The organism is Roseomonas sp. OT10 (assembly GCF_020991085.1).
GTDB lineage: Bacteria > Pseudomonadota > Alphaproteobacteria > Acetobacterales > Acetobacteraceae > Roseomonas > Roseomonas cutis.
Genome location: NZ_CP087719.1, coordinates 3956252 through 4068129, shown reverse-complemented (window position 1 = coordinate 4068129; position 111878 = coordinate 3956252). Strand labels below are relative to the sequence as shown.

At 72.7% G+C, this 111878-nt stretch carries 100 protein-coding genes, 2 tRNA genes, 2 pseudogenes, 1 CRISPR repeat array and 1 other annotated feature (2 of these 106 running past the window's edge); of the genes and pseudogenes, 30 read left to right on the top strand and 74 right to left on the bottom strand.

The features are described 5' to 3' along the window. A protein-coding gene (locus LPC08_RS18520; RefSeq protein WP_230449710.1) for an ABC1 kinase family protein crosses the window boundary here: on the bottom strand, nt 1-49 show its 5' end (the start). The gene continues 1319 nt to the left of window position 1, outside the view; the window shows 49 of its 1368 coding nt (coding positions 1-49); its start codon is at nt 47-49; its stop codon lies off the left edge, out of view. Beyond that, a complete protein-coding gene (locus tag LPC08_RS18515) occupies nt 46-1920 on the bottom strand; it encodes a M3 family oligoendopeptidase (RefSeq protein WP_230449709.1) in 1875 nt (624 codons plus the stop codon). Before LPC08_RS18515 ends, LPC08_RS18520 begins: the two co-directional genes overlap by 4 nt. A 100-nt stretch (nt 1921-2020) precedes the next feature. Here LPC08_RS18515 and LPC08_RS18510 point away from each other — a divergent pair, with 100 nt between their 5' ends. The 3 genes from LPC08_RS18510 to LPC08_RS18500 all read left to right on the top strand — a co-directional run bounded on the left by LPC08_RS18510 (nt 2021) and on the right by LPC08_RS18500 (nt 5503). Beyond that, nucleotides 2021-3748 carry an AMP-dependent synthetase/ligase gene (locus LPC08_RS18510; RefSeq protein WP_230449708.1) on the top strand — a complete coding sequence of 576 codons (1728 nt, stop codon included), beginning with the start codon at nt 2021-2023 and terminating at the stop codon, nt 3746-3748. 5 nt (nt 3749-3753) lie between these two features. After that, on the top strand, nt 3754-4320 hold the full coding sequence (locus LPC08_RS18505) for a P-loop NTPase family protein (protein ID WP_230449707.1): 567 nt from the start codon (nt 3754-3756) through the stop codon (nt 4318-4320). A gap of 454 nt (nt 4321-4774) precedes the next feature. Further along, a complete protein-coding gene (locus tag LPC08_RS18500) occupies nt 4775-5503 on the top strand; it encodes a class I SAM-dependent methyltransferase (protein ID WP_230449706.1) in 729 nt (242 codons plus the stop codon). Between the two features lie 41 nt (nt 5504-5544). Here LPC08_RS18500 and LPC08_RS18495 read toward each other — a convergent pair whose 3' ends face one another. The 13 genes from LPC08_RS18495 to LPC08_RS18435 all read right to left on the bottom strand — a co-directional run bounded on the left by LPC08_RS18495 (nt 5545) and on the right by LPC08_RS18435 (nt 19482). Continuing rightward, a complete protein-coding gene (locus LPC08_RS18495; protein WP_230449705.1) occupies nt 5545-7908 on the bottom strand; it encodes a glycoside hydrolase family 65 protein in 2364 nt (787 codons plus the stop codon). Between the two features lie 9 nt (nt 7909-7917). Further along, entirely contained in the window at nt 7918-9000 is a 1083-nt protein-coding gene (locus LPC08_RS18490) for a P1 family peptidase (RefSeq protein ID WP_230449704.1), read from the bottom strand. Nucleotides 9001-9011: 11 nt separating this feature from the next. After that, on the bottom strand, nt 9012-9860 hold the full coding sequence (locus LPC08_RS18485) for an HAD family hydrolase (RefSeq protein ID WP_230449703.1): 849 nt from the start codon (nt 9858-9860) through the stop codon (nt 9012-9014). A 105-nt stretch (nt 9861-9965) separates the two neighbouring features. After that, on the bottom strand, nt 9966-10937 hold the full coding sequence (locus LPC08_RS18480) for an ABC transporter substrate-binding protein (protein ID WP_230449702.1): 972 nt from the start codon (nt 10935-10937) through the stop codon (nt 9966-9968). A gap of 4 nt (nt 10938-10941) precedes the next feature. Further along, complete coding sequence (locus tag LPC08_RS18475; protein WP_230449701.1) at nt 10942-11703, bottom strand: ABC transporter ATP-binding protein; 762 nt, start codon at nt 11701-11703, stop codon at nt 10942-10944. Then, a complete protein-coding gene (locus LPC08_RS18470; protein WP_441295845.1) occupies nt 11697-12713 on the bottom strand; it encodes an ABC transporter permease in 1017 nt (338 codons plus the stop codon). Before LPC08_RS18470 ends, LPC08_RS18475 begins: the two co-directional genes overlap by 7 nt. A 5-nt stretch (nt 12714-12718) precedes the next feature. Continuing rightward, nucleotides 12719-13801, bottom strand: coding sequence for an ABC transporter substrate-binding protein (locus LPC08_RS18465; RefSeq protein WP_230449699.1), 1083 nt, complete (start codon nt 13799-13801; stop codon nt 12719-12721). Between the two features lie 67 nt (nt 13802-13868). Beyond that, nucleotides 13869-14981, bottom strand: coding sequence for an LLM class flavin-dependent oxidoreductase (locus tag LPC08_RS18460; RefSeq protein WP_230449698.1), 1113 nt, complete (start codon nt 14979-14981; stop codon nt 13869-13871). Nucleotides 14982-15015: 34 nt separating this feature from the next. Then, nucleotides 15016-16161, bottom strand: a complete 1146-nt coding sequence (locus LPC08_RS18455) for an acyl-CoA dehydrogenase family protein (protein ID WP_230449697.1) — start codon at nt 16159-16161, stop codon at nt 15016-15018. Further along, on the bottom strand, nt 16158-17123 hold the full coding sequence (locus tag LPC08_RS18450; protein WP_230449696.1) for an ABC transporter substrate-binding protein: 966 nt from the start codon (nt 17121-17123) through the stop codon (nt 16158-16160). Before LPC08_RS18450 ends, LPC08_RS18455 begins: the two co-directional genes overlap by 4 nt. Continuing rightward, nucleotides 17123-17854: an ABC transporter ATP-binding protein gene (locus LPC08_RS18445; RefSeq protein WP_230449695.1), complete on the bottom strand. Its 732-nt coding sequence runs from the start codon at nt 17852-17854 to the stop codon at nt 17123-17125. Before LPC08_RS18445 ends, LPC08_RS18450 begins: the two co-directional genes overlap by 1 nt. Before the next feature lie 5 nt (nt 17855-17859). Next, complete coding sequence (locus LPC08_RS18440) at nt 17860-18693, bottom strand: ABC transporter permease (protein WP_230449694.1); 834 nt, start codon at nt 18691-18693, stop codon at nt 17860-17862. Nucleotides 18694-18990: 297 nt separating this feature from the next. After that, on the bottom strand, nt 18991-19482 hold the full coding sequence (locus tag LPC08_RS18435) for an Lrp/AsnC family transcriptional regulator (RefSeq protein ID WP_230449693.1): 492 nt from the start codon (nt 19480-19482) through the stop codon (nt 18991-18993). Nucleotides 19483-19679: 197 nt separating this feature from the next. Here LPC08_RS18435 and LPC08_RS18430 point away from each other — a divergent pair, with 197 nt between their 5' ends. Next, nucleotides 19680-21143: an aldehyde dehydrogenase family protein gene (locus LPC08_RS18430; protein WP_230449692.1), complete on the top strand. Its 1464-nt coding sequence runs from the start codon at nt 19680-19682 to the stop codon at nt 21141-21143. Between the two features lie 90 nt (nt 21144-21233). Here the strand turns inward: LPC08_RS18430 and LPC08_RS18425 are convergent, their stop codons facing one another. Further along, entirely contained in the window at nt 21234-22502 is a 1269-nt protein-coding gene (locus LPC08_RS18425; protein ID WP_230449691.1) for a Zn-dependent hydrolase, read from the bottom strand. A 183-nt stretch (nt 22503-22685) separates the two neighbouring features. On the opposite strand from LPC08_RS18425, the gene LPC08_RS18420 reads away from it, so the two are divergent. Beyond that, a complete protein-coding gene (locus LPC08_RS18420) occupies nt 22686-23330 on the top strand; it encodes a DNA-3-methyladenine glycosylase family protein (protein ID WP_230449690.1) in 645 nt (214 codons plus the stop codon). A gap of 555 nt (nt 23331-23885) precedes the next feature. Here the strand turns inward: LPC08_RS18420 and LPC08_RS18415 are convergent. From LPC08_RS18415 to LPC08_RS18405, 3 genes are all read right to left on the bottom strand, one after another. After that, nucleotides 23886-25223: a GDSL-type esterase/lipase family protein gene (locus tag LPC08_RS18415; RefSeq protein ID WP_230449689.1), complete on the bottom strand. Its 1338-nt coding sequence runs from the start codon at nt 25221-25223 to the stop codon at nt 23886-23888. 144 nt (nt 25224-25367) lie between these two features. Then, nucleotides 25368-25844, bottom strand: a complete 477-nt coding sequence (locus tag LPC08_RS18410; RefSeq protein ID WP_230449688.1) for a cell wall hydrolase — start codon at nt 25842-25844, stop codon at nt 25368-25370. Then, entirely contained in the window at nt 25844-26176 is a 333-nt protein-coding gene (locus tag LPC08_RS18405) for a hypothetical protein (RefSeq protein ID WP_230449687.1), read from the bottom strand. Before LPC08_RS18405 ends, LPC08_RS18410 begins: the two co-directional genes overlap by 1 nt. A gap of 75 nt (nt 26177-26251) precedes the next feature. On the opposite strand from LPC08_RS18405, the gene LPC08_RS18400 reads away from it, so the two are divergent. Next, entirely contained in the window at nt 26252-26476 is a 225-nt protein-coding gene (locus tag LPC08_RS18400; RefSeq protein WP_230449686.1) for a hypothetical protein, read from the top strand. A gap of 357 nt (nt 26477-26833) precedes the next feature. Here LPC08_RS18400 and terL read toward each other — a convergent pair whose 3' ends face one another. From terL to LPC08_RS18340, 12 genes are all read right to left on the bottom strand, one after another. Beyond that, a complete protein-coding gene (gene terL / locus LPC08_RS18395; RefSeq protein ID WP_230449685.1) occupies nt 26834-28282 on the bottom strand; it encodes a phage terminase large subunit in 1449 nt (482 codons plus the stop codon). Further along, complete coding sequence (locus LPC08_RS18390) at nt 28269-28607, bottom strand: hypothetical protein (protein WP_230449684.1); 339 nt, start codon at nt 28605-28607, stop codon at nt 28269-28271. Before LPC08_RS18390 ends, terL begins: the two co-directional genes overlap by 14 nt. 2 nt (nt 28608-28609) lie before the next feature. Beyond that, a complete protein-coding gene (locus LPC08_RS18385; protein WP_230449683.1) occupies nt 28610-30973 on the bottom strand; it encodes a glycosyl hydrolase family 28-related protein in 2364 nt (787 codons plus the stop codon). 36 nt (nt 30974-31009) lie between these two features. Next, nucleotides 31010-31450: a hypothetical protein gene (locus tag LPC08_RS18380; RefSeq protein WP_230449682.1), complete on the bottom strand. Its 441-nt coding sequence runs from the start codon at nt 31448-31450 to the stop codon at nt 31010-31012. Further along, entirely contained in the window at nt 31450-33330 is a 1881-nt protein-coding gene (locus tag LPC08_RS18375; protein ID WP_230449681.1) for a phage tail protein, read from the bottom strand. Before LPC08_RS18375 ends, LPC08_RS18380 begins: the two co-directional genes overlap by 1 nt. Before the next feature lie 6 nt (nt 33331-33336). Next, nucleotides 33337-33903, bottom strand: coding sequence for a phage connector family protein (locus tag LPC08_RS18370; RefSeq protein WP_230449680.1), 567 nt, complete (start codon nt 33901-33903; stop codon nt 33337-33339). A gap of 367 nt (nt 33904-34270) precedes the next feature. Then, nucleotides 34271-35104 (bottom strand): phage capsid protein, encoded by an 834-nt coding sequence (locus tag LPC08_RS18365; protein WP_230449679.1) that lies wholly within the window; start codon nt 35102-35104, stop codon nt 34271-34273. A gap of 357 nt (nt 35105-35461) precedes the next feature. After that, the gene (locus tag LPC08_RS18360; protein WP_230449678.1) at nt 35462-36211 is read right to left on the bottom strand and encodes a capsid assembly protein; all 750 of its coding nucleotides are present in this window, start codon (nt 36209-36211) and stop codon (nt 35462-35464) included. Nucleotides 36212-36219: 8 nt separating this feature from the next. Next, nucleotides 36220-37629 (bottom strand): portal protein, encoded by a 1410-nt coding sequence (locus LPC08_RS18355; protein ID WP_230449677.1) that lies wholly within the window; start codon nt 37627-37629, stop codon nt 36220-36222. Between the two features lie 5 nt (nt 37630-37634). After that, nucleotides 37635-37862 (bottom strand): hypothetical protein, encoded by a 228-nt coding sequence (locus LPC08_RS18350; protein WP_230449676.1) that lies wholly within the window; start codon nt 37860-37862, stop codon nt 37635-37637. A gap of 141 nt (nt 37863-38003) precedes the next feature. Further along, nucleotides 38004-38471, bottom strand: coding sequence for a hypothetical protein (locus LPC08_RS18345; RefSeq protein WP_230449675.1), 468 nt, complete (start codon nt 38469-38471; stop codon nt 38004-38006). Nucleotides 38472-38512: 41 nt separating this feature from the next. After that, on the bottom strand, nt 38513-38911 hold the full coding sequence (locus LPC08_RS18340) for a hypothetical protein (protein ID WP_370643257.1): 399 nt from the start codon (nt 38909-38911) through the stop codon (nt 38513-38515). A gap of 175 nt (nt 38912-39086) precedes the next feature. On the opposite strand from LPC08_RS18340, the gene LPC08_RS18335 reads away from it, so the two are divergent. Further along, a complete protein-coding gene (locus LPC08_RS18335) occupies nt 39087-39731 on the top strand; it encodes a S24 family peptidase (protein ID WP_230449673.1) in 645 nt (214 codons plus the stop codon). A gap of 553 nt (nt 39732-40284) precedes the next feature. Here LPC08_RS18335 and LPC08_RS18330 read toward each other — a convergent pair. From LPC08_RS18330 to LPC08_RS18315, 4 genes are all read right to left on the bottom strand, one after another. After that, nucleotides 40285-41811 carry a hypothetical protein gene (locus LPC08_RS18330; RefSeq protein ID WP_230449672.1) on the bottom strand — a complete coding sequence of 509 codons (1527 nt, stop codon included), beginning with the start codon at nt 41809-41811 and terminating at the stop codon, nt 40285-40287. Beyond that, on the bottom strand, nt 41808-43265 hold the full coding sequence (locus LPC08_RS18325) for a hypothetical protein (protein ID WP_230449671.1): 1458 nt from the start codon (nt 43263-43265) through the stop codon (nt 41808-41810). The genes LPC08_RS18330 and LPC08_RS18325 overlap by 4 nt, the downstream gene beginning before the upstream one ends. Before the next feature lie 107 nt (nt 43266-43372). Further along, nucleotides 43373-44827, bottom strand: coding sequence for an MBOAT family O-acyltransferase (locus LPC08_RS18320; RefSeq protein WP_230449670.1), 1455 nt, complete (start codon nt 44825-44827; stop codon nt 43373-43375). 231 nt (nt 44828-45058) lie between these two features. Then, nucleotides 45059-45775 (bottom strand): response regulator transcription factor, encoded by a 717-nt coding sequence (locus tag LPC08_RS18315; protein WP_230449669.1) that lies wholly within the window; start codon nt 45773-45775, stop codon nt 45059-45061. Nucleotides 45776-45985: 210 nt separating this feature from the next. Here LPC08_RS18315 and ribA point away from each other — a divergent pair, with 210 nt between their 5' ends. Beyond that, nucleotides 45986-47179: a GTP cyclohydrolase II gene (gene ribA / locus LPC08_RS18310; RefSeq protein WP_230449668.1), complete on the top strand. Its 1194-nt coding sequence runs from the start codon at nt 45986-45988 to the stop codon at nt 47177-47179. Continuing rightward, nucleotides 47176-47679, top strand: coding sequence for a L,D-transpeptidase family protein (locus LPC08_RS18305; protein WP_230449667.1), 504 nt, complete (start codon nt 47176-47178; stop codon nt 47677-47679). The genes ribA and LPC08_RS18305 overlap by 4 nt, the downstream gene beginning before the upstream one ends. 53 nt (nt 47680-47732) lie before the next feature. Here the strand turns inward: LPC08_RS18305 and hpxZ are convergent, their stop codons facing one another. The 4 genes from hpxZ to LPC08_RS18285 form a co-directional block, all read right to left on the bottom strand. Next, nucleotides 47733-48113, bottom strand: coding sequence for an oxalurate catabolism protein HpxZ (hpxZ, locus tag LPC08_RS18300; RefSeq protein ID WP_230449666.1), 381 nt, complete (start codon nt 48111-48113; stop codon nt 47733-47735). 365 nt (nt 48114-48478) lie between these two features. After that, nucleotides 48479-49870 carry an AtzE family amidohydrolase gene (locus LPC08_RS18295; RefSeq protein WP_230449665.1) on the bottom strand — a complete coding sequence of 464 codons (1392 nt, stop codon included), beginning with the start codon at nt 49868-49870 and terminating at the stop codon, nt 48479-48481. After that, nucleotides 49867-50064 carry a DUF4089 domain-containing protein gene (locus LPC08_RS18290; protein ID WP_230449664.1) on the bottom strand — a complete coding sequence of 66 codons (198 nt, stop codon included), beginning with the start codon at nt 50062-50064 and terminating at the stop codon, nt 49867-49869. Before LPC08_RS18290 ends, LPC08_RS18295 begins: the two co-directional genes overlap by 4 nt. A gap of 52 nt (nt 50065-50116) precedes the next feature. Further along, complete coding sequence (locus tag LPC08_RS18285; protein ID WP_230449663.1) at nt 50117-51817, bottom strand: dipeptide ABC transporter ATP-binding protein; 1701 nt, start codon at nt 51815-51817, stop codon at nt 50117-50119. A 212-nt stretch (nt 51818-52029) separates the two neighbouring features. On the opposite strand from LPC08_RS18285, the gene LPC08_RS18280 reads away from it, so the two are divergent. Then, a complete protein-coding gene (locus LPC08_RS18280) occupies nt 52030-53121 on the top strand; it encodes a TRAP transporter substrate-binding protein (RefSeq protein ID WP_230449662.1) in 1092 nt (363 codons plus the stop codon). Nucleotides 53122-53207: 86 nt separating this feature from the next. Here LPC08_RS18280 and LPC08_RS18275 read toward each other — a convergent pair whose 3' ends face one another. From LPC08_RS18275 to LPC08_RS18255, 5 genes are all read right to left on the bottom strand, one after another. Further along, nucleotides 53208-54122 carry an ABC transporter permease gene (locus tag LPC08_RS18275; RefSeq protein WP_230449661.1) on the bottom strand — a complete coding sequence of 305 codons (915 nt, stop codon included), beginning with the start codon at nt 54120-54122 and terminating at the stop codon, nt 53208-53210. Then, nucleotides 54119-55129 carry an ABC transporter permease gene (locus tag LPC08_RS18270; protein WP_230449660.1) on the bottom strand — a complete coding sequence of 337 codons (1011 nt, stop codon included), beginning with the start codon at nt 55127-55129 and terminating at the stop codon, nt 54119-54121. Before LPC08_RS18270 ends, LPC08_RS18275 begins: the two co-directional genes overlap by 4 nt. A gap of 181 nt (nt 55130-55310) precedes the next feature. Next, the gene (locus tag LPC08_RS18265) at nt 55311-56258 is read right to left on the bottom strand and encodes a lactate/malate family dehydrogenase (protein WP_230449659.1); all 948 of its coding nucleotides are present in this window, start codon (nt 56256-56258) and stop codon (nt 55311-55313) included. A 1-nt stretch (nt 56259) separates the two neighbouring features. Next, complete coding sequence (locus LPC08_RS18260; RefSeq protein ID WP_230449658.1) at nt 56260-57747, bottom strand: SLC13 family permease; 1488 nt, start codon at nt 57745-57747, stop codon at nt 56260-56262. Between the two features lie 274 nt (nt 57748-58021). Next, nucleotides 58022-58552 (bottom strand): VOC family protein, encoded by a 531-nt coding sequence (locus LPC08_RS18255; protein ID WP_230449657.1) that lies wholly within the window; start codon nt 58550-58552, stop codon nt 58022-58024. Between the two features lie 132 nt (nt 58553-58684). On the opposite strand from LPC08_RS18255, the gene LPC08_RS18250 reads away from it, so the two are divergent. Both LPC08_RS18250 and LPC08_RS18245 read left to right on the top strand, forming a co-directional pair. Continuing rightward, nucleotides 58685-59974, top strand: a complete 1290-nt coding sequence (locus tag LPC08_RS18250; RefSeq protein WP_230449656.1) for a Gfo/Idh/MocA family protein — start codon at nt 58685-58687, stop codon at nt 59972-59974. Nucleotides 59975-60175: 201 nt separating this feature from the next. Then, a complete protein-coding gene (locus LPC08_RS18245; RefSeq protein ID WP_230449655.1) occupies nt 60176-61369 on the top strand; it encodes an MFS transporter in 1194 nt (397 codons plus the stop codon). Nucleotides 61370-61442: 73 nt separating this feature from the next. Here LPC08_RS18245 and rpoH read toward each other — a convergent pair whose 3' ends face one another. Beyond that, nucleotides 61443-62327, bottom strand: coding sequence for an RNA polymerase sigma factor RpoH (rpoH, locus tag LPC08_RS18240; protein ID WP_230449654.1), 885 nt, complete (start codon nt 62325-62327; stop codon nt 61443-61445). Nucleotides 62328-62557: 230 nt separating this feature from the next. After that, complete coding sequence (locus LPC08_RS18235) at nt 62558-63559, bottom strand: RluA family pseudouridine synthase (RefSeq protein ID WP_230449653.1); 1002 nt, start codon at nt 63557-63559, stop codon at nt 62558-62560. Between LPC08_RS18235 and LPC08_RS18230 the strand changes: the two genes are divergently transcribed. Together LPC08_RS18230 and LPC08_RS18225 are read left to right on the top strand one after the other, a co-directional pair. Further along, the gene (locus LPC08_RS18230) at nt 63546-63848 is read left to right on the top strand and encodes a DUF6476 family protein (protein WP_230449652.1); all 303 of its coding nucleotides are present in this window, start codon (nt 63546-63548) and stop codon (nt 63846-63848) included. The two genes, LPC08_RS18235 and LPC08_RS18230, sit on opposite strands and share 14 nt — an antisense overlap. A gap of 105 nt (nt 63849-63953) precedes the next feature. Continuing rightward, nucleotides 63954-64029 (top strand) — tRNA-Glu (locus LPC08_RS18225). A gap of 205 nt (nt 64030-64234) precedes the next feature. On the opposite strand, the pseudogene LPC08_RS18220 reads toward LPC08_RS18225, so the two are convergent. Continuing rightward, nucleotides 64235-64995: pseudogene (locus LPC08_RS18220) on the bottom strand (IS5 family transposase); the annotation flags it as partial. A gap of 67 nt (nt 64996-65062) precedes the next feature. Here LPC08_RS18220 and LPC08_RS18215 point away from each other — a divergent pair. From LPC08_RS18215 to LPC08_RS18190, 6 genes are all read left to right on the top strand, one after another. Beyond that, nucleotides 65063-66297, top strand: a protein-coding gene (locus tag LPC08_RS18215; RefSeq protein ID WP_230449651.1) for an IS3 family transposase whose coding sequence is annotated in 2 segments (ribosomal slippage) — nt 65063-65357 and nt 65357-66297 — 1236 coding nt in all. Because the reading frame shifts where the segments join, the coding sequence is not laid out codon by codon here. After that, nucleotides 65350-65466: a sequence feature (AL1L pseudoknot), on the top strand. (Overlaps the previous gene by 117 nt.) Nucleotides 66298-66338: 41 nt before the next feature. After that, nucleotides 66339-68243, top strand: coding sequence for a coiled-coil domain-containing protein (locus LPC08_RS18210; protein ID WP_230449650.1), 1905 nt, complete (start codon nt 66339-66341; stop codon nt 68241-68243). A gap of 78 nt (nt 68244-68321) precedes the next feature. Beyond that, on the top strand, nt 68322-68522 hold the full coding sequence (locus LPC08_RS18205; RefSeq protein WP_230449649.1) for a hypothetical protein: 201 nt from the start codon (nt 68322-68324) through the stop codon (nt 68520-68522). A 3-nt stretch (nt 68523-68525) separates the two neighbouring features. Then, a complete protein-coding gene (locus LPC08_RS18200) occupies nt 68526-69017 on the top strand; it encodes a DUF5681 domain-containing protein (protein ID WP_230449648.1) in 492 nt (163 codons plus the stop codon). Then, on the top strand, nt 69017-69349 hold the full coding sequence (locus LPC08_RS18195; protein ID WP_230449647.1) for a hypothetical protein: 333 nt from the start codon (nt 69017-69019) through the stop codon (nt 69347-69349). Before LPC08_RS18200 ends, LPC08_RS18195 begins: the two co-directional genes overlap by 1 nt. Nucleotides 69350-69438: 89 nt before the next feature. Then, nucleotides 69439-69594 (top strand): hypothetical protein, encoded by a 156-nt coding sequence (locus LPC08_RS18190; protein WP_230449646.1) that lies wholly within the window; start codon nt 69439-69441, stop codon nt 69592-69594. Nucleotides 69595-69694: 100 nt separating this feature from the next. Here LPC08_RS18190 and LPC08_RS18185 read toward each other — a convergent pair. Both LPC08_RS18185 and LPC08_RS18180 read right to left on the bottom strand, forming a co-directional pair. Next, nucleotides 69695-69771 (bottom strand) — tRNA-Arg (locus LPC08_RS18185). A 60-nt stretch (nt 69772-69831) separates the two neighbouring features. Next, complete coding sequence (locus LPC08_RS18180; protein WP_230449645.1) at nt 69832-71031, bottom strand: glycosyl hydrolase 108 family protein; 1200 nt, start codon at nt 71029-71031, stop codon at nt 69832-69834. A gap of 309 nt (nt 71032-71340) precedes the next feature. On the opposite strand from LPC08_RS18180, the gene mbhE reads away from it, so the two are divergent. The 7 genes from mbhE to secA all read left to right on the top strand — a co-directional run bounded on the left by mbhE (nt 71341) and on the right by secA (nt 80350). Beyond that, complete coding sequence (gene mbhE, locus LPC08_RS18175; RefSeq protein WP_230449644.1) at nt 71341-74088, top strand: hydrogen gas-evolving membrane-bound hydrogenase subunit E; 2748 nt, start codon at nt 71341-71343, stop codon at nt 74086-74088. Further along, nucleotides 74085-74474 carry a sodium:proton antiporter gene (locus LPC08_RS18170; RefSeq protein ID WP_230449643.1) on the top strand — a complete coding sequence of 130 codons (390 nt, stop codon included), beginning with the start codon at nt 74085-74087 and terminating at the stop codon, nt 74472-74474. Before mbhE ends, LPC08_RS18170 begins: the two co-directional genes overlap by 4 nt. After that, nucleotides 74467-76002, top strand: a complete 1536-nt coding sequence (locus LPC08_RS18165; protein WP_230449642.1) for a proton-conducting transporter transmembrane domain-containing protein — start codon at nt 74467-74469, stop codon at nt 76000-76002. Before LPC08_RS18170 ends, LPC08_RS18165 begins: the two co-directional genes overlap by 8 nt. Then, on the top strand, nt 75999-76373 hold the full coding sequence (locus tag LPC08_RS18160) for a Na+/H+ antiporter subunit E (protein WP_230449641.1): 375 nt from the start codon (nt 75999-76001) through the stop codon (nt 76371-76373). Before LPC08_RS18165 ends, LPC08_RS18160 begins: the two co-directional genes overlap by 4 nt. Further along, complete coding sequence (locus LPC08_RS18155) at nt 76370-76663, top strand: MrpF/PhaF family protein (protein WP_230449640.1); 294 nt, start codon at nt 76370-76372, stop codon at nt 76661-76663. Before LPC08_RS18160 ends, LPC08_RS18155 begins: the two co-directional genes overlap by 4 nt. Beyond that, nucleotides 76660-77031 carry a monovalent cation/H(+) antiporter subunit G gene (gene mnhG, locus LPC08_RS18150; RefSeq protein ID WP_230449639.1) on the top strand — a complete coding sequence of 124 codons (372 nt, stop codon included), beginning with the start codon at nt 76660-76662 and terminating at the stop codon, nt 77029-77031. Before LPC08_RS18155 ends, mnhG begins: the two co-directional genes overlap by 4 nt. 586 nt (nt 77032-77617) lie before the next feature. Then, nucleotides 77618-80350 carry a preprotein translocase subunit SecA gene (gene secA / locus LPC08_RS18145; protein WP_230449638.1) on the top strand — a complete coding sequence of 911 codons (2733 nt, stop codon included), beginning with the start codon at nt 77618-77620 and terminating at the stop codon, nt 80348-80350. An 18-nt stretch (nt 80351-80368) separates the two neighbouring features. On the opposite strand, the gene LPC08_RS18140 is transcribed toward secA, so the two are convergent. The 8 genes and pseudogenes from LPC08_RS18140 to LPC08_RS18110 all read right to left on the bottom strand — a co-directional run bounded on the left by LPC08_RS18140 (nt 80369) and on the right by LPC08_RS18110 (nt 87427). Then, on the bottom strand, nt 80369-80710 hold the full coding sequence (locus LPC08_RS18140) for an IS3 family transposase (protein WP_230449637.1): 342 nt from the start codon (nt 80708-80710) through the stop codon (nt 80369-80371). 130 nt (nt 80711-80840) lie between these two features. Then, nucleotides 80841-80996, bottom strand: a pseudogene (locus LPC08_RS26305) (transposase); the annotation flags it as partial. A 205-nt stretch (nt 80997-81201) separates the two neighbouring features. Further along, on the bottom strand, nt 81202-82839 hold the full coding sequence (locus LPC08_RS18135) for an AMP-binding protein (protein ID WP_230449636.1): 1638 nt from the start codon (nt 82837-82839) through the stop codon (nt 81202-81204). Continuing rightward, nucleotides 82836-83585, bottom strand: a complete 750-nt coding sequence (locus LPC08_RS18130) for an enoyl-CoA hydratase/isomerase family protein (RefSeq protein WP_230449635.1) — start codon at nt 83583-83585, stop codon at nt 82836-82838. The genes LPC08_RS18135 and LPC08_RS18130 overlap by 4 nt, the downstream gene beginning before the upstream one ends. Next, a complete protein-coding gene (locus tag LPC08_RS18125; RefSeq protein ID WP_230449634.1) occupies nt 83582-84781 on the bottom strand; it encodes a CaiB/BaiF CoA transferase family protein in 1200 nt (399 codons plus the stop codon). Before LPC08_RS18125 ends, LPC08_RS18130 begins: the two co-directional genes overlap by 4 nt. After that, nucleotides 84778-85476 (bottom strand): enoyl-CoA hydratase/isomerase family protein, encoded by a 699-nt coding sequence (locus tag LPC08_RS18120; protein ID WP_230449633.1) that lies wholly within the window; start codon nt 85474-85476, stop codon nt 84778-84780. The genes LPC08_RS18125 and LPC08_RS18120 overlap by 4 nt, the downstream gene beginning before the upstream one ends. Then, on the bottom strand, nt 85473-86453 hold the full coding sequence (locus LPC08_RS18115) for an NAD(P)H-dependent flavin oxidoreductase (protein ID WP_230449632.1): 981 nt from the start codon (nt 86451-86453) through the stop codon (nt 85473-85475). The genes LPC08_RS18120 and LPC08_RS18115 overlap by 4 nt, the downstream gene beginning before the upstream one ends. A 2-nt stretch (nt 86454-86455) precedes the next feature. Further along, entirely contained in the window at nt 86456-87427 is a 972-nt protein-coding gene (locus LPC08_RS18110; protein WP_230449631.1) for a Bug family tripartite tricarboxylate transporter substrate binding protein, read from the bottom strand. A gap of 118 nt (nt 87428-87545) precedes the next feature. Here LPC08_RS18110 and LPC08_RS18105 point away from each other — a divergent pair, with 118 nt between their 5' ends. Further along, on the top strand, nt 87546-88529 hold the full coding sequence (locus tag LPC08_RS18105; RefSeq protein ID WP_230449630.1) for a Bug family tripartite tricarboxylate transporter substrate binding protein: 984 nt from the start codon (nt 87546-87548) through the stop codon (nt 88527-88529). A gap of 372 nt (nt 88530-88901) precedes the next feature. Here the strand turns inward: LPC08_RS18105 and LPC08_RS18100 are convergent, their stop codons facing one another. The 5 genes from LPC08_RS18100 to LPC08_RS18080 are packed head-to-tail and all read right to left on the bottom strand — an operon-like array spanning nt 88902 to nt 93520. After that, a complete protein-coding gene (locus LPC08_RS18100; RefSeq protein WP_230449629.1) occupies nt 88902-89714 on the bottom strand; it encodes an enoyl-CoA hydratase-related protein in 813 nt (270 codons plus the stop codon). Beyond that, nucleotides 89711-90637: a hydroxymethylglutaryl-CoA lyase gene (locus LPC08_RS18095; RefSeq protein WP_230449628.1), complete on the bottom strand. Its 927-nt coding sequence runs from the start codon at nt 90635-90637 to the stop codon at nt 89711-89713. Before LPC08_RS18095 ends, LPC08_RS18100 begins: the two co-directional genes overlap by 4 nt. Beyond that, nucleotides 90634-91500, bottom strand: a complete 867-nt coding sequence (locus LPC08_RS18090) for a CoA-binding protein (protein WP_230453109.1) — start codon at nt 91498-91500, stop codon at nt 90634-90636. Before LPC08_RS18090 ends, LPC08_RS18095 begins: the two co-directional genes overlap by 4 nt. Beyond that, on the bottom strand, nt 91500-92648 hold the full coding sequence (locus LPC08_RS18085) for an ATP-grasp domain-containing protein (protein ID WP_230449627.1): 1149 nt from the start codon (nt 92646-92648) through the stop codon (nt 91500-91502). Before LPC08_RS18085 ends, LPC08_RS18090 begins: the two co-directional genes overlap by 1 nt. A gap of 56 nt (nt 92649-92704) precedes the next feature. Next, nucleotides 92705-93520, bottom strand: coding sequence for an alpha/beta fold hydrolase (locus LPC08_RS18080; RefSeq protein ID WP_230449626.1), 816 nt, complete (start codon nt 93518-93520; stop codon nt 92705-92707). Nucleotides 93521-93633: 113 nt separating this feature from the next. Here LPC08_RS18080 and LPC08_RS18075 point away from each other — a divergent pair, with 113 nt between their 5' ends. Next, entirely contained in the window at nt 93634-94170 is a 537-nt protein-coding gene (locus LPC08_RS18075) for a MarR family winged helix-turn-helix transcriptional regulator (RefSeq protein WP_230449625.1), read from the top strand. 463 nt (nt 94171-94633) lie between these two features. Then, nucleotides 94634-94852 (top strand): type 2 periplasmic-binding domain-containing protein, encoded by a 219-nt coding sequence (locus LPC08_RS18070; protein ID WP_230449624.1) that lies wholly within the window; start codon nt 94634-94636, stop codon nt 94850-94852. Between the two features lie 264 nt (nt 94853-95116). On the opposite strand, the gene LPC08_RS18065 is transcribed toward LPC08_RS18070, so the two are convergent. From LPC08_RS18065 to cas8c, 12 genes are all read right to left on the bottom strand, one after another. After that, complete coding sequence (locus LPC08_RS18065; protein WP_230449623.1) at nt 95117-97348, bottom strand: GMC family oxidoreductase; 2232 nt, start codon at nt 97346-97348, stop codon at nt 95117-95119. 11 nt (nt 97349-97359) lie between these two features. After that, nucleotides 97360-98772 carry an FAD-dependent oxidoreductase gene (locus tag LPC08_RS18060; RefSeq protein WP_230449622.1) on the bottom strand — a complete coding sequence of 471 codons (1413 nt, stop codon included), beginning with the start codon at nt 98770-98772 and terminating at the stop codon, nt 97360-97362. Then, nucleotides 98769-99893: an ABC transporter ATP-binding protein gene (locus LPC08_RS18055; RefSeq protein WP_230449621.1), complete on the bottom strand. Its 1125-nt coding sequence runs from the start codon at nt 99891-99893 to the stop codon at nt 98769-98771. The genes LPC08_RS18060 and LPC08_RS18055 overlap by 4 nt, the downstream gene beginning before the upstream one ends. Nucleotides 99894-99896: 3 nt before the next feature. After that, complete coding sequence (locus LPC08_RS18050; RefSeq protein WP_230449620.1) at nt 99897-100739, bottom strand: carbohydrate ABC transporter permease; 843 nt, start codon at nt 100737-100739, stop codon at nt 99897-99899. A 1-nt stretch (nt 100740) separates the two neighbouring features. Then, nucleotides 100741-101667, bottom strand: coding sequence for a carbohydrate ABC transporter permease (locus LPC08_RS18045; protein ID WP_230449619.1), 927 nt, complete (start codon nt 101665-101667; stop codon nt 100741-100743). After that, entirely contained in the window at nt 101664-102980 is a 1317-nt protein-coding gene (locus tag LPC08_RS18040; RefSeq protein WP_230449618.1) for an ABC transporter substrate-binding protein, read from the bottom strand. The genes LPC08_RS18045 and LPC08_RS18040 overlap by 4 nt, the downstream gene beginning before the upstream one ends. Before the next feature lie 32 nt (nt 102981-103012). Then, complete coding sequence (locus LPC08_RS18035) at nt 103013-103765, bottom strand: FadR/GntR family transcriptional regulator (RefSeq protein WP_230449617.1); 753 nt, start codon at nt 103763-103765, stop codon at nt 103013-103015. 479 nt (nt 103766-104244) lie between these two features. After that, nucleotides 104245-107988: a CRISPR direct-repeat array (repeat unit 32 nt; unit sequence GTTTCGATCCACGCCCCCGCGCGGGGAGCGAC). 192 nt (nt 107989-108180) lie between these two features. Continuing rightward, complete coding sequence (gene cas2 / locus LPC08_RS18030; protein WP_230449616.1) at nt 108181-108471, bottom strand: CRISPR-associated endonuclease Cas2; 291 nt, start codon at nt 108469-108471, stop codon at nt 108181-108183. A gap of 9 nt (nt 108472-108480) precedes the next feature. Next, nucleotides 108481-109521, bottom strand: a complete 1041-nt coding sequence (cas1c, locus tag LPC08_RS18025; protein WP_230449615.1) for a type I-C CRISPR-associated endonuclease Cas1c — start codon at nt 109519-109521, stop codon at nt 108481-108483. Between the two features lie 4 nt (nt 109522-109525). Then, complete coding sequence (gene cas4, locus LPC08_RS18020) at nt 109526-110167, bottom strand: CRISPR-associated protein Cas4 (RefSeq protein ID WP_230449614.1); 642 nt, start codon at nt 110165-110167, stop codon at nt 109526-109528. Between the two features lie 10 nt (nt 110168-110177). Next, nucleotides 110178-111116, bottom strand: a complete 939-nt coding sequence (gene cas7c / locus LPC08_RS18015) for a type I-C CRISPR-associated protein Cas7/Csd2 (protein ID WP_230449613.1) — start codon at nt 111114-111116, stop codon at nt 110178-110180. Continuing rightward, nucleotides 111109-111878 carry the end of a type I-C CRISPR-associated protein Cas8c/Csd1 gene (cas8c, locus tag LPC08_RS18010; RefSeq protein WP_230449612.1) on the bottom strand. Its footprint extends 1021 nt past the window's final position, so only the last 770 of its 1791 coding nucleotides appear in the window; its start codon lies off the right edge, out of view; it ends in the stop codon at nt 111109-111111. The genes cas7c and cas8c overlap by 8 nt, the downstream gene beginning before the upstream one ends.

Genomic DNA, 111878 nt, shown 5'->3' with positions numbered 1-111878 from the left:
TCTCGCCGAACAGGCTGCCTTCGCGCCGCTGGTCGCCGTTGCCGCTCATGCGGTCCTTTCCTGCGCCGGGCGCTCCAGCTCGGCGATGAAGCCCGCGATCACGTCCAGGCCCTTGGCCCAGAAGGCGGGGTCGGAGGCGTCGAGGCCGAAGGGGGCCAGCAGTTCCTTGTGCCGCAGCGTGCCGCCGGCGCGCAGCAGGTCGAGGTACTTGCGCTCGAACTCCGGCACGACCTTCGCCTGGTAGACGCCGTAGAGCGCGTTCACCAGGCAGTCGCCGAAGGCATAGGCGTAGACGTAGAAGGGCGAGTGCACGAAGTGCGGCACATAGGCCCAGTAGACGTGGTAGTCCGGCGTGAACTCGAAGGCCGGGCCCAGGCTCTCCGTCTGCACCTGCATCCACAGCTCGCCGATCCGCTCGGCGGACAGCTCGCCCTTGCGGCGCTCGTCGTGCAGCAGCGTCTCGAAGCGGTAGAAGGCGATCTGCCGCACCACCGTGTTGAGCATGTCCTCGACCTTGCCGGCGAGGAGGGTGCGGCGGCGGACGGGATCGGTCTCCGCGTCCAGCACGGCGCGGAAGGTCAGCATCTCGCCGAAGACGCTCGCCGTCTCGGCCAGGGTCAGCGGCGTGCCGGAGCGGAGATAGCCCTGGTCGGCCGCCAGGATCTGGTGGACGCCGTGCCCCAGCTCATGCGCCAGCGTCATCACGTCGCGCGACTTGCCGTGGTAGTTCAGCAGCAGATACGGGTGGACAGCGGGCACGGTCGGGTGCGCGAAGGCGCCGCCCGCCTTGCCCGGGCGCGGCGGCACGTCGATCCAGGGGTTGTCGAAGAAGCGCCGGCCGATCCGCGCGAGCTCCGGCGAGAAGGCGGCATAGGCGTCCAGCACGCGGGTCCTCGCCTCGGGCCAGGGGATGGTGCGGTCCTGGTCGTCCGGCAGCGGCGCGTTGCGGTCCCAGTGCTGGAGCTTCGGGAGGCCCAGCCACTTCGCCTTCAGCGCGTAGTAGCGGTGGGAGAGGCGCGGATAGGCGTCGCGCACGGCGGTGACCAGCGCGTCCACCACCTCGTCCTCGACCATGTTGGCGCGGTTGCGCGCCGAGCCGGGGCGGGGGTAGCGGCGCCAGTTGTCGATGATCTCCTTGTCCTTGGCGAGGGTGTTGGTGATCAGCGAGAACAGCCGGATGCGCTCGCCGAAAGCGGCGGAGATGCCCTTCGCCGCCGCCTCGCGCCTCGCGCGGTCCTTGTCGGAGAGGCGGTTCAGGGCATCGGAGACGGTCAGCTCCTCCTCGCCGACCTTCACCTTCATCGCCGCCATCGTCTCGTCGAACAGGCGGTTCCAGGCGGCGCGGCCGGTCACCTCCTTCTCGTGCAGCAGCTTCTCCACCTCGTCGGAGAGCTGGTGCTCGCGGAAGACGCGCAGGTCGCGCAGCCAGGGCTCCCAGGCGGCCAGCGCGGGCGAGGCGGCGAGCTTGCTCGCCAGCACCTCGTCCTCCAGCCGGTTCAGCTCCAGGGTCAGAAAGATCAGGTGGCTGCCGATCGCCGTCGCCCGCTCCTGCATGGTCTGGTAGAAGCGGCCGTTCTCCGCATCGGTGGCGTCGCCCGAGAAGCGGAGCTGGGCGAAGGACATGGCCCGGCCCAGCACCTCCTCGATCCGCTCGAAGCGGGCGATGGCCCCGGCCAGCGCGTCGCCGGACAGCGCGGCCAGCTTGCCGGCATGGGCCGCCTCGAAGGCCACGGCCTCCGCCTCCGCCCAGTCCAGGTCGGCCGCCAGCTTCGGGTCGTCCGCGCCGGCATAGAGGTCCGACAGGTCCCATTCCGGCAGGCTGCCGGCCGCCTCGCTGCTGCCGCCCCGTCCGACCGTGTCCAGCACCGGGGAAAGGGGGGCGGCGGAACGATCGCCGCTCGGAACGGTCGGGAGGCTCATGGAGACGGGGTCACCTTACAGGACAGACGGACGCCCCACCGATATATGAGCAGGGCGGTCGGGACCAAGGCCGGGGCGGACACGTGACAGGGATGACGGAATGCCGGGACACTGGACCAGCCTGCCGGGGATGATGCTGGAACTCGCCGTGCAGCGCGGCGAGGCGCCGATGCTGCGGCACTGGTCGGGCGGGGCGTGGCGCCAGGTCAGCTGGATCGGCTTCGCCCGGGACGTCGCCGCCCTGGCCGCCGGGCTGCGGGCGCGGGGGGTCATGCCGGGGGACCGGGTGCTGCTGGTCAGCGAGAGCCGGCCGGAATTCCCCGTCGCCGACACGGCCATCATGGCCATCGGCGGGGTGACGGTGCCGACCTACACCACCAACACCACCGCCGACCACGCCCATATCCTGCGCGACTGCGGGGCGCGGGCGGCGCTCGTCTCCTCGCCCCGGCTGGCGAAGCAGGTGGCGCAGGGCGCCGCGGACGCCGGCGGGCTGGACCTGCTGGCGGTGATGGACGCGGAGAAGGGGGAGCTGCCGGAAGGCGCCGTGCCCTGGTCCGACCTGGCCGCCGGGCCCGGCGACCTGGACATGCTGCGGGCCGAGGCGGAGCAGATCCCGGCCGGGCGGCTGGCCTGCCTGGTCTACACCTCCGGCACCGGCGGCACGCCCAAGGGGGTGATGCTGCCGCACCGGGCGATGCTGGCCAACCAGCGCGGCCTGGCGGAGGTGGTGTCGCGGCTGCACCTCAACGGCACGCCCTACCTCTCCTTCCTGCCGCTCTCCCATGCCTACGAGCACACGGTGGGCAACTTCCTGCTCCCCTCCCTGGGCATGGAGGTGGTCTACAGCCGCGGCGCCGACCGGCTGGCCGCCGAGCTGCAGGACGTCTCCCCCACCATCGTCACCGCCGTGCCACGGCTCTTCGAGGTGCTGCGCGGCCGCATCCTGGCCGGGCTGGAGAAGGAGAAGCCCTGGCGGCGGCGGCTGTTCGAACGGGCCGTGGCGCTGGGCCTGCGCAAGCTGGACGGGCCTCCCCTGAACCTGCTGGAGCGGGTGGAGGATACCGTGCTGGACCGGCTGGTGCGGGCCAAGGTGCGCGACCGCTTCGGCAGCCGGCTGGTGGCGCTGGTCTCCGGCGGGGCGCGGCTGGACCCGGACCTGTCGGGCTTCTTCCTGGCGCTGGGCGTGCCGGTGCTCCAGGGCTACGGCCAGACCGAGGCGGGGCCGGTGGTCAGCGTCAACCTGCCCTGGGACAACCACCGCCGCACCGTCGGCCACCCGCTGCCGGGGGTGGAAGCCCATATCGCCGGGGACGGGGAACTGCTGATCCGCGGCGACCTGGTGATGGACGGCTACTGGAACGACCCGGTGGCCACGGCCGCCGCCCTGGCCCATCTGCCGGGCGACCCGCCGGATTCGCCGCCCTGGCTGCACACGGGCGACGTGGCGACGATCGAGGAGGGCCGCATCGTCATCCGCGACCGCAAGAAGGACTTCCTCAAGACGCTGGGCGGCGACATGGTCAGCCCGGCCAAGATCGAGGGCCTGCTGATGGCCGAGCCGGAGATCGCCCAGGCGGTGGTGGCCGGGGAGGGGGCGCCCGCCATCGTCGCCCTGCTGGTCCCGGCCGAGGGCGCCGACCCGGCGCAGGGGGTGGCGAAGGCGCTGGAGCGGGTGAACGCGAAGCTGTCCAACGTGGAGCGGGTCCGGCGCTGGAAGGCAGTCCCGGCCTTCACCCTGGAGGAGGGGCTGCTGACCCCCACCATGAAGGTCCGCCGCCGCGCCGTGATCGAGCGCTACGCCGCCACGCTGAGCGAGCTGACCTGACCGCCGTGGCGGCCCGCCCGCCCCTGCGGATGCACGTCATCGGCGCCTCCGGCAGCGGCACCTCCACGCTGGGGGAGGCGCTGGCGGCGCGGCTGGGCCTGCCCTGGCACGACACGGATGATTTCTACTGGGTGCCGACCGACCCGCCCTACACCACGCGGCGGCCGGTGCCGGAGCGGCTGGCGCGGATGAACGCGGCGCTGGACGATTCGCGGGGCTGGGTGATGAGCGGCTCGCTGATCTCCTGGGGCGACTCGCTCACCGAGCGGCTGACCTTCGTGGTCTTCCTCGCCCTCGACCAGGGGGAGCGGATGCGGCGGCTGCGCGCGCGCGAGGCGTCGCGCTACGGTCGCCGCATCGGGCCCGGCGGCGACATGCACCAGGGCAGCGTGTCCTTCCTCGATTGGGCAGCGTCCTACGATACGGCCGGGCTGGAGACGCGCTCGCGCCGGTCGCAGGAGGCCTGGCTGGCGCGGCTGCATTGCCCCCTGCTGCGGCTGGACAGCCTGATGCCGGTCGGCACTCTGGTGGAGGCGGTGCTGGCGCGACTGGAACAGGGTGGCCGGGACTGATACGGACGGTGCGGTGCCGTTGATCCGTGCCGGCGTGGCGCCCGTTCCCCGGGGGCAAGGCGCTGCCTCGCCCCCGTACCCCCCACTCCGCCAGGACCCTGCGGGCCCTGGACCCGATCAGCGCTGCCGCGCGGTGGTGGTGACGGGGTCACGGCGCCGAGGAGCTTGGCTCCTCGGCGGGTACGGCCGCAGCCCTCGCTGACGCCCTCTGAAAGCTTTCTTCAGAGTCCCGCCTGTCCGCGTTCCGTCAGGGATCAGCCCGCAGGCTGACGGCAGCCATGAAGCACCAAACTCCCAGCGGGGACCGGGGCCCGCTTGTGGCCCCGGCAGGGGAGGGTCTGGGAGGGGACGGCGTCCCCTCCCGGTGCCGGCGCTGGAACACCACAGCACGACCGGTCAGGTCATCCCGCCGTCGGTATGATACCGGCCCACCTCGGCCGAGAAAGGAGTGGGCATGGCCCAGAACATCTACGACACGCCGGATTTCTTTGCGGGCTACAGTCGCTTGCCGCGCTCGGTGCAGGGGCTGGACGGGGCGCCCGAATGGCCTTCCCTGCGGGCCCTGCTGCCGCCGCTCGCCGGTCGCCGCGTGGTGGACCTGGGCTGTGGCTTCGGCTGGTTCGCCCGCTGGGCCGCGGAGCAGGGCGCGGCCGCCGTACTCGGCCTTGACCTGTCGGAGCAGATGCTGGCCCGCGCCCGGGTGGAGACGGCCAGCCCCGCCGTGGCCTACCGGCGCGCCGACCTGGAGTCGCTGGACCTGCCCGGGGGCGGCTTCGACCTGGCCTACAGCTCCCTCGCCTTCCACTACGTCGAGGACTTCGCCCGGCTGGCCCGGACCATCCACCACGCGCTGCTGCCCGGCGCCGCCTTCGTCTTCTCCATCGAGCACCCGATCTACATGGCGCCCTCCCGCCCGGGCTGGATGGCGGCGGAGGACGGGCGGCGGGTCTGGCCGCTGGATTGCTACAGCCTCGAGGGGCCGCGCGTGACGGACTGGCTCGCCCCGGGCGTCCGGAAGTACCACCGCAGCCTGGGCATGACGCTGAACACCCTGATCGTCGCCGGCTTCACCCTGCGCCATGTCGAGGAGTGGCATCCCGATCAGGCCCAGCTCGCCGCCCATCCGGAATGGGCGGAGGAGATGGATCGGCCCATGTTCCTGCTGATCGCCGCCGGGCGCTGACCCGCGGCCGCGGGGCCTTTCCCCCGGCGGGCGCGGTCGCCCTATTCCGCCGCCGGCGGCGGGTTGGGGCGGGTCACGGGCCCGGCCTCCGGCTCCAGCCGCAGCGCCTCCCCGGCATGCTCGATCTCGAGCGGCCCGCCGTCCAGCAGCTCGTAGCAGGTTTCCGCCGCCGTCATGGCGGCGCGCAGCCGCGTCCCACGGATGCAGAGGTGGAAGGTCATGCCCTTCCAGCGGGCCGGGAGGCGGGGAGAGAAGGCGATACGCCCGCCATGGTCCGTCAGCCCGCCGAAGCCATAGACCAGCGCCAGCCAGGTGCCGCCGATCGCGGCGAGGTGCGCGCCGTGCTTCACGTTGCCGCCGATGTCGGACAGATCCATGGTCGCGGCGTTGTCGAAATAGTCCATCGCCCGCTCGGCATAGCCGATCTCGCTGGCCACGATGCTCTGGATGCAGACGGAGAGCGAGGAATCGTGCGTGGTCCGGGGGTCGTAGAAGTCGAAGTTGCGCCGCTTGTGGTCGCGCGTGAACTGCTGGCCCAGCAGGAACATCGCCAGCAGCACGTCCGCCTGCTTGATCACCTGGTGCCGGTACAGGTTCAGCGGGTGGAAGTGCAGCAGCAGCGGGTACTTCTCGCGCGGGGTATGGGCGAAGTCCCAGGGCTGCTTGTCCAGGAAGCTGTCGTCCTGCGGGTGGATGCGCAGCGTCTCGTCATAGGGCAGGCACATGGCCGAGGCGGCCCGCTCCCATTCCTCGATCTCGGCGACGTGCAGCTCCGTGCGGCGGACCACGGTGCGCCAGGCCTCCGGCTCCTGGGCCTGGAAGCGGCGCAGCACGGAGGCGGCGTAGGCGAGGTTCTCCCGCGCCATCAGGTTGGTGAAGTAGTTGTTGTCCACCAGCGCGGCGTACTCGTCCGGTCCGGTGACGCCGTTGATGACGAAGGCGCCGCCGCGGCGCGGGTTGTACCAGCCCAACGTCACCCAGAGCCGCGCCGTCTCGACCAGCATCTCCGCGCCGTAGCGGCGCAGGAAGTCCTCGTCGCCGCTGACCTCCACATACTTCCGCATGGCGTAGATGATGTCGGCGTTGATGTGGTACTGCGCCGTGCTGGCGGCGAAGTAGGCGGAGGCCTCGTTCCCGTCGATGGTGCGCCAGGGGTAGAGCGCGCCGCGGTGCCCCAGCTCCTTCGCGCGTGCCCGCGCCTGCGGCAGCTGCTGGTGGCGCCGCCGCAGCAGGCTGCGGGCGATGCGCGGCGCGGTATAGGTCAGGAAGGGCAGGATGTAGATTTCCGTGTCCCAGAAGTAGTGCCCCTCATAGGCGCGCCCCGTCAGCCCGCGCGCGGCGATCCCCGCCCCGTCGACGCGGCGGGAGGCCTGGAGGAGCTGGAACAGGTTCCAGCGGATCACCTGCTGCTTGCGCGCATCGCCGCGGATCTCCACGTCGCTCGTCGCCCAGAAGGCGGCTGCCGCCTCGGCCTGGCCGGCGGCGATCGCCTCGAACCCCGCCTCCTTCGCGTCGCGCAGCGTCCAGCTCACCTGGTCGCGCAGCTCCTCCGGCGCGCGGCGGTCGTCGAAATGGTAGCCCATGTACTTGGTCAGCCGGATCGGCAGGCCGGGACAGGCATGGATGCGGTACTCCACCCGCACCATCTCCTCGTCGGCGCTCACCTCGACGCTGTTGTGGCACTCCGTGTCCAGAACGTGGTCGATGCCGCAGGCGACGGTCTGGCGCGACCAGGCGGTGCTGAAGCTCAGGATGCCGCCCGTCTCCAGCGGGCGCTGCCCGGCCGGGCGCAGCACATGCGCCTCGAAGGCATGGCCGGCGCGCGGGTCCTCGACGCCGTCGTCGCGTTCCACCGGCGGGCCGGCGTTGCGCAGTTCGGAGACGATCATCAGGTCCGCATCCGCGTCCTCGGACACCACCTCCATGTGGATGCAGGCCAGGTGGCGGTGCGTCAGCGAGACCAGGCGCCTGGTGGTCAGCCGCACGTGCTTGCCGTTGGGCGTGGCCCAGACGATGTCGCGCTCCAGCACCGCGCGCCGCATGTCCAGGCAGCGGCGGTAGCGCAGCGTCTCCTGCCGGCCCAGCACCAGCGGGTCGCCATCGACGAAGAGCTGCAGGATCTTCCCGTCCGGGCAGTCCAGCATGGTCTGCCCGCGATCGGGGAAGCCGTAGGCCGTCTCGCCGTAGACGATCTTGCGGTACTCGAAGAAGCCGTTGAGGTAGGTCCCCGGCTCGCGGACCGGATGCCCTTCCTCGTGGCTGCCGCGCAGGCCCAGATAGCCGTTGCTCAGCGCGAAGATGGTCTCCGCCTCCTCCGTGAACTCCTGCGCGAAGGCGCGGGAGTCCAGGCGCCAGGGGTCGACGGGGAAGATGTCGGCGGGCGGGCGGAAACGGGCACGGAGCATCGGGCGGCGCTATCCCAGTTCGGAGGCGGCGGGCACGGCGGGCAGGCCGGGGCCGGAGAGGCCGCGCGCGGCGCGGATGGCGCGCAGCACCGCGGCCTCCATCACCCGCGGCACGATCGCGCCCAGCGCCATCATGTTCCCGGGCAGGCCGCTCTTCCCCGTGGCCAGGGCGAAGATCGTGTCGCCATCGGCCATGGTGTGGATCGGGTCGATGCAGCGGGCGAGCCCGTCATGCCCCGCCCCAGCCAGGCGGTGGCACTGCGCCTTGGTCAGCGCCGCGTCGGTCGCCACCACGCCGATGGTGGTCGCCATCCCCGCCTGCATCGAGGCGGGCAGCTCGCCGCGCAGGATGCCGGCGGTGACGCCCGTGGGCCGCTCCCCCTGCGGCCCGCGCGCCCCGGCCAGCACGATCCCCGTCGCCGGGTCGATCACGTCGCCCAGGGCGTTCACCGCGACGATGGCCCCCACGGTGATGCCGCCGACCTTCACCGAGGCGGTGCCGATGCCGCCCTTCATCGCCCGCGCCATGCCGAACAGCTTGCCGACCGTGGCGCCCGCCCCGGCGCCGACCGAGCCTTCCTCCGGCGCCCTGTCCGTGGCGGCCGCGCAGGCCGCATGGCCGGCGGCGGCGTCGGGGCGGATGCGGTGGTCGCCCACCCCCAGGTCGAAGAGGATCGCCGCCGGCACGATCGGCACCCGGGCCGGGCCGGCGGGGTAGCCGATGCCCTTTTCCTCCAGCCAGCGCACCACCCCGGTCGCCGCCTCCAGCCCGAAGGCGGAGCCGCCGGAGAGCAGGACGGCGTGCACCTTCTCCACCAGGTTGGAAGGGTCGAGCAGGTCGGTCTCCCGCGTGCCGGGGGCGGCGCCGCGCACGTCCACCCCGGCGGTGGCGCCCTCCTCCGTGAGGATCACGGTGCAGCCGGTCGGCCGGCGGGAATCGGTGAAGTGGCCGACCCGGATGCCCGGCACCTCGGTGATGGCGCCGCCCAGGAGGCGTGATCCCGGGGCGCGTGCGACCGGCGCCGGCTGCGCCTGGCTCATGCCACCCACCAGGAGGGCCGTGCCCAGGCCCAGCGTGGCTCCCGTTGCCATGTCACGACGATTCATCCCCGCTGCTCTCGCCCCGTGTGTCCGGCTGCAGCGGACTGCCGGAGGGACGGCTTGGCAAGTCCGGCCGTCACGGCGTCGGCTCCGGCAGCAGCGCCCCCCAGGTCGTCCACCACCAGATCCGCCCCCGCCTCGCGCAGCGCGGCATGGCCGGCGCCGCGATCGACGCCGATCACCAGGCCGAAGCCGCCCGCCCGCCCGGCCTCGACCCCGGCCAGGGCATCCTCGATCACCACGCAGCGTTCCGGCGGCGTCCCGAGCGCCCGGGCAGCGGCGAGGAAGCTGTCGGGCGCGGGCTTGCCGGCCAGCCCCTGCTGCGCCAGCTCCTCCCCGCCGAGGATCACGTCGAACATCCCGGTCAGCCCCGCGCGCTCCAGCACCGGGCGTGCGTTGCGCGAGGCGGAGACGCAGGCCAGCCGCGCCCCGGCGCCGCGCAGCGCGTGCATCAGCCGCAGGCTGCCCGGGAAGACGACCACCCCCTGCTCCGACAGCGCCTCGTGGAACAGCGCGTCCTTGCGGCGGGCGAGGCCCTGGACGGTCGGCGCCCCCGCCGGGTCCTCCGGCCCGCCCTCGGGCAGGTCGAGGCCACGGGCGGCCAGGAAGGTGCGGATGCCCTCCAGCCGCGGCCGGCCGTCGACATGGGCGGTGTAGTCCTCCGGCAGGCGGAAGGGGGAATGGTCGCCCGGCCCCTGCATCCGCTCCAGGACGGGGTCGAACAGGCGCTTCCACGCTTCGGCATGCAGCGCGCCGGTCTGCGTCACCACCCCGTCAAGGTCGAAGAGCCAGGCGCGCAACTCACCCGGCGCCAGGGGCAGGGCACGGCGCGGCGTCGCATCCATCGGCATCCCGGCCTGTCCCTCCCTCGGCGCTCCGGGCGGTCAACGCCGGGTGGGGCCGGGGGTTGGGTGCGTCGTGGCGCCGCGGGGCCGCCGCCCCGGGGCGCCGGGACGTCAGGCCGGCCGGTTGCCGGCCGCGATCGCCTCGTTGAAGGAGGCGTCGAGCAGGTCCGCCGCCACGACCTTCCGCCGCACTAGCCCGGCGCGGGTGTAGAGGTCGATGTTGCGCTGCTCGTCCCGCTCCACGCTGGCGTCGATCGGCACGACGCGGGTGTTGGCGCGGGCGAACCAGTGCTCGGCGACCGGGGCGGGGACGTTCATCAGCTCCGACCAGGTGCGGGCATAGCCGGAGACGTTGCCGTTCGCCCAGGCCCGCGCGATGGCGAGGCGCTTCACGAACTCCGTCAGCTCCGGGCGGCGGTTGGCGATGGCGTCCTCGCGCGCCGCCTGGAAGCCGAGGCCGGGGGTGATGCCCTCGCCGTTCGCGATGCGGCGGGCGCCGTTCAGCACCTCCTCCTGGCTGACATAGGGCTCCCAGGTGGACCAGGCCTCGACCGAGCCGCGCGTCCAGGCGGCCTTGGCATCGGCCGGCAGCAGGAAGACGAAGGTCACGGCGTCCAGCGGCAGCCCGGCCTCCTCCAGCGCGGCCAGCACGATCTGGTGGCCGATGGAGCCGCGCCCGGTGGCGACGCGCTTGCCGACCAGCCCGCGGATGTCCTGGATGGGGCTGTCCTTCTGCACCAGGATGGCGAGGCCGCCGCGGTTCTCCCGCGTCGCGGCGATGGCCTTGGCGGGCACGCCGGCGGCGGCGCCGAAGGTGAAGGGCGCGTCGCCCACCAGCCCGGTGTCGATGGCGTTGGCGTTCAGCGCCTCCACCAGCGGGGCGGCGGCGGGGAACTCGCTCCAGGCGAGGCGGCCCTCGAAGCCCTTCAGCACGCCGGCGGCCTCCATCACCGCGCGGGCATTGCCGCGCTGGTCGCCCACGCGCAGCGGCGCCCCCTGGGCCCGGAGGATACGGGGCGCGGCCAGCAGCGGCACGGAGAGCGCGGCGCCCAGCAGGGCGCGGCGCGGCAGGATGGTCTTCATGGTGTCAGGCGGCCTCCTTCAGGCCGAGGATCTCCAGCACCTCGCGGCGCTGCGCGACCAGCGCGGGATCGTCCCGGTGGCGCGGATAGGGCAGGTCCACCGCCAGATCGGCGATGACGCGCGCCGGCCGGGGCGAGAAGACGAGGACGCGGTCCGCCATCAGCAGCGCCTCCTCGATGTCGTGGGTGACGAGCAGCATGGAGAAGCCCTCCCGCCGCCACAGCGCGACCAGCTCCGTCTGCATCTGCAGCCGGGTGAGGCTGTCCAGCTTGCCCAGCGGCTCGTCCAGCAGCAGCAGGCCGGGGCGGTTGACCAGCGCCCGGGCCAGGGCCGTGCGCTGCGCCATGCCGCCGGAGAGCTGGTGCGGGTAGGCATCGCCGAACTCGTCCAGCCCGACGAGGCGCAGCGCCTGCTCCACCCGCGCCCCCTCCTGCCGCAGCAGGCCGCGCGCCTCCAGCCCCAGCCCCGCATTCCCGCGCACGGTGCGCCAGGGGTAGAGGGTCGGGTCCTGGAACATCAGCACGCGCGACGGGTCGGGGCCGGCGATCGGCCGCCCGTCCGCCTCCACGATCCCCTCGCGCGGGGTGTCCAGCCCGGCGACGAGGCGCAGCAGCGTGGACTTGCCGCAACCGAAGGGGCCGAGCAGGGCGACGGAGCCGCCCGGCGGCAGGTCCAGGTCCACCTCGTCCAGCACCGGCAGGTCGCGGCCCTTGAGGTCGAAGGCGTGGCTGACGCCGCGCAGGCGCAGCCCGATCGGGTTCACCACCGCACCACCCCCTTCTGCCAGGCCAGCCGCCAGTCGCGGAGGCGGAAGAGCAGGGTGACGAGGCCGGTGCACATCAGCGCCATCACGATCAGCGCGGCGTAGAGGTTGGCATAGGCCGCCCAGCCCTGGGACCACTGCATGTAGAAGCCGAGTCCCGCCTTCACCCCCATCATCTCCGCCACCACGAGCACGGAGAAGGAGGCGCCGAGCCCCATGAACAGGCCGACGAAGACGGAGGGCATGGCCGCCGGCACCGCCACCCTGCGGATCAGGAACCAGGGCCTCGCCCCCATGGTGCGGGCGACGTCGTAGTAGTTGCTCGCCACCGCCGCGACGCCCGACCAGGTGAGCACGGCGACGGGGAAGAAGGCGGCCAGCGCGATCAGGAAGGTCCCCGCCTGCCGCGTGGTGGCGAAGGCGAAGAAGGCGATGGGCAGCCAGGCGGTGGCCGGCAGCGGCCCGATCAGCCGCAGCGCCGGATGCACCCAGTAGGAGACGGCGCGCGACCAGCCCATCGCCACGCCGGTGACGAAGCCGATGGCCGCCCCCAGCAGGTAGCCCGGCGCCAGCAGGCCCAGCGAATGCAGCACGCTGATGCCCAGCTTCTCCCAGTCGTCGGTGAAGACCTCCAGGATCGACTGCGGCGCGGCGAAGAAGGGCCGCGGCAGCCAGGCGAGCTTCGCCGTCGCCAGCTCCCAGGCGGCAAGGCCCAGGGCGAGGGCGACCAGCCAGGGCCCGGCCGCGCGCAGCCGCCCGGCGGGGCTGTCCGCCCGCGCCGGGCGGCGGCCCAGCGCCGCCACCCCCAGCAGCGCCAGGATACCGATGCCGGCGGCGATCCAGCCCAGCAGGTCGGTGCGGCCCAGGTCGTCCGCGTCCGGCAACGCCAGGATGACGGCCGCCGTGCCGAGCCAGGCGGCGGCGGCCAGCAGCCCGCTGCGCCAGGGCGGCGTGGCGGGGACGGGGCGGGAGAGGCCAGGCGCCTCCGGCGCGAGCGCGGCCGTGTCGGTCAGGCTGTTCATGCGGGCACCGGGCTCAGCACGTCGGTGAAGATGCGGTCGGCCAGGCGCTGGGTGTTGGTGTTGGCGCGGATCACCCGAACCAGCTTCAGCTCCTCCAGATAGGCCACCAGCTCGTCGCGCAGCGTCTGGTTCGCGGGGTGGTGGCCGTGGGTGTGGCTGTGCAGCATGGCCGCCAGCGCCGCCTTCGGCAGGGGCGAGTTGGCCGCGAAGATCGCCGCGGCCTCGTCCGGGTTCGCCACGATCCAGTCTTGCGCCTCGATCAGCGCGGCCGTCAGGGCGCGGGCGGCCGGGCGGTCGTCGCGGATCAGGCTGCCGCGGATGCCGATGACGCAGCAGGAGCGGCTGGCATACTCGCCGACGAGGTTGTTGGAGACCTCCAGCAGCCCGTCGCGGTCGCGCAGGATGGAGGCGAGCGGATCGCCCAGTGCGAAGGCCTGCACCTCGCCGCGCTTCAGCGCCTCGGCCAGCAGGTCGCCGGGGAAGACGCGGTAGGCGATGTCCTTCTCCGGATCGACGCCCGCCTTGGCGGCGAGGATGCCGAAGAAGTTCTTGTCCGGCGCGGCCATGTCCGTGACGCCGAGCGTCTTGCCCTTCAGGTCCGCCACCGTCCGGACGCTGCCGTCCTTCAGCGCGAAGAGCCGCATGCAGCCGCCATGGGTGGCGCCGGTGATGCGCACGTCGAAGCCCTGCTCCAGCGGCTTCAGCCAGCGCAGCGCCATGCCCACGCCCGCATCCGCCTTGCCGGTGGCGATGGCTTCCAGGAGCTGGTCGGTGGAGCCGCCGAAGTTAGTCACGTCCACGTCGAGGTTGTGGCGCTCGAAGATCCCCTTCTCCTTCGCCACCGGCACGCCCACGGTGCAGATGGCGTTGGCGTTGAAGGACAGCTTCAGCTTGCGGCGCGGTCCCGGCGCGGCGAGCGAGGCGGCGTTGCTGCCCAGGCTCGTCCGGCAGATGGCGGATTCGTCGAACAGAACCTCTTCCGGCAGGCCGGCTCGCCTTGGCAGGGGCGCCATGGCCCCCACCGGCAGCGCCATCCCCGCCAGACCCGCCACGCGCAGAATTCCCCGGCGTCCCAGCATCGTCGCTCTCCTCGTCTCCGGCAGGGCGTCCCGGCCCGGCCTGTCCGTCCTGATCCCGGCGGGCGGCCTATTCGGCCGCCACGCGCAGCGCCGCGCGCTCCGCCACCAGGCGCTTCGTGATGGGCAGCAGCGCGCGCCCGTAGTCGATCGCATCCTCCAGCGGGTCGAAGCCGCGGATCAGGAAGGTGGTGACGCCGAGGGCGTGGTACTCCAGGAACGCCTCCGCCACCTGCTGCGGCGTGCCGACCAGGGCGGTGGTGTTGCCGCGCGCCCCCGTCTCGCGCGCGATGGCGGTGTAGAGCCGCCCCTCCGGCCGGTCGCCCAGTGCCGCGGCGGCGAGCAGGCGCTGCGAGCCCGCGTTCTGCGGCGCGTGGGTGTTGCCGCCCAGGATGGCGCTGCCGCGGATCTCGCGGATGCGGCCCAGGATGCGCTCCGCCTTGGCCCAGGCGGCCTCCTCCGTCTCCGCCAGGATGGGGCGGAAGGAGAGGGAGAAGCGCACCTCGTTCTGGCGGCCGTGCTTCGCCGCCTCGGCGCGGACGCGGGTGACGATCTCGCGCACCTGCGCCTGGGTCTCGCCCCACAGCGCGTAGACGTCGGCGTGCTTCCCGGCGACGCGCAGCGCGGCCTCCGAGGCGCCGCCGAAGTAGATCGGCAGGCGCGGCCGCTGCACCGTCCGCACCTCGGGCGAGGCGCCCTTGATGCGGTAGTACGCGCCCTCGAAATCCACCGGCTGCTGCGCCGTCCAGATGGACTTCAGGATCTGCACGTACTCGTCCGTGCGGGCGTAGCGCGCGTCCTTGTCCAGCCAGTCGCCGTCGCGCGCCTGGTCCACGTCGTCGCCGCCGGAGATGACGTGGATCGCGGCGCGGCCGCCGGTGAGCTGGTCCAGCGTCGCGTAGTCGCGCGCCGCCACGCTGGGCGAGCGGAAGCCGGGGCGGTGGGCGACCAGGAAGCCGACCTTCTTCGTGTGCGCGCCGGCATGGGCGGCGAGCTGGAAGCCGTCCGGCCCGTTGCTGTGCCAGCCGATCAGGATGCGGTCGAAGCCTGCCTCGTCATGCGCCTGGGCGGAGGCGACAAGGTAGCCGGGATCGACCGAGGGGCCGCGCGCCGGATGGATCTCCGACTGCTCGCGCGGCTGGATCATGCCGATGAACTCGACGGGGTTCAGGTGCGAGGACATGGGTTCGTTCTCCTCCGGGATCACTGGCCTGGGATCACTGGCCGAGCGCCGCGCGGCCGGCGGCGGTCAGGGCGGCATCGGGTTGGGGGGTGTGGATTCGGGCGCAGAGCACGTCGCGCAGGTGCCGCTCCAGCGGGTTGGAGCGCGACAGGGCGTGGTTGCCGCAGAGCGCCACGGCCTGCTGCACGGCTTCGATGGCGTTCTCGGCGGCGGTGGTCTTGAGCAGCGCCAGCTCGTTCGCATCGCCGCCGCCGTCGAGCGCGGCGGAGCGCACCAGGCGCTCGTTGCAACGGATCAGCCCCTCGATCCGCCCCACCGCCTCCTGCATGCGCGGCAGGGTGGCGAGCGGCTTGCCGAGATTGGCCGGCACGCGGTCGCGCAGGAAGCCGAGCAGCCAGCCCCGCGCCGCCCGTGCCACGCCCGTGTAGAGGGCAGCGATCAGCAGCGTGTTCCAGGCCGCCTGCTCGACATCCGGGCGGCCCCACTCGGCGGGGACGCGCAACTCGCCGGCCTGGTCGGCGGGGATGGCGACCTCCTGGAACAGCACGTCGTGGCTGCCCGAGGCGCGCAGCCCCGCCTGGTCCCAGGTCTCGACGATGCTCACCCCGGGGGCGCGCAGCGGGACGAGGAACATCCCCGTGCGCGGCGCCTCCTCCTCGGTCCGGGCGAAGACCAGCCCCCAGGACAGGCCGGGCGCGCCGGTCGAATAGATCTTGCGCCCGGTGAGGGACCAGCCTTCGGCCGTGCGGCGCGCCACCGTGGCCGGCAGCCCGCCACGCGCGGGGGTGCCCAGCTCCGGCTCGACGCGCAGCGCGTTGACCAGCTCGCCGCGATCGACGGCGCCGCTGGCGACCAGCTCGCGCACCCGGGCGGACCAGCCGGGGCCCTGGGTGACGTGGCGGGTGTGGATCGCCTGCATCGCCAGCACCAGGGCGGTGGCGGGGCAGCCCTCGGCCAGGATGCCCACCGTCTCCGCCACCTCGGCGAGCGGGGCGCCCTCGCAGCCCAGCCCGCGCGGCACGGTCAGGCCGAGGAGGCCCGCATCGTGCAGGGCGGCGAAGTTCTCGTGCGGGAAGCTGCCCGCGCGGTCGTGCTCCGCCGCCCCCAGGGCGAAGCGGTAGGCCAGCGTCGCCAGCGTGTCGCGGACCGGATCGGCGCGCAGGACCAGCCCGTCCATCATGCGCCCAGCTCCAGCGTGCCGCCGAAGGAGCGGTCCCAGAGCGGCGCGACCTGCACCCCGGCCGGCAGCAGGCCGAGGCGCACGAACTCGTCGGCCACCGCCTGGTGCGAGGCGACGGCCGCGTCGTCGGGCGGCGTCAGGCGGCGCGGCTGGCTGACATTCTCCAGCACCGAGCGGATCACCGGCTCCGGCACGCCGAGGAGCGCGGACTGCGCCGCCGCCAGCTCCGGGACATGCGTGTCCTGCCAGCGGAAGGCGCGGTTCACCCGGCGCAGGTGCTCCGCGATGGCGGCGCGCTTGCCCGGATTCTCCAGCGCGGCGGGGGCGGCGAAGAACAGGTAGTTGCCGGAGAGGATGCCGGCGGCGTTGCGCAGCACCCGCGCCCCCTCCTGCCGCGCGACGGGCACGGAGTAGCCGTAGATCGCCCAGGTATCGAGCGCGCCGTTGCGGAAGGCGGCCAGCCCGTCGCTGGGGGTCAGGTTCACCGGGCGGATATCGGCGAAGGAGAGCCCGACCTCGCCCAGCATGCGGTTCAGGTAGTAGTGCGTCGTCGTGGCGCGGACATAGCCGACGCGCTTGCCCTTGAGGTCGGTGATGGTGCGGATGGGCGAGTCCTTCGGGACCAGCACCACCTGCTCGTTCACGTCGCCGCGGATGACGGCCACCACCTTGATCTTCGCGCCGGAGGCGGCGGCGAAGGCGGGCGGGATCTCGCTGCCATAGGCGAGGTCGAGCGAGCCGGCGTTCACCGCCTCGACCATCAGGTTGCCGGAGCCGAACTCGGCCCATTCGGCGCGGTAGGGCGCGCCCTCCGCCTGCCCCGCGAGGCGCAGCAGGAGGTTGTCGCCCGCCTTGTAGTTGGCGAGGCGCAGCGTGACCGGGGACTGCGCGGCGGCGGCCCGCGCCAGGAAGGGCATGGCCAGCGCGCCGAGCAGCGCGGTCCGGCGGGGCAGGGCGTGCATCACGCGGCCTCCCGGATCACGTCCGCCTCGACGCCCAGCTCGGAGAGCAGGCGGCGGCGCAGGGCGACGAAGCCCGCATCGGCATGGCTGCGCGGGCGCGGCAGCGCCACCGCGATGTCGGCGGCGATCCGCCCGGCATCGAGCACCAGCACCCGGTCGGCCAGCAGCACCGCCTCGTCCACGTCATGGGTGACGATCAGCGTCGTCGGGCCGTGGTGGCGCCACAGCTCCAGCACCAGCGCGTGCATGCGGATGCGGGTCAGCGCGTCCAGCGCGGCGAAGGGCTCGTCGAGCAGCAGCAGCCGCGGCTCGCGCACCAGGGCGCGGGCGAGCGCCACGCGCTGGGCCTCGCCGCCCGAAAGGGTCGCAGGCCAGGCGTCGCGGTGCTTCGCCAGCCCGACCTCGGCCAGCGCGGCCTCGGCGCGGGTCTTCACGCCGGCGCCATCCAGCCCGAGGGCGACGTTCTGCCAGACCTTCTTCCAGGGCAGCAGGCGCGGCTCCTGGAAGACGGCGGCGACCGATTCCGGCAGGTCCAGCCGCGCCTCGGCCGGGGCCGGGTCCAGCCCCGCGAGCGTCCGCAGCAGCGTCGTCTTGCCCGAGCCGCTGCGGCCGAGCAGGGCGGTGAAGGAGCCGGGCGCCAGCTCCAGGTCCAGCCCGTGCAGCACGGTGTTCTGGCCGAAGCGCCGGGTCAGGCCGGCGACGCGCACGGAGCGGTTGTCGGGAGCGGTCATCGGGGTCAGCCCTTCACCAGCTGCGGCCGCCAGGCCAGGGCGTGGCGCTCCACCGCGCGGACCAGCGCATCGGCGCCGAGGCCGAGCAGCGCGTAGACCACGAGGCCGACCACGATGATGTCCGTGCGCAGGAAGTCGCGCGCGTCGTTGATGAGGAAGCCGATGCCGGAGGTCGCGTTGATCTGCTCGGCGATCACCAGGGACAGCCAGGCGCTGCCCAGCGCGTAGCGCAGCCCGACCAGCCCGGAGGGCAGGGCGCCGGGCAGGATGACGTGGCGCACCAGCCCGGCGCGGTCGAGGCCGAAGACCTTCCCCGCCTCGACCAGCTTCGGGTCCACGCCGCGGATGCCCGCGAACAGCGTCAGGTAGACGGGGAAGGCGGCGCCGAGGGTGACGAGGGCGATCTTGGGCGTCTCGCCGATGCCGAACCACAGGATGAACAGCGGTACCAGCGCCAGGAAGGGCAGGGTGCGCAGCATCTGCATCGGCGCGTCCACGATCTCCTCGCCCAGCTTCGACAGGCCGGCCACCACCGCCAGCGCCGCGCCGGCGGTGACGCCGATGGCGAGGCCGGAGGCGACGCGGCCCAGCGAGACCAGCAGGTGGCGCGGCAGCTCGCCCGAGAGCAGCAGCTCCCAGGCGGAGGCGATGACGGTGGAGGGCGCGGCGAGCGTCCGGGGCGAGATCAGCCCGGCCATCGACGCCGCCTGCCACAGCAGCAGGATCGCCAGCGGCGAGGCGAAGCGGCGCAGCCGGCCGAGGGACGGCAGGGCGGGAAGGCGCGCCCCCGGCAGGGAGATCGGGCGCGCGCGGCCGCCCAGGGCTTGCGTATCGGACATGCGGGTTCCTTCGCGGCGTCGGGCCGCGGGGCGGGTGGCGCGGAGGGGAAAAGCGGTGGGACCGGGCGGGCCGGTCAGCCGGAGGCCGTCAACAGGGGCCCGTCAACAGGGGCGGGACATCCGGCGACAGGCCGATCCGGTGGGGCGGAGCGCGAGGCGCAGCGTCCGGCGGAGGCGGGGCTGTGTCATGCGGACTAGATTAGTCCTGTCCCATTTCACGTCAATGAATAGTGATTATCGAATTAACCCACGAACGGAGAGGTTTTTCCTCCCGTCCGGGCCTCCGGGAGATCAAGGCTACTCCTCCCCCCCGCCCGCCCGGTCGCGGAAGGCGCCGCGGTGCAGCGGGAAGGCGGTGGTGCTCTTCATCCGCTCCATGGCGAAGCGGGAGGTGACGTTGCGCATCGGCACCGCCGCGATCAGCCGCTTGTAGAAGCGGTCGTACTCCGCCATGTCCGCCACCGCGACCAGCAGCATGTAGTCGACCTCGCCCGCCATGCGATAGGCGCCCATCACCTCGGGCATAGACCGCACCGCGCCCGCGAAGCGGTCCAGCCAGTCCGGCGTGTGGTCCCCCGCCTCGATGGCGACGAAGACCGTCATGCCGACGCCGACCTTCTCCGGCGCCAGCAGCGCGACGCGGCGGGTGACGACGCCCGCCGCCTCCAGCTTCTGGATGCGCTTCCAGCAGGGGGTGGGGGAGAGCCCGACCCTGTCCGCCATCTGCGCGATCGACAGGGTCGCATCCTCCTGCAGGAGGGCGAGGATCTTGCGGTCGATCTCGTCCATCGGGCCACGTCCTGCGGCCGCCGCCTTATTCGACGGCGCCATGTGGTGGAATACGGCATTGCCCGCCGCGGGAATGCCCAAGCGAATCCCTAGGGGATTCGCCGGCCGCCGGCCAGGGGCGCCGTGCCCGCCGGGTTTCCGGAGGGCCGCGATCTGCTCTATCCCCTCCCCGCCACGCGCGGAGGAGATGCCGGCCCATGGATATGCCCGTTCCCAATCCGGTCGGACGCCTGCCGACCGGCCACCGCATCGGCGGCAAGGTGGTGGAGTCGCGCGACACGCTCCCCATCCTGAACCCCTCCGATGGCGGCGAGGTCGGGCGCATCGCCCGTGGCGGCGCCGACGAGATCGACGCGGCGGTGCGTGCCGCCCAGGCCGCGCTGGACGGTGCCTGGGGCCGCATGGCCGCCGCCGACCGGGGTCGCTGCCTCACCCGCCTGTCGGAGCTGATCCGCCGCGACGCGGAGCGGCTGGCGCAGCTCGAATCCCTCGATGTCGGCAAGCCGATCCGCCAGGCCCGTGCCGACGCCCTGGCCTGCGCCCGCTACTTCGAGTTCTACGGCGGCGCGGCCGACAAGATTCACGGCGACACCATCCCCTATGCCGAGGGCTACACGGTCCTGACGCTGTGGGAGCCGCACGGCGTCACCGGCCACATCGTGCCGTGGAACTACCCGTTGCAGATGGTCGGCCGCTCGGTGGGCGGGGCGCTGGCCATGGGCAACGCCGCCGTGCTGAAGCCGGCTGAGGACGCCTCGCTCTCCTCCCTCGCCCTGGCCGACCTGGCGCAGGAGGCGGGCTTCCCCGACGGTGCCTGGAACGTGGTGACCGGGCTGGGCGAGGAGGCGGGCGCGGCGCTGACGGCGCATCGCGGCGTCTCCCACATCTCCTTCACCGGCAGCCCGGAGGTGGGCACGCTGGTCCAGGCGGCCGCGGCGAAGAACACCATCCCCGTCACGCTGGAACTGGGCGGCAAGAGCCCGCAGCTCGTCTTCGCCGATGCGGAGATGGACGCGCTGCTGCCCACCGCCCTGGCCGCCATCGTGCAGAATGCCGGCCAGACCTGCTCCGCCGGCTCGCGCCTGCTGGTCGAGGCGCCCGTCTTCGACCGGGTGGTGGAGGACCTCGCCGGCCGCTTCGCGAAGCTGGAGGCCGGGCCGGCCGAGCGCGACCTCGACCTCGGCCCGCTGGTCAACGCCAGCCAGCAGGCCCGGGTGCAGGGCTACATCGACCTCGCCCAACAGGACGGTCTGCGCATCGCCGGCCAGGGGCGCATCGCCTCCAACGCGCCGGAAGGCGGCTACTACGTGAAGCCGACCCTGGTCGCGGATGTCGACCCGACGCACCGGCTGGCGCAGGAGGAGGTGTTCGGCCCCGTCCTGACCGCCATCCGCTTCCGTGACGAGGTGGAGGCGCTGCGCATCGCCAACGGCACCGACTACGGGCTGGTCGCCGGCGTCTGGACCGCCGATCTCGGCCGCGCCATGCGCCTGTCGCGCGGCATCCGGGTCGGGCAGGTCTTCGTCAACAACTACGGCGCCGGCGGCGGGGTGGAGCTGCCCTTCGGCGGGGTCAAGCGCTCCGGCCACGGCCGCGAGAAGGGGTTCGAGGCGCTGCGCGGCTTCGGCGTGCTGAAGACCGTCGCCATCCGCCACGGCTGATCCAGAGGGGTGCGGCGCCGGAGGTCATCGGCCTCCCCCGGGCCACGGCTCCGCGCCCAACCCGCCCCGCGACGGCGCGGGCGGCCCGCGTCAGGCCAGCAGTTCCTGCAGCGCCCCGACCAGCACGGCCAGGCCGGCGGCGAAGTCCTCGATGGCCATGGCCTCCGCCGGGTTGTGGCTGCCGTGGTCGTTGCGCAGGAACAGCATGGCAGAGGGGATGCCGAGGCCGGCGAAGGTGGCGCAGTCATGCCCGGCACCGGAGGCCATCTCGCGGAACGGCACGCCGGCCGCCCCGGCCGCCCGGCGCAGCGTCGCGCGCAGGCCGGGGTCCATGGCGGCTGGCGCGGCGTGGGTCGCGGGGCCGAACTCGAAGCGGACGCCCCGCGCCGCCTCCAGCCGGGCGGCCTCCTCGTGCAGCCAGCGGTCCAGCGCCGCCAGCAGCGGCGCGTCCTCGCTGCGGATGTCCAGGCTGAAGCGCAGCAGCCCGGGGATCTTGGTCGGCGCGTGGTGCGCGGGGTCGGTGGCCAGGATGCCGGCGGTGCAGACCAGGTCGGCGCCTTCCGCCTCCAGCTGCGCCCAGCGCGCGTCCAGCGCGGCGATCAGCGCCACCGCGGCCAGGGCCGCGTCGCGCCGGTGCGCGCGCGGCACGGCCCCGGCATGGGCGTGCTCGCCCAGGACGGTGGCGCGGGGGTAGCGCAGGCTGCCGCGGATGCCGGTGACGACGGCGACCGGCAGCCCCTCCGCCACCAGGGCGGGGCCCTGCTCGATATGCGGCTCCAGGAAGCAGTGGATCCGGGATGGCGCCAGGGTGGCCTCGCCCGCGCGGATCAGCCCGGGATCGAGCCCCTCCTCCAGCATGTGCTCGGCCAGGGTCCGGCCGCTGTCGGCGCGGCGCAGGGCGTCGGGCGCGTCCCGCGGCAGCAGGCCGAAGGCCGCCCGGCTGCCGAGGTAGTGCGCCGGGAACCAGCACATCTCCTCCGCCCGGAGACCCAGCACGGTCAGGTCGCGGGCACCGTGCCAGCCGTTGCGCGCGAGGTGGGCAGCGGCGGCCAGTCCCATCACCACCCCGGCGGCGCCGTCGAAGTTCCCGCCATGCGGCACACTGTCGAGATGCGAGCCCACCGTCACCGCCGGCAGGGTGCGGTCCCGGCCCGGCCAGGTGAGGCGCAGCGTGCCGAGCGGATCGGCCGCGACCTCCAGCCCCGCCTCCCGGCCGGCCCCGGCCACCAGCGCATGCGCCGCCCGCTCGCCGGCCCCGAAGGAGGCGCGGGTGACGCCCGGCTCGTCGAGGGTGGCGGCGCGCAGCCGGTCGAACAGCGTGGCGGCGAGGGCGATCTCGGGGGCAAGGTCCAGGGGCATGCGCCGGTCCGCCAGCAGGCGGCGTGCCACCGGCCGCGCGTGTTCAGGCGACCTCCGATGCGCTATCGGTGCGTCTTCCCCCGACGACGCTGCCCCCATGCCCGCCAAGCTCCGCACGATCCGCCCCCCGCCATCGCGGCAGGGCCGCCCGCCCTTTGCCCCGCCCTTCGCACGGGGCCGCCGATGAGCAACCGTGCCGCGCGGGCCCACCTGGCCGCCGATCCCGTGCTGGGGCGGGTGGTGCAGCAGGTCGGGGCCTGCCGCCTGAAGCCCGTCACCGCCCGCGAGCCCTACGAGGCGCTGGTGCGGGCCATCGCGCACCAGCAGGTGCACGGCCGCGCGGCGGAGGCGATGCTGAACCGCCTGCTCGCCCTCACCCCCACGCACCCCTTCCCGCCGCCCGAGGCGGTGCTGGCCCTGCCCGAGGGCGCGCTGCGCGCCTGCGGCTTCTCCGGCGCCAAGCAGGCCGCCATCCTGGACATCGCGCACAAATCCGCCGGCGGCTGGGTGCCGACCCGCCGCGCCGCCGCGCGCATGACCGACACGGCGCTGATCGAGCGCCTGGTCGCGCTGCGCGGCGTGGGACGCTGGACGGTGGAGATGCTGCTGATCTTCACCCTGGGCCGGCGCGACGTGCTGCCGGTGGATGATTTCGGCGTGCGCGAGGGCTACCGGATCGCCGCCGGGCTCGACGCCCAGCCGAAGCCGCGCGACCTGGCGGCCATCGGCGAGGCCTGGGCCCCGCACCGCTCCGCCGCCGCCTGGTACCTGTGGCGCGCCGCCGACCTGTCGAAGGACGGCCGCTTCCAGGCCCCGCAGGCGATCTGACACGGGCCCCGGCGGTGGCGCCAGGCCCTCCGGCCGGGCGGCGTCCCCCCCGTTCCGGCAGCCGCCGCTTGATCCCGACGGCGGGATGACCTGGACCCGTGGTGCTGTGGTGTTCGGGCGGCAGACCGGGAGGGGACGCCGGCCTGCGGCATCGACGCCGTGGGTCGATCCCCGTCCCGGACCCTTCGCTGCCGGGGCCACAAGCGGGCCCCGGACCCCACTGGGAGTCTGGTGCTTCGCGTGAGCGTCAGCCTGCGGGCTCAACCCTGACGGTACGCGGACAGGCGGGACTCTGGAGAAGCTTCATAGGCTTCAGCGAATGCTGCGGCCGTACCCGCCGAGGAGCCAAGCTCCTCGGCGCATTGACCCCGTCACAGTCATCCGCGCGGCAGCGCCCTTCGGGTCCAGGGGCTCTGCTCCTGGCGGAGTGGGGGTACGGGGGCGAGGCAGCGCCTTGCCCCCGGGCCACGGGCACCACGCCGGCAGACGTCAGCGCATCACGCCGCGCGTATGAGGCCGCCGGCCGGGCGCCGGAGACGATCCCGGGCCTACCGTTCAGCGCCGGGGCAGGACCGCCGCCGGGTCGATGGTGCCGCCCATGGCCAGGTAGCCGGCGCGGTTCGGGTGGAGCTTGTCGCCCGGCCCGCCGGTCGTGCTTTCGGGGACCATCTCCGGCCGCAGACCGCCTGTGGCTGCATCCATGGTGGCGCTGTCGAAGTCCACCACCGCGTCGAAGAGGCCGGAATCGCGCAGGAAGGCGTTGAGGCCGCGGCGCTTCTGGTCCTGCTCCGCATGGCCGTGCGCGGCGCTGCTGCTGCCCAGGGCAGGGACCAGCGTGGCGGCAACCACGCGCACGCCCGGGATGCCGGCGCGCAGGCGCCGCACGCCCTCCCGCATCCCGTCCTGCACCGCCTCCCGCGGCGCGTTGCCGTTGCGGCTGAAGTCGTTGATGCCTTCCAGCCAGATCACCGTGGTGACGCCGGAGAGGGAGATCACGTCCCGCTCCAGCCGTGCCAGCGCCGAGGGGCCGCCGGGGAAGGGCTTGTCGGGCCCGTACTCCTTCGGGCCGACCACCTGGTTGCCGCCGATGCCGGCGTTCACCACAGCCACGCCGTTGCCCAGCGCGGCGTGCAGGCGGCGCGAGAGCACGTCCGGCCAGCGGTCGTCGCCGTTCATGGTGGAGGCCGTGCCGTCCGTGATGGAATCCCCGAAGCAGACGACCACCGGCGTGCCGGATGGCGCCGCCATGTCCACGGCATCGAGGAAGAACCAGGAGGCGGTCGAGAAGGGGAAGGCCGCCTCGCCTTCCTCCGCCCCCTTCGCGCCGGCGCGCGGCGGGGTGACGTAGGAGGTCTGCAGCGCCTTGGCGTGCCAGGTCATCGGTCCGCTGCGGCCGGCGACATGGAAGGAGACGGCAAGCTTGCGCCCGGCCAGGAGCGGGGAAGCCGGATCGGCGGCGAAGGGCAGCTCGACCGGATCGGACCAGGCCTGGCCGCCGGGCGGGATGGTCACGGAATCCCGCCCCTCGAAGCGCACCGGCCGGTTGGTGCCCGGCACCACCGCGGCACCGCCCAGATGCAGCCCGGCATGCACGCCGTCCAGCGTCAGCGGCCGGGTGCCGAAGGCGTTGCTGAAGCGCAGCCGGGCCTGCTGCCCCCAGCGGTCGGGGCGCAGCACCAGGCGGAAGCTCTGGTCCTCCGCCCCTTCCGGGGCGCTGGGGAAGGCGAAGCGCTGGTCCGGCTGGGCGGAGGGGTTGCCGACGGGGTAGGGGCCCTGCGCCGACCCCGCCCAGGCGGTGGCCCAGCCCACGGCGCCGCCCGCCCCCGGCGGGGTGCCGCCCGGCGGGGCCACGGCCTGGGCACGGACGGCCGGCGGGGCCAGGGTTGCGGCCATCAGGAGCCCTCCGGCCAGGGTGCGACGTTGCATGGTTTCCTCCGCGTGCGGCCGTTGCGGCCGCTGGGGGACGGAAGGTTCCATGCCGGCCGGTGCCGGGCAACGTGGCGCGCGGCCCCCGGCCCGTCCGGCCTCCCCCAAGGGTCAGGCCAGTGCCAGCGCCGGCCAGGAGGCCGGCACAGGCGGCGCACCCGGCACCGGGCGGTAGAAGACCAGCCCGCCCAGGGCGGCGAGCGGCGCTTCCGCCCTGGCCCAACCGGGCAGGACCGTCTCCTCGTGGTAGTGGGTGGCGCCTCCGGTCGGGTCGGGCAGCACGCCGGCGATGGCGCGGGCGGCGATGCGGCGGCAGATCGCCATGGCCGGGTCCGCCGGCGGTACGGCCCGCAGCACCGTATGGCGCGGATGGCGCGGGTTCCAGCAGGGGAAGTGGAAGGGCGCGCGGCAGACCGCCTCCACGCCCACCCCCCATTCCGGCCGCCCGGCGGCGAGGCGGTTCATCACCAGCGCGGCCAGCGCCTCGATCGCGCGCACCGGGCGTCCCCCGGCCTCGGCATAGAGGGTGAGGGACAGCACCGCGGCCTCGCGGGACCGGATGGCGACGGAATGCGGGGTGGCGCGCATCAGCGGTCCTCCTGCATCGCCTCGATCCGGGCGGCGGCGATGGTGGCGGAGCGGGTGGCCTCGTCCAGCTTGTGCTCGATGCGCAGCAGGTGCTGCGTCAGCCGCTGGTCCACGTCGCGGATCAGCGACAGCGGCACGTAGGTCCGCGCCACCTCCAGCTTGAAGGCGGACAGGTCGTCGCGCGTCCGCTCCAGCATGCCCGAATCGGCGCAGGAGGCCTCCGGCAGGGAGGACAGGCCGCGGCGCAGGCCGTGCAGCATCCAGGCGAGCGCGGCCATGAGCGGCGCCTCCACCGCGGTGGAGATCCACTGCGGCTCGAACGGCGTGGGCATCGGTCGACCCTCCTCGGGGCCAGGGGTTGATGATGACGGGTTGAAGGAGTGCCGGGCCCGCGCCACACAGGAGCGATGTGGAACGAGCCCTACCTGGAGACCTGCTGCCGCTCCGCCCTGCACCGGCTGCGGCAGATGGGCGCGGCCGGACGACCCGCCGGGCTGGTGGACCAGCCTTGCCTGGAACGCCTGTCCGGCATGGGCTTCGCCCGGCTGAACGGCACCGGCCGCTTCGAGATCACCCCCGACGGGGTGGCCCGGCACGACAGTGAGATCCTAAAGCGGAAGGCGGCGGCGTAGCGTGGTGCCCGTGGCCCGGGGGCAAGGCTCCGCCTCGCCCCCGATGCCCCCACTCCGCCAGGACCCTGCGGGCCCTGGACCCATTTGGCGCTGCCGCGGGACAGCCTGATACGGGGTCGAGGCGCCGAGGAGCCATGCTCCTCGGCGGGTACGGCCTCCGCCCTCACTGACGCCTTCTGAAGCTTTTTGGGAGTCCCGCCTGTCCGCGCTCTGTCAGGGTTCAGCCCGCAGGCTGACGGCAGCCGCGTAGAGCCAATTCCCAGCGGGGACCGGGGCCCGCTTGTGGCCCCGGCAGGGGAGGGCCCGGGAGGGGACAGCGTCCCCTCCCGGCCACGGGGGCGGCGGCCGGAACCGACCTCACCCCGCCCCATGCCACCCCGCCCCACGCGGCGCCGGCGGCAGGCCGGGCAGCCGCACCGGCTCGGCCAGCAGGCAGCCCGCCACCGCGTCGAGCGCGTCGTCGCGCGCCCCGGCCGCCTCCGGGCGCCAGGCCGCCATCTCCTGCGGGAAAGGGGTGCGGAACACCTCCTCCCGCGCATGCAGGCGGCGGGCGGCGAGCACCGGGTCCAGGGCGGAGAGGATGCGCTCCCGCTTGGGGCGGGTGCTGGCGTGTTCCACCACGGCACAGGCGGCCCCGGCGCGCGCCAGCTCCCGCCGCAGCAGGGCGGGGAGGAAGCGGCCGAGGCCGTTGGTCTCCACCCGGATGACGGGCAGCAGCAGCGCGCGGGCGATGGCCGCGACCTGGGCGCATTGCTGCGTGGCCGGGTCGGGCTGGGCGTCCGGGTCGTGGGTGAGGTAGGCGAGGCGGTGGAGGTAGTGGTGCCCCTCCGCATCGCCGTAGACGGCGGCCAGCACGCTGGCGTCGCCCTGGCCGGGGCGGCCATAGGCGGGGTCCCAGAAGCCGCCGCCGGAGACCAGCCGCCGGCCGAGCAGGGACAGGACGGGCCGGCCATGCGCCTCGGCGTAGTGCGTGTCCTCGGCGTAGCGGACGATCAGCGCGGGATCGAGCCGCGCCGCGGCCTCGCTGACCGCGTCCAGCAGCATCTGCCGGGCGAAGTGCAGCGGCCCAACGCGGGTGCGCAGCGCCTCGATCACCGGCAGCGGGAAGCGCTCGGGCCAGGCGGAGCGGCCGGCGGCGTCGAGCAGCGGCAGGCGCAGGCGGCGGTAGCCGGCGAGGAAGGCGCCCTCCTCGCCCGGCGGGCGGTAGAGCGTGTCCGCGCAATGCGGCGTGCCGACATAGAGCACCGTGCCGCCAGGGGTCAGTACGAACTCCGTCTCGGCCAGGCGCTCGCGCAGCTCGGCGCGCTTGGCAGGCGTGTCGCAGTTGCCCGCCACCTCCACGTCGTCGCAGACGATCACCTCCGCCCGCGCGCCGGTGATGTTGCCGCCGATCCCGGCCGCGAGCATGGACGGGTCGCGCAACGCCCCCTCGCGCTTGACGGTGAAGCGGTCCGCCGCCCAACTTCCCGACCCCTGGGCACCGGCACCGTCCGGCAGCAGCGGGCGGCAGAGCGGGTGGCGGGTGAGGATTCGCCGCACCGTCGCGACCATCTTCGTCGCCAGCGCGTGGTCGGCCGCCAGCACCAGGATGCGCGTCTGCGGGTCGCGCGCCAGGCGCCAGGCGCACCACAGCCCGACCAAGGTGGACTTGCCGCAGCCGCGGAAGGCGAGCAGCAGCAGCCGGTGGTCCCCGGCCGCGTGCCGCGCGTCCATCCAGCGCGCGATGCGCCGGTGCACGCCCGGCGTGTCCTGGCCGAGGCGGGTGTTCCAGAGCCAGACGAATTCCAGGAAGTCAGCCTGTGTCATCGTCCGGCTCGTCCTCCTCCGTGCAATCGGCCGCGATGGCGGCGCGGGCCTGGGTGAGCAGGGCGTCCGGGCAGTCGCCGGACGCGGCCTGGCCGGCGGCCGCGCTGCGGGCCAGCTTCAGCAGGTGCTCCAGATGCGCCAGCGCCGTCTTCGCCGCGGCGTGGTGCGCGGCGAAGGCCTTCGGGTCCTCGTGCACGCCCTCGATCGGGGTGCGCGAGACGAAGGCCTCGTAATCGGCGAGGACGCGGCGGATGGCGGTGCGGAGGTCCTCCGGCGAGACGATCCCGCCGGTGTCCCGTTCCGGGGGCGTGGGACTTCCCGCCATGCTCAGAGCCGCGGCTTGACGGCACGGACGCGGAGGGTGCCGTTGCCGAGCGACATCGCAATGGCGCCTCCGCTGATGTTCTGCGCCGTCACCTTCACCTGGTTGGCGCTCGCGCTGCCCCCGACGACGGCATGCAGGACCGCGCCGCCATTCTGGTAGTTCTGGTCGCCGGCAGCATTGACCCCGACATAGGATGCCTGAACGAAGTCTCCCTGGCGCACCCCCGGCAGCGTGACCTCCCGTTGCGCGATGGCTCCGGCCGCAAGGGTTCCCGGATTCCAGCCCGTATCCACCACCGTGTACTCGCGCGTTCCCCAGCGCCGGCTGCCGCCGTAGATCAGCGTCGGCGCGTAGAGAGGGGCGCAGTAGAGGCGCAGCGCCCGCAGCACCGCGTCCGAGGTGCCGCCGCGCACGCCGATCGCTGCGAACCTGGCACTGTCATGCAGGGTGACGCGCTGGAGGCGGTTCATCGCGATGCCGCCCACCAGGCTGTCCAGATTGACGTTCCCTTCCCAGAAGTAGGAGGGGCTGCCGGCCCAGACGGCGTTCATGTTGGAGAACAGCACCGGCGTGGTGTCCGTCAGTACGGCCTCCGAGGCATCGAACTGCACCACCACCGGGCGCAGCGACGTGCCCTCGGCCGCCAGGAAGAACTCCTTGCACTCGCTGGCATCGACGACGAAGGCGAGGGCGCGGCTGGTCGGCAGGCCGACATGGTCGGGGTTCAGGCCGATCGAGGACAGGCCCGCGAAGACGAGGGCGTTCAGCGTGGTCGGCGACCCGTTGGGATTGCCGGAGAGCACGCCCATCTCCTCGAAGCCGATGCCGTCCGCCGCATCGACGGTCTGCCGGAACGCCCTGGCCCGCACGTTCTCGGCGGCCGCGATCAGGCGCGGCGCGCCCTGGGCCGCCGTCGCCTGGTGCAGCGGGACCACCGTGCCGCCGGCGCGCGTCGCGGTGGAGGTGTATTCCACGGTGGTGCCGGTGAAGGCGTAGGTGCCCGTGTAGCTGACCTCGTAGAGGCAGTCGCTGGCGCCCCCGGCATGGCGCGCGACGTGCGGACTGCACGCCTCCATGCGCACGCCGCGCGCCACGATGCCGCGCTCGTCCCCCGCCTCCAGCAGGAAGGGGATGGCGGCCACGGTGCCGGGCGTGCCCTGGCGCTGCAGCTCGAAGGCCGGGCCCATGAAGAGATGCGCGTTGTGCCGGGGATAGGCCCCCGGCTCGCAGGAGAAGCGCACCCCGAAGCGGTCCATCGTGGGATGCGTGCCGGAGGCATTGGCGAAATGCCCGCCCTGGTAGCGGATGCTGTTGTTCCAGCCGGCCGCGCTGCCGGTGCGCACGTCCAGCCCGATCCGGTTGTTCACCAGCCGGCCGAGCTGCACCGTGCTGTCCTCGAAGCCGATGGCGTCGCCCAGGGTGCGCAGGCCGATGGTGAAGCCCTCGACCTGACGCACGTCCAGCAGGCCGGCATCCATGTTGCGCGCCAGCACGCCGATGTCGCGTTCGTCCGTCCAGGAGGCGAGCGTCGCGCGCAGCACGCGGATGCCCTGGTACGCCTTGGCCAGGTTGCGCGTGCTGCCGCCCTCGCCCAGCGTCAGCGCGGCATTGCCGTCCGGGCCGGCATAGAGGATGGCGCCGCGCATGGACAGGCCGGCGGCCGCGCCCGGCAGCACCAGCGGCATGGTGGTGCGGAAGGTGCCCTCGCCGATCTCCAGCACCTTGCCCGCCGCGGCCGCCGCGTTCATCGCCGCCTGGAGCGCCGGGCCGTCATCGGTGACGGAATCCCCCGTGGCGCCGAAGTCGCGCGCCGAGAGGATCTCGGCCAGCTTGTCCTCCACCGTGCGGGGAATGCCGCCGGGGAAGGGGACGGAGAGGGTGGTCTCGCCGCGCGAGAAGACGGCGAGGTCGCCGGTGGAATCGAAGCCCAGCAGCCGGTTCGCGCGCGCCGGCTTCAGCGGCAGGACCAGCCGCCCGCCCGCCTCGCCCGGGTCCAGCCGGATGGTGCCGGTCAGGTCCTCCGACACCTCCTGCAAGGCGGCGGTCTGGCGATCCAGCTCGTCGTTCAGCGTGTTGGCGCGCAGCACGCCGTTGGGCTGGAAGTCGGTGGTGCGGTCGATGCGCAGGCGGCGGCGGAGCAGCACCTGTGCCCCCGGGGCCGGCGGCACCGCGAAGGCGACGGTGCCGCCCTCGGACTCGCCCGCGCCGGCAACGGCGAAGCCGCTGCCCAGCAGCAGCCCGTCCACCCGCACCTCCAGATCGGCGATGTCGAAGATCGGGAAGGGGTAGACGAAGACGGTCTGGCCGCCGCTGGCCACGTAGTGCACGCGCGGCGCGACGTCGCCGATGCGGATGTGCTCGGCCATGGGGGTCTCCGGAAAGAGGTGTGCGGAAGGGGAGGCTCAGTCCAGCAGCGAGCGCGCGGCGCCGGCGAAGGTGGAACCGGCGCGCAGCCAGGTCGTCAGCGATCCGTCGGTGTTGAGCAGCGAGCGGCGCCCGGCGGCGAGGCGGGCATCGCGCAGCGCCTCGTCCTCGCCCGCATCGGCGGCCGCGTCCTGGCGCAACCCGTCCGCCACTGCGGCCGCCGACCCCTCATCGGCAGAGAGGCCCGAGGCGCCGGCGCGGGCGCGGACGGAGGCGAGGGTGCGCTCCAGCGTGTCCTGGCGGGACCGGTCGTCGGCGCTCGCCTGGACCGCCGCGGCCTGGAGGCGGGCCGTCTCCTGCTCCTGCGCCGCCTTCGCCTGGGCCTTGGCGTTGGCGCTCTGCACCTGCGCCTGGCGGGCGGTGGAGTAGACGGACAGGCCGGTGCCCACCAGCGCCGCCACGGGGGCAAGCTGTGCCATCAGTCGGTCATCCTCGTGTCGGTGGTGACGGAGAGCAGGGTGAAGGCGAGCGGCGCCTCGCCCTCGATGCGCCAGAGCGGGCGCATGGCGTCGCGCCGCCAGCCGATCGCGCGCAGCGTCACGTCGCCGGTGAAGCGCGGCGGCGTGGCGTCGAGCATCGGCGTGTCCAGCCGGCGCAGCGGCACGGGCCTCGCGCCGCGTCCCACATCGACCGACAGCGCCCGCGTCTCCAGCAGGCGGAAGGTCGCGCTGACCAGCCGGCGCGGCCCGCCGGTCACGCCGGGCGCGCCCGCCGCCTCGGCCGGCAGCGGCTCGATCTCGTGGCGGAAGGGCAGGCCGACCTCGACCGCCGAGGCGGCGTCGTCCAGCGTCACCGCGCCGCCCGCCACCGGCTGCGGCGCGACCGGCGCATCGTCGGCCAAGATGGCGACGGTCGCGCCGTTCAGGTGCGAGAGCCCCTTCCAGCGGTCCTGCGGCGTCGCCGCCGTGCCGGTCAGTGCGGCGTCCGTGGCGAGTGCCGGGTCGAAGCGTTCCAGCCGCGGCGTGCCGAAGCGTTCCACCACGGCCCAGACCACGCCGTCGATCTCGGCCAGCGAACGGAAGGTGCCGGCCGTCTCCTGCGCGGTCCAGGCGGTGATCGCCTCGGCGCGGTAGAGGGTCAGCGTCGCCAGGCTGCCATCCGCCATGGCGACGTGCAGCAGCCGGCGCCGCTGGTCATAGGCGGTGGCGACGGGCGTGTTCAGCAGGTGCCCCGCGGTGATGGCGAGGTCGCCCGCCTGATAGGCCTGCGACACCTCCGTATAGGCGAACTCCACCACGGACTGGCCGGAGCGGGCGACGAAGATGGTGCTGCCGTCCACGTCCACCGGCGCGATCATGCGGTCCACCGGGGAGCCGATGCGGGTCTGCCGGGTGAGCTGGATCGAGGCCGGGGTCAGCGGGTCGCCCGTCACCATCCACTCCGCCCCCGAGGTGAAGACCTGGAGATGGCGGCCGGAGAAGACGGCGCGGATCGCGTTCACCTGGTCGGAGACGAGGCCGAACTCGATCCCCTGGTCGTCCAGGCCCGTGCCCAGGTCGAAATCCGCGAGGTCCCCGGAGCGCGAGAGCCACAGCCGGTTCGGCAGGTCGCGCGAGCCGCCCAGCACCAGCCGGTCCTGGTGGAAGCCGGCGCAGACCGGCCAGCCGCGCGCGCCGGAGAAGGCGTGCTCGTCCCAGTTCAGCGTCGCGCTCCCGGCCGGCAGGGTCTCCTCGACCGTCGCGGTCGCGGTGTTGCCGTTCACGACGCCGGTGATCCGCACGCGGCTGCCGTTGACGCGGAACAGCGCGCCGACATGGCCCGGCAGGAAGACGTCCGCGCTGGTCGTCAGTGTCGTGGCGCCGGTCAGCGCGCTGGACGCCAGGGACACCTCGCCCGGCGCGAAGCGGTAGAAAGGCGCGCGCGAGAAGGCGAAGCCCTGCACCGTCCAGCTCGCGTGCCCCGTGCGGGTGATGCGCTGCGGCGGCATCTCCGGGTGGAAGAGCAGCAGCGTGTCCGCGTTCTGGGTCCAGGCCAGGTTCGGCAGCATCGCCGCCGTCCAGGGGCCCGGCACGCCGGCGACCTGCGCGTCGCCCATGAAGACGCGCATCTCGCCCGGCAGGAAGGCGAGGAGGTAGGTCTGCTCCGTGTTGAACTCGAAGCTCGCCAGCCGCGCCACCGCCGGCAGCGTGGCGACGTGGCGCAGGCCCGGGCGCCGCGTCACCCCGCCCGTGGGCTGGAGCAGCACGTTGCGCAGCCGGCGCGCGCCGTTCTCATAGGCGCGCGTGTCGCCGCGCCCCAGCATCTCGGGCGCCAGTTCGCCGGCGGTGAAGGAGGTCTTGGCGCGAAGGCTTCCGGCCATGGCGCGTCAGCCCCGCACGTCGATCAGCGGGAAGCCCTCGATCGCCTGGATCGTGTGCTGCTGGCTGTCGGTCAGGCGGGCCTCGCGGAACTCGCTGCCGGCCAGGCGCTGGAGCATCTCGGCGCGCGCGGTGCTGTCGGTCAGCGGAATGCAGAACTCGGCGGCCAGGCGCGCCACCAGCGCCGCGGCGAAGTGCGGCGGGAAGGCGCTCTCGTCCGGGCGGAACAGGTAGGTCAGCACCACCCGGTCGGTGTCGGCGTGCAGCCGCTTCTCGTGGATGCGGTAGTCCAGGCCCCGGCCACGCAGCGTGCCGGCGGAGAGGATGCGCAGGCAGTTCGCCGGAAGCTGGAAGGCGGCGCCGGTCCCATCCACCGGCACGTCGAGCAGGCGCGGCAGCACCATCTGCCCGGTGGCGAAGGACCAGGGATGGGCGGCCAGCAGCGCGTCGCGCGTGCCGGGATAGAGGTTGGCGGCGACCTCCGCCTCGGCGGTGCCCTCCTCGAAGGAGGCGACGGGCTGGGCGCCGATGCGCAGCAGGACGCGCGAGCAGAGGACGAGGGCGGAAAGCGCCATCCGGGTCGGCTCCAGAAAGGGTGGGGACGGAAAGGGCCGCCGGCACAGCCGCGAACGCCCCGCGCAAGGCGGGACAGGCGGCGCACCGGCGGCCCGGAACACGCGGCGCCGGGGGGCCGCCGCGCGTATGCTGTGTTCGGCGTGGGAACCAGGGAGGGCTTCGCCCCCCTGGACCCCCCACCAGGAGCAGAGCCCCTGGACCCCCATTCACAAAGGCGCCGGCGGTCACCGGCGCCACTCTTTTACGAAGATGGGTCCAGGGGCTCTGCTCCTGGCGGGGGTGCAGGGGGCAGAGCCCCCTGCGTGTCCGACGCGCGCCGCACCGCGACGCGCATCCGCCGGCTACTCCTTCGCGCGCATCCGCCGATTATTCCTTCGCGCGCATCCGCACGACGCCGTTCGGGTCGATCAGCACGGCGCCCTGGCTCATCATGTTGTTCACGAAGTGGGCGGCGCGGTCGCCGTGCCAGGTGATGTCGGTCGCGACTTCCTGGGCCACGGCGTGGCCGATGGCGGTGCGGTGGTAGAAGTAGCAGTCGCGCAGGCTGCCGGTCTTGGTCAGGCCGGAATGCGGCATCCAGGTCGCGCCGAGCCACTTCTTCGCCTGGGTGCCCTTCCAGGGCAGGTCGGCGTCGCCGACGTAGTTGGCGTTGGCGAACTCCTGGATCTGGAGCAGCTGCGACCACTGCTTCCAGCCGACGATGGCGAAGCGCTGGCCGTCATCCGGCACGTCCGCCAGGCCGAGCATCTCGAAGGCGAGGAGGACCTTCGCCAGCGTCAGCCCGTCATTGTCGGTCTGGCCGGTGCCCGTGCCCACCGCCTCCTGAGTCGCGGTGTTCAGCGCGGCGATGATCAGCTCGTCCGTCTTGCGGCCCAGCGCATAGGCGCCGGCATTGGCGACCACGGCGCGCTCGTCGATCGCGACCTTGATCTCGTCCAGCCGGTCGATCCACTCGCCGGCGTAGTAGTCCTGCAGGAAGCACTCGGCATTGCTATGGTCCAGGTTCATCACCGGCACCATGCCGGCGCGCACCTTGGCCGCCGCCACTCCGGTGCCGATGCGCGGGAAGACGGTGGAGGAGCCCTTCACGCCCGTCTTGGAGCGCACGGTGGGGCGCAGCTTGCTGCCCTGGCGCTGGTAGGCCTCATGCACCTCGGCCTCGAACTGCTTGATGAAGGCGACGTCGATCTGTCCGGGCACTCGCGTTCTCCGCTGTGGGTCTGGGGGGAAGCGCCGCATGCCCGGTTCCCCCCGAGGCGGGGGCCGGGCACGCGGCGCGAACGACGAGCGCCCGGCGGCGCCTGGGGCGCGGCCGGGTTCTGCTCATCGGAAAGGTGGAAATGGACGGGGGCGGGCGGCGTCAGGGGGGATAGTGAGACGCCACCCGCCCCCGCATGCCGGACCGCCCGAGGGGGGGAGGCGGGTCCGGCGCGACGGTGTCTCGGTCTGCCTCAGGGGGGATGCGCGGGCAGGACCTCGGCGACCGTCGAGGAGCGATCTGAGTCAGCAACGCGACTCATGAAGGAAGAGTTGGCGCATGACTCACGACTTGTCGCATCAACCGCCCGTGAGGCGGCGGAATCCCTCGGTCACGCGCTTCACGAATTCCGGCTCGCGCGTCCGCCAGTAGCGCGGGTCGCGCATCATCCGGCGCAGCCCGGCTTCGTCGTCCGGCTCCGGCGCCTCCGCGCTGCGGGCCATGGACGGCTCGGCCTTCTGCATCATGCCGTGCAGGGCCATCACCCCCTCGGCGGTGGTGGAGAGGGCGGCGAAGACCTCGGCCGGCAGGTTGGCCTTGCCCCAGGCGGCGATCTGCTGCGCGACGCGGGCGAAGCGCTCCTCGCCGCCGAACCGCTCGCGCAGGCGGTCGAGCTGGCGCTGCGCCTCGTAGCCCGCGGCGGCCTCGGCCACGATCGGCAGCAGCCGCTCCGCCGCCAGGTCGTAGACGAGCTGCGCCTGGGCGGGGGTGAAGCCCGCCGCGTGCAGCTTCGCGTTCACCTCGGGGTCGGCGCCGCAGAGCGCATGCTTCGAGGCGATCTCATAGCCCTCCGGCGCCTCGGGCACCCCCATGGCGCGGAGGAAGGCGATCCGCTCCTCCTCCGGGCTGTCGGGGCCGGGCGGCGCGAAGCCGCCGCGCTGGGACAGCTTGCGCTCCAGCTCGCGATACGACTTCAGCAGCGCCTCCACCCGCAGCGTGCCCGTCTCGGCATCCCAGAACTTCTCGGGGATCCCGGGGGGGCGGGCACCGGCGGGCGGCGCCTCCTCTCCGCCCGTCTCCTGGGCGGCGTCCAGCAGGCTCTCGGACATGCGCGGGATCACTCCTCGGTGATGGCGTTGACGGGCCGCAGCACCTCGGCTGGGGCGGCGAGGGTGCGGGCCAGATGGCGGGCAGCGGCGGGCAGGTCGACCTGTGCGGCCGCTTCCGCCCCCATGGCGGCAACGGCTTGCAGGAACAGCATCAGGTTCGCGGCGTCGGCGCGCCCTTGCACCCGCGCCAGCGGCGACTGGTAGGAGAGCTGCGCCTCGCGCCCGTCCAGCACCACCGGCGGCACCTCGCCGCGGCGGCGCAGGATGGACAGGCAGCGCCCGACCAGCGGCGTCAGCAGCTCCGACTGCAAGCGGCCATAGGTGGCGCCGAGCAGGCGCGCGGTCTCCGCGCTGCGCTCCAGCACCTCCGTCGCCGTCATCTTCGCGTCCTGCGGCCGGCCCAGCCGGTCGGCGAGCAGCGCGGTGCGGATGCGCCCGCGCAGGTCGGCGAGCACGATCTGCGACATGTCGAAGTTGCCGGGCGCCGCCAGCGGCGTGAGGCCGGCCGAGCCCGGCGCCTTGGGGATGATCGCCCCGGGCACCAGCCGCACCGTGGCGGGGTTCAGCACCCCGTCGTCATCGGCCTGCCAGATGCCGGTCGCGGCGATCGAGGCGTTCTTCAGCACCAGCTCCACCACCTTGTTGGCGGTGCGGATGTCCGGCAGTGCCTTCATCACCGGGCCGCGGCCATAGGTCTCGCCGGGCGCCTTCATCCAGCGGAAGGCGATGAAGGGCGGCTGGGCGAAGCGGCCGCGCGCCAGCAGGGTGCCGCGCCCGTCCCGCTCCAGCACGGCGGCGAAGCCATAGCCGGCGGCGTCGGGCCAGACCGCCTCGACCACCTGGAAGCGCTCGCCCTCCTCCGCGGCCGGCAGGCGGGCGCCGGGGAAGCGCGCGGCGAGTGTCGGCGCATCGAGGCGGGCAGCGCGGAACACCATGTCCAGCCGGCCGGAGGGCCCTTCCTCCAGCACGCATTCGCGCAGCGGCACCGCCTGGATGCGCAGCGCGGAGGGCTCGCCGGGCGGCGCCTCCTCCACCAGCACCACGCCCGTCCCGGCCACCACCAGGTCGAGGAAGGCCTGGTGCAGCTCGGTCGCGAAGGCGGAGCGGTCGAGATGGCCCTGAAGCGCCTCCACCGTCTGCTCCAGCACCTCGGCCGCCGCCGGGCCGTCCGGGCCCGCGGCCAGCTCGCGGCCGGGGGTCAGGCCGAACCAGCGCGACCAGGGCGGGCAGAGCTCGGCCAGTAGCGAGGCCGCCAGCTGTTCCGCCGCATCCGCCGCGGTGGCGTCGTAGAGCGTCGGCCCGCCGGCGCCGGGGGTGGCGGAGAGGACGTGGTCGTAGCATTCGCGCCAGACCCCCTCCCAGGGGCGGCGGGCCTCCAGCGCGGCGGCGTGGCGGGCGAGGATCTCGGCGGGCGTCATGCGGCTCACTCCCCGAGCAGGGTCTTGCGGCCCGCCAGCGGCAGGCTGGACAGCGGCGTGACCACCCCCCGATCGGAGGTGGCGATGGTGCCCGCCACGCCGCGCCGCGCCCGCTCCCGCGGGGCCTCGGCGGGGGCTGGGGCGGCGCTGGCCGCGGTGGCCACGGGGACCGTCGTGGCGGTCTGGGCGACGGGAAGCGTCACCGGCTTCGGGGCGCGGAACAGGCCACCCATGCGCGCGGAACCTCCTGGTTGGTGAAGGAGCCTCCCGAAAGGCCGCGGGCCCGGCCCGGAGTGATCCGGAGCCGGGCCCGCGAAGGTGGGGATCGGGAGGAGAGGTCAGCGGGCGCAGCTCGCCCGTTGACGAGAGAGGTCTTACATCCTCGCCTGCAGGGTAGTCAAGAATATTTTCCTAGAAATTTTCTCCTGCCGATCCAGCCCGCGGAACAGGCCGAAAGGCGTCACCGCCCGTGGCGCCCCAGGGCCCAGCAGCGCCCGGCACAGGCTGACGCAGGAGAAGGGCGAGAGCCAGGGACGGCGGGCGCGCGGAGCGGCAGGCCGGAACGGACCCAGCACCGTGCACCCGGCCCGGCGCCAGAAGCCCGGCAGGTCGAAACCACCCGGCGCGTCCAGCCGGGTGACCAGCAGCCGCCCGGACAGCGGGTCCAGCACCGTCCAGCCGGACCCGTCGCGCAGCGCCGCGAAGCAGTGGCGGAATCCCGGCCGCAGCAGGCGCAGCCAGAGTTGGTCGGCGCGACCGCCGAAGCCGATCCACACCTCCTGCGCCTCGGCGTGACGGAGGTGCGACCGCCGCCCCGACCCGGTCGCCGCGGCGGGCGACATGCCCGGTGCGGCAAGGCCAACCGGTTGATCCGGATCGAAAATCACGGGCGCTGCCGGGCGGCGAGCGACACCACGCGCGTCTCCTCGGGCGCGGGTGGCAGGGAGGGGTCGCCGGCGACGATGCCCTTCAGCTGCAACGGCCATTCCAGCCGGTCCAGCGCCTCGCTCCACAGACGGTGGTCGTGCCGCTCGCGCGGGGAGAGCGGGTTCGGACGCTCGCCCCGCTCGCCCCAGATGCGCAGGATGCGGGCATGGGCCAGGTCGATCCGGCGCTGGCGATAGAGCCGGTCGAGGCACTTCACCACGTCATCCGGCTCGCAGGGGCGCTCGACCAGTCCGCGCCCGGCCAGCACGCGCGCACCGTCGCGCCGGGCCACCAGCGCGGCCATGGTCCAGAACCAGGCCTCCTCGGCCGTCCGGAAGGGTTCCGACTTGGACATGGCGGAGAGTCGTCCGGGTCCGGCAGGTCGGGGGGAGGCGTTGGTCATCGGGGGCTGTCCTCGCCTTTAGGTTGAACAATACGTGAACATTGCGCTTCGACTCGATTGGGCGTCAAGTCCTCCTTAAGAGCATGTTCCTATTGTTTGTGGATAAAGAGCCTAGGATAATGCGCCCATGCAGCACAACGACATCTGGCGCGCCATCGACGCGCTGGCGGCGGAGAACGGACTCTCCCCCTCGGGTCTCGCGCGCAAGGCCGGGCTGGATCCGACCGCCTTCAACCCCTCGAAGCGGACAGGGCCGGATGGCCGCGCGCGCTGGCCCTCGACCGAGAGCGTGGCCAAGGTGCTGGACGCGACGGGAACCGGCATGGAAGCCTTCGCCAGCCTCATCACCGGCTCTCCCGGCAACTTCCGCGGCAGCGCCCGGCCGGTGCGCCGCATCCCGCTGATCGGCCTCGCCCAGGCCGGCAGCGCCGGCTACTTCGACGATGGCGGCTACCCGGCCGGCGCCGGCTGGGATGAGATCAGCGTGCCCGAGGTGCCCGATCCCAACGCCTACGCGCTGGAGATCTCGGGCGAATCCATGGAGCCGGTGTTCCGCGACGGCGACACCATCATCGTCTCGCCCTCCGCCCCGATCCGCCGCAGCGACCGGGTGGTGGTGCGGACGCGCGGCGGCGAGGTGATGGCCAAGGAACTGCTGCGCCAGTCCGCCCGCAAGGTGGAACTGGCCAGCCTGAACCCGGCACACCCGAACTACAGCTTCGACCTGGTCGAGATCACCTGGATGCACCGCATCGTCTGGGCCAGCCAGTAAGCGCGACGGCCTGACCGACAACCGACACGGCCGCCGCGCGCGTCGGCCCTCCCGGCGGGCCCCCGGGCCGGCTCATAGCCCCATCGGGGAAGGCAGAGCCTCCGTCGGACACGTGCGGCACCATGGGCGCCATCCCGCCCCATACGGACGGCGGGATGCGTTGATCCGTGCCGGCGTGGGGTGCGCCCGTTCCCCGGGGGCAAGGCTCTGCCTCGCCCCCGATACCCCCACTCCGCCAGGACCCTGCGGGCCCTGGACCCGATCGGCGCTGCCGCGGGACAGCCTGATACGGGGTCGAGGCGCCGAGGAGCCATGCTCCTCGGCGGGGCCGGCCGCCGCACTCGCTGACGCGCTCTGAAGCTTTATTCAGAGTCCCGCCTGTCCGCGCTTTCCCTGGGTTCAGCCGAGAGACTGACGGCAGCCACGAAGCACCAGACTCCCAGCGGGGACCGGGGCCCGCTTGTGGCCCCGGCAGGGGAGGGTCTGGGAGGGGACGGCGTCCCCTCCCGGTCCCACGCCCGAACATGCAGAACAACGGGTCATCCCGTCGGTATCAGGGCCGTGCGGCGACGCCCAGCAGCCGCAGACCGCGATCCGGTCCGGCGGCATCGGCGGGCGGCTGCGGCGCTGCGGGGCGCAGCACCAGTTCGACCCGTTCGGCATCCGCGGGCAGGGGCACCGTCAGCCATTGCGGATCGGGGCCGATCACGCCGCTGGCGGCCAGGCGGTTGGCGATCCAGGCCTCGACGCCGCGCGGCGCGCCCTGGGCCTGCAGGTGCAGGGCCAGGGACGGGTGCTTCGGGGGCAGTCGCAGGCGCAGCACCGCCGTGCCGCCACGGGTCCAGCGTGCCCCATCCTCCGGCGGCCACCAGCCGGCCACGGCCTCGATCTGCATGGTCGAGCCGCCGGGGACCTCGGCCCCGGCCGGCAGAGCCTCGCCGGGCCAGGCGGAGCGGGCGGGATGCGCCCGCTCCAGCGCCACGACGGTCGCCGCGAGGCCGGGGGGCGGTACTCCCTCCGGCCCCGAAAGCCCCGCCTGGCGCAGCAGGGTCAGCAGCCGCGCCGTGGCCGTCGCCCGGGCGGCGTGGTCCACGTGGTAGTAGGTGTCGCGCAGGGATTCCGGGCCGAAGCGGAAATCGCGCGGGTCGCCCAGGTAGAAGAGGCCTGCCCCGGCCAGGACGCCCCGCAGCCGCGCCAGGTAGCTCTCCAGCGCCGCCGGATCGGCATAGCAGTCCTCGCCGGCCACGACCGGCGGCACCAGCACCACCGATACGCCGCGGTCGTGCAGCCGGTCCAGCAGCCGCAGCAGCGTCGCCAGCCGGGCCGGGTCCGGTCCGCGCTCCAGCATGCCGTCGGGAAAGAGATAGCCATCGCAGGACAGGGCCTGCGCCTCGGGGCGCAGCTCCGCAGGGGGGAGGTCGGTCGCGCCGCCGTCGCGGTGCTCCTCGGCCAGCCAGCGGTGCATCTCCAGCAGGCGCGACGTGTCGTCGCGCTTGGCGCCGCGCAGCGTCGCGCCGGCATTGCGCCAGAGGATGGCGACGCCTTCGGAGAGCGGCAGGGCGGCGATGACCCGCAGCCGCTCCGCCCAGGGCAGGGACAGGAAGTAATGCGGCAGCAGCGTCGTCGCGGCGCGCAGGTAGCTCTCGTAGAGCGCGTCGGGGCGGTCGTAGTAGATCCACTCCAGGGGTAGCACCACGGCATCCCCCGGCCGCGCCCAGGCCAGCAGCCGCCACGCCTTGTGCTCGCCGTTGTAGCCACCGTTGTCGGCGATGGAGATCCCCGTCCGGTTCAGCCCATGGCCCAGCGCGGTCGCATCCAGTCCGTGCAGCGCGCTCGATCCGCTCTCCAGGATCAGCCGCGGGCCCGGCGCGTGCAGCAGCAGCGCCTCCCGCAGGTTGGGCACGTAGGGGTGGGGCACCAGCGCGGCGAAGCTGCCGACATAGAGCCCGGCCGCGACCGCCGCGCCGGCCAGCCCGGCCAGCAGCAGGCGCAGGCTGCGGCGGAGCCCGGCATGGCGGGGACCGGCGGGCCTGCCGGCCGCTTCGGGCGGGCGGGCCGGAGAGACGTCGCGGGGGCTCATGCGCGCGGCGTCACCCCCAGCAGCAGCACCCCCAGCCGGGGTGGCGCCTCCTCCCCGCGATGGGGCGGGGGCGGTGCGCCGGCGGGCGGGCGGAGCACCAGCTCGACCCGGTCGCGGCCAGGCGGCAGCGGCACCTCGACCACGGCCTCCTCCGGCCCGGGCGTGGCCTGGGCGACCACGATGCCGTCCAGCAGGATCTCCAGCGGCCGCGCCGGCTCCGGGCCGCGCAGCCGCAGGGCGAGGGCGCGCGTGCCGGAAGGCGGGCGCAGGCGCAGCACGGCGCCGACATCACGGGTCCAGCGCCCCTCGGGCCGCACCGGCCACCAGCCGGCCAGGGCGGTCAGGCGCACCGTGTCGGTGCCCGGGGTCTCGCGCCCGGCCGGCATGGCTTCGGGCCAGCGGTCGCCGCGTTCCTCCCGTTCCCGCCGAACCACCGTCTCGGCCAGGTCGGGCAGGGGGGCGGGGGGCGCGGCGAAGCCCGCCTCGCGCAGCAGCGGCAGCAGCCGGGCCGTCGCCTCGGCCCGGGCGGACGCATCGAGGTGGTAGTAGGTGTCGAGGATCGTCTCCGGCCCCATCCAGAAATCCCGCGGATCGCCCAGGAGCTGGAAGCCCCGTTCCGCGAGGATGGCGCGGACCTGCGCCAGATAGGCGTCCAGCGTGGCCGCTTCCACGTAGCAGTCCTCGCCGCCCACCACCGGGGGGACGAAGGCGACCTGGACTCCACGCCGGCGCAGCTTGTCCAGCAGCTCCATCAGCCGCCGCAGCCCGGCCGCATCGGGGGGGCGGTGACCGTCCTCCTGCAGGTAGAACATGAACTTGCCGCAGCTCATATGCGCGATCTCGGGCCGCAGGCCGCGCTTCGGCGGATTCTCCTCCCGCCCGTCGGCGCCGCGGTCGGCCAGGACGGCGAAGCGCTCCAGCCGGGTTTCCCGCCGCGCCGGCTGCCAGCCGCGCCACCAGCTCCCCGCATTGGACCAGAGCCGGGCGCTGGCGCCCGAGAGCGGCAGGGCGGCAAGCAGGCGCAGCCGCTGGTCCCAGGGAATGGCCTGGAAGTAGCCCGGATAGTAGCTGGTCGAGGCCTCCAGGTAGAAATCGGTGATGCGGTCCGGCGCGTCGTAGTACGGCCATTCCAGCGGCAGGATCACCGCATCCCCCGGCCGTGCCCATTCCAGCAGCCGCCACGCCTTGTGCACGAGGTTGTAGCCGGCATTGTCCGAGGCGGTGATGCCCACCCGGTTCAACCCGCGCCCCAGCTCCGTCGCATCGAGGCCGTAGAGGCCGTTGGAGCCGCTGTCGACGATCAGCCGTGGGCCCGGCGCGTCGGCCAGCAGCACCTCGCGGTAGATCGAGCCGGGGGCCGGGGGCACCAGCGCGTTGAACAGCGCGACATAGGCGGCCGCCAGCAACGCCGCGCCGGCCAGGGCGGCACCCAGCAGGGCAAGGGCGCGTCTCATGGCCCGGCTCCCCCGGGGCCCCATCGTGGTCCCGGGGGAGGGGGGGAGGCGGCGCCTCTCCCCGCGGGTGCCACGCTGTCCCGAAGCCGCACGGACATGCGCACGGCTCAGAAGTTGAAGTACAGGAAGGGCGATTCCGCCGGCCCGGTCAGCCCGGCCATCAGCGCCGCCAGGGCCGCCGCCCCGGCCAGCCCGGCGGCGGCCCAGGCGCCGCGGGTACGGCCGGCGAGCGCCTTCTCGATGGCGATGCTGTTGGGGGCGAGGAAGGCGATCGCCGCGGCCAGCCCGATCAGGTCGCCGGCATTGCCCGAGAGCGGGACACGTGGCGTGCCGTCGGCCGGATCGAGGCCCACCATGCCGCCCAGGACCAGCAGGGCGGAATCCAGCGTGGTGGCCCGGAAGAACACCCAGGCGAAGACCACGAAGACGAAGGTGCCGAGCCAGGTGGCGAGGCTGAAGGCGCCGCGCCCGACGCGCCCGGTCGGCGCCAGGCGGCCGAAGCGGCCACGCACCAGATGCGTCGCCGCCAGCATCAGGCCGTGCAGCGTGCCCCAGATCACGAAGGTCCAGGCGGCGCCGTGCCACAGCCCGCCCAGCACCATGGTCAGGAACAGGTTGCGGTAGCGCAGCAGCGGCCCGCCCCGGTTCCCGCCGAGGGCGATGTAGAGGTAGTCCCGCAGCCAGCGCGACAGGGTCATGTGCCAGCGGCGCCAGAACTCGACGAGGTTCGTCGCCTTGTAGGGGCTGTCGAAATTGGCCGGGAAGCGCACGCCGAAGATGCGCGCGAGCCCGACGGCCATGTCGGAATAGCCGGAGAAGTCGAAGTAGAGCTGGAAGGTGTAGGCCAGCGCCCCCAGCCAGGCCTGGCCGAGATCGGGCGCATGCCCCTGGGCCGCCGCGCCGAAGACGGCGTCCGCGATGGGGGAGAGGTTGTCCGCCAGCACCAGCTTCTTGGCGGCGCCGATGGCGAGCAGGGCGAAGCCCTCCACCGCGTCGGACGCCGCCTCGTCTAGCGGGCGGCGGCCGCGCTGGAACTGCGGGATCATCTCGGAATGGTGGATGATCGGCCCGGCCAGCAGATGCGGGAAGAAGGTGACGAAGAGGGCGTATTCCACCGGCCCGTGCCGCCCGCGCTTCCCCTTCAGGCAGTCGGTCAGGTAGGCGATCTGGGTGAAGGTGAAGAACGAGATGCCCAGCGGCAGGGCGATCTCCGGGATCTGGAAGCCGTCCAGCCGCAGCAGCCAGAAGACGTTGCCGGAGACGAAGGCCGTGTACTTGAAGGCCCCCAGCAGCAGCAGGTTCGCCGCCACGCCGAGGAACAGCAGCGCCCGCTTGCCGTGCGGCGCCGCCCCCTCGATCCGAGCGCCCATGAAGTAGTTGAAGGCGATGGACCCGATCAGCACCGGCAGATGGTCCAGCCGCCACCAGGCGTAGAAGAACAGGCTAGCCAGCAGCAGCAGGAGCCAGCGCGTCCGGCGCATGGCCCCCGCTTCCGTCCCCCAGTCGAGGAACAGGACAACCGGCAGGAAGCGAGTGAGGAAGACGGCGGAGGTGAAGATCACGGGCGGGGTGGCTGGCGGTGGCCGTTCTGCCTACCGTCTGGGGGCAGTCGCGGCAATGCCACCGCGGGTAACCAAGCAACACCGTGACCCGGCTGCATCAGCTCATGGCGCGGCGCCCCAGCGGGTGCGCCCTGGGGCCGCGTGCTCTCAATCCCGCTGTCAGGACCGCCATCGGGGCGGGGCCGGCCGCCCCCGGGCATGGCGCCGGGGCCGAGTGAACGGCCCCGGCGGTCAGGCCGCGACGCGGCCCGCGGCGGGATCGAGGCGGTAGCCGCCGCCCTCGGTCAGCAGCAGGGCGGCGTTGGTCGGGTCCTGCTCGATCTTCTGCCGCAGCCGGTAGATGTGGGTCTCCAGCGTGTGCGTGGTCACGGCGGCGTTGTAGCCCCAGACCTCGTTCAGCAGGACCTGCCGCGCCACCGGGCGTCCGCCGGCGCGGTAGAGGAACTTCAGGATCGAGCATTCCTTCTCGGTCAGCCGGATCCGCCGGTTCTTCGCCATGTCCTGCAGCACCTTGGCCGCCGGCCGGAAGGTGTAGGGACCGACGATGAAGACCGCGTCCTCGCTGTTGTCGAAGACGCGCAACTGGGCGCGCAGCCGGGCCAGCAGCTCGTTGATGCGGAAGGGCTTGGCGATGTAGTCGTTCGCCCCCGCGTCGAGCCCGCGCACGACGTCCGTCTCGGCATCCGCGCCCGTCAGCATGATGACGGGAATGCGCACGCCCTCCCGGCGCAACTGGGCGCAGAGGTCGCGGCCGTCGCCATCGGGCAGGCCGATGTCCAGCAGGACCGCGTCGAAGCGCGCCCCAGGCTCGAGCAGCAGACGACTGCCTTCCTCGGAGGAGGACGCCTCTTGCGCCGTGAACTCGCCCTCCAGGGAGAGCTGTTCGGCCAGGGTGGCGCGAAGGGCGGCGTCGTCGTCCACAATCAGGATCGGCCGCGGGCCGGTCATGCCATCCTCAGTGCTTGCTTTGCCGGCAGGCAGTACGGCCGCCGGCGATGTTCGCAGATTGTGCCCATTCGGGGTCCAACTCGCAAGGTCGTGCCTCTCGCTCTTGTGTCAAGCGGCCCTGCCGCAGGACATCCAACGCAGCAGGGGTGCGAAGTGTCGCAAGAGGACCACATTGGCAGGCAACAAACGGCAGGAATGAAAGACCAGCCCATGAGTCAGAACGCGGGAGGCCCTGCTGAGGCGAGGCCCCTGACGCGATTCGCGCCAGATCCGGCCTCCCCGGGCGCCGGGGCCGGCCTGTCCGGGCGGGAGGCCGTCCTCGCCCTGCGCCAGGTCCACCGGGCGCTGGGCGAACTGCGCCGCGGCACGCCGGTCCGCATCGCCGGCCCCGAGGGGCAGACGCTCGTCGCCGCCGCGGCCGAGACCGTCTCTGCCCGTAGCCTGGCGGAACTCGCCGCCATCGCCCTGGCCACGCCCGTCCTGTTGCTGGCCCCGACCCGCGCCGCCGCCGTGCTGGCCCGCCCGCTGGAGGCGGAGGCCGGCCCGGTTGGCCTGCGCCTGCCGCCGGCCCTGCTGGCTCCCGAGGCGCTGCGCGGCCTTGCCGACCCGACGGCGGCGACGCTGCTGCCGGAGGCCGCGCAGGTGGTGCCCGCCCCGCCCCTGGCCGCGGCGGCGATCGCCCTGGCCAAGCTGGGCCGGCTGCTGCCCGCCCTGGTCGCGGCCCCGGCCGCGTCCTCCACCGGGGACGCGCTGCTCTCCGTCCCGGTCGAGGCGGTGCTGTCCTACCCGGACACCGTGGCGACCACCCTGGCCCGCGTCGCCGAGGCGCAGGTGCCGCTGGAGGATGCCCCGGATGCCCGGATCGTCGCCTTCCGCGCGGCGGATGGCGGCATCGAGCACCTGGCGATCCTGGTCGGCGCGCCCGAGGCCCTGGCCGCGCGCGGCGAGGCGCCCCTGGCGCGGGTGCATTCGGAATGCTTCACCGGCGACCTGCTGGGCTCGTTGCGCTGCGACTGCGGGCCGCAGTTGCGCGGCGCCATCGCGCGCATGGCCGAGGAGGGCGCGGGCGTGCTGCTCTACCTGGCGCAGGAGGGCAGAGGCATCGGTCTGGTGAACAAGCTCCGCGCCTACCGCCTCCAGGATGCGGGGCTGGATACGCTGGATGCCAACCGCGCCCTGGGCTACGGCGCGGACGAGCGGAACTTCCTGGTCGCGGCGGAGATGCTGCGTGCCCTGGGCATCCCGCGTGTGCGGCTGCTGACCAACAACCCGGACAAGGTGGCGGGGCTCGCCGCCTGCGGCATCGCCGTGCCGGAGCGGGTGGGGCACCGCATCGCCGCCAACGGGGTGAACGACCACTACCTCGACACCAAGGCGCGCCGCTTCGGTCATCTGCTGGGATGATCGGGCTGGTCCGCCCCACCGAGCGGAGCCAGGGCATCCTGCGCCTGGGCCGCGAGGCCTGGCGATGCGCCCTTGGCCGCGGCGGGGTGCGGGCCGACAAGTCGGAGAGCGACGGCGCCACCCCGACCGGCCCGCTGCCCCTGCGCCGTATCCTCTATCGCGCCGACCGCCTGCCTCCGCCGGCCTGCTTCGTGCCGGTGGAGCCGATCGGCCCGCAGGATGGCTGGTGCGACGACCCGTCCCACCCCGACTACAACCGCCCGGTCGCGCTGCCCCATCCCGCCCGGCACGAGGAGCTGTGGCGGCAGGACGGCGTCTACGACGTGATCGGCGTCCTGGGCTGGAACGACGCGCCGGTGGTGCGCCACCGCGGCAGCGCCATCTTCCTGCACGTCGCCCGGCCGGGCTACGGCCCCACCGAAGGCTGCGTCGCCCTGGCCTTGCCCGACCTGCTGGCGGCCCTGTCCGCCGGGCTGACCGGGCTACAGGTCGAGGGCTGATCCCGCGCGCGGGCTGTGGGGTGGCCCCGTGCCAGGGGAAGCCCGGCCGGGCGCTACTCCGCCACGAGGCTCACATGCGCCGCGACCACCCGCCAGCCTTCGGGGAAGCGGACCCAGCTCTGGCTCTGCCGCCCGACCTTCCCCGGGGCGCTGTCGCGGCGGAACATCGTGTTGGCCGTGGCGAAGTCGCGGCCATAGGTGGTGATCACCGTCCGCTCCAGCGTCCGCTCCAGCCCCACCGAGGGACGGGCGCGGCGGAAGGCCCGGATCTCCTCCATGCCATACAGGTTCTCCATGGCGCCGTAGCGGATCGTCTCCGGCCCGTCGCGGAACAACTCCTCCAGCACCGGCACGTCATTGGTGACCAGCGCTCGCTCGTAGCGGGCAAAGGCGGCCTCGACCTCGGCCACCACCCCGGGAATGTTCAACTCCATCGCGCGTTCCTCTCGTGTCTGGCGCTGTTCCGATGCCTGGCGGGCCCGCCAGGGGGAAAGGCGCCGCCTTTCCCCCGGACCCCTCCTATCCGCCAGGAGCAGAGCCCTTGGATCCCTTTTCACGGACGCCGGGGCGCGCCGGGGAGCCCGGCTCCCCGGGCGACTGCGGCCTCGGCGCAAGCGGCCGTTGATTCTTCCCCGGTGCCCCGCCTGTCCGCGCTCTCCCGGGGATCAGCCCGCAGTCTGACGCCCACCGCGTGGAGCCAACTCCCAGCGGGGTCCGGGGCCCGCTCGTGGCCCCGGCAGAGGGGGGCCTGGGGCGAGGCGGAGCCTCCCTCCGGGCGGGCGCAACGAGGCCCCACGGATCACAGCGCCGCCACGGGCGCCGTCGCCACTCCGGCCGCTTCCAGGGTGCGGGCGACGCGCAGCGCGAGGTCTTCGCGCCAGGGGGCGGCGATCACCTGGACGCCGAGCGGCAGGCCGTCATCGACGCGCACGGGCACGGCGGCCACGGGCAGGCCGATGAACGAGATTGGCTGGGTGAAGACGCCCAGGTTGGGGCGCAGCGGCAGGGTGACGCCGTCCAGCACCAGGGTGGACTGCCCCAGCCTCGGGGCGCGGCAGGGGGTGGAGGGGGCGAGCAGCACGTCCACCTCCTCGAACAGCGCCAGCACCTGGTCGCGGTACCAGCGGCGGAAGCGCTGGGCGCCGGCGACCCAGGCGGCCGGGATGGTGGCGCCGGCGATCAGGCGGTCGCGGGTCGCCGGGTCGAAGTCCCCGGCCCGGGCGCGCAGCCGGTTGAGGTGGAGGTTCGCGCCCTCCGAGGCGGTGATGGTGTAGGCGGCGGCGCGGGCGCGGGCGGCCTCGGGCAGCTCCACCACGTCGGCGGCACCCAGCGCCCGGGCGGCGAGGGCGACGGCCTGGAACACCTCCGGCTCGCCGTTGCGGCTGAAATGGCTGCCCAGCATGGCGATGCGCAGCCCGCCGATGCCATCCTCCAGCGTGGGCAGGGCGGGCTCCGCATCGCGCCGGGCGCAGGCGGGGTCCTCCGGGTCGGGCCCCTGCATGGCGTCGTAGGCGAGGGCGAGATCGGTCACCGAGCGGGCGAAGGGGCCGAGGTGGTCGAAGCTGCCGACGAAGGGGAAGGTCCGCGCCCGGCTCAGCCGGCCGTACGTCGGCTTCAGCCCGAAGATGCCACAGAGCGCCGCGGGCACGCGGATCGAGCCGTTGGTGTCCGAACCCAGCGCCAGCGGCACCAGCCCGCCCGCCACCGCCGCCCCCGAGCCGCCGGAGGAGCCGCCGGTCATCCGCGTCAGGTCGTGCGGGTTGCGCGAGGGGCCGTCATGGGCGTTCTCGCCGGTGAAATCGTAGGCGTACTCGCCCATGTTCAGCGCGCCCACCAGGATGGCGCCCTGTGCCTCCAGCCGGGCGATCAGCGGGCCGTCCGCCTCCGCCGGCGGGCGCTCCCGGTTGATCTTCGAGCCGGCCCGGGTCGGCAGCCCCGCCACGTCGAACAGGTTCTTCACGGCAAAGGGCACGCCGGCCAGGGGGGCATCGCGCTCACCCGCGGCATCCATCGCCGCCGCCCGCGCCAGGGCGCGCTCGGACAGCACATTAGTGAAGGCGTTGGTGCGGCCGTCGCGGGCGAAGATGCGGGCCAGCGCCGCCTCCACCACCTGCCGCGCCGTCACCTCGCCGGACCGCACCGCGGCGGCGATGGCGGCCGCGGGGGCACCGTCCTCCAGCGCCGCGCTCATGCGCGGAACACCGGGGCCGGTTCCGCCTCGTCGGGCAGCGGGAAGTCCAGCACCGCCCCCGCCGCGAGCGCCAGGGTGCGCAGGTTGGCCAGCGCCTCCGCCCGCCAGGCGGGGTCGATCACGATCCCCAGCAGCGCGGCGGAGGCATCGAGATGCGCCAGCAGCGCGTCGTCGTCGGGGGGCAGGGGGGGCATCGGGCGCCTCGGGCAGGTTTGGTCGGTGTCGGGGGTTCGGCGTCGGGCGCCGTCAGACCGGCGGATGCGGGATCGCGGCCAGCAGCTCGCGCGTATAGGCCGCCTGCGGCGCTTCCAGGACCTGGGCGGCCGGGCCTTCCTCCACGATGCGTCCGGCGCGCATCACGATCACCCGGTCGCAGAGCAGCCGGACCACGTGCAGGTCGTGGCTGACGAAAAGATAGCTCATCCCCAGCCGGTCCTTCAGGTCCTGCAGCAGGTTCAGCACCACGGCCTGCACCGAAACGTCCAGCGCCGCGGTCGGCTCGTCCAGGATCACCAGCTCCGGGTTCAGGGCGATGGCGCGGGCGATGCCCACGCGCGCCTTCTGCCCGCCGGAGAGCTGGTGCGGAAAGCGGTCCAGCAGCGGCAGCGGCAGGCCGACCAGCGTCGCCAGCTCCTCGCAGCGCGCCCGCAGCGCGTCGCGGCGGACCGATCCCATTCGCAGGATCGGATCCGCGATGGCGCGCAGCGCGGTGTGGCGCGGGTTCAGGCTGTCCGTCGGGTCCTGGAAGACCATCTGGATCCTCGGCCGCAGCGGCAGCCGGGCGAAGCCGCGCGACGGGATGCCGCCGATCTCCCGGCCGTCGAAGCGGATGCTGCCGGAGGTCGGGTCGAGCAGCCGCATCACCATCATCGAGGTGGTGGACTTGCCGCAGCCGGATTCGCCCACCAGCCCGACGCTCTCGCCGCGCCGCACCTCGAAGCCGATGCCGTCCACGGCGCGGAAGGGTGCGTCCTCGCCCGCCCCGGCCTTGCCGGTCAGCCTCGCCAGGAAGCCGCCGACGCCCTGGCGCGGGAACTCCTTCACCAGGTCGCGCACCTCCAGCAGCGGCATGCCCCGATCCGGCGCGCCGTCCGGCGCGGACGGCGGCAGCGGCGTCGCCGTGCCCTCGGGCAGCAGGTCGCGCAGCCCGGCGCCGGGCCGCGGCGTGGCCCGCATCAGCCGCCGGGTATAGGCATGGCTGGGGCGGCGGAAGATCTCGGCCGCCGCGGCCGCCTCCACCACCCGGCCCTTCTCCATCACCACCACCCGGTCGCAATAGGCGGCGGCAAGGCCGAGGTCGTGGGTGATCAGCAGGGTGGACATGCCCCGCGCCCGGGTCAGCTCCACGACGAGGTCCATCACCGCCTTCTGCGTGGTCACGTCCAGACCCGTGGTCGGCTCGTCCGCGATCAGCAGCTGCGGCCGGCAGGCGAGCGCGAGGGCGATGACGATGCGCTGGCACATGCCGCCCGACAGCTCGAAGGGATAGGCGTGGTAGCGCTCCTCCGGCCGGGCGATGCGCACCTGCTCCAGCGCCTCGATCGCCCGCGCCTTCGCGGTGGCGGAGGTCGCCTGGCCGTGGCGCAGCAGCACGTCCTCGATCTGGCGGCCGACCTTGCGGATCGGGTTCAGCGCCGCGCGGGGATTCTGGAAGATCATGGAGATCTCCCGACCCCGCATGTCCTGCATCGCCGGCTCCGGCAGGGCGGGCAGCGACACCCCCCCGAAGGTCACGCTGCCCTGGGCGATCCGACCGGCCCTGTCGAGGATGCGCATGACCGCATAGGAGGTGACGGACTTGCCGGAGCCGGATTCGCCGACGATCCCGATCGTCTCGCCCTTGGCGAGCGAGAGGTCCACCTGCTCGACCGCCCGCACGATGCCCCGACGGGTGGCGAACTCCACCGTCAGGTCGCGGACCTCCAGCAGCGGTGCGGAACGGGTCATCGCCAGCCTCCCTGCCTCGGCACGCCTTCCCCCTGGTCCTGCAGCCCATGCTGTGCCAATGGCGCGCGCATCGTTCCGGCGACGGTGACCCTGGCGGCGGCTGCCCTGGCAAGGCCCGGGCCAGTCCGCCGTCGGGCGATCCGCGTCGGTACAGCCGCCGGTTGTGCAAATGCCGGGCCAAAGGGCCCGCGGGTTGGAGGAAACCGCTTCCGATGAATCGCCGCTCCCTGCTCCGCCAGGCCGGGCTGGCCGGCACCGCCGCCGCGGCGGTGTCCGCCCCGGCCGTGGTCTCCGCCCAGCCGGCGCTGCGCTGGCGTCTGACCTCCTCCTATCCGAAGAACCTGGAGGTGATCTTCGGCGCGGCCGAGGTCTTCGCCCGCACCGTGGCCGAGCTGACGGACGACCGCTTCCGCATCAGCGTCTTCGGCCCCGGCGAGATCGCGCCCGCGCTGCAGGCGCTGGATGCCGTGCAGCAGGGCAGCGTGGAGTGCTGCCACACCGCCAGCTTCTTCTACACGGGCAAGAGCGAGGCCTTCGCCTTCGGCACCAACATGCCCTTCGGCCTCAACACGCGGCAGCAGCACGCCTGGCTGTACGATGGCGGCGGCATCGACCTGCTCAACGAGGTGTCGCGCAAGTTCAACTGCTTCGGCCTGCCGCTGGGCAGCACCGGCGCGCAGATGGGCGGCTGGTTCCGCAAGGAGGTGCGGACGCTGGCCGACCTCAACGGCCTGAAGATGCGCATCGGCGGGCTGGGCGGCACGGTGCTGAGCCGGGTCGGCGGCGTGCCGCAGCAGCTCGCGGGCGGGGATCTCTACCCGGCGCTGGAGCGCGGCACGATCGACGCGGTGGAGTGGCTGGGCCCCTATGACGACGAGAAGCTGGGCTTCTTCCGCGTCGCGCCCTTCTACTACTACCCCGCCTGGTGGGAGGGCGCGGCGACCACCTACTTCTACGCCAACCTCGACCAGTACAACGCCCTGCCCAAATCGTATCAGGCGGCGATCCGCCAGGGCTGCCTGGAGGCGACGACCTGGATGCTGGCGCGCTACGACATCCGCTCGCCCGACGCGCTGCGGCGCCTCGTCGCCCAGGGCACGCAGCTCCGCCCCTTCTCGCGCGAGATCATGGACGGCTGCTACGCCAAGGCGGTCGAGCTGGAGAAGGAGATCGCCGGCCGCAACCCGGACTTCGCGAAGATCTACGAGAGCTGGTCCAAGGCCCGCGACGAGATGCGCCTGTGGCACCGCGTCGCGGAGCTGACCTTCGACAACTACGCGGCGAGCGTGTCCGCGCGCCGCTGAGGCGGCGCCGCGCCTGGCCCCCGGGGGAGGCCCGGCCCTTCCCGCCGGGGGCGGAGCCCGCCCCGCGGGGGGCTGCGCCGGTGCCGTCACGTCCGCCTCTGCGGATCGACGATGTCGCGCAGCCCGTCGCCGAGGAGGTTGAAGCAGAAGACGGCGAGCATCAGGGCCAGGCCGGGGAACAGCGCGATCCACCATTCGCCGGAGACGATGAAGCTCGCGCCCTCCGCCACCATGATCCCCCATTCGGGGGTGGGCGGGCGGACGCCCAGGCCGATGAAGGACAGGCCCGCGGCATTGAGGATGGCATAGCCCATGGTCAGCGACATCTGCACCGCCATCAGGGGCAGGATGTTGGGCAGGATGGTGGTCAGCACCACGCGGGCCTCGCTGTTGCCGGTCAGGCGCGCGGCCTGCACGTAGCCGGCGTTGCGGCGGATGCTGGCCTCGGCGCGGGCGAGGCGGGCGTAGAGCGGGAAGTTCACGATCGCGGTCGCGATGACGATGTTGGTCACCGTGTTGCCCAGCGCCGCGACGATGCCCATGGCCAGCACGAAGAGGGGGAAGGCCATGATGGTGTCGGCCAGCCGCCCCACGATCCGGTCTGTCCAGCCGCCGAAATAGCCGGCCGCGACGCCGGCGAGGCCGCCGAAGACGAAGACGAGGGCCACGGAGAACAGGGCGATGCCCATGTCCAGCCGGGTGGCGACGATCACGCGGCTGAGGATGTCGCGGCCGAGCTGGTCGGTCCCGAACCAGTGCGCGGCGGAGGGCGGCCGCAGCGCGACGGCGGTGTCGCTGGCCAGCGGGTCGTAGGGCGCGATCCAGGGGCCGAGGATGGCGCAGAGGGCGAGCAGGGCGAACAGCAGGAAGGAGAAGCCGGTGACCGGATTCTCGGCCGCGACGTAGCGGGCATGGCGCCACAGGGCCGCCAGGGGGCTGCCCGGCGGCACCGGGACGGGCTCCGCCCCGGCGGCGGCCCGGACGGGGATCACCTCGGTCATGCCACCCCCATGCGCGGGTCGATCACGCCGTAGAGCAGGTCGATGGCGAGGTTCAGCAGCACGTAGAGCACCGCCATCACCAGCACGAAGCCCTGCACGGGCGCGTAGTCGGAGGCGATCAGCGCCTCCACCGCGTAGGAGCCGATGCCGGGCCAGGCGAAGACCTTCTCCACCAGCACGTTGGCGCCCAGAAGGAAGGAGAAGACCATGCCCAGCGTGGTCAGCACCGGCAGCATCGCGTTGCGGAAGGCGTAGGTGAGGACCACCGTCCGCCCCGTCAGCCCGCTGGCCCGCGCCGTGCGCACGAAGTCGGAGGCGAGCACCGCCAGCATCGAGGCGCGGGTGATGCGGGCCAGCGGGGCGAGCGCGAAGACGGCGAGGGTGGCGGCCGGCAGGGCGAGCTGCGACAGGGCGGCGAGGAAGGTCTCCGCATCGCCGGCCAGGGCGCTGTCGATGAGGAAGAAGCCGGTGATCCGGGCCGGCTCGCTGGCGAAGGCGTCCAGCCGGCCCAGCGGCGCCGGGGCCCAGCCGAGCACGAAGTAGAAGACGTAGACGGCCAGCAGCCCGGTGAAGAAGACCGGCAGGGAGACCCCCGCCGTGGTGACGATGCGGCAGAGGTGGTCGATCCAGGAGCCCTGCTTCAGCGCCGCGAGGATGCCCAGCGGGATGGCGATGGCCATGGCCAGCAGCAGGCCGAGCAGGGTCAGCTCGGCCGAGGCGGGCAGCCGCGCGGCGATCTCCGCCGCCACGGGCTGGCCGGTGGTGAGCGAGGTGCCGAGCTCGCCGCGGGCGAGGTCGGAGACATAGCGCACGAACTGCTCCGGCAGCGGCCGGTCGAGCCCGAGCTTGCCGCGGATCTCCGCGATGGCCTGCGGCGTGGCGGCGGGGCCTGCGAAATAGGCGGCGGTGTCGCCCGGCAGCACGCGGGTGAGCAGGAAGGTGACGATCACCACCCCGACGATGCTCGGGATGGCGGTGCCCAGCCGGGCGAGGACGGTCCGCAGCATCGCGCTATCCCCCGGCCGGGACGCGACGGGCGGCCGGGGGGCGCCCCACGCCTGGCCGCGTGCGTCCGGGGGAGGCAGGGGATGCGCGGCGCGGCATGGGCAGGCTCCCGAAGATCGGGGCCGCCCCTTCAAGCGGCGTGCCAGCCGGGGAGGGGGGAGGGCCCCTGGGCCGGCCGGCGGCTCAGGCCCGCGCCGCCAGGGCGTGCCCGATGGCCTCGCGGATCACCTCCGCGCTGTGGCGCAGCGCCTCCGTCTCCTCCGCGTCGAGCGGCGGCAGCATCGGCGCGGAGGCGCCGCGCGCGCCGAGGACGTGCGGCAGGGAGATGCAGGTATCCGCCACGCCCAGCGCCTCGTCCATGACGGTGGAGACGGTGAAGACGGTGTGCTCGTCGTTCACCAGCGCCTGGGTGAGGCGCGCGATGCAGCCGCCGATGCCGAAGTTGGAGACGCCCTTGCCCTCCTTGATGCGGTAGGCGGAGGTGCGGACCTCCTGGGCGATCGCCGCCTGGCGCTCCGGCGTCAGCGGGTCGCCGCGCAGCTCGGCGAAGCGGGCCAGCGGCATGGCGGCGACATGCGCGCCGCTCCAGTGCAGCACCTCGGAATCCCCGTGCTCGCCCAGGACGTAGGCGTGCATGGAGGTGGGGGAGACGCCGAACTCCTGTGCCAGCCGGTCGCGGAAGCGGGCGGAATCGAGCGCGCAGCCGGTGCCGATGGCGCGGCCCGGCGGCACGCCGAAGCGGCGCACCGCCAGCGCCGGCATCACGTCCACCGGGTTGGTGGCGAAGAGCAGCACCGTCTCGGGCGCGACCTTCAGCACCTCCCCGATGATGCCGCCGACGATGGCGGCGTTGCGCGCCAGCAGGTCCAGCCGGGTCTGGCCCGGCTTGAGGCTGACGCCGGCGGTGATGACGATGACGTCCGCCCCCGCCAGCTCGGCATAGTCGCCCGCGCGCACCAGGGCGGTGCTGCCGAAGGAGGCGGCATGGGCGATGTCCGCCGCCTCGCTCGCCGCGCGGGCGGTGTCGAGGTCGACCAGCACCACCTCCCGCACGCCCGGGGTCTGCGAGAGGAGATAGCCCGCCGCGGCGCCGACCAGCCCGGCGCCGACGATCCCGACCTTGCCGGCCATGTCACAGCACTCCCATCAGGGGCCACAGGGTGGCGGAGAGCAGCACGATCAGCGCCAGGCCCGCGACGGTGACGACCACGCCCACCTTGGCGAACTGGTTGATGGTGAAGGCGCCGGTGCCGTAGCAGAGCATGTTCTGCGGCGCATTGGTCGGCAGGATGAAGCCGAAGGACACGACCATGCTCTGGATCAGCACGATCCCGAAGGCGGTCTCCTTGCCGTAGGGCAGGGTCTGGGCGAAGGCGATCATGATGGGGATCAGGGTGCTGGCCAGCCCGGTCGCCGAGGCGAAGCCCAGGTGCAGCACGATGCTGAACAGCGACAGCGCGCCCACCACCAGGAAGACCGGCAGCGCCGCGAGGCCGAGCTGGCCCAGGGTGACCTGCGCCAGCCAGGCGGCGGCGCCGGTGGTGGACATCAGGGTGCCGAGGGAGATGCCCGCGGCGAAGAGGATCACGGTGCCCCAGGGCACCAGCTTCTCCGCCTGGGCCCAGTGCATCACCCCGAAGCGCGGCATGAGCAGCAGGGCGATGCCGAGCTGGGTGGTGGTGGTGGTGTCGAGCGGGTGCAGCACCCCCTCGGTGGACCACAGCACCAGCAGCAGGGCGGCGACGAACATCAGCCGCATCTCCGCGGGGGTGACGGGGCCGAGGCTGGCCAGCTCCTCGGCCAGGCGCCGCTCCGCCTCCTCCTTCGCCGGCACCTCCGGGCGCAGGATGAACATGGCGGCGAGGTAGAGCACGACGCACATGCCGATGGTGAAGGGCAGCGCGGTGACGAACCAGCCGCCCCAGGTGATGGTGTGGCCGAAGGCCTGCTGCATGAAGTTCAGGCTGATCAGGTTCTGCGCCGCGCCGGTCTTGATGCCCATGTTGAAGATGGAGCAGGCCGAGGCGGTGACGATCATCAGGGTCGCGCCCAGGCTGCTGGAGACCGGCAGGCCCAGGGCGGTGATGATGCCGACCATGATCGGGATGACCGCGCCGACGCGGGCGGTGGCCGAGGGGATGAACAGCGCCAGCACGAAGCCCACCAGCATGGCGCCGAGGATGAGTCGCGAGGCGGAGATGCCGACCTTGCTCATCACCAGCAGGGCGACGCGCCGGTCCAGCCCGGTGAGCTTCAGCGCGACGGCAAGGAAGAGGGCGGCCGCGACCAGCAGCACCGCGGTGGAGGAGAAGCCGGTGAGCATGGCGTTCAGCGCGCCGGTGGAGCTGAGCGGCGGCCCACCCTCGCGCAGCGGCTTGCCCATCAGGCCGAGCACGGCCATGCCGACCAGGATGATGGCGCTGTTGGCGGGGGAGACGCACTCGCTGATCCACAGCACGATGACCAGCACCAGCAGGCCCAGCGCCACCTGGCCGGAGGCGGACAGCCCGGCCGGCGTGGGCAGCAGCAGCACGCCGACATAGAGGGCGAGCGCGAGGATGAGGTAGGCGAGCTTGCGGTTCGACTGCGGTTCGGCAGGCGAGATGAAGGAGAAGGACATCGATCGCACGGCCTCCGTGTTGCGCGACGGGACCATGCTGCCCCGTTGGTGACAAGGCCTTGATGCGGGTCAAGTCCCGGCGCGTCGTGCCCCTCCTGACTGGCATGACCGGTTCCCGCCCCGCGAGCCCCGCGGCGCGTTCCGGCGTGACGTCGTCGTTGACGTTGTTGTTACGCTGTGCGGCGGCGCAGCATGCCGGTCCGAGGGCGGCCTGCTGTCCGGCGGCCGCTTCCTCACCGCGGCGCCGCCCGGCCGGCGAGGGCCGCCGCGCCGATCAGCCCGCCTCGGCCAGCAGGGCGCGCAGGTCGAGCGGGCGGGTGACCATGGCCAGCCCGCCGGCCTCGTCGCGGGGCCATTCCTCCCGGGCGCGGTCGCGGTACAGCTCCACGCCGTTGCCGTCCGGGTCGCGCAGGTAGATCGCCTCCGACACGCCGTGGTCGGAGGCGCCCTCCAGCGGGATGCCGGCCTCCAGCACCCGGCGCAGCGCCGTGCCCAGCGTGGCGCGGTCCGGGTAGAGCAGGGCGACGTGGTAGAGCCCGGTGGTGCCCGGGGCGGGCGGCGGCCCCCCGGCGCTCTCCCAGGTGTTGAGGGCGATGTGGTGGTGGTAGCCGCCCGCCGAGAGGAAGACGGCGTGGCGGCCGTAGCGCTGCGTCTCCTGCAGCCCGATCACGTCGCGCCAGAAGCGCAGGCCGCGCTCCAGCTCGGCGACCTTCAGGTGGACGTGGCCGATGCGAAGCCCGGCCGGCGCCGGGCCCTGGTTGGCCCCCGGATGGGGGGCCGGGGTGGTGGTGGTGTGCTCGATCATGCGGAGAGGATGGGGTGGGGGATGTTGCGGCGCCAATCCGTTCGGCGAATGGCCGTCATCCCCCGGCCGCGCCGCAACGCCGCCGCGCATGCGGGCGTTGGACGGGCTCTCCCGCAGAACGGATGCCCGGCCATGCCCGACGACGCCAAGACCATGCCGCGTGCCTCCCGTCGCGGGCTGATGCAGGCGTCGGGTCTCTCGGCCCTGGGCGTGGCGCTGGGTGGGGCCGGGGCGCCCGGTTATCCCGCGCCGAGCCGGATGGACACCGGGGGCGTCGAGGGCGGGCGCGTCACCTTCCCCAACTGGCGCGGCCAGGCGGAGCCGGAGCCGCCGCCGCCGCCCGCGCCGCTGCCACCGGGGGAGCGCGTGGGCTATGCCATCGTCGGACTCGGCCGGCTGAGCCTGGAGGAGATCCTGCCGGCCTTCGGGGCGTGCAGGCAGTCGCGCCCCGTCGCGCTGGTCAGCGGCAGCCCGGAGAAGGCGGCGGTCGTGGCCCGGCAGTACGGCATTCCCGATTCCTCCGTGCTCGGCTACGACAACTTCGAGGATCTGCGCCAGCTGCGCGAGGTGCGCGCCGTCTACATCGTCCTGCCCAACGGCATGCACCGCGAGTACACCGAGCGCGCGGCGGCGATCGGCAAGCACGTGCTGTGCGAGAAGCCGATGGCGAATACCCCCGAGGAGGCGCAGGCGATGGTCGAGGCCTGCGCCCGGGCCGGGGTGAAGCTGATGGTGGCCTATCGCTGCCAGTACGAGCCGCACAGCCGCGCCGCGATCCGCCTGGTCCGCTTCGGCGAGCTGGGGAAGCTGCGCTTCATCCATGCCACCAACGTGCAGTCCAACGGTCCCGGCCCGCAGTGGCGCTACGCGAAGGCCCTCGCGGGCGGCGGGGCGCTGCCGGACATCGGGCTCTACTGCCTGAATGCCACGCGCTACCTGACCGGCGAGGAACCCGTGGAGGTCTCGGCCCAGATGCAGAGCCCGGCGGGCGATCCCCGCTTCGCGGAGGTAGAGGAAAGCATGGATTTCCGCCTGCGCTTCCCGTCCGGCATCGTGGCGCAATGCGTCACCTCCTACGGCGCCTTCCAGGACAAGACGCTGCGGCTGCTCTTCGAGAACGGGCTGGCGGAAATCCCGGACGCCTTCGCCTATCGCGGCCAGCGGCTGTTCGTCTCCCGCAAGGCGGGGGAGATCATCGAGCGGCAGGAGCGGGTGATCGCCCGGAAGAACCAGTTCGCCACGGAGATCGACCACTTCTCCGAACGGCTGCGCGCCGGCGAGGCGCCGCACACGCCGGGCGAGGAGGGGCTGCAGGACCAGCGGCTGATGGCGGCCCTCTACCGCGCCGCGACGGAGGGCCGGCCGGTCGAGGTGCCGAGTCCGGAGCGGCGGACGCGGGGGCCGGAACCGGCGGAAGGCTAGGAGGGACGGCCGCTGCCGCCGCGCAGGTGCCGCAACGGCCCGCGGAGAGGGGGCGGCCCGGTCTTGACCGCCTGGGTCCGGCGCCCGGATAAGCGGTCCGCCCACGGGGATTCGCCCCGCCGGCCGTAGGCGCTCACGTCAAGCAACGCGTCCGGCCAGGGACCCGTGTCCCGGTTCCGTGGCCCAGCCGGGACGCCTGTCGTGAATCCATCCCCACCCGCCGCAGCCGTGCCGAACGCCTTCGCGTGTCTGCTGCCCATCGTCGCCATGGTGTTCAGCGCGATGCTCTGCGTCGGGCTGCCCCTGCCGGTGCTGCCGGTCCATCTGCATGAGACGCTGGGCTTCGGCCCCTTCGTGGTCGGACTGGTGATCGGGCTGCAATCCCTGGCGGCGGTGGTGACGCGGCCGCATGCCGGCGCGCTGGTCGACCGGCGCGGGCCGCCCCTGGCGGTGCTGACGGGGGCGCCGCTGCTGGCCCTGGCCGGCGGCGCCTATCTCCTCTCCACCCTGCCGGACGCGGCGGGGGCCCAGTTGGCGCTGCTGCTGGCCGGACGCCTGTTGCTGGGCCTGGGCGAGAGCCTGTTCCTGACCGGCACCATGAGTTGGGGCATCGCCCGGCTGGGGGCCGCCCGCACCGGTATGGTCATGGCTTGGCAGGGCATCGCCATGTTCAGCGCCCTGGGGCTCGGCGCCCCGGCCGGGCTCTGGCTGCTGGAGCGCTTCGGCTTCGCCGCGGTGGGCTGGGCGACGCTGCTGCTGCCCCTGCTGGCCATGGCCCTGGCCGCCCTGCTGCCGGCACCGCCGGCGCGGCCGCGCCATGATGGCCCGCGCGTCCCGATGCGCCGGGTGCTGGGCCTGATCGCCCGGCCCGGCGGCGCCCTGGCCCTCGCCAGCATGCCATTCGCCATGCTGTCGGGCTTCATCACCCTGCACTACGCCGCCGAGGGCTGGGCTGGGGCGGGGCTGGCGCTGACGGCCTTCGCCGCCGGCTTTATCCTGGTCCGGCTGTTCCTGGCGCACCTGCCGGACCGGCTTGGCGGCCGTTCGGTGGGGGCGGTGTGCTGCCTGGTGGTGATGCTGGGGCAGGGGCTGCTGTGGCTGGCGACGGCACCCTGGATGGCCCTGGCCGGGGCGGCGGTGACGGGGCTGGGGTCCTCCCTGATGTTCCCGGCCATGGGGGTGGAGGCGATACGGCGCGTGCCGCCGGAGAGCCGCGGCGTGGCGGTGGGGGGCTTCATGGCCAGCTTCGACGTCTCGGTCGGGCTGACCGGGCCGCTGGCCGGGCTGCTGATCGCCGCCTCCGGCTACCGGGCGATGTTCCTGGCGGGCGTGCTGGTCAGCCTGGCGGCGCTGGCGCTGATCCTGTGGCGGCCGCGCGACGAGGTCCCGGCCTAGGCAGGGCTTGCGGAGCGCGGACAGAAAAAGGGCGGCGGGTCGCCCCGCCGCCCCGTCCCGGGAGCCCGGACCGTCAAGCCACCTGGAGGCGGCGCTCGACGATCTGGTTCTTCATCGACTTCTGCAGCTTCTCGAAGGCACGGACCTCGATCTGGCGGACCCGCTCCCGCGAGATGTTGTACTGCTGCGACAGCTCCTCCAGCGTGGTCGGCTCGTCCTTGAGGCGGCGCTCGATCAGGATGTGCCGCTCGCGCTCGTTCAGCGTCTTCAGCGCGGTGTCGAGCAGGTGGCGGCGGTTGGACATGTCCTCCCGCTCGGCCAGCGCGCTCTCCTGGCTCTCGTCCTCGTCGACCAGCCAGTCCTGCCACTCGCCCTCGCTGTCGGCGCGGACGGGGGCGTTCAGGCTGTGGTCGGGCGAGGCGAGGCGCCGGTTCATCGACACCACGTCCTGCTCCGGCACCTGGAGCACGCGGGCGATCTTCTCGACCTGCTCGGACTGGAGGTCGCCCTCCTCGAGCGCGGACATCTGGGCCTTCAGCCGGCGCAGGTTGAAGAACAGCTTCTTCTGCGCGGCGGTGGTGCCCATCTTCACCAGCGACCAGGAGTGCAGGATGTATTCCTGGATGGCGGCGCGGATCCACCACATGGCGTAGGTGGCGAGGCGGAAGCCGCGGTCCGGGTCGAACCGCTTCACCGCCTGCATCATGCCGACATTGCCCTCGCTGATCAGCTCGCCGACCGGCAGGCCGTAGCCGCGATAGCCCATGGCGATCTTGGCCACGAGTCGCAGATGCGAGGTGACGAGCTTGTGCGCGGCCTTTTCGTCCCCATTATCCTTCCAGCGCTTGGACAGGGACAGCTCCTCCTCGGGGGAGAGCATGGGGAACTTGCGGATCTCCTGCAGGTAGCGGGAGAGGTTGCCCTCGGGGGCGATCGGAATCATGGAACTGGAAGCCATGGGTGGTCTTGCCTCCTGTGCCGGCCTGGTTCCCCCGTGACGGCGGGCCCGGGACCGGTGTCCCTGGAAAACCCTTCCGCGGCTGAGCCCTGCGCTGCTGCTGACGCCCCGGTCACGTCGGGACGGCTTGCTGCATCAACGCCTCTGAGCGGCACTCGGCTGCGGCGGCTGAGTCGGGTTTTAGCCGCACTGCGAAAAAAATGCAAGAAAAACCGACCGTCACAGTCGGGTTACATCACGGTCGTATCCAGCAACATCAAGAGTTTGGCCATGTCCTCCGGAAGCGGCGAGGAGAAGGCCATGGGCGCCCCGGTCACCGGATGGCGGAAGCCCAGCGTGGCGGCATGCAGGGCCTGGCGCGGGAAGGCGAGCAGGGTGTCGCGCGCCTCGGCCGGCAGCAGGCGTGCCGCGGCGGGGGTGCGGCGGAGGTAGACCGGGTCGCCCACCAGCGGATGGCCGATATGGGACAGGTGGACCCGGATCTGGTGCGTCCGCCCCGTGGCCAGCCGGCAGCGCAGGAGGGAGCAGGCCGTTCCCCAGGCCCGCTCCGTGGCATAGCGGGTCAGCGCCGCCTTGCCCGCGCGGGCGCCCTGCCGCCCGACCACCGCCATGCGCTTGCGGTCGAGGGCATGGCGGCCGATCGCCGCCTCGACCTCTCCCTTCGCCGGCGACGGGAGGCCCCAGGCCAGGGCCAAGTACTCCCGGTCCAGGTCACGGGTCGCGAAGGCTTCCGACAGCGCCTGGTGCGCCACCTGGGACTTGGCGACGACCATCACCCCGCTGGTGTCCTTGTCCAGGCGATGGACGATCCCCGGCCGCTTCTCCCCCCCGATTCCCGGCAGGTCGTCGCCCGCATGCGCCAGCAGCGCGTTGACCAGCGTGCCGTCGAGGTTCCCGGGCGCCGGGTGGACGACCAGCCCCGCCGGCTTGTCCAGCACGATCAGGTCCGCATCCTCGAACAGGATCGTCAGCGGGATGTCCTGCGCCTGCGGCGTCGCCGGCTCCGGCGGCGGGATGGTCAGCACGTAGCGGCTGCCGGCGCGCACCGCCTCGGCGGGTTCCGTCACCGGCTGCCCGTCGCGGCGGAGCTGGCCGGCCTCGATCAGCGCCTTGACACGCGAGCGCGAGAGTGACCCTGACGCCGTCGCCAGCAGGCGGTCGAGCCTGCCGCCAGCCTGTTCGGGCGTGGCGAGGATCTCCAGGGAATCGGGGTCGGGATTGCGCGCGCTCAAGGTGCTCGTCGTGGTGATGGGGGTGCTGATCGTCGGGGGCACCGTGACGCTGGCGGTGCTGATCGTCCAGCGCATGTCGGGGGCCATGCCCTCCTCCGCCTCGCTGGCCGCGAATGCGCCGCCGGTGCAGGCCGCGCTCGGCCAGCCCGCCGGCAGCCGCATCCTGGGAATCGCCGGGGGCGCCGAGGGTCGCGTGGCCGTCTGGATCGGCCGGCCGGACGGCGAGCGGCTGCTGCTGCTGGATACGCGCAGCGGCCGGACCGTCGGGGAGGTCCGGCTGGGGGAGTGACGGCAAGGGCGCGGGCCAGCCCCTTGCCCGGCACGGTACAGAAAATCGCGGCGGTGGGTTGATCCCCACCGGGCCATTCGGTAGAAGCCCGCCACCGCAGGCCACGTCCCCTTCGTCTAGAGGCCTAGGACACCGCCCTCTCACGGCGGCAACAGGGGTTCGAATCCCCTAGGGGACGCCAGCCTTTTCAATGGGTTGGGTCCATGACGTGACGCCGATGCTCGGCGATGCTCCGAATCGATGGATGTCGGCAGCCTTACAGTGGTGGCTCTGGCCAACACCCGGCACGCTTCCCTGTCGGCTCACGTTTGCCGTAGGGAAATGCCTGTCTCACCGCTGCTTGAGCGAATCGAGAGTTGGCGCAGAGTGGCGCACATCCGCCAGGTCGTGGACTCATAAGATTTGAGCCACAGACGTGTTGAGGCGAGGAGAATGGCGGCGAGGAAGTTGCGCGCGAGCTTGTCGAAGCGGGTGGCGATGCGCCTGAAGTGCTTGAGCTTGCAGAAGAAGCGTTCGACCTGATTGCGTTGACGGTAGAGGGTCGGATCGACGGAGCGCTGTATCTTCCGGTCCCGCTGGGTCGGGATATGGGCGCAGCCTCCGCGATCCCGAACCAGATCGAGGATGGCCTGCGCGTCATAGCCCCGGTCAGCGACAAGGGCTTGGGCGGGCGGCAGGCCGTCGATCAGGGCCTCCACGGCGGCCTTGTCTGAGGCTTGTCCAGCCGAGAGCACGATCCGCAGCGGCAATCCATCCTGGTTCACCAGGACGTTGATCTTGGTGCTCAGTCCTCCACGAGAACGGCCGATGGCGTGATCCGGGCCCCCTTTTTTCCACCGGCGGCATGCTGGTGGGCCCGGATGATGGAACTGTCGATCAGGTGCAGGGATTGAGGCGATGTTGCCGCCAGAGCCTCAAAGACCCGCAGCCAGACCCCGGCCTTCGCCCACCGGTTGTAGCGATTGTAGATCGTGGTGGAGGGACCATAGCGGCTCGGCAGGTCCCGCCATGGCGAGCCTGTTCGCAGCACATAGAAAGTCCCGTTGATCACCCGACGATCGTCCACCCGGGCCACCCCGCGGGGCTTGTTCGGCAGCAACGCCTCAATCAACCGCCACTCCGCCTCGCTCAAATCGTACCTCGCCATCCAAGGCTCCTTCCCAGTGAACCGCGCCGGGTTTGGCGGAGGCTCCAACCGTTGAGAGGATGGAGCGATGACGGCGAAGAAGACGGCGGCGAGCTACTCGCCTGAGGTTCGGGAGCGGTCGGTGCGGCTGGTGCTGGACGGCGCCGGGGAGCATGGCTCGCAATGGGCGGCGATTGGCTCGATCGCGGCGAAGATCGGCTGCACGGCGGAGACGCTGCGTCGCTGGGTCCGGCAGGCCGAGCGTGACCGCGGCAAGCGTGCCGGGCCCACGAGCGAGGATCGGGATCGCATCAAGGCGCTGGAGCGGGAGAACCGCGAGCTGCGCCAGGCGAACGAGATCCTGCGCAAGGCATCAGCGTATTTTGCCCTGGCGGAGCTCGACCGCCGGTCGAAGCCATGATCGCCTTCATCGACGATCATCGGGGCGTGTACGGGGTCGAGTCGATCTGCCGGGTTCTGCCGATCGCCCCGTCCACCTACCACGCCCATGCCGCGCGCCGCGCCGATCCCACTCTGGGCTCGGCCAGGTCGCAGCGGGACAGCATGCTGCGGGCGGAGGTGCGGCGGGTCCACGCCGAGAACTTCGGCGTCTACGGCGTGCGGAAGGTCTGGCGCCAGCTCGGCCGCGAGGGGACGTCGGTCGCCCGCTGCACGGTGGCGCGGCTGATGCGCCAGATGGGCCTGCGCGGCGTGGTGCGTGGCAAGGAGACCAGGACGACGGTGCCCGACAAGGGCGCGCCATGCCCGGCCGACCGGGTAAACCGGCAGTTCCTGGCGCCGCGGCCGAACCTGCTCTGGGTGTCGGACTTCACCTACGTCGCGACCTGGCAGGGCTTCGTCTACGTCGCCTTCGTCATCGACACCTTCGCGCGGCGGATCGTCGGCTGGCGGGTGTCGCGCACCTCCCATGCTGGCTTCGTCCTGGATGCCCTGGAGCAGGCGCTGCATGACCGGCGGCCTGTCCAGGGCATGGGGCTGATCCATCACAGCGATCGCGGGGTCCAATACGTGTCTATCCGCTACACCGAGCGCCTGGCGGAAGCGGGCATCGAGCCGTCGGTCGGCAGCGTCGGCGACAGCTACGACAACGCGCTGGCCGAGAGCGTCATCGGCCTGTTCAAGACCGAGGTCATTCGGCGCCGCGGCCCGTGGCGCAGCCTGGAGGGCGTCGAGTTCGCCACCCTCGAATGGGTGGACTGGTTCAACAACCGCCGCCTCCTCGAGCCGATCGGAAACATCCCGCCCGCCGAGGCGGAGGCGCGCTACTATGCCGCCCAGGAGGCCATAGCCCTGGCGGCCTGACTCACGCCAAACAGCCTCCGCCAAACCCGGCGCGGTTCACAGTGGCCGGGATCGTGGCGATTCAGACGGAGACCCGCGCCTTCCGGGAGCTGGCCGCCGCAGCCAGAGAAGGAGCCGGCGCCCTTCAGTCAGCACAGGATCGGCAGGAAGCCATCCGCCAGGGCCTTAACCCGGAGACGGGTGCCGCAGCCATCGCGGAGAGGCGGAACGCACAGCGCCTCAGCGAAACCGAAATCGCGGAGCGTGGCGCCGTGACGGAGCGGGCGGCACAGGCTGCCTATGACCGCGCCATCGCCCGCAACCCGTCCAACACCGCCGCCGCCGAAGCAGCCCAGGCCAGGGCACGGCGCGCAGCCGAGGAAGAGCTTGCCCGCCAGGATCAGCGCCGGATCGACGCTCAGCGCGGAGCGGTGGCGGCCCTTCCCCCCGGCACCTTCCTCGCGGGAGCCTCGCCGGCCACGATCCGCGCCAACAACGCCACCGCCGCCAGGATGCGGGAGGAAGTCTTCGCAGCAAGCCTCAGCGACGAAGAGACAACGCGGAGGCTGCGGGAAATCAGCCTGAACCGGGCAGCGGCACAGAACGGCATGTCCCCCAACGCCGTGGGAGGAAGGACCCCGGAATGGGCTTCTGGCCTGTCCGCCGCTCGCGCGGGCGCCCCTGTGCATTCGGGTGCTATTCATGACAACGCCGCTCCCTCGGCCAGTCTGCCGGATGGTGTTCTTGCATCGCGCCGGGCCTTGCAGACGGATATTGCCGCCATCACCCAGCGCCAGGATTCTGCGACCACCGCGCGTCGTGCCCAGCTAGAGGAAGAGGCCCGCACCCTGCGGGCTACGGCACGGCAGGGCGGTGGCGTGGCGGACCTTGCGGCCTTTCAGGATGCTTTCCGGGCAGCCCGGTCCTCCGCCGTGGCAACGCCCGACTCAAAGGAGTTTCGCGAGCGCCTGTCGGAAGAGCTTCGCCTCATTCGTGAGAGGAACGATGCGGCGGGGGCCTTGGACTTCTCTCGCCAGACTGCCCAGCTTCGGGAGGAAACGCAAACCCTGGAAGCGCAGCGGGACCTCTACGGCGCATCCAATCAGGAGAGGGAACGGGCCGTCCGCCTTGCGGAAGCCCGAAACGAGCTTGCCCGCATCGGCCTGGGGATAGACAGCGAAGAGTATCGCCAGCGCGTTGCGGCCCTCGACGCCGTGACAGCGGCCCAGGATCGCGCCGATCGCGCGGCGGGGCCTCTCTCCCGCTTTGTCAGCCAGGATGGGATGCAGAGTTGGGAACGGTGGGAACGAACCGTGACGGGTGCCTTGGAGTCGGCCGAGGATGGCTTCCTTGGCGTCGCCATCGCGGGGGACAAGCTGGGCGAAAGCCTGGAAGGCATTGCCCGCGCTGTTGCGATGGACCTCGGGAGGGACCTTCTCCGTTCTCAGGTCACCGGCCCTATCGCATCGTGGATTTCGTCCTTGGGCAGGGGGGCCAGCAAGGATTCCGGCGCCTCCATGGTCGGATCGCTGATCGGGGCCTTTAGCGGCCTCTTCGGCTTCGCCAACGGCGGGATCATGACGCCGAAGGGTCCTGTACCGCTGCGGCAGTATGCCAGCGGCGGCATCGCCCGCTCGCCACAGCTTGCGCTCTTCGGGGAGGGGCGCATGCCGGAAGCCTTCGTGCCCCTGCCGGATGGCAACCGCATTCCCGTTGCGCTCTCCGCGCCGCCCGTTGCTCCGTCCGCCATCGTAAGCGCGCCGAACCTCACGAATAACTTCAACGTCACCGTGAACGCGGGCGGCGGTGGCGGCAACCAGGGTTTGGGCGGCGGCAGCCCTACGAACGCCGCTGACAGCCAGCGCATCGGTGCGGAAGTTGTCCGTGCCCTGGAAGCCAAAATGAATCAGATCATCGCGGATCAGATGCGGACGGGCGGCCAGTTGAACCCAATTTCAGTGGGGTAAGGCTGACACCGCGCGGCCTCAGCCCAGCCTCAGCCCGTCCTCAGGTCCCGCAAAATGCGGCAGCACAAGGAGGACAGCATGACCTTTATGACCCGCTTCGGGACCATGAACCGGCTCGCGAAGCTCGCGAAGGCCGAAGGCTTGGCGGAACAGGCCAAGACCGACACCAGCCCCGAGGCCCTGAAGAAAGCGGCGGATCACGCCGGGGAGTCGGCCCGCCGCGCGGTCGGCTGTACCCCGTCCTACCCGAAGGCCGGGGATCGGGACTGGGAGGACTGATCCATGGCGAAGACCTCCAAGCCCGCGAATCCCCTGTTGAATACAGGGGAACAGGCCGAAGGCGTGCCCGGACGGAAGCCCGATGGACGATTCCTGCCGGGTCATTCCGGCAACCCTGGCGGGAGGCCCAAGGGCGCCCGGAGTCGCTTGAACCGGATGGCGGAAGACTTCGCTCTGACGAATGGAGAGGGGCTTCTCGCCATCGCCTACGGCATGTGTCTCGACCGGGACGCCGCGACCCTGCGCTTGCTCTTGGAGCGCATCTTCCCGGCCAAGGACTGGTGCCCGGAGCCGGAACCCGATCTCATCCTTGGCCCCCTGGAAACCGTGGAGGATATCAAGTCCGCGTCCGGTCGGGTGATCGCTGCCTACAGGTCAGGAGGCGTCACTTCGGCAGACGTAGGCAAGCTGCATCGGGTCCTGGCCGCCCGGCTCTCCATCATCGCGCCGGGAGCCAAGCCACCCATCACCCTTGTTGATGCGGGGGAGGCTTGATGTTGGCCAGGATTCGGGAGCGGCTGTGGAAGGCGCAGCCAAGGGAGGCCACCTTCTCCCTCGGCCCTCACACCCTGACCGTTGATCGGGATGCCTGGACCCTGCGGCTCGTACGCACCTTTCCGCCGATGTCAGAAGGGGGCGGACCCGCTCAACAGGCCGCCGAGAATATCCGCCTTGTCCTGATCGAATGTGCCGACGCGGCCGAAGCGGGGAACCTGACGGACGCCCATGCGGACGGGTTGAACCGGGTTCTGGCGGATAACCTTTGCCTGATCGCCCCGGAAGCTGCACCGCCTGTCCTCACCCTCAAAGCTGGAAGGGCTGAGTGATGCGGAAGCCGAAGCAGAAGCAGAGCCCACGAGTCGCCAGGGGCGGGGCCAGGGTAACGGACCTCTCTCTTAAGTATGGGGAGGGAGTGATGGCAGCCCTGGAAGCTGTGAAGATCGGTCAGAAGGCAGGGGTCCTGACCAACGCCAAGGCCGTGGCGATCCTCGACGCGGTAGCGGAGCGGCTGTTGTCTGTCCCGGCAGAGCTAGCGGAGCCGAGCGCGCTGTCCTGGCTGCGGAGCCCTTAATGGAGACGGAGGCATCCGCCATCTGCTGCTCTACTGCTACCTTGGTGGTACCTTGCGCCAAGGTAGAGCAACTAGGAATACACCTAAGTCTTTGAAAAATTGGCGGACCCGATACGATTCGAACGTACGACCTTTGCCTTCGGAGGGCAACGCTCTATCCAGCTGAGCTACGGGTCCCCGTCCTCCCTCTAGCGCAGGTGGCCACAAGGGGGAAGCCCCCCAGCCATCCGCGCCGGATCACCCCCGCATGGGCTCTGTGGCGCTCTTCCGCGCCATCTCCCGGCCCGCGCGCCGCACCGCCTCCACCCGGGCGGTCCAGCCGCGCCCGAAGGCCGCGTAGCCGTCCAGGCCGCGGTAGTAGGCCAGCCGCGCCTCGGCCAGCGAATCGACCAGTCCGGCGGGCGGCAGGGCCCGCGCCGCCGCCAGGGTGATCGGCCCGACCGAGCCGTCCGCCGTCACCCCCACCGCGCGCTGCAGCAGCCGCACGGCACGGGACGGCCCGGCATTCACCCCGAAATCGAAGACCGTCAGATCCACCCCGGCCGGCAGATCGGCGCAGCGCATCGGCGTCCAGTAGCGGGCTCGGTAGATCTCGCGCGCCTCGGACCGGGTCAGGTCGCGCACGTCCTGGGCGCTCACCTCCGCCTCGCGGAAGGCGCGCAGCGTCGCCAGGGTGATGCCCATGTTGGTGGCGCCGCCGGGGTCGCGCGGGTCGTCGACGAAGCCACCCTCCTTCGCCAGCACGACCTCCAGGCAGCGGTCGAACCGCTCCTCGGCCGGGGGTGCCTCCGGTTCCTCCGGCGCCGGCAGGGTCCCGGCCATGTCCCGCAGCGCGCCGAAGGCGTGCTGCATCTGCGCCGTGCTCGCCGCCTGCATCGACTGCACCATCCGGTCCTTGTCGCGGGAGGATTGCGAGGAACCGATCCAGAAGTTCACCACCGAGGCGAAGGCCGCGCCGAGCGTGCCGATGGTGATGTTCACCAGCGCGGCGGTTTCGGCCGCGAAGCTGCGGTCCAGCACCATCAGCAGCGTCAGCACCGCGAAGAAGGCGACGACCACCAGGCTCGACACCAGGGCGGGGCCCCAGGCCAGCGGGCTGTGCCCGCGCGCCATCTCCAGCATCGTGCCGCGGGCGGAGGCGAGGTCGGCCATCCGCGCCTGCAGCGTCTCCAGCTCCGCCCGGCGCTCCTGCTCCGCCGCCGCGCGCTGCAGCCGCTCCTGCTCCAGCGCGATCTCGGCCAGGCGAAGCCGCAGCTGGGTGGCCAGGGCCGGGTCGCGTTCGATCGCGGCCCGGGCGGCCTCGGGCTCGTCGGTCCCGGTCAGCTCGCGCACCGCGCCGGCGACGGTTCCGGCCAGGCTTCCTGCCCGGTCTCCTGCCACCAGGCGGACCAGCTCGGGCAGGAGGGTGGTGGCGAGGGCGATGAGGGGAAAGGGCATGGGCGGGGCCTCCGGCGGCGCGCGACGCCGCGGCCCGTCCCCCGACTAGGCGAGGGCAGGCGGGCCCGGCCCCGGGGAGGGGAGGGCATGTGCGGCGGGGCAGGGTGGGGGGAGCGCCGGGCGCGGCTCGCCCGGTGGCCCTGGCCTGCTAGCAGCCGGCGGAGCGTTGTGTCAAGAAAATATTCCTATAAACTCCGGCCAGCCGCATTTCAGCACGGCGTGGCGACGATGAAGCCTGCCTCAACCATTGCTCCCCGGCCCGGTTGGTCAGAGATAGAGGGCGGGCGCAGGGCTGGGGGCAGCAACGGTTTGGAAGCATTCCTGATTCTTCCGGTCCTGGCCGCGCTCGTGGCCTGGCCGGTCACCCGCGTGGTGAACCGCAAGGCGGGCTGGGCCCTGGCCCTCCTGCCCGCCATCCTGTTCCTGAACCTGCTGAACCTGTCGCGCTACACCGCGGCGGGCGAGGTGGTGGAGCGCCGGATCCCCTGGGTGCCCTCGCTGGGGGTGGGGCTGGACCTGCGGCTGGACGGCTTCTCGATGCTCTTCGCGCTGCTGATCACCGGCATCGGCGCGCTCGTGGTCGTCTATGCCGGCGCCTACCTGAAGGAGAAGCCCTGGCGCACCCGCGCCCGCTTCTACACCCTGATCCTGCTCTTCATGGGGGCGATGCTGGGGGCCGTGCTGTCGGACAACCTCATCGCCCTGTTCGTCTTCTGGGAGCTGACGAGCCTCCTCTCCTTCCTGCTGATCGGCTTCGAGGGCGGCAGCCCCACCGCGCGCCGCTCCGCCTCCCAATCGCTGCTGGTCACCGCGGGGGGCGGGCTGGCGCTGCTGGCGGGCATCCTGATGCTGGGGGCGCAGTTCGGCACCTATTCCCTCGCCGAGATCACCACCCATGCCGGGGACCTGGCACCGGGGGGGATCAGCGGCTGGGTCGTGCTCTTCGTTCTGCTCGGCGCCTTCACCAAGTCGGCGCAGTACCCCTTCTACTTCTGGCTGCCCAACGCGATGCAGGCGCCGACCCCGGCCTCCGCCTACCTGCACTCCGCCACCATGGTGAAGCTCGGCATCTACCTCCTCGCCCGCTTCGAGCCGGTGCTGGGCGAGGCGCCGTACTTCCGCACCGCCCTGGTGACGGTGGGCGCCATCACCATGATCGTGGCGGGGGTGCAGGTGCTGCGCGCCTTCTCCTTCAAGGCGGTGCTGGCCTATTCCACCATCGCCTCGCTGGGCATCCTGGTGATGCTGGTCGGCCTGGACGGCGAGACCACGCTGGTCGCCATGGTCGGCTTCATCGTGGCGCATGCGCTGTACAAGGCGGCGCTGTTCTTCTGTGCCGGCACGGTGATCCACGCCACCGGCCACGGCGACCTGCGCGCCATGGGCGGGCTCGCCCGCTTCCTGCCGCTGACCGCCGCGGCCGCCACGCTCGCCTCTCTCTCCATGGCCGGGCTGCCGCCCTTCCTCGGCTTCATCTCCAAGGAGTTCCTGTTCGAGGCGCAGCTGGAAAGCTCCTGGGACGCGCTGCCGCTCGCCATCGCGGTGCTGGTGAACGCGGTGATGGTGGGCGTGGCCGGGGTGGTCTCCCTGCGCCCCTTCTTCATGGCCCGAAGCCGCACCACGGAGGTGCACCACGGCGAGACGGCCGGGCTGCTGCTCGGCCCGCTGTTGCTTTCGTTGCTCGGCCTGCTCTTCGCCCTCTCCCCCGAATGGCTGAGCAGCATCGTGCTGGAGCCCGCGGTGCTGGCGCTGCAGGGGCGCTGGACGCCGGTGGACATCTCCCTCTGGCACGGGCTGACGCCGATGCTGGCGCTCTCCGGCGTGGTGGTGCTGGTCGGCGCCCTGATCCTGGCCTTCTGGACGCCGCTGCACCGGCTGATGGCGCGCTTCCGCCCGCTGGACCGCTTCGCCGGCGAGCGTGGCTACGAGCAGGGGATGGCGCTGCTGCAAGCCATGGCGGAGGGCACGGCGCGGGCGGTGCGGCGCGCCGACCTGCGCGGCGACCTCTCCGTGCTGCTCTGGTCGGTGCTGGCGCTGCTGGCCGCGGGGGTCGCGGCCGGGGGCATCCAGCTCGCCCCCTTCGCCGGCTTCCGGCCGGAGGTGGCCGGGGTGCTGGCGATCGGCATGGCGGGGGCGGTCATGGCCACCCGGTCGCGCAGCCTGCTGGGCGCGCTGATCGCCGTGGGGCTGGTCGGCTTCGCCTCGGCGCTGGTCTTCCTGCTGGACGGGGCGCCGGACCTGGCCCTCACCCAGTTCGCCGTGGAGGCGCTGCTGGTCGTGCTGCTGGCCGCGGTGTTGCTGCGCCTGCCCCTGGCGTCGCCCGCCACGCGGGACGCGGCGGCGCGCCGGCGCGACCTGCTGCTCTCGGCGGGCTTCGGCGCGGTGGTCTTCCTGGCGCTGCAATCCATGCTGGCGCAGCCCGCCGATCAGCGCCTGTCGGACTTCTACGCCGCCGCCTCCTATCCCCTGGCCTTCGGGCGGAACGTGGTCAACGTGATCCTGGTGGACTTCCGGGCACTGGACACGATGGGCGAGACCAGCGTGGTCGGCCTGGCCGCCGTGGTGGTCTGGGCGCTGCTGCGCCGCGCCGCCCCCGCCGCCGGGGCGCAGCGGGAGGGCGGCAGCTCCTCCATCGTCTTCTCGCGGATGGGCCAGCTGTTCTTCTGGGCCCTGCTCGGCCTCTCGGTCGTGGTGCTGCTGCGCGGGCACAACGAGCCGGGGGGCGGCTTCGTGGGCGGGCTGATGGGCGCGCTGGCCTTCGCCGTGGTCACCCTCTCGGACGGGGTGGAGGCCGGGCGGCGGCGCCTGCGCCTGCATCCGCTGGTCCTGGTGGGCGCCGGCATGCTGGCGGTGGTGCTGAGCGGCCTCCCCGGCCTGCTCGCCGGGGGCGATTTCCTCTCCCATCTCTGGGTGGAGCCGGCGCTGGGCGGGCTGTCGCTCAAGCTGGGCACCACCGTGCTGTTCGACCTGGGGGTCTATCTCGTGGTGCTGGGCGGGCTGCTGGCCTTCCTCTTCCGCCTCTACGGCGAACCGGTGCCGGGGGAGGCGCCGCGATGAGCTGGCTCCTCAGCCTCGCCGCCGCGGTCTTCTCCGGCTGCGGCCTGTACCTGCTGCTCTCGCGCAACGCGGTGCGGATCGTGCTGGGCCTGTCCCTGCTCTCCACCGCGACGAACCTGATCCTGTTCCAGACGGCGCGGCCCGGCACCACCGCCCCGCCGCTGATCGCCGAGGGCGCGACCACCCTGCCACCCGGTGCCGCCGCGGCGCTGCCGCAGGCGCTGGTGCTGACCGCCATCGTGATCGGCTTCGCCCTCACCGCCTTCCTGGCGGCGCTGGTGCTGCGCGCGCGGGGCATCTTCGGCGCGGTCGATACGCGGGTCATGGAGGCCGCCCTGCCCCCGAGGGACCGGACGGATGGCGGGGAGGGCCCGCCGCGTGGGTGACGCTCCGGTGCAGGCGGATGCCCTGCTGGGGGTCTGGGCCACGCTGCTGGTCACGACCCCCGTCCTCGCCCCGCTGCTGGGCGCCGGCGCCACGGCGCTGGCCTGGGGCCGGCTCGGGGCACAGCGGCTGCTGTGCGGCCTGGCGGTCGGGCTGATGGCGCTGGGCGGGGTGGCGCTGCTGGTCGGCGTGCTGGGGCAGGGGCCGATCGCCATCGGCTTCGGCGGCTGGCGCCCGCCCTTCGGCATCGCCTTCCTGGCCGATCCGCTCAGTGCCGCCCTGACCGTGACGACCGGGCTGGTGGCCGCGGCAGTGCTGCTCTACGGCCGCGCCGAGCTGCGGCCGCGGCAGGAGCGGGCCGGCTTCCATCCGCTCTTCCTCGGCATGCTGGCCGGGGTGAACGGCGCCTTCCTGACGGCGGACCTGTTCAACCTCTATGTCTGGTTCGAGATGATGCTGGTGGCGGCGATGGGCCTGCTGCTGCTCGACCGGCGCCCCGCCCAGGTCGAGGGCGCGCTGCGCTACGCCGCCATGAACATCCTCGGCACGGTGCTGTTCCTCATCGGCATCGCCCTGCTCTTCGGCGTGACGGGCACGCTGACCATGGCCGACCTGGGGCGCGTCGTGCCCGGGCTGCCGCCCTCGGCCGCCCTGGCGGTGGCGGCCTGCCTGTTCCTGGCCGGCTTCGGCATCAAGGCGGGGTTCTTCCCGCTCTTCGCCTGGCTGCCCGCCTCCTATCCCACGGCCGGCATCACCGCCGTCGCGGCGATGGCGGGGCTGCTGACCAAGGTGGGGTTCTACGCCGCGCTGCGGGTCTTCACCCTGATCCTGCCGCCGGGCGAGGGCTGGATGGGGACGCTGCTGCTGCTGCTGCTCGCGGTGGCAACGATGGTGACCGGGCTGCTGGCCGCCGTGGCGCAATGGGACCTGCGCCGGCTGCTGGCCTTCAACATCGTGGGCGGCGTCGGCACCATGCTGGTGGGCCTGGCGCTGGGGACGGAGGCGGGGCTGTCCGGCGCCGTCTTCTACATGCTGCACCACATCGTGGTCATGGCCGGGCTGTTCCTGGCGGCCGGGGCGATCTGCCGCGGCTGCGGCAGCTTCGACCTGCAGCGCTGCGGCGGGCTGATGTACGGCCGGCCGGCCTTCGCCCTGATCTTCGCCCCGCTGGCGCTCTCCCTGGCCGGGCTGCCGCCCTTCTCGGGATTCTGGGCCAAGCTGCTGGTGGTGGATGCCGCGCTGCGCCAGGGGCATGTCCTGCTGGCGGGCGTCGTGCTCTGGGTGGGGCTGCTGACCCTGCTCTCCATGGCACGAGTCTGGATGGAGGCCTTCTGGAAGGACCTGCCCGGCCCGCGCGCGGCGCCGCAGCCGCTGCCGGGGACGATGCTGGCGGCGATCGGCTTCCTCTCCGCCCTGACGCTGCTGATGGGGCTCTTCGCCGAGCCGATGACCCTGCTCTCCCGCGACGCCGCCGCCCACCTGGTGGCCCCCGCCCGCGCCGGCGCGCTGATCCTGGGGGGCGCGCCATGAACCCGCTCGCCTGGCCCGGCCGGATCGTCGGGGTCGTCGCGCTGCTGGCGATCTTCGTGGCCGACCTGGTGGTGGCCTCGCTGGCGGTGGCGCGGATCGTGCTGCGCCGCCCGGCCACCCTGCCCGCGATCGTCGTGGTGCCGTCGGAGCTGCGCACCGCCTGGGGGACGGTGATCTTCGCCAACTTCCTGTCGCTGACCCCGGGCTCCACCTGCCTGCACGTCAGCGAGGATCGCCGGAAGCTCTACGTCCACCTGCTGCACACCGACAATCCGGATCGCGAGGCGGAGCGCTTCAAACGGATGTACGAGCGCTGGATCCGCATGGTGGAAGGGCCCGGGCCGCGCCGGGCGGAGGAGGACGAGACATGACCGGGCTGCTGCCGGGCGCCGCGGCATTGCTGCTGCTGGCGCTGCTCGTGCCGCTGGGCCTCGCCGCCTATCGCATGCTGACCGGCCCGGGCATCGCCGACCGGTTCGTGGCGCTGGACATGCTGACCGCCGTGGCGGTCGGCTTCGCCGGGGTGGTGGTGGTGCTGACCGGCCTGGCCGCCTTCCTGGACGTGGCCCTGGGGCTGGTGCTGATCAACTTCGTCGCGACCTGCGCCTTCGCCAGCTTCCTGGAGCGCAAGGGCGACGAGCCGGAGGGAGGGGAGCCGTGATCCGCGACCTGCTCGGGATCGCCCTGGTGCTGGCCGGGGTGGCGTTCCTTGCCATCGCCGCCCTGGGGGTCGTGCGCCTGCCCGATGCCTTCCAGCGCATGCACGCGGCCACCAAGGCCGGCACGCTGGGCAGCACCCTGCTCCTTCTCGGCGTCATGCTGGCCGAGGGTTCGGGGGGCACGGCGGTCAGCGGCGGCCTGACCATCCTGCTGATGCTGGTGACCCTGCCCGTCTCTGCCCAGCTGCTCGGCCGCGCCGCCTACATGTCCGGCGCGACCCTGGTCGGGCTGGGCGAGAGCGACCCCCTGGCCGGCATCCTGAGCCGGCGCAAGGCCCCGCTGGAGGACCGGATCCGCCGCGAGGAGTGAAGTCGGCCGGTCGCGGGCTTTGGCCGGCGGCGGACCGGGGGGAGGCGCTGCCTCCCCCCATGCCCCCCTCCGCCGGGGCCACGAGCGGGCCCCGGGCCCCGCTGGGAGTTGGCTCTGCGCGGCAGGGGGCAGCCTGCGGGCTGAACCTGGAGAGAGCGCGGACAGGCGGGGAACCGAAGAAGAATCAAAGGCCGCGCGTGCGGACACCGCAGTCGCCGGGGAGCGATGCTCCCCCGGCGTGCTGGCGCGTCCGTGAAAGGGGGGCCAGGGGCTCTGCTCCTGGCGGATAGGGGGGCCGGGGGGACAAGGCGGAGCCTTTCCCCCCGGGGGCAGGGCCTGGCGATGCCGGCGCGGAAAGTTCCGGATGGCGCCGCGGTGTTACGGTGCATGGCCGGGCGGCCCAGGGCTTCGTTGACCCCACCCCGCCCGCCCCCTATCTGTCCGCACGCGCGTGACGGGGCGTCCCCCGGCCGCCTCGGGCCATCCGGGGGCTCCGGGACGCCTCGGTCCCGCGCCTGATCCGGCGCCCCGGGGATGTCCCCAAGGATATCCGCGGGCCCGGCGCCTCGGAGAGAATAGCAAGAGCATGTTCGCCCGCCTCGCCCGCGCCATCCTCGGCACCTCGAACGACCGCGCGCTCAAGCGCTACCAGGCGCGCGTGCCGGCGATCAACGCGCTTGAGCCCCGGATCGCGGCGCTGGACGACGCCGCGCTGCGCGGCAAGACGGACGAGTTCAAGGCCCGGCTCGCCCGGGGCGAGGCCCTGGACGACCTGCTGCCGGAGGCCTTCGCGGTCTGCCGGGAGGCGTCCAAGCGTGTCCTGGGCATGCGCCACTTCGACGTCCAGCTGATCGGCGGCATGGTCCTGCATGATGGCCGGATCGCCGAGATGAAGACCGGCGAGGGCAAGACCCTGGTCGCGACGCTTGCCGTCTACCTCAACGCCCTGACCGGCAAGGGCGTGCATGTCGTCACCGTGAACGACTACCTCGCCACCCGCGACTCCCAGGAGATGGGCCGGCTCTACGGCTTCCTGGGCCTCTCCACCGGGGTGATCGTCTACGGGCTGAACGACGACGAGCGTCGGGCAGCCTACCACTGCGACATCACCTACGGCACGAACAACGAGTTCGGCTTCGACTACCTGCGCGACAACATGAAGTACCGGCTGGAGGACATGGTCCAGCGCGACTTCAGCTACGCCATCGTGGACGAGGTGGACTCGATCCTGGTGGACGAGGCGCGCACGCCGCTGATCATCTCCGGTCCCTCCGACGAGAGCTCGGACCTCTACGTCCAGGTCAACGCCGTCGTGCGCGAGGTGGTGCGCGACAAGGAGACCTTCGAGAAGGACGAGAAGATGCGCACCGCCGTCCTCACCGAGGCGGGAACGGAGGTCATCGCCCAGGCCCTGGCCGCGGCGGGGCTTCTGACGGAGGGCGACCTCTACGACAGCCAGAACGTCACCCTGGTGCATCACGTGAACCAGAGCCTGCGTGCGCATGTGCTGTTCACGCGCGACGTCGACTACATGGTCCGCCAGGGCAAGGTGGTCATCATCGACGAGTTCACCGGCCGCGCCATGGAGGGCCGGCGCTACTCCGACGGGCTGCACCAGGCGCTGGAGGCCAAGGAGGAGGTGGCGGTCCAGCCGGAGAACCAGACCCTCGCCTCGATCACCTTCCAGAACTACTTCCGCCTCTTCCCCAAGCTGGCCGGCATGACCGGCACCGCCGCGACCGAGGCGGACGAGTTCGCCGAGATCTACAAGCTGGAGGTGGTGGCGATCCCGACCAATGTCCCCGTCGCGCGCATCGATGCCGACGACGAGGTCTACCGTTCGGCCGCCGAGAAGTACGAGGCCGTCGCCAACCTGATCGCCGAGTGCCGCGAGCGCGGCCAGCCGGCCCTGGTCGGCACCACCAGCATCGAGAAGTCGGAGCTGCTGAGCAGCCTGCTGAACAAGAAGGGCGTGCCGCACAAGGTGCTCAACGCCCGCTACCACGAGCAGGAGGCGGCGATCATCGCCCAGGCCGGCCGGCCGGGCGCGGTGACGATCGCGACGAACATGGCCGGGCGCGGCACGGACATCAAGCTGGGCGGCAATGCGGAGATGCTCGCCCGCGCCTCCTTCGCCGGGGAGCCGGAGGGGCCGGAGTTCGAGGCCCGCATGGCGGAGATGCGTCGCGAGGTCGAGGCGGCCGCGGCCCAGGTGAAGCAGGCCGGCGGCCTCGCCGTGATCGGCACGGAGCGCCACGAGAGCCGGCGCATCGACAACCAGCTCCGCGGCCGTTCGGGCCGTCAGGGCGACCCGGGGGCAAGCCGCTTCTTCCTCTCCCTGGAAGACGACCTGATGCGCATCTTCGGCTCCGACCGGATGGGCGGGATGCTGCAGAAGCTCGGGCTGAAGGAGGGGGAGGCGATCATCCACCCCTGGATCAACCGGGCGCTGGAGAAGGCGCAGAAGAAGGTCGAGGCGCGCAACTTCGACACGCGCAAGAACCTGCTGAAGTACGACGACGTGATGAACGACCAGCGCAAGGAGGTCTATGCGCAGCGGAAGTTCTTCATGCAGGCCGGAGACGTCTCCGAGACCGTCGCCGAGATGCGGCGCGAGGTGGTGGCGGACATGGTCGCCCGCGCCATCCCGGAGAACGCCTATCCCGAGCAGTGGGATCTGGCCGGGCTGCAGGAGCAGGTGCTCCTCGTCCTCGGGCTCGACCTGCCGGTCGCCGACTGGGCGCGCGAGGAGGGGATCGACGAGACGGCCGTGCGCGAGCGGCTGCAGGAGGCGGCGGACCAGGCCTTCGCCGCCCGGGCCGCCAACATGGGCCCGGAGCGGATGCGGGAGGTGGAGAAGTCCCTCCTCCTCATGGTCTTCGACAAGGTGTGGAAGGACCACCTTCTCTCGCTGGACCACCTGCGCCAGGGCATCGGGCTGCGCGCCTATGGCCAGCGCGACCCGCTGAACGAGTACAAGTCCGAGGCGTTCAGCCTGTTCAACGGCATGCTGGCCGACCTGCGCCTGGATGTGACGCGCTGGCTGATGCATGTGGACCTGGCGCCCGAGGCGCCGCTGCCGAGCCCCGAGCCGATCCGGGTGCTGGATGCCCGCCACCCCGAGCCGGGGATGGAGGACGGGGCTGGGCCGGTCGGCTTCGCCGTGAGCGACTATGGCAACGCCGCGACTGAGGCGGCGCCGCGGGTGTCGCCCGAGGTGGACCCGAACGACCCGGCCACCTGGGGGGCGACGCCGCGCAACGCGCCCTGTCCCTGCGGTTCGGGCAAGAAGTACAAGCACTGCCATGGCCGGGGGTGAGGGCCCCCGCCCCATGGGTCAGCGTCGCGGCACGTGTGCTCGCCAGCCGGGCGCGACGACCTTGCTCTCATGCGTTCGGATGACACGCATCGTGGTGCTGGGCTGCAGCGTGAGCGAGGAACGGCGCATGAGGCGCAGCACGCGCTTGCGGTTGACCGGCGGCCCTGCAGCGGCCCGGCGGGCGCGGTTCAGCAGGGCGGTGATCCGGCGGTAGCCATAGGTGGGCCGGGCATCGGTGACGGCGCGGATTTCGGCTAGGAGCACGTCGTCGCCCTCGCGCTGGTAGGAGTCGCGGCGGCGTCCCGGACCCTGCAACTGCTCGACCAGGTTGGAGCGGGCCACGCCCAGGGTGTCGGTCACCGCTTTCACTGGGAACCGGTTGGAGGCGGCGACGGCAGCCGGAAGCCGGGCTTTTTCCCCGGGTGGCGTCCCATGCCTCCCGCAGGATCTCGACCTCCATGGTCTTGCGACCGAGCAGGCGCTCAAAATCCCGGACCGTGGCCTCGAGCTCGCGGACACGGCTGGCGGCCACCACGTCGTCGTCTGCCCGAACCGCCTCCAGGCCGCCCTCAGCCATGCGACGCCTCCACCCGAACAGCAGGCTGGGCGAGATGCCGTACAGCCGGGCGACGGCCGGGACCGTCATGCTGGGCTGGTCGAGACTGTGAGGCATTGCTTCACAGTCTCGACCAGCCGAACCTTCTCGGGGCACTGTAGCGCCTGCGGCGCTCGCAGCCGGTGATGATGTCGACGCGCTCAACGGGCTTGGATATAGGCGTATGCCTGGGCTCAAGCCTAGGCCCTCAGGTTAAGCCACCTGTCCGGTCGAAATGAGGGGGCACTCCACGGCGTTACACCGACGACCGATCAGGAGGGCCGTTGCGGCCGAGGATTCTGACCGCATGCTCCGCCAGGTGCCGCTTCTGGATCTTGGAGCTGGCGGTCATGCCGATGGCCTCGAAGCTCTCCACCACCAGCACGTGGCGCGGCACCTTGAAGCCGGCCATGTTCTCCCGGCTCCAGGCGATCAGCGCCTCCGGGTCGCAGGACTGGCCCTCGTTCGGGATGACGAAGGCGCACACCACCTCGACCAGCCGCGGGTCGGGCACGCCCACCACCACCGCCTGCCGGATCGCCGGATGGCGGTGCAGGATGTCCTCCACCTCCGCGGGCGAGACGTTCTCGCCGCCCACGCGCACGATGTCCTTGGCGCGGCCGGTGAACTCCAGCCGTCCGTCCTCGCCCAGCCGGCCCAGATCGCCGGTGGCGAGCCAGCCCTCGGGCGAGAGCGCCTTCGCCGTCTCCTCCGGCTTGTCGAAATAGCCCTGCATCACGTTCCAGCCGCGCACCAGGATCTCGCCCGGCTCGCCCGGCGCGCAGTCCCCGCCGCCATCCAGGGCGCGGATGCGGACCTCCACCCCCGGCTCGGGCAGCATGCGGCCGGCGACGCGCACCGCCTCCGGCTCCCACCAGGCGGATTGCGAGACGTTGGGCGAGGCTTCCGACAGGCCGTAGCCGACGACGCATTCCCGCGCGCCCAGCTCGTCGATGATGCGCCGCACGATGCTGGGCGAGGCGGCGGCCCAGGCGCCGCGCAACGCCAGCCGCCGGCCCGCCCGGTCCGGGTGGTTCAGCAGCATCAGCGCCATGGTGTCGTTGCCGGAGAAGTGGGTGCAGCGCTCCTCCTCCATCAGCCGCAGCGCCTCGGCCGGCTCGAAGCGGTCCATGGAGACCAGGGTCGCCACGTGCTGCAGGCAGGAGAGGATGGAGAGGGTGGTCCCGGCGACATGGAAGAAGGGACGCGCGCTGTGGAAGCGGTCGGCCACGCGCAGCCCCATGCGCCCGCCGGAGAAGAAGGCGTCCGCGCACATGCTGCGATGGGTCAGCAGCACGCCCTTGGGGAAGGCGGTGGTGCCGGAGGTGTACTGGATCAGCAGCACGTCGTCCGGCGTGCAGGCGGCGGGGACGTCGCGCCCCTCGCCCGCCGCCAGGAACTCCTCCCAGCGCCGCGCCCCGGCCGGGACGTCCTCGCCCAGCACCACGACCTGCGCGAGATCGGGCAGGGCCGCGTCCGGCAGGCCCGTGTCGATGCCCGGGCAGATGCCGCGCAGCATCGCGACGAAGTCCACGCGCAGGAAGCGGTCGGCGGTGAGCAGCAGCCGCACCCGCGACTGGCGCAGGGCATAGGCCATCTCCTCGCCGCGGAAGCGCGTGTTCACCGGCACCGTCACCGCGCCGAGCGAGCCCAGCGCGAGGAAGATCGCCACCCAGCGTGGACCGTTGCCCAGGCAGAGCCCGACATGGTCGCCGTGCCCGATCCCGGCCGCCGCCAGCGCCGCGCGGATGCGGGGCACCTCCGCCGCCAGCCCGGCATAGGTGATGCGGCCGGAGGGGACGACGACGGCCTCCACCTCCGGCGCGATGGCGGCGGCGCGGTCCAGCGCCCGCTGCGTCGTCAGCGGGCAGACGGCATCGAGGTCGAGGCTCATTCCGCCGCCTTCCCGAAGCCCGCGATCCCCTGGCGCCATTCGCCGCCGGCGAGGTTCTCCTCGATCGCCAGCAGCTCCGTCGCCAGGGCGCCGCGCGGGTCGCGCTCCAGCCCCTCGTCCACGCAGCGCTTGGCCAGGCGCATCGCGGTCGGCGGCGCCCCGGTCACGGCGCGGACGATGCCGGCCAACTCCTCCTCCAGCGCCTCGGGCGCCACCAGCCGCGCCACCAGCCCCGCCTCGCGCGCCTCACCGGCCGACAGCGTGCGGCCGGTGAACATCATATCCTTGGCCAGCCGCTTGCCCAGGATGCGCGGCAGGCGCTGCGTCGCCCCCACCGTGCCCCACAGCGCCTCGGGCGTGCGGAAGGAGGCGGCGGGCGTCGCCACCACGAAGTCGCAGGCGGCCGCGATCTCCACCCCCGAGCCCACCGCCGGCCCCGTCACCACGGCGACGGAAGGCATCGGCAGCCGCTCCAGCGCGTCATAGGCGGCGAAGCCCTTCAGGCGGCGGGCGCGGACCTGGTCCTCGCTCATCCCCTTGCGTTCCTTCAGGTCGGCGCCGGCGCAGAAGACCGGCCCCGCGGCCCGCACCAGCACCAGCCGCGCCTGCTCCGCGACCGCGCGCCGCGCGGCGGCGAGCAGCGCCTCGGCCAGCGCGGTGTTCAGGGCGTTGCGCGCCTCCGGCCGGTTCAGCGTCAGGGTGGCGACGCCGCCTTCCGCCATCGCGTAGAGCAGGGGTTCCGTCACAGCGCACCGTCCTCCCGCAGCGCCTCGATCCGCGCCGCATCCATCCCCAGCCGCTCCCGCAGCACCACGTCCGTATGCTCGCCCAGCAGCGGCGGGCGGCCGAGCGCCGGGTCGTCCCAGCCCGCGAAGCGCAGCGGCACCGGCAGGGCAGGGAAGCTGCCGAGCGTCGGGTGCTCGAAGCGCCGGACCATGCCGCGCGCCTGCACGTGCTCGTCGGCCAGCACCTCGTCCAGCTCCAGCACCGGCCCCGCCGGCACGCCGGCCGCATCCAGCCGGGCGAAGGCCTCGCCGCGCGGCAGGCGGGCCATGGCGGCCGACAGCGCCGCCATCACCCGCTCGCGCTGCGCCACGCGCCCGGCATTGCTCCCCAGCGCCGGGTCGGCCGCCAGCTCGCCCAGCTCCAGCGCGGCACAGAGCGGCGCCCAGTGCTGGTCGCTGGCGGTGATGTGCAGCCAGCGGCCGTCGGCGCAGCGGAAGCTGGCGCTCGGCACCCGGCCGGGATGCTCCGTGCCCAGGCGCGGCGGCACCTCCCCCAGGGCGAAGACCCGGGCGGCGGCGATGGTGAGCTGGGCCACCTGCGCGTCGAGCATGGAGACGTCCACATGCCCGCCCTTGCCCGTCCGCTCCCGCCCCTGCAGCGCGGCGAGGATGGCGATGGCGACCCAGAGGCCGGAGGAGATGTCGGCCACCGGCAGGCCGGGCTTGACCGGCCCGCCGCCGCGCTCGCCGGTCAGGCCCATCAGCCCGCCCATCGCCTGGAAGACGGTGTCGTAGCCCTTGCGTCCGGCATAGGGGCCGCTCTGGCCGAAGCCGGTGCAGGAGACGTAGACGAGGCGCGGGTTCACCGCCGCCAGCGCCGGCCAGTCCAGCCCGCGCCGCGCCAGCGTGCCGACGGGGAAGTTCTCCACCAGCACGTCCGCCTGGGCGGCGAGGTCGCGGATCACCTGCCGCCCCTCCGCATGCCGCAGGTTCACGGTGATCGAGCGCTTCGCCCGGTTCACCGCCATGTAGTAGCCGCTGACGGAGCCGCCCGGCCCCTCGGCGAAGGGCTCGAAGGAGCGGGTCTCGTCGCCCGAGCCGGGCTGCTCCACCTTGATGACCTCGGCCCCCATCTCGGCCAGCAGCATGGTGGCGAAGGGGCAGGCGAGGACCCGGGAGAGGTCCAGCACCACCAGACCGTCCAGCGGCCGCGTCATGCCAGCGCCTCCCGTTCGGCACGGGCCCGGGCGAAGCCCTCGGTCAGCGAGGGCGGGGCGGCGGCGCAGAGCCGCTTCAGCGCGCGCATCCGCGGCACCGGCAGGCTGGCCGCCTCCCGCGCCAGGCGCCCCGCCTCCGCGAGCAACGCCTCCGCCGGGACGACCGCCTCCGCCAGCCCGAGCGCCAGCGCCTCGGCGGCCGGCAGCGGCTGCCCCGTCGCGAGCAGGCGGAAGACCTGCCGCGGCGGCAGGTGCTGCCGCAGCACGGGGGCCATCAGCGCCGGCAGCATGCCGTGCCGGGCCTCGGGGAAGCCCAGCGTGGCGTCCTCGGCCAGCACCAGCCGGTCGCAGCACAGCGCCAGCGCCGCCCCGGCGCCCAGCGCCGCGCTGTGCACGGCGGCGACCACCGGCTTTCCCGTATCCCCGGGCGCCAGCAGGATCGCCTCGCTCAGCGCCGCGCGCGCGGCCTTCGCCACGGGGTCGTCCGCCAGGGCGCGCAGCTCGCCCAGATCGGCGCCGGCGCAGAAGCCAGGCCCCTCGGCGGCCAGCACGATGGCCGCCACCTCCGGCGCCGCCTCCGCCTCGCGCAGCGCGGCGATCAGCGCCTCCCCCAGCGCCGTGTCGAGGGCGTTGCGCTTCTCCGGGCGGGCCAGGGCAAGCGTACGGATGCCGTCATGGTCCCCGATGCGGATCATGCGGCGGCCCGCGCCTCCGGCTGGCCGGCGAGGCGGCGGCGCACCGCCTCCGCTTCCGTCACCAGCCGGCGCATCACCTCCGCGGCGGGCAGGATGTCGTCGATCAGCCCGGCGGTCTGGCCGGCCTCGACCTTGCCCCATTCCACATCGCCGTCGAGCGCGGCGAGCTTCAGGCTGCGGCTGGCATAGAGGGCATCGAGCGCCGCCTTGTCCTGCCCGGCGCGCTCGGCCGCATCGACCTCCTCCGTGAAGCGGTTGCGCACCTGCCGCACCGGCAGCCCGCCGCGCCCGACCAGCGTGGTGTCCGCCAGCCCGGCGCGCAGGACGCTGTCCTTGTAGGCGGCGTGGACCGTCGCCTCCTCCGTCATCAGGAAGCGCGTGCCGAGCTGCGCCCCCTCCGCGCCCAGGGCGAACATCGCCGCGATGCCGGCGCCGTCCGCCACGCCGCCCGCGCCGATCACCGGCACCCGCGCCGCGCGCGCCACCGCGCGCACCATCACCATGGCGGAGACCTCGTCCGGCGCCGGGTGCCCGCCGGCATCGCCGCCGACGACGATCAGCCCGTCCACCCCGGCCGCCTCGGCCTTGGCGGCGTGCAGGGGGGAGGCGACGACGTGCAGCCATTTGGCGCCATAGGCCCGGAAGCGCGGCAGATGCGCCTTCGACCCGCCCTGGGAGCAGATCAGGATGGGCACGCGCTCCGCCTCGACGATGTCGAGGAACTCGGCGGAACGCTTGTTGTAGAGCGGCACGTTGACGGCGAAGGGGGCGTCCGTGCCGGCCCGCACCGCGCGGATCGCCTCGACCAGCGCCTCGGGCCGCATCGGCCCGGCGGCGATGGTGCCGAGCCCCCCGGCCCGCGCCACGGCCAGCGCCAGGGCGGCGGAGGAGGAGGCCCAGCTCATCCCCCCCTGCACGATCGGATAGCGGATGCCGAGCAGCGCCGGCAGGCGCGAGGGAAAGCCGAACTCCGTCATCGTCACAGCGCCTCCGCCCCGGTGCTGCGCACGATCGGGCCCCACTTGGCCGCTTCCCGGCGCAGGAAGTCGAGATAGGCCTCCGGCTCCATCGGCGAGGACTCGCCGCCCTGCTTGGCGAATTCCTGCACCAGCGCCGGATCGCGCAGGGCCTTCAGCGCCGCCGCCCGCAGTGCCTCGCGGATCGGCGCGGGCGTCGCCGCCGGCAGGGCCAGCCCGTACCAGTTGTCCGAGTTCACCTGCGGCAGGCCCAGCTCCGCCGTGGTCGGCACCTCCGGCAGGGCGGCCACGCGCTGCGCCGTGGTGACGGCGAGCGGCCGCAGCGCGCCGGCCTCGATATGCGGGCGCAGCACGGGAACGTCGGCGGTCATGAAGTCGAAGCGTCCGGCCAGCAGGTCCGTCGCCGCCGGGGCGGCGCCGCGATAGGGGACGTGCAGCGCCTCGATCCCCGCGGCCGAGGCGAAGAGCGCGCTGGCCAGGTGCGTCAGCGACCCGGCCCCGGCCGAGCCGTAGGACATCTCGCCCGGCCTGGCCTTTGCCTTGGCGATCAGCGCCTTCAGGTTGGCGGGGCCGGAGGCGGCGTTGACCACCAGCACCTCCGGCACGCGCACCACCAGCGTCAGGTGCGCCAGGTCGCGCTCCACGTCGAAGGGCATGCGCTGCTGCGGCATGGCGGGCGCGATGGAGAGCGCGCCAGGGCCGGTGAAGCCCAGCGTCAGCCCGTCCGGCGCCGCCCGCGCCACCGCCTCCGTCCCCACCAGCCCGCCGGCCCCGGTGCGGTTCTCGATCACCACCGGCTGGCCGAGCTGGCGCGACAGCGCCTCGGCGAAGAGGCGGCCGAAGATGTCGGCGGGGCCGCCCGCGGCGAAGGGGACGATCAGGCGCAGCGGCCGGTCCGGCGACCAGCCCGCGGCCAGGGCGGGGCGCAGCGCGGGCAGGCAGCAGGCGGCGGCAAGCAGGGTGCGTCGGAGCATGGCATTTCCTCGGTCTTCCGCATCGCGGCGAAGCTCTTGCCAGCAGGGCTAGAGGTTTTAGTTGATCTTATCAACCAATTTCTCCTAGCCTGTGCGCAGAAGATCGGGGAGGAACCGAATGTCCCATTCCATCGCGCGCCGTCGCCTGCTGGCCGGCGCGGCGCTGTCCGGTGCCATGCCCTGGCTTGCCGCCGGCCCCGCCCGTGCCGCCGGCTGGCCGGAGCGCACGCTGCGCTTCATCGTCCCCTTCGCGCCGGGCGGGCCGGTGGAGGTGCCGGCGCGCTTCATCGCCGAGCACCTGACCCAGCGCCTGGGCCAGAGCACCATCGTCGAGACCAAGCCCGGCGCCGGCGGGGCGCTGGGCATCCAGTACGTGGTGCAGGCGGGCGACCCGCACACGCTGCTCTTCACCACCTCCTCCGTGTCGATCCTGCCGGCGCTGCTGCACGACCCCGGCTACGACCCGTTCCGCGACCTGGTGCCGATCAGCATGGTGGTGGAGATGCCCATGGCCATCCTGGTGCGCCCGGACTGGCCGGGCCGCAGCCTGGACGATCTGCTCGCCCGCGCCCGCGCGCAGCCGGGGAGGATCAGCTTCGCCTCCTCCGGCGCCGGCTCCACCACCCATCTCGGCGGCGAGCTGCTGAAGGTCCGCGCCGGCATCGACCTGCTGCACGTCCCCTATCGCGGCGCCGGACAGGCGGTGAACGCCCTCTACGCCGGCGACACCGACCTGCTCATCACCGGGCTGATCGAGACGATGACCCATGTGCGCGAGGGCCGGCTGCGCGCCCTGGCCGTCACCTCGCCCCAGCGCAACAAGGCCCTGCCCGACGTGCCCGCGATCGCCGAGGCCGTGCCCGGCTACGACATGCCCATCTGGTACGCCATGCTCGGCCCGCGCGGCACCCCGCCCGCCGTGGTGGAGCGCCTGGTGCAGGAGATGGCGCCCCTCCGCGAGGGCTCCGTCCTGGCCCAGCGCCTGGAAGCCTCCGGCGCACGCCTCCTGCTCGACGGCCCCGCCCCGCTCGCCGAACGCCTCCAGCGCGAAGTACCGTTGTGGAAGCAGGTGGTGGCGCAGGCGGGCATCCGGCTGGAGTGATACGCCCAGCGCGGTGCCGTGGCCCGTGGCGCCCGCTCCCCGGGGGCAAGGCGCTGCCTCGCCCCCGTACCCCCACTCCGCCAGGACCCTGCGGGCCCTGGACCCGAAGGGCGCTGCCGCGGGACAGCCTGTAACGGGGTCGAGGCGCCGAGGAGCCACGCTCCTCGGCGGGCACGGCCTCCGCGTTCGCGGACGCTTGCTGAAGCTTTTCGGAGTCCCGCCTGTCCGCGTTGCGTCAGGGTTCCGCCCGCAGGCTGACGCCGACAACACCTCGCCAGACTCCCGCCGGGGTCCGGGGGCCGGCCCGCCCCCGGCGGAGAGGGTCCGGGAGAGGCAGCGCCTCGCCCGGGGGACACCACGCGAACCGACGCCTCAGCGCACAGCCCAGGCTGGCGCCCGCTTCTCGCGGAAGGCGGCGATGCCTTCGGCGGCCTCGCCGGCCGCGGCCTGGGCAAAGGCGCGGGCGCCCGCCTCGGCATAGCCCTCCGGCGCCACGGGGCCGAGCGCGGCCAGCAGCTCCTTCGTGGCCGCCAGCGCGCCGGGCGCGCCCTGGCGCAGGTCGGCGAGCACGGTCGCCAGCCGTGCATCGAGCGCGGCGGCGTCGGGCAGCACCTCGTGCACCAGCCCGGCGCGCAGGGCGGTGGGCGCGTCCCAGGCGTCGCCCTGCAGCACCAGCCGGGTGGCGTCGCTGCGGCCCATGCGGCGGACCAGCCAGGGCAGGATCTGCGCCGGCACCAGGCCGCGCCGCACCTCGGGCGCGGCGAAGCGCGCGGTGGCGTCGGCCAGGGCGAGATCGGCGGCGCAGACCAGGCCAAGCCCGCCGGCATAGGCGGAGCCCTCGATGCGGGCGATCACCACCTGCGGCAGCGCGGCCAGGGCGGCGAGGCGCGCGGCGGTGCGGCGGTTGCGCTCCAGTTGCGCGGCACGCTTCTCCTCGGGCGCCTGGGGCGTGCCCGCCTCGGCCAGGTCGAGCCCGGCGCAGAAATGCCCGCCCGCGCCGCCGATCACCAGCACGCGCGTCTCGCGGTCCTCGCGCAGCCCGGCGATCATGTCGTCCAGCGCGGCGGCAAGGGCGGCGCTGAGCGCGTTGCGGCGCGCCGGGCGGTTCAGCGTGGCGTGCAGCACCGGGCCCTCCCGGCGCAGCAGCAGCGGGTTCTCCTCCCGGTCCATCTCCCCCTGGCTCATGCATGCTCTCCCAGCCGGGTGGTGCGGGCGTGCAGGCGGCGGCCGAGCAGGGTCTCGGCGGCCCGCCCGGCCTCGCGCACCGCCGCGATGTCCAGCCCGGTGCGGATACCCATTGCCTCGAACAGGGTGGCGAGGTCCTCGGTGCAGACATTGCCGGTGAAGCCCTCGCCATAGGCGATGCCGGCGGGGTGCCCGCCCGTGCCGCCCAGGGCGGTGTCGAAATGCGTCACCCCCGCCTCCAGCGCGGCGACGCAGTTCGCGATGCCCGTGCCGCGGCTGTCGTGGAAATGCGCGATGAGGACGGTGTCCTCCGGCAGGGCGTCGCGCAGGCGTCGCATCAGGGCACGCACGCGCGGCGGCGTGGCGCTGCCGATGGTGTCGCCGATGGCGATGCGGGTGACGCCGAGTGCGAGGAAGTGCTGCGCATCCTCCACCACGCGTTCCTCCGGCGTCGGGCCGTCGAAGGGGCAGTCGAAGGCGACGGAGATGGTGCCGACCGTGGTGAAGGCGCCGCCGGCCAGCGCCGCCATCTCCTCCACCTGGGTCCATTGCTCGGCGCGGGAGCGGCGCAGGTTCTTCTGCGTGTGCCCCTCCGAGGCGGAGACGAGGAAGCTGATCTCCTCCGGGCCGCGGCCGGCCTCGCGCGCGGCCAGGGCGCGGCGGACGGCGGCGGGGTTGGGGCAGGTGGCCTTGAACAGCACGCCCGGGCGCGGCGGCACGGCGGCCAGCACCGCCTCCGCATCGGCGAATTGCGGGATGTACTTCGGGTGCGAGAAGGAGGTGATCTCGATGCGCCGGAAGCCGCAATCGGCGATGCGCGCCAGCATCGCCGCCTTGGCCGCGGCGGGCACCACCTCCGGCTCGTGCTGCAGCCCGTCGCGGGCGAAGCACTCGCAGAGGACGACCTCGGGGTTCTGGCTCATGCGGGCAGCAGCTCCTTCAGCCGGGCGATGGCGTCGTAGGGGGTGGCGGCGGTGATCGCGCCCGCCGCGCCCAGCGCCGCGAGCTTGGCCGCCGCCCCCTCGCGCGCGCTGCCGATCAGCGCGCCGGCATGGCCGAGCTGCCGGTCCGCCGGGGCGTGCCGCCCGACCACGGTGGCGACCAGCGGCTTGGGGAAGCGCGCCAGGGCCTCGGCCAGGGCGTATTCCTTGTCGCCGCCGACCTCGCCGCAATAGAGCACGGCGCGCGTGCCCGGATCGGCGGCCAGCCCGTCGAGGTATTCGTGCGGGTTGCGGCCGATCACCGAATCCCCGCCCAGGTGCAAGGCGAGCCGCTGGCCGATCCCGGCCGCCGTCAGCAGCCGCGCGACGGTCAGGGTCAGCGTGCCGCTGCGTCCCAGCAGCGCCACGCCGCCGGGCATGCAGAAGGAGGGGGCGATGGAGCCCAGCAGCCCCTCGCCGGGGACGCAGAGGCCGAGCGTGTTCGGCCCCACCAGCCAGCTTCCCGCCTCGCGCGCCGCCCGGGCCGCCCGCAGCCCGTCATGCAGCGGGACGTATTCCGCCGCCGCGACGATGGTGGGGATGCCGGCGGCGGCGCATTGCCGGATGGCGTCGGCCGTGCCCTCGGGCGGGGTGTAGAGGATGGCGGCATCGGCCGGCGCCTCCAGATCCGCTAGGCTGTCGAGCAGCGGCAGCCCATCCAGCGCGGTGCCGCCGCGGCCGAGGGCGATGCCGGCGACGATCCGCGTCCCCGCCTCGCGCATGCCGGCGACCTGCCGGGCGGCGTAGCGGCCGGCGGGGTTGAGGACGATGACCCGTTGCGGGAAGGCGCGCAGGAAGGGCGGCATCACGCGGCACCCCCTTCCAGCCGCGCGGCCATGCGGCGGATCAGCGCCAGCGGGTCCTCCTCCAGCAGCACGACGCCCGCCGCGCGCAGCCGCTCCCGCGCGGCGGCGGCGTCGAAGCCGCGCGTGGCGGCATGGGCGGCGGCGAAGCCCGCGAAGACCGGCTTCGGCGGCGGGCGGCGGGCGAGGAAGCCGAGCAGCGCCTCCACCCGCTCCGCCAGCGGGCGGGAGGCGAGGGTGGTGTAGAACAGGATCGCCCGCACCCCGTCCCGCTCCGCGAGGTCGAAGGCCGCCTCCAGCCGCGCCTCGGTGGTCTCGGCCGGGCCGCCGCGCAGGTTGTCCATGAAGCAGGCGGCGCGCAGCCCGTGATCTGCCAGCAGGTCCATCAGCAGCATGCCCAGCCCGGCGCCGGCGGAGACCACCGCCACGTTGCCGGGCATTTCCACGAAGGCGAAGCCGCGGTCGCGGGCACGGCGCTCCAGCGGCGTCAGCGCGGCATCCTCCAGCGCCGCGCTGCCGGCCGTGGCCGCCGCGTCCTGGCGGTCCAGCGCCGCATCGTCACGCACCAGCTTGGCGTCGCAGGCCAGCAGCCCGGTCGGGGTGACCGCCAGCGGGTTGATCTCCAGCAGCGTCAGATCCTCCGTCACCGCGAGGCGGGCCAGCCGCACCACCTCCCGCGCCAGGCGCGCGGCCAGGGCAGGGGGCAGGGCGTCGCGCAGCGCGGGGTAGAGGCGCTCGGCCGCATCCGGCGCGCCGGGGTCGAGCGGCAGGCGGAGCAGGGGCGCGCCCTCCTCCACGGCCATGCCGCCCTCGGCGGAGACCAGCGCCTCCATCCGCTGCGCCGTGCCGTCGACGCGCAGGGCGACGTACAGCTCGCGCTCGATGGCGACCGCCTCCTCCACCAGGAAGCCGACCGGGCCGGCGATGGCCTCCATGGCCGCGCGGGCCCCGTCCAATTCACCGGCCGTCACGCGGCGCACCAGGCCGCGCTTGCCGCGGCCGCCTTCGAGGAGCTGCGCCTTCAGCACGAGGCCGGGCCAGTCGGGCAGCGCCGCCGGCAGGGGGGCGCCAGGCGGGATGGCCAGGCCGCGCGGGACGGGAATCCCGTGCCGGCGCAGCAGCGCCTTCGCCTCCATCTCGGTCAGACGCATGCCTTCCCCCCCCGTGCTGTCGTTGCGGGGGTTGTCGCAGATTATGGTTGATAATGTCAACTATATAGCGGCAGCCCGGCCATCCAGCGCAGCAGCGCCCGCACCACCGCCTCCGGCTGCTCCGGCAGCAGGGCATGGCCGGCGCGGGGGATGGTGGCGATGGTCACGCGCTCGCCCAGGCAGGCCTTCAGGAAGCCGCCTTGGGCCGGGGGCGCCACCGCATCCTCCTCCGCCTGGAGGTCCAGCAGCGGCGCCCGCCCGGCGGCGAAGAAATCATCCACCGGGGTCCGCTCGATCGCGGCGCGCTGGGCCCGCTTGGCCGCGGCATGCCAGCCGGCGAGCCAGGGCGAGGGATCGTGACCCGGCGCGAAGAAGGCCGTGCGCAGATGGGCCAGCCGCTCCTCGGCCGGCAGGGCCTCGTCGCCGGAGCCCATGATCGCCGCCCGCATCGCCGGGCCGATCGTGACCTCTCCCGGCGGCGCCTTGCCCGGGGAGGCCGCCAGCAGCGCCACGCCGCGGACCAGCTCCGGCCGGTCCGCCGCCAGGCTGCGCGCGACGTAGTTGCCGAAGGCGTGCCCGGCGACCACGGCCGGGGCGGCCGCCAGCGCGACGATCACCGCCGCGACATCGGCCGCCAGGTCGTGCAGGGTCACCCCCTCCACCGGCCCCGTGCTGTCGCCGACCCAGCGCGGCTGTGGCCGGATCACCCGGTGCCCCGCCGCCGCCAGGGGCGGGACCAGGGCGTCGAAATCCTCCGCGCCCCGGCCGAGGGAGGGCAGCAGGACCAGGGCCGGGCCCTCCCCGGCCACCGTCACCGCGATCCGGGCGCCGTTGGGCGCGGCGATCCGGTGCGCCTGCTCATGCCGTGCCATCGCCGCCTCTCCCGCTGTGTCGGGGGAGGAGGCCCGGCATCCGTTGATGGCGTCAACCTTCCGGCGGATGGCCTGCTTTGTCCGGCGGGCGGTCACCCGTAGGATGGCACAGCATGGCTCGATCCGACCCTGATGCCGATGACGGCCCGACCGATCCGCGGACCATCCGCGACCTGCTCTCCTATCGCATCCATCAGCTCGCCAATGCGCTGAGCCGCGGCGCCGCGCTGCGCTACCGGCAGGAATTCGACGTCAGCCTGATGGAATGGCGCATCCTGGCCCTGCTGGGCGACTTCGCGCCGCTGACCCTGACCGACCTCGCCCGGCAGGGAGGGCTGGACAAGGGCCTCGCCAGCCGCGCGGTCAGCGGCCTGGTCGAGCGCGGCCTGGTCCGGCGCGGCACCAGCCGCCATGACGCCCGGGAGCTCGCCCTGAGCCTGACGGCACCCGGCCGCAAGGTGTTCCGGGGGCTCATCCGGGCGGCCTGCGAGCGCGACGACGCCTTCCTGGGCGCGCTGGACGGCGAGGAGAAGGACGTCATCGACCGGGTGATCCGCAAGCTGCTGGCGGTGGCGCGCGCCCAGATGCTGGAAGACGACACCGTGAAGGCACCGCCAACGTGCCCGCCCCGGAGCGAGCAGGCTGAGTGACCGGCGCCTGGCCCGCTGACCGGAGGCGCTGCATCTGCCGACCTCGTCGCTGCGCCATGGCGCCCCGGCGCACCGGCTCTTCCGCCGGGGCGTGGGGGCTGCCGTCGCCCGCCTGCCGCGCCCGCACCACCGCGCGCCGTCTCCCTCGGCCAGGCCGCGTGCCATCATCCCCCCGGCCGAGGCGCGTCACCCTGCGCACCCGGAGGCCACAACCCTGTCGGCATGAGCCACCGTTCAGGGTCTCCGGCAAGCCTGGGGTGGTTCAGTTCACGACCGGACGAACGTCGTGTCTCGCCAGGTCACGTGCCAACCCGACCTCCCCTGCCGGATGGCCATGGGTTCCGGAGGCAGGCTCGGATCGAGGACAGCGGCAAACAGGTCTTCCGTTGCCGGTAGCAACGGAAAGCGATGGACGCCCAGGGCCGCCTCCAACCCTTCCGGGCCAAATGAGATGCGGAGCCTGATGGACGGGCTGGAGGTAATCCTGAGGCTGGTCGAGCGCGATATGGGGGTGACGTTGATGCCGGATTGGAGTCTTGGCCAGTATCAGGAATCACGGCTGCGGCGGATCATCGTGGATGACAGCGCCTTTGTGCGTGAGACGGGGCTGCTGGGTCAGCGCGGCCCCCGGGAGGCGCTCATCGCCGCTTTTCTGAGCACCTTGATCCCACCTGAGCTGTAGGGCTGTGCCGGCGTTGAAGATCCTGTGGCGTTGATCTTGAGGACGACCTCATCCAGCTGCCACTGGACGTTCCGGAACGCGGTGTAGCCCGGCGCGATGGTGCCCAGTCGCGTGTCGCAGGCAGTCCGGTGCGGGAACAGTCCGGCGGATCGCTTCTAAGGAGGCAGGCCAGTTGCCCCCGTGCTCCAGGACCATCCGCGCCGCCCGCTCCCGGGCTTCAGGCAAAGGCCGGGTCGGCGGCTTCGTCGTCAGGGCGCCATCGTCTCAGGAACAGGAGCCTCCAGGGAGCCCAGGGCGGTGCAGCCCAGCCAAGCGGTCGCAAGCGCGCGCTGCCAACGCCCACATCGTCAAGGTCGGGTTCACGCCGTGGCACGAAGGAAAGGTCGCACCGCCCATCACATAGAGCCCGGGCGTATCATGCACCTGCATGTCATCGCTCACCACGGAGGTCCTGGGGTCCAGCCCCATCCGCGCCCCCCCGAAATCGTGGCAACTTCCGATGCCGGTAAAGCGCGGCCCGTCCCAGCTTGTCGCCGCGCCCATGCGCCTGAGCATGTCCCGGGAACGGCGCATCGCCCAGTCGGCGAGGCGCTCCTCGTTCCGGCGCACCGCGAAGGTCACCCTGACCAGGGGCAACCCGTAGCCGCCGCGGTCGCGATGAAGGGGATCGAGGTCAAGAACGTTGCCATGGTAGGAGAGGGTGTCGGTCTGGATGCGGATCACGGCCCGTTCGTTCCAGCGGGCCATATGGTCCTGCCACGCCGGGCCGAAGGAGGGCAGGCCCGGCGGAAGGGCCTCGCGCGCGATCTGGATCGGCAGCATCTGGTTCTCGACGCCAAGCGTCGCGCCGCCGACCAGGCCATCCTCGGCAGCGAATGCCTCGGGGCGCAGCAGATCCTCGACGATGATGCCCTGCGCGCCCGGGCCGGCGTGCCGGTCGAACGCCGCACCCGGGACATGGCCGAGCACGCTGGGGAACTGCTTCGTCATGAAGTGACGCCCGAGCTGTGCCGACGTGTTCCCCAGCCCATCCGCCCGATGGGTATCGCCCGAGAGGAACAGCAGCCGGACCGTCTCGAAGGTATAGGCCGCGAGGATGACGGTGGGGGCGCGCTGCTCGCGCTCCCTCCCGTCCGGGCCGACATAGGAGACGCCGGCGGCCCGGCCATCGGCACCGGTCAGGACCCGCAGGACGCGGCAGCGTGTCCGCAGGTCCAGCCGACCCGTCGCGAGCGCGCGCGGGAGAAGGTCGAAGGTGGGCATCCAGCGATCGCGGGTCCGGCTGCCCAGCCCTTCCCCCCAGGGGGAGTAGGCCATCGGCGGACGCCCACCCCACGGCAGGGTGTTCTGTCCCACCGGGACGGCGGTGGGATGATAGCCGAGGGTCGTGGCGGCCTGGGCAAAGGCCAGGCCGACCTTCGGCGCGCGTGTCGCCGGCATGGGCAGCCCCGTGCGGCGCGGAATGAACGGGTGGCTGTCCGGCCCGGCCACGCCCACCAGCTGCTCCATCTCCTCGTACCACGGCTCCAGCGCGTCGTAGGAGAGCGGCCAGTCGGCAAGAGTGCAGTCCTCCTCGAGCCTGCGTTCCAGGCCCATCTCGCGCACCAGGCTGCGCATCCGGAAATGATGGGGATGATGGCGGCGCAGGCGCGCGCCGTAATGCGCGATCGTGCCGCCGACGCCATTGCCCATGCGCCCGAGCGAGAAGGGCATCGGTCGCGTCGCCTGCTGCGGCGTCTCGCGCCAGCGCGGCACCTCGGCGTTGAACTTCGGGCCGAGGCTGGCGCGGGCATAGACCGCGCCGGTCAGCTCGTCCGGGCGGTACGAGGCCAGCGGGCGCCAGCCACCGGCCTCCAGGCCGACCACCTCCATGCCGAGGAGCGCCAGGCGCGCGGCGGCGAGCGATCCGACTCCGCCGAGCCCGACGACCACGACGTCCGCGCGCGGGTTCGGCGCATCGAGCCCCCTCGCCGGGTCGAAGCCGGCGATCTCGTCCTCGTCCGGCCCGTCGTCGAGATCGGCCAGGGTCAGCGGAGAGGTGCCCGGAGCCGGCATGTCGGCAAGGCGAACGCCCGGATGGCCGAGGAATCGCCAGGTCGCGGCGGCCCGGTTCCCGCCATGGGCAGGGTCGGAGAACAATCCCTCGATCGCGTGCCGGCGCAGGGTCGCCCAGAACTCCGCCGCCGAAGGCAGGCGCATCCCCGGAACGTCGCCGGCGGCGAGGCGGCCCAGCAGGTCGTCGACCTGCCGGTCCTCCAACCCCTCGACCGGGCTGCCGTAGAGCGCGCGGGCGGCCCGGTTCAGCGCGGGCACGCCCTCGCGATAGAGGTCGAGGGCTGCGCGTTCCGCCCCGGCGAGCGTCCTGTCGAGGAAGTCGAGCGCCCCGAGGCCCACGGCATCCGGCATCGCCCCCCGCTCCGGCCAGATCCGCCGCAGCAGGGTGGCCAGCGTGCGGGCCTCGCCACGGGTCAGCGCGAGGGGAGCCGAGAGGGTCATCGGGGCGCGGCTCAATGGGTGCCTTCGAGGATGGCTCCCTGGCGGCGGAGACCGTCCCGCAACCGCCCCACGGGGACGCCCCGGACATTCCCCGGATCGTTCAGGTGCAGGCTCATGGAGGCGGCGAGGCCGGCCGCATCGCCCTGCGCCATGCACGGGCCCATGACGCGCGCCGAGCCATGTCCCTCCCGATCCGCCGACATGCAGCGGCCCGCGGCGAACACGTTCTTCACGCCGACCGGGATCAGCATCTCGTAGGGCATGTCGTAGGAACCGCCGCCCCGGACCGGGATGCGGACCTGCTTGAAGCCGTCCTGGTGGATGTCGATGTGATGCGATCCCTTCCCGATCCCGTCCTCCGGCCGCTTGCGGGCATGCAGCACATCGTCGCCCGTCAACACGTACTCCCCGCGGACACGGCGGGTTTCCCGGATGCCGACGCGGTGGGCGAGGCCGGAGAAATGCGCCTCCTCGAATCCGGGAATGTGGCCGCGCATGAAGGAGATGCAGCTCCACGCTTGGTCCACGAGCGATCCGAAGGCTTCGGACAGCTTGACCGTGTCCGTCGCATCGATGTTCGCGATGCGCGTGGTGTTGACGGACACCTCGCCCCGTTCCTTGGAGACGGGAATGATCCCGATCAGGGCGGTCTCGTACTTCAAGGCGCCCGAGCGGACGCCGTCCTGGATCAGCGGTCCCTGCCCCTTGATGAAGACGGCCGGCTGCCCCTGCTCATAGAGACGTTCCGCGCATTCCCTTGGCGAAAGCTCCGCCCCCATCCACTCGCTCTCGCCGACGGCCAGGTTCTCCGGGTGCTCGACGCAGAAGCGCAGCAACGGCTCCGTCCTCACGCCGGAGATCCGGAAGAGCATCGTCAGGGGCTGGAACTCCCCCATCTCGTTGGAGACCATCGTCTCGGCCCCGGCCATCATCGCGACGTCGCCATCGCCGGAGCAGTCGATGAAGACCTTGGCGCTGACGAGGGTGCGCTGCCGCTTGTTGAGCACCACGACCCCCGTGACCTCGCCGCGATTGGTCACGACGTCCTCGGCGAAGCTGTACATCCAGACATCCACCCCGTGCCGGCGGACGACGTTGGACACGGCGATCTTCATGATCTCCGGGTCGATGCAGACGTACCAGATCAGCCGCCAGTCCTTGATCGGGCCGATATAGCCGCCGAGGCGTTCGTGCTCGTCGAGGATCTCCTTCATGGAGCCGCCCACGATCCATTCCCCGCGGGCGTTCAGCGCGCCGTCGACCGGCAGGCCGGTGATCAGCTCGCCCCCGATCATGGAGCCTGCCTCGATCAGGAGGGTCTTCGCCCCGCTCTTCGCCGCGCTGATCGCGGCGGCGACCCCGGCGCATCCACCCCCGACGACGACCACATCGTACTCTTCATGCCGCAGGCGCTGCGCCATCATCCCTCTCCCTTCCCGTTGCAGTTCGAAAGCACGCCGTGGCTGACGGCCTGCCCGGAATCCTGGTCGAACAGGTGGAGCTGCGCCGGATCGAAGCGCAGCCCGACCGTCTCGCCCGGCAGGGGCAGGCCGGTACGGGGGTCGTGCCGGGCCACCAGCTCCCCGCCCGATGCGGAGCGCAGGGTGACATGCATGTCGGCCCCCGACAGTTCCGTCAGGACGACCGTCGCGCGCACCGGCCCCTCGGGCGGCACGATGGCGATCGCCTCCGGGCGAACCCCCACCAGAAGCGGTCCGGTTGCACGAAGCGAACCGGCAGGACGGGCCAGGTCGATTGCCCCGAACGAGGTCCTGAAGCGCAGCCCGCCGCCCTCGTCGAACGCCTCGCCCGGCAGGAAGCCCGTCTCCCGCTCCCCCACGAAGTTCGCGACGAAGGTGTTGACCGGCCGGCCATAGATCTCCTCCGGCGGGCCGAACTGCTGCAGCCGCCCCCGGTCGAAGACCGCGATCCGGGATGAGAGGGTCATGGCCTCGGACTGGTCGTGGGTGACGTAGATGATGGTCGACCGGATCGCCGCGTGCAGGCTCTTCAGATCCCGGCGCATCCGGATGCGCAGGCGGGCGTCCAGGTTGGAGAGCGGCTCGTCCAGGAGGAAGACGCGCGGGTCCCGGACCATGGCGCGGCCGAGCGCCACGCGCTGCTGCTGCCCGCCCGAGATCTCCTTCGGGTAGCGGTCCAGCAACGCGCCGATACCGAGCGTCTCCGCCACCAGGTCGACCTTCGCGCGGATCTCCGCCGCCGCCGGGCGGGGCCGCCGCGCCTCCAGGGGGAAGGCGAGGTTCTCCGCCACCGTGAGGTGCGGGTAGAGGGCATAGTTCTGGAAGACCATCGCCAGGTCGCGCCGCTCCGGCGGCAGGTGCGTGACGTCCCGGCTGCCGATGTAGATCGAGCCGGAATCGGCCTCCAGCAGGCCGGCGAGGAGGTTCAGCGTCGTGGACTTCCCGGACCCCGAGGGCCCGAGGAGGGAGACGAACTCCCCGTCCTCGATGTCGAGCTGCAGCGCCTCCAGCGCCACCACCTCGGCGTAGTGCTTCGAGACCCCGCGGAAGGAAACGTTCGCCATGGCTCAGCCCTTTACGCCGCCGCCGGTCAGGCCGGACATGAAGTGCCGCTGGAGCAGCACGAAGACGAGGAGGATCGGGACGATCGAGACCATCGACGCGGCGAGGAGCGGACCCCATTCGCGCCCGTAGAAGCCGAGGTAGAAGTAGATCGCGACCGGGAAGGTGCGGACGGCCTCGGTCGAGGTCATGGTGACCGCCACCACGAAGTCGTTCCAGGCGAAGACGAGGACGAAGAGGCCCGCCGCGATGAGGCCCGGCTTCGAGAGCGGCAGCACCACCTTCACGAGCGTCCGCAGGGGCGAGCAGCCGTCCAGGCGGGCCGCGTTCTCGATCTCCACCGGCAGGGAACGGAAGTAGCCGTAGAGCATCCAGACGACGACCGGGAGCTGGTAGGCGGCGTAGAGGAGCACCAGCCCCGTCCGCGTGTCCGTCAGGCCCGTCGCGCTGAGCAGGGTGAAGGTGGGAACCAGGAGGGAGGCGATCGGGATGCTCATGATCGCGACGGTGGCGCCCATGAGGCCGGCGCGACCGCGGAACTCGTAGCGCGCCAGGGCATAGGCCGCGAGGGCGCCGAGGCCGAGCGTCACGAGGACGGTGAGCGCCGAAACGAGCACCGAGTTCAGGATGTAGTAGGCCGCCCCTTCCCCGAACAGCCGGACGTAGTGCTGCAGGGTGGGAGCGTCGGGGATCAGCTGCGGCGGGAATTCGAGGATGCGATCCGCGGATTTGAGGGAGGCGGAAAGGCCCCAGAGGATCGGGAAGAGCGCGAAGGCGCAGATCAGCGCGTTGACCGCGAGCCGGTGCAGCCGGCGACGGCGCACGGAACGATGCAGGGCGGCGCTCATGTCAGATCCGTCCCATCCGGCGGAAGAGGAGGAGCAGGACCCCGACCAGGACGAGGTTCGCGGCGAAGACGAGGAGGGCGAGCGCGTTCGCCATGCCGAGGATGTGGTCCTGGAAGCCGAGGCGGAAGGTCTTCAGGACGACCGCCTCCGTCGCATCGCCCGGACCGCCGCCCGTGAGGATCAAGGGGAAGGTGAGGATGTTGACGAAGTGGATCAGCATCCGCACGAGCGTGATGAGGATCGCCACATGGAGAAGCGGCAGGGTGATCCGCCGGAACCGCATCCAGGCCGAGGCGCCATCCACCCGCGCGGCGAGGTGCAGCTCGGGCGGGATGCTCTTGAGGCCCGCGAGCAGCATGATCATCGCGAATCCGCTGTCGCGCCACATGGCGTTGAACACGAGGGCGGCCATGGCCGTGCCGGGTTCCGCCAGGATGGAGGCCTGCCCGAGGCCCAGCGGGCCGAGCAGCAGGGCCGAGAGGCCGGATTCCTGCGAGAAGACCCATTTCAGCAGCATGGAGCCGACCAGCATCGCGATCATGTAGGGGACGAGGACCACGGCCCGCATCGCGGTGGCCGCCCGGCCGTCGCGCTCGAGCCAGAGGGCGAGGGCGAAGCCCAGCACGAAGGTGAAGACGAGCGAGAACAGCGAGAAGACGGCCGTCACCCAGAGGCTGTTGAGGACCTCCGGGGAGCCGAGCACGCGCCCGTAATTCTCGAGGCCCACGAAGCTGCGGATCTGGAAGAAGCGGACGTTGTGCATGCTGTACCAGAACCCGATCACGAGCGGACCGAGGACCAGCGCCGCCTCCAGCAGCACGGCCGGCAGGACGAGCCGATAGGGTGTCCAGACGAGATGGCGGCGCCGGCGGATGGGTCGGGCGGCCGCATGCCCGGGCATCCCGGCCGCGACCCTGGTCGCGCTCATTGCCGGTCCTGGGTGGCGCGTTCGGCCCGTTTCAGCGCATCCTCGACCGAGCGCTGCCCCAGGACGACCTGCTGGGTGGCCAGGTTGAAGTCCGCGAGGGTGCGGGCCCAGTTGCATTGCCCCGGCATGGCCAGCCCGGAGGCGCCAAACATCTCGGCCACCTGCCGCTGAGGGGCATTCCGCGGCTCGGCCATCGCCGGCGTATCCAGGAGCGACCGCAGCATCGGCACCTGCGCCCCGGGATCGGTCCACAGGGCCATGGTGGCGGGGCTCGTCATGTGCTCGACGAAACGCGTGGCCTCGCGCAGCCGGGGCGAGTTCCGCCAGACGACGGCGGACCAGCCGCTGATCAGCGTGGGGCCGGGGCGTTCCGTCGTCCAGTTGGGGATCGGGAGCATCCCGAGATCCTCGCGATTCCAGCCGGCGGCCGTGCGCTGGATCTGCTCGAAACGGCTGTTGGCGACGATCTGCATCGCGTAGCGGCCGGCTGCGAACTGGTCGATGGCGTCGTCCGAGGTCATGGCCACCGCCTCGCGCGGGACGACCCGGTGCCGGGTGATGAGATCGGCCTGCCAGGCGAGGGCACGTGCGCCGGCCGGATTGGCGAACTGGGCGCGGCAGGCGTCGCCGAAGAGCCCGCCTTGCGCGCCGATCGCGGCCAGGACGGCGGGTGTCACGGAAAAGCGCTCCGTCGCGAGGCCGATGCCGAGTCCCCAGACGTCCGGCTGGCCATCCCCGTTCGTGTCCCGGGTCATCTTCCGGGCGGCCTCTGTCACCCCGTCCCAGGTCCGCAGATCGGCGTCGCCGACTCCCGCGGCCTTCATCAGGTCGCGTCGCACCATCAGGACCCAGGTCGAGGCCATGATGGGCATGGCGAGGAGCCGCCCCTCGACGGTCAGGCTGTCCAGCCAGGCGGGAAGCAGGAGGTCGGCCCGGTGGCCCGCGGGCCAATGATCCACGATGAGCGGCTTGAGGTCGGCGGCCGCATCCGTGTTCAGGATGAGGCCCATGTTCTCCGCGTTGACCCAGCCGATATCGGGGGCGTTGCGGGAATTGTGGCCGAGGACGAATTTCTCGCCGAGCGTCGTCCAGACCTGCGGCTCGACCCGGATCCGGATGGAAGGATGGGCGGCCTCGAAGCTCTCGATCGACCGCTTCAACGCGGTCTCCCGCCCGCCGGGGCGGCTGGGGTCGAGGAAGGTCCACATCGTGACGGTCGTCGGCGTCTGCGCGGCTCCCTGGCGGAGCAGGGCGGGCGTCATGAGGGCGCCGGCCGCACCGAGCGTGGCCCGGCGCGTGATTCGTCTGGTCATCTTCGTCCTCCCTCGGGGCGCTGGTCCCGCGCCTACTCCTTCGGATCGAAATACATCCGGCCGACTCTTCGGAAGTGTGCCCGCATGGCGGCACGGGCGGCGGTGCCGTCACGGTCGCGAAGCGCGGCCATCAGGCGCTCGCGAAACCGGATTCCCGCGGCCCAGCTCTGGCTGTTCTCGACCTTGCGCCGCAGGATCTCCCACATCTCCTCGCCCCTCAGGCGCCAGAGCTCGCGCACGGCGCCGGCAAGGATCGGGTTGCGGGCGCTGTCCGCCAGGCGGACATGGAAGACGCGATGCTCCTCGGACGGACTCTGACCGGAGGCCGCAAGGGTCCGCATGCGGTCGAGGCTCGCGTCCAGGGCGCCGAAATCGGCTTCGTCGGCGCGTGCGGCGGCCAGTTCGGCGCAGGCGCATTCCAGGGCCTGTCGCGCCTCGAACTGTTCCAGGGTGCCCGGTCCCAGGTCGGCCGCCGGGCCGAGGGGAAAGACGAAGACAGGCGGGATCTCGGCGCGGACATAGGTGCCGTCGCCGATGCGCGTCTCGATGAGGCCGGTGGTCTCCAGGGCGATGAGGGCCTCGCGTAGCGAGGGACGGCTGACGCCGAGCCGGTCGGCCAGCTCCCGCTCGCCGGGAAGACGCGCACCGGGCGCGAAGACGCCCTTGCGGATGAGCGCTTCCACTTGTTCGGCAATCTGTTCGTAGATTCGCTTGGGCCGGATCAGCTTGAGCCGGCTCACCGCCTGCTGAGACATGAGGGCCTCCCGGGCGGAGATGAGCGCCACTGGATTGGCCTGTCAACCGGTCAGACCAATAAAAGGTGTGGACGGCCTTGGGTTGCTGGCGCTTCCCCGGATGGGGATTCGTGCCCGACGCCCCCGATGGGTGGGTGGAGCCTGGCCCGGCAGGCTGGTGTGAAAGGGCGCGCGGGCGAGCGAGCCGGAAGTGCTGGCCATGGTGCTCCGCCGGCATGCCCCTGAGTGGCGGCGGGTGGGACCGGAGACAGGGCGGCTGACGCCCTGGCTGTACCACTCGCTCAAGGCACTCGGGATCCCGGTGGTTTGCCTCGATGCCCGGCACGCGCGGGGGGTGACCAAGGCGCTCGACGGGATGGTCTACGCGCCGAAGTTTCGATCCACGCCCCCGCGCGGGGAGCGACGCCCCTCCAACCGACGGGCCAGTCGCTCTTCGATCAGGTTTCGATCCACGCCCCCCACGCGGGGAGCGACCTTCGGGCCCTGGTGCGGGTGCTGCACACCTACGAGTTTCGATCCACGCCCCCGCGCGGGGAGCGACGGGCAGCCGGGCCCAGGCCTGCTGCGCCCCCACCCCGTTTCGATACACGCCCCCGCGCGGGGAGCGACGAGTTCGCCTTCCACCAGGACAGCCATGCCATCTGGTTTCGATCCACGCCCCCGCGCGGGGAGCGACCCGCGACGCGCCGGCCGAACCGGTTGTCCGTCGTGTTTCGATCCACGCCCCCGCGCGGGGAGCGACCGCCGATCGCCACGGGCGCGAGCTGCACGTCCAGGTTTCGATCCACGCCCCCGCGCGGGGAGCGACACTCGGCCGGGGAGTGCTGGTGGGGCGGCTATGAGTTTCGATCCACGCCCCCGCGCGGGGAGCGACCGCATCTGGGCCAGGGTGACGCCTGTCCTAGCCGGTTTCGATCCACGCCCCCGCGCGGGGAGCGACCGCAGGGTGCCCGGCTCGCGCAGGCGAGCAAGCAGGTTTCGATCCACGCCCCCGCGCGGGGAGCGACCGCCGCCGAACTTCGGGACGATCACCTCCGTGCTGTTTCGATCCACGCCCCCGCGCGGGGAGCGACGACTGGCAGATCAATGAGCGTTACCCAAATGGCGGTTTCGATCCACGCCCCCGCGCGGGGAGCGACTGCATCGCTCGCATCGGATCACGTGCGAGTGGGAGTTTCGATCCACGCCCCCGCGCGGGGAGCGACGTGGCGCGGGGGGTCATGGGGTCACCCGCTCATGGTTTCGATCCACGCCCCCGCGCGGGGAGCGACAGCCGATCGTCATGCCGCCTGGGCTCAGGATTTTGTTTCGATCCACGCCCCCGCGCGGGGAGCGACGGGACGCCGGCAGCGGTCGCAGCAGCAGATGACCGTTTCGATCCACGCCCCCGCGCGGGGAGCGACCCGCCTGAGCGGCCGTCACCCCTGCATCACCCCTGTTTCGATCCACGCCCCCGCGCGGGGAGCGACGGCGCCGCCCAGCCGGGGGAAGTGGCATGTCCTTGTTTCGATCCACGCCCCCGCGCGGGGAGCGACGCGATCCAGTTCCGCATCCACGGCCTCGCGGATGTTTCGATCCACGCCCCCGCGCGGGGAGCGACTACAACACCGGCATCGGCTTCGCAGATCGTGCGCTGTTTCGATCCACGCCCCCGCGCGGGGAGCGACACCGCGACGCGGCCGAGCAGGCGACCGACCAGATGTTTCGATCCACGCCCCCGCGCGGGGAGCGACCAGGAGTTCCGTGCCGTCGCCCGGACCCGGGAGGTTTCGATCCACGCCCCCGCGCGGGGAGCGACCTGCACCGCGCTCGCTGGCACCGGGGACTGCTGGTTTCGATCCACGCCCCCGCGCGGGGAGCGACGGTGGGTGGGTGCCGGGCTGGACAAAATCGGACAGTTTCGATCCACGCCCCCGCGCGGGGAGCGACGCGAGCTGGTGGCCTCCGGCGCTTCGCGCACCATGTTTCGATCCACGCCCCCGCGCGGGGAGCGACTCGGGTTGGCCTGCGCGATGCCCCACACCTCGGAGTTTCGATCCACGCCCCCGCGCGGGGAGCGACCGGCGCGGCGGCAGCAGCGCCCGGCACACCGCCAGGTTTCGATCCACGCCCCCGCGCGGGGAGCGACTCTTGATCTCGGCCAGGCGGCCGATGTAGCCGGGGTTTCGATCCACGCCCCCGCGCGGGGAGCGACCTTGTGCCCAGCACGCCTCTGACCGCCTGAAATTGGTTTCGATCCACGCCCCCGCGCGGGGAGCGACCGCCTGCTCGGCCGCGTCGCGGTTGCCCTGCGAGTTTCGATCCACGCCCCCGCGCGGGGAGCGACGCTGCGGTGGTACGGCGAGCAGACCGCCGGATGCCGCAAGGTTTCGATCCACGCCCCCGCGCGGGGAGCGACAATCGGCTTCGACTGGCCGCTGTAGGGCAAGGTGTTTCGATCCACGCCCCCGCGCGGGGAGCGACCAGGGCATCACGCCGGCCAATTTCTACTACGAGAAGTGTTTCGATCCACGCCCCCGCGCGGGGAGCGACGTCCCAGCCAGCGTGGGACTCGCCCACCTGCTTGAAGTTTCGATCCACGCCCCCGCGCGGGGAGCGACTCGCGGAGGTCTGGCGCGTGCCGGGCGTGCTGCAGGTTTCGATCCACGCCCCCGCGCGGGGAGCGACCAGGCGATCATCAACGACCTCTACCTGCGGCTGAAGTTTCGATCCACGCCCCCGCGCGGGGAGCGACTGCTGCTGCGGGCGCCGGACCCACCCGGGTGGCTGTTTCGATCCACGCCCCCGCGCGGGGAGCGACGGTACCTGCGAAGAGGTGATCGGGATTGACGCAAGTTTCGATCCACGCCCCCGCGCGGGGAGCGACATGTCCGCCTCGGTGCGGGTCTCCACTTGGGCCGCGTTTCGATCCACGCCCCCGCGCGGGGAGCGACGGCCGAGCAGACCGACGAGCAGTGGGCTGCGTGGATGTTTCGATCCACGCCCCCGCGCGGGGAGCGACCCATCCGCAAGCGCGGCGTCGCCCTGACGGACGCGTTTCGATCCACGCCCCCGCGCGGGGAGCGACGCTCGCACAGGGTCTTCCCCAGGCCGGTGTCGAGGTTTCGATCCACGCCCCCGCGCGGGGAGCGACCTACGGGTTCCCGCCCGGGAGCAGCACGTCCACGTTTCGATCCACGCCCCCGCGCGGGGAGCGACCTCCGCAGTGCGGCCGCGACCTCGCGCGCGTGCTGGTTTCGATCCACGCCCCCGCGCGGGGAGCGACGGGAGCGTAGCGCCTCCTGCTCCTCGGCCTTGGCGTTTCGATCCACGCCCCCGCGCGGGGAGCGACGACCTACAACGTCGAGGACGACAGCGACGAGCAGTTTCGATCCACGCCCCCGCGCGGGGAGCGACCGGCACGGCGGCGCGGCATGCGTCAGGTGCGGCAGTTTCGATCCACGCCCCCGCGCGGGGAGCGACGGGAGACGACGCGGTTCAGGGTGTTGACCGTCCGTTTCGATCCACGCCCCCGCGCGGGGAGCGACACCTGGAAGCCCGCCTTCGCGCCGTACCACGGGGTTTCGATCCACGCCCCCGCGCGGGGAGCGACGTCCGACTGGATGCGGCTGTTCTCGATCATGACGTTTCGATCCACGCCCCCGCGCGGGGAGCGACCGTTGACCGAGACGCCCAGCTCGTCCTCATAGTCGTTTCGATCCACGCCCCCGCGCGGGGAGCGACGTCCTTCACGCGCGCATCGGAGCCGTTGACCCAGGTTTCGATCCACGCCCCCGCGCGGGGAGCGACCGCTTGTGGCTGCGCCAGTGATGCGGCGGCACAGGTTTCGATCCACGCCCCCGCGCGGGGAGCGACTCCCCGATCTGGTCTATGTGCCACCGGGGGCTACCGTTTCGATCCACGCCCCCGCGCGGGGAGCGACGCCCCCGTATCGGGCGTGCCGGTGAAGGTGCCGTAGTTTCGATCCACGCCCCCGCGCGGGGAGCGACAAGACTTTCGCGAGTGGTTCCTCGACAATCCCCGGTTTCGATCCACGCCCCCGCGCGGGGAGCGACAGGGACTCCGCGACGGCAGCAGCGGGCACCCGCCGTTTCGATCCACGCCCCCGCGCGGGGAGCGACTCCAGCTTCGCCTTCAGCGCCGCGTTCTCGGCCTGGTTTCGATCCACGCCCCCGCGCGGGGAGCGACGACTCCGCGTCCAGCCCGGCGCACGAAGCCCTTGTTTCGATCCACGCCCCCGCGCGGGGAGCGACGCCTTGCACAAAAAGCACTGACATATCAAACGGATGGAGAAAAGCGGATGCGAACCTGCTTCAAGGCTGGCTCCTGGACGCAACACGCAATCCCAGCCAGCCGGTTTTCCTTGGCGTATTCAGCAGCCTCGGCCGCGCGCGATCCTCACAGCACTTTCGTGACCGCTTGTGGTTCGCGCCACGCCGAAGGCCCTAAAAGATCAACGGCCCGTCCAGGTCCAGGATGGGCTTGGCGCCCAGATGCTCCACCCGTGCTTTACCTGATGCACCCAGCTTGTAGAACCGGAGGCTATCCTGCTCCAGGTCCGCCTCGGCGATCAGCCGTGCGCGCAGTGTCGCCCATTGTGCTGGGTCGACGTCACATTCGAACACGGAATTCTGCACCCGTTGGCCACGATCGAGACAGGCGCGCGCCACGCGCCTTAGCCGCCGCCGGCCTTCCGGCGTGACGGTGCTGACGTCATAGGTGACCAGCATCAGCATGGCATGCCCCTACTTCCAGAAGAAGCCAGGATAACCATCCAGATCCCCGCGCAGATGCCGCGCCAGGAGCTGGGCCTGCAGGTATGGAACCAGCCCCAGCGGCACGATCTCCCCCAGAAAGCCGTGCCGCAGCGTGTCGCGCTTGCGTTCCTGCCAGGCGACCAGCACCTGCTTCCGGGCTTCGTCGGTCAGACGCACACCACCAGCCTCCTCGATGATGAAATCGCCGCCCCGCATCTGCCCGCGGTTGACCAGACTCAGCGCCAGCCGATCCGCCAGCACCGGCCGCAGCTCCTCCATCAGGTCCAGGGCCAGCCCGGCGCGGCCCGGCCGGTCGCGGTGAAGGAAGCCGACCTGCGGGTCCAGCCCATGCGCCTCCAACGCGGCGCGACAGTCATGCCCCAGCATCGCATAGAGGAAGGAGAGCAGCGCGTTCATCCGGTCCAGCGGCGGCCGCCGCGAGCGCGTGGTGAAGCCCATGACGGGATCAGCCGCCCGGACGAGATGCCCGAAGACACCGAAGTAGAGGGCCGCTGCCTCGCCCTCCAATCCGCGCAGCAGGTCGATCTCCGCCGCCAGCAGGATACGCCGTGCCTGGTCCAGAAGCCGTGCGGCGCAAAGCTCCAGGGCCCCCCGCGCCGGCGCGTCCATGCCCGCGCCATGGTCGCGCAGCGCCCGTAGCAGCACGGTGCGCTGGTTCGCCACCTTGGCGGCGACCATCCCGCGTACCACCGGCACGGCCCGCACCACATCGTCGGCCAGCCGGTACTGCGTGCGACGGAGCAGCACGTTGCCGCTGCGCGAGCCCTCGATCCGAGCCAGGAACCGCCCGTTCGGATCAAGGCAGGACATGGCGATGCCGCCTTCCGCACAGGCCGCCATCAGCGCGGGGGAGAGGCCGGGGCGTCCGAAGGTGACCAGCCCCTCCAGCATGTGGAGCGGCGCGCGGCCGACCTCCTGGCCCTCCACCTCGACCACCAGGTTGGCACCGTCCTTGCGCAGCCAGGCAGCATCGCGCGTCACGTAGATCGTGTTCAGCATGCGTCGCATCGGATCATTCCTCCGCCACCAGTTGCTGCGCGAGCCAGCTGGCCACCTTCGGCGGCTTCTCCAGGCGGCCGGGCTGGCACAGGTCGATCATCGAGCAACGCTGGCAACCGGGTTGCAGCACGGGCGGCGGCGTCACGCCCGCCAGGATGTTCGCCCGCGCCGTCTCCGCCGTGGCGGCGGTCAGCGCCCGCAGCGCTTCGTCGAAGCGCACCACCACCCGGCGTCGGGTCTGGCCGTAGAACAGCGCACCCTCGGGAACGGCGGTGCCGAACATCTCCTCCAGGCAAAGTGCCTGGGCGCAAAGCTGCACCTCGTCGGCGCGATGCGCCTTGGGGCGGCCGCGCTTGTACTCGACCGGGTAGGGCTGCGGCGGACGGCCGCGGAACTCCACCGTATCCGCCTTGCCCACCACGCCCAGCGCCAGGGAGCGCAGGGCGATGCCGCGCGCGATCCGAAGGCCGGGGCGGGTCTCGCCCCTGCCGGCGTCCACGCGGTCGTGCAGCAGCCTGCCCTCGGCGGTGGCAGCATCCTCCGCCCATAGCTGCTCCACATGGATCAGCGCGCATTGCCGCGGGCAGAAAAGCTGGTGCTGCAAGGCCGAGAGCGGGATCAGCCCATCCTCGGCCTCCGGGCTGGGCGCGAGCACGGAGCCGAACTCAACGTTCGATCACTTCCACCCCTTCCGGCAGCCCATCGCGATCGACGGTGATGTCGTAGTCGGCGAAGCTGCGAGCGGCAGGCCAGTTGTCGATCGCCTCCGCGCCCACGGGGTGGCGGCTGTCCCCCTTGCGGCGCCAGCAGCGCACCCGGTCGAAGAGTTCGCTGGCCCGCGCATTGCCCAGCGCCGTGGCGTGCCGGAACACCACCAGCCGGCGCATGGCCATCTCGCCACGGGCGGCGGAGCGGTCATGCTCGAACATCTGCGTCAGACCCTCGAACAGCAGGTCGAGATCGGCTTCGGAGAAGCCCGTGCCCTTGACCGGATGCGAGGCGAGCGGCGCGGAGACGAAGCCGTGCGCGCGGTAGAGGCCATAGGGGATGATGTGCTTGCGGCCCATGGTGCGGCCGCCCTTCTCCTCCGCATCCTTCTCGGTGGTGGCGGCGAGGCGGGTGATGGAAATCTCCAGCGGCAGCACCGGCTCGACCGAGGTGGCGAAGGTGAGCTGCACGGGCCCGCGCACCTGCCCGGCATTGACCCCCGTGGTCATCACCGCGCCGAAGCTGCGGATGTCCCAGAAATTCGCGCACATCCATCGCGTCAGGGCCTGGGCCCTGGCCTCGTCCTTCGGCAGCTTCTTCTGCTCGTCGGCCTTGGTCACCTCCGGCATCACGGCGGCCCAGGCGCGCTTGTGCTCGAGGTTCAGCGTGGCGCCGTCGCGCATGTAGATCTCGTGCCCCGGACGGTCGCCCCGGGCGAGTGCCACATAGTTGCGCAGCTTGCGCTTCAGCGCGACGTCCGACACCAGGCCGCGGTTGGTCTCGGGATCGAGGCGCGGCAGGTTGCCCGCATCCGGGTCGCCGTTCGGGTTGCCGTTGGTGACGTCGAAGAACAGCACAAACTCGTGCCGGCGGGTCAGCGCGGCCGTCTCACTCATCGGTATGGCCTTTCTTGCTCTCATCCTCGTCCGCGGTCTGCACGGCGGACCTGCTGCCGATGCGCGCGCTGCGCTGGTGGTAGTAGCCGATGGCAAACTCCCCCTGCTTCTCCAGCGCGAGCGAGCGCGGCAGCGAGGGCGGGAGCTGCGCGAAGATCTGGTCGATCTCCTTCTCGATCCAGCCGCCCTTGCCCTCCTTGCGCAGCCGGCCGAGATGGTTCTGCACTCCGCGCAGCAGCAGCGGGAAGACGCTGGCCGGCGTGGCGGAGGCGGCGCCGAAGTAGCGGTCGCGGATGGTGGCGTTCACCGTGCCCAGCGAGACACGCTGGGCGATCTCGGCCATCGCGAAGAGTCGGCCGAGCTGATAGGCCGGACTGGCATTCTCCCGGTCGAGGCTCACGGGCGGCGGTTCCTTTCGGTGGTGCGAGGCGAGCACGGCGCGGATCGCGGCGGCGTGCCAGCCGGTGCCGGCATCGTCGCCCGCGCGCAGACGCATGATGGCGGCGGCGAGCAGGCTGCGCGGATAGGGCGTGCCGGCGAGGATGGCGCGCGTCACCTCCCCGGCGAGCAGGGGCGGGATGTTGTCGAACTTCTCCTGCAAGGCGACGGTCTTCACCAGCAACCGGTTCACCGAGGGCGGCAGCGCTCGCCAGGGCGGCGGCTCGATCGTCAGCGCCGCGTAGTGGTCGGCCAGCCGGCGGGCGAAGATGGCGAAGTCGTCCGACAGCCAGAAGCGCACGGAAAGCCGCGCGGCATTGGGTG

Excerpts from the sequence above, each read along its gene's own strand:
- cas2 (WP_230449616.1), bottom strand. The coding sequence starts at position 108,471 with ATGCTGATGCTGGTCACCTATGACGTCAGCACCGTCACGCCGGAAGGC.
- LPC08_RS18060 (WP_230449622.1), bottom strand. The coding sequence starts at position 98,772 with ATGATGGCGCAGCGCCTGCGGCATGAAGAGTACGATGTGGTCGTCGTC.
- LPC08_RS18350 (WP_230449676.1), bottom strand. The coding sequence starts at position 37,862 with ATGGGTGGCCTGTTCCGCGCCCCGAAGCCGGTGACGCTTCCCGTCGCC.
- LPC08_RS18440 (WP_230449694.1), bottom strand. The coding sequence starts at position 18,693 with ATGTCCGATACGCAAGCCCTGGGCGGCCGCGCGCGCCCGATCTCCCTG.
- LPC08_RS18515 (WP_230449709.1), bottom strand. The coding sequence starts at position 1,920 with ATGAGCCTCCCGACCGTTCCGAGCGGCGATCGTTCCGCCGCCCCCCTT.
- LPC08_RS18510 (WP_230449708.1), top strand. The coding sequence starts at position 2,021 with ATGCCGGGACACTGGACCAGCCTGCCGGGGATGATGCTGGAACTCGCC.
- LPC08_RS18170 (WP_230449643.1), top strand. The coding sequence starts at position 74,085 with ATGAGCTGGCTCCTCAGCCTCGCCGCCGCGGTCTTCTCCGGCTGCGGC.
- LPC08_RS18445 (WP_230449695.1), bottom strand. The coding sequence starts at position 17,854 with ATGACCGCTCCCGACAACCGCTCCGTGCGCGTCGCCGGCCTGACCCGG.
- LPC08_RS18435 (WP_230449693.1), bottom strand. The coding sequence starts at position 19,482 with ATGGACGAGATCGACCGCAAGATCCTCGCCCTCCTGCAGGAGGATGCG.
- LPC08_RS18340 (WP_370643257.1), bottom strand. The coding sequence starts at position 38,911 with ATGTCCAAGTCGGAACCCTTCCGGACGGCCGAGGAGGCCTGGTTCTGG.
- LPC08_RS18305 (WP_230449667.1), top strand. The coding sequence starts at position 47,176 with ATGATCGGGCTGGTCCGCCCCACCGAGCGGAGCCAGGGCATCCTGCGC.
- LPC08_RS18265 (WP_230449659.1), bottom strand. The coding sequence starts at position 56,258 with ATGGCCGGCAAGGTCGGGATCGTCGGCGCCGGGCTGGTCGGCGCCGCG.
- terL (WP_230449685.1), bottom strand. The coding sequence starts at position 28,282 with ATGACACAGGCTGACTTCCTGGAATTCGTCTGGCTCTGGAACACCCGC.
- LPC08_RS18205 (WP_230449649.1), top strand. The coding sequence starts at position 68,322 with ATGACCTTTATGACCCGCTTCGGGACCATGAACCGGCTCGCGAAGCTC.
- LPC08_RS18410 (WP_230449688.1), bottom strand. The coding sequence starts at position 25,844 with ATGCGCGCCACCCCGCATTCCGTCGCCATCCGGTCCCGCGAGGCCGCG.
- LPC08_RS18295 (WP_230449665.1), bottom strand. The coding sequence starts at position 49,870 with ATGAGCGCGGCGCTGGAGGACGGTGCCCCCGCGGCCGCCATCGCCGCC.
- LPC08_RS18370 (WP_230449680.1), bottom strand. The coding sequence starts at position 33,903 with ATGGCGCTTTCCGCCCTCGTCCTCTGCTCGCGCGTCCTGCTGCGCATC.
- LPC08_RS18090 (WP_230453109.1), bottom strand. The coding sequence starts at position 91,500 with ATGCCGCCCTTCCTGCGCGCCTTCCCGCAACGGGTCATCGTCCTCAAC.
- LPC08_RS18075 (WP_230449625.1), top strand. The coding sequence starts at position 93,634 with ATGGCTCGATCCGACCCTGATGCCGATGACGGCCCGACCGATCCGCGG.
- cas1c (WP_230449615.1), bottom strand. The coding sequence starts at position 109,521 with ATGCGACGCATGCTGAACACGATCTACGTGACGCGCGATGCTGCCTGG.
- LPC08_RS18360 (WP_230449678.1), bottom strand. The coding sequence starts at position 36,211 with ATGTCCGAGAGCCTGCTGGACGCCGCCCAGGAGACGGGCGGAGAGGAG.
- LPC08_RS18335 (WP_230449673.1), top strand. The coding sequence starts at position 39,087 with ATGCAGCACAACGACATCTGGCGCGCCATCGACGCGCTGGCGGCGGAG.
- LPC08_RS18460 (WP_230449698.1), bottom strand. The coding sequence starts at position 14,981 with ATGTCCTCGCACCTGAACCCCGTCGAGTTCATCGGCATGATCCAGCCG.
- LPC08_RS18450 (WP_230449696.1), bottom strand. The coding sequence starts at position 17,123 with ATGCACGCCCTGCCCCGCCGGACCGCGCTGCTCGGCGCGCTGGCCATG.
- LPC08_RS18275 (WP_230449661.1), bottom strand. The coding sequence starts at position 54,122 with ATGACCGAGGTGATCCCCGTCCGGGCCGCCGCCGGGGCGGAGCCCGTC.
- LPC08_RS18390 (WP_230449684.1), bottom strand. The coding sequence starts at position 28,607 with ATGGCGGGAAGTCCCACGCCCCCGGAACGGGACACCGGCGGGATCGTC.
- LPC08_RS18070 (WP_230449624.1), top strand. The coding sequence starts at position 94,634 with ATGGACGGGCTGGAGGTAATCCTGAGGCTGGTCGAGCGCGATATGGGG.
- LPC08_RS18260 (WP_230449658.1), bottom strand. The coding sequence starts at position 57,747 with ATGTCCTTCTCCTTCATCTCGCCTGCCGAACCGCAGTCGAACCGCAAG.
- LPC08_RS18280 (WP_230449662.1), top strand. The coding sequence starts at position 52,030 with ATGAATCGCCGCTCCCTGCTCCGCCAGGCCGGGCTGGCCGGCACCGCC.
- LPC08_RS18190 (WP_230449646.1), top strand. The coding sequence starts at position 69,439 with ATGGCAGCCCTGGAAGCTGTGAAGATCGGTCAGAAGGCAGGGGTCCTG.
- LPC08_RS18500 (WP_230449706.1), top strand. The coding sequence starts at position 4,775 with ATGGCCCAGAACATCTACGACACGCCGGATTTCTTTGCGGGCTACAGT.
- cas7c (WP_230449613.1), bottom strand. The coding sequence starts at position 111,116 with ATGAGTGAGACGGCCGCGCTGACCCGCCGGCACGAGTTTGTGCTGTTC.
- LPC08_RS18180 (WP_230449645.1), bottom strand. The coding sequence starts at position 71,031 with ATGCCCTTTCCCCTCATCGCCCTCGCCACCACCCTCCTGCCCGAGCTG.
- LPC08_RS18345 (WP_230449675.1), bottom strand. The coding sequence starts at position 38,471 with ATGTCGCCCGCCGCGGCGACCGGGTCGGGGCGGCGGTCGCACCTCCGT.
- LPC08_RS18385 (WP_230449683.1), bottom strand. The coding sequence starts at position 30,973 with ATGGCCGAGCACATCCGCATCGGCGACGTCGCGCCGCGCGTGCACTAC.
- LPC08_RS18485 (WP_230449703.1), bottom strand. The coding sequence starts at position 9,860 with ATGCCGATGGATGCGACGCCGCGCCGTGCCCTGCCCCTGGCGCCGGGT.
- LPC08_RS18425 (WP_230449691.1), bottom strand. The coding sequence starts at position 22,502 with ATGCCCCTGGACCTTGCCCCCGAGATCGCCCTCGCCGCCACGCTGTTC.
- LPC08_RS18155 (WP_230449640.1), top strand. The coding sequence starts at position 76,370 with ATGACCGGGCTGCTGCCGGGCGCCGCGGCATTGCTGCTGCTGGCGCTG.
- LPC08_RS18135 (WP_230449636.1), bottom strand. The coding sequence starts at position 82,839 with ATGAGCCTCGACCTCGATGCCGTCTGCCCGCTGACGACGCAGCGGGCG.
- LPC08_RS18375 (WP_230449681.1), bottom strand. The coding sequence starts at position 33,330 with ATGGCCGGAAGCCTTCGCGCCAAGACCTCCTTCACCGCCGGCGAACTG.
- LPC08_RS18480 (WP_230449702.1), bottom strand. The coding sequence starts at position 10,937 with ATGAAGACCATCCTGCCGCGCCGCGCCCTGCTGGGCGCCGCGCTCTCC.
- LPC08_RS18330 (WP_230449672.1), bottom strand. The coding sequence starts at position 41,811 with ATGAGCCCCCGCGACGTCTCTCCGGCCCGCCCGCCCGAAGCGGCCGGC.
- LPC08_RS18270 (WP_230449660.1), bottom strand. The coding sequence starts at position 55,129 with ATGCTGCGGACCGTCCTCGCCCGGCTGGGCACCGCCATCCCGAGCATC.
- LPC08_RS18455 (WP_230449697.1), bottom strand. The coding sequence starts at position 16,161 with ATGATGGACGGGCTGGTCCTGCGCGCCGATCCGGTCCGCGACACGCTG.
- LPC08_RS18065 (WP_230449623.1), bottom strand. The coding sequence starts at position 97,348 with ATGACCCTCTCGGCTCCCCTCGCGCTGACCCGTGGCGAGGCCCGCACG.
- LPC08_RS18415 (WP_230449689.1), bottom strand. The coding sequence starts at position 25,223 with ATGGCCGCAACCCTGGCCCCGCCGGCCGTCCGTGCCCAGGCCGTGGCC.
- LPC08_RS18105 (WP_230449630.1), top strand. The coding sequence starts at position 87,546 with ATGTCCCATTCCATCGCGCGCCGTCGCCTGCTGGCCGGCGCGGCGCTG.
- rpoH (WP_230449654.1), bottom strand. The coding sequence starts at position 62,327 with ATGGCTTCCAGTTCCATGATTCCGATCGCCCCCGAGGGCAACCTCTCC.
- LPC08_RS18355 (WP_230449677.1), bottom strand. The coding sequence starts at position 37,629 with ATGACGCCCGCCGAGATCCTCGCCCGCCACGCCGCCGCGCTGGAGGCC.
- LPC08_RS18380 (WP_230449682.1), bottom strand. The coding sequence starts at position 31,450 with ATGGCACAGCTTGCCCCCGTGGCGGCGCTGGTGGGCACCGGCCTGTCC.
- LPC08_RS18120 (WP_230449633.1), bottom strand. The coding sequence starts at position 85,476 with ATGATCCGCATCGGGGACCATGACGGCATCCGTACGCTTGCCCTGGCC.
- LPC08_RS18405 (WP_230449687.1), bottom strand. The coding sequence starts at position 26,176 with ATGCCCACGCCGTTCGAGCCGCAGTGGATCTCCACCGCGGTGGAGGCG.
- LPC08_RS18100 (WP_230449629.1), bottom strand. The coding sequence starts at position 89,714 with ATGAGCCAGGGGGAGATGGACCGGGAGGAGAACCCGCTGCTGCTGCGC.
- LPC08_RS18040 (WP_230449618.1), bottom strand. The coding sequence starts at position 102,980 with ATGACCAGACGAATCACGCGCCGGGCCACGCTCGGTGCGGCCGGCGCC.
- ribA (WP_230449668.1), top strand. The coding sequence starts at position 45,986 with ATGAGTCAGAACGCGGGAGGCCCTGCTGAGGCGAGGCCCCTGACGCGA.
- secA (WP_230449638.1), top strand. The coding sequence starts at position 77,618 with ATGTTCGCCCGCCTCGCCCGCGCCATCCTCGGCACCTCGAACGACCGC.
- LPC08_RS18160 (WP_230449641.1), top strand. The coding sequence starts at position 75,999 with ATGAACCCGCTCGCCTGGCCCGGCCGGATCGTCGGGGTCGTCGCGCTG.
- LPC08_RS18430 (WP_230449692.1), top strand. The coding sequence starts at position 19,680 with ATGGATATGCCCGTTCCCAATCCGGTCGGACGCCTGCCGACCGGCCAC.
- LPC08_RS18055 (WP_230449621.1), bottom strand. The coding sequence starts at position 99,893 with ATGGCGAACGTTTCCTTCCGCGGGGTCTCGAAGCACTACGCCGAGGTG.
- LPC08_RS18290 (WP_230449664.1), bottom strand. The coding sequence starts at position 50,064 with ATGCCCCCCCTGCCCCCCGACGACGACGCGCTGCTGGCGCATCTCGAT.
- LPC08_RS18095 (WP_230449628.1), bottom strand. The coding sequence starts at position 90,637 with ATGAGCCAGAACCCCGAGGTCGTCCTCTGCGAGTGCTTCGCCCGCGAC.
- LPC08_RS18085 (WP_230449627.1), bottom strand. The coding sequence starts at position 92,648 with ATGCGTCTGACCGAGATGGAGGCGAAGGCGCTGCTGCGCCGGCACGGG.
- LPC08_RS18125 (WP_230449634.1), bottom strand. The coding sequence starts at position 84,781 with ATGACGCGGCCGCTGGACGGTCTGGTGGTGCTGGACCTCTCCCGGGTC.
- LPC08_RS18050 (WP_230449620.1), bottom strand. The coding sequence starts at position 100,739 with ATGAGCGCCGCCCTGCATCGTTCCGTGCGCCGTCGCCGGCTGCACCGG.
- LPC08_RS18400 (WP_230449686.1), top strand. The coding sequence starts at position 26,252 with ATGTGGAACGAGCCCTACCTGGAGACCTGCTGCCGCTCCGCCCTGCAC.
- LPC08_RS18255 (WP_230449657.1), bottom strand. The coding sequence starts at position 58,552 with ATGATCGAGCACACCACCACCACCCCGGCCCCCCATCCGGGGGCCAAC.
- LPC08_RS18420 (WP_230449690.1), top strand. The coding sequence starts at position 22,686 with ATGAGCAACCGTGCCGCGCGGGCCCACCTGGCCGCCGATCCCGTGCTG.
- LPC08_RS18045 (WP_230449619.1), bottom strand. The coding sequence starts at position 101,667 with ATGAGCGCGACCAGGGTCGCGGCCGGGATGCCCGGGCATGCGGCCGCC.
- LPC08_RS18080 (WP_230449626.1), bottom strand. The coding sequence starts at position 93,520 with ATGGCACGGCATGAGCAGGCGCACCGGATCGCCGCGCCCAACGGCGCC.
- LPC08_RS18465 (WP_230449699.1), bottom strand. The coding sequence starts at position 13,801 with ATGCTGGGACGCCGGGGAATTCTGCGCGTGGCGGGTCTGGCGGGGATG.
- LPC08_RS18285 (WP_230449663.1), bottom strand. The coding sequence starts at position 51,817 with ATGACCCGTTCCGCACCGCTGCTGGAGGTCCGCGACCTGACGGTGGAG.
- LPC08_RS18110 (WP_230449631.1), bottom strand. The coding sequence starts at position 87,427 with ATGCTCCGACGCACCCTGCTTGCCGCCGCCTGCTGCCTGCCCGCGCTG.
- LPC08_RS18115 (WP_230449632.1), bottom strand. The coding sequence starts at position 86,453 with ATGACGGAGTTCGGCTTTCCCTCGCGCCTGCCGGCGCTGCTCGGCATC.
- LPC08_RS18490 (WP_230449704.1), bottom strand. The coding sequence starts at position 9,000 with ATGGCAACGGGAGCCACGCTGGGCCTGGGCACGGCCCTCCTGGTGGGT.
- LPC08_RS18250 (WP_230449656.1), top strand. The coding sequence starts at position 58,685 with ATGCCCGACGACGCCAAGACCATGCCGCGTGCCTCCCGTCGCGGGCTG.
- LPC08_RS18195 (WP_230449647.1), top strand. The coding sequence starts at position 69,017 with ATGTTGGCCAGGATTCGGGAGCGGCTGTGGAAGGCGCAGCCAAGGGAG.
- LPC08_RS18200 (WP_230449648.1), top strand. The coding sequence starts at position 68,526 with ATGGCGAAGACCTCCAAGCCCGCGAATCCCCTGTTGAATACAGGGGAA.
- LPC08_RS18495 (WP_230449705.1), bottom strand. The coding sequence starts at position 7,908 with ATGCTCCGTGCCCGTTTCCGCCCGCCCGCCGACATCTTCCCCGTCGAC.
- LPC08_RS18315 (WP_230449669.1), bottom strand. The coding sequence starts at position 45,775 with ATGACCGGCCCGCGGCCGATCCTGATTGTGGACGACGACGCCGCCCTT.
- hpxZ (WP_230449666.1), bottom strand. The coding sequence starts at position 48,113 with ATGGAGTTGAACATTCCCGGGGTGGTGGCCGAGGTCGAGGCCGCCTTT.
- LPC08_RS18325 (WP_230449671.1), bottom strand. The coding sequence starts at position 43,265 with ATGAGACGCGCCCTTGCCCTGCTGGGTGCCGCCCTGGCCGGCGCGGCG.